Below are 87,686 nucleotides of genomic sequence, written 5' to 3' on the forward strand. Positions count from 1 at the left end.
ATCCAAACGACAGGGGCAGGCAGTCATACCGGGCCGGGCGACCGAGGGTCCCCGGCTGGGGACGATCAAAAGGTAACGGGCGGGCCGGGCAGGGCGCGGGGGTGGAGGTTACGTGGGTTGGTTCTTGCGGCGGGTTTGCAGGGTGGTGGTCAGGGTCAGTAGGAGCGCCAGCACGAACATCGCGGTGCCAATGACGTTGACCTGGGGCGGGATGCCCCGCTGGGCGGCGCCCCAGACGTACATGGGGAACGTGACGGTGGTGCCGGCGTTGAAGTTCGTGACGATGAAGTCGTCGAAGGAGAGCGAGAACGCGAGCAGCGCGGCGGCCACGATGCCGGGCAGCGCCAGCGGCAGGGTGATCCGCCGGAAGGTCTGCCACTCGCTCGCGTAGAGGTCCATGGCGGCCTCCTCCAGCCGGGAGTCCATCCCGGCCAGCCGCGCCCTGACGGTGACCACCACGAACGACAGGCAGAACATGACGTGCGCGACGACGACCGTCCAGAAGCCCTGCGGCACCCCGGCGGAGACGAAGAGGGCCAGCAGCGAGGTGCCCATCACCAGTTCGGGGGTGGCCATCGGCAGGAAGATCAGCACGTTGATCCCGGAGCGGCCACGGAACCGGTGCCGTGCCAGCGCGAACGCCATCAGGGTGCCGAGCACCGTGGCGACCACGGTCGAGACGAAGCCGATCTGCACGCTGCGCACCACCGCGTCGCACATGTCGGAGGTGGCGCAGGGGTTGCGCCAGTTGTCGAGGGTGAACTCGTTGAAGTCGTACGAGAGGCGGCTGGAGGGGCGGTTGAAGGAGAGCGCGGCGACCACGGCGACCGGCAGGAGGAGGTAGCCGAGCACCAGCAGCGCCACGCCCGTCACCCAGCGGTCGGCCAGCCAGCGTCCGAAACGGTGTCCCACCGGTCAGAGCACCTCCTCCGGGCCGGTCCGGCGCAGGTAGCCGAAGACCACCGCGAGGATGGCCGCCATCAGCAGGAACGACAGCGCCGCGCCCTGCGGGTAGTCCAGCCGGACCAGGAACGCCGAGTCGATGACGTTGCCGATCATGTACTCGTTGGGGGTGCCGAGCAGTTCGGCGTTGATGTAGTCGCCGCTGGCCGGGATGAAGAACAGCAGCGTGCCGGCGACCAGGCCGGGCATGGACAGCGGCAGCGTGACCCGGCGGAAGGTCCGCCACGGGCCGGCGTAGAGGTCGCCGGCCGCCTCCAGCAGCCGGGGGTCCAGCCGCTCCAGGCTCGCGTAGAGCGGCAGCACCAGGAAGGGCAGGAAGTTGTACGTCAGGCCGAGCACCACCGCGACGGGGGTGGCCAGCAGCCGGCCGTCGGGGGCGAGCAGGTGCACGTCGCGCAGCAGCCCGACGAGCCAGCCGTTGTCCGACAGGATGGTCTTCCACGCCAGCGTACGCACCAGGAAGCTGGTGAACATCGGCGCGACCACGCAGACCAGCAGCAGGTTCTTCCACCGGCCGGCCTTCTGGGCGATGGCGTACGCCAGCGGGTAGCCGGCCAGCAGCGCCAGCACCAGCGCGGCCCCGGCGTAGCCGAAGGACCGCCCGAACTGCGGCCAGTACGCGGCGAGCGCGTCAGGGTAGTTGCCGAACGCCCACGTCATCGCGTATCCGGTGGCGAGCGAGCCGGCGGGGTCGTAGAGGCTGGCGGCGGCGAGCTGGAGCAGCGGCACCACGAAGAAGAGCACCAGCCACGCCGCCGCGGGCAGCAGCAGCAGGTACGGCAGTAGCCGGGGCCGGCGGGGCGGCGCGGGCGGCGCCGGCTCCCCGGGTCCGGTGGGCAGCCGGGCCGGGGCGCTCACGATGGCGCGCCGACCGGCTCGTCCCGCGCCGGCGCGCTCCGGTCCTGCCCGCCGGCTTCCCGGGGCAGCAGGAAGGCGTGCCGCGGGTCCCAGTACGCCACCGCCTCCGCGCCCACCGGCAGCGGACGGGCCGTGCCGCTGTTGGCCACGAAGGCCGTCAGCTCACCGCCCCAGCCGGTGCGCAGCAGGTACTGCGTGCTCACCCCCACGTAGGAGGCGTCGGTGACGATGCCGGTGACGTGCTGGCACCCGGCGGGGACCTGGTCGACGGAGTCGGCCAGGTGCAGCTTCTCCGGGCGTACGCCCAGGTGGACCGGTCCCCGGTCGACCCGGGCCCGGCCGGCGGGCACCGAGAAGCGACGGCCGTGGGCCGACACCGCGACCTCGTCCCCGCCCGCGCCGGCCGCCTCGCCGGCGAGCAGGTTGGACTGGCCGAGGAAGTTCGCCACGAACGCCGTGGCCGGGTACTCGTAGAGGTCGGCGGGGGCGCCGAGCTGCTCGATCCGCCCGGCGTTCATCACCGCGACGGTGTCGGCCATCGTCATGGCCTCCTCCTGGTCGTGGGTGACGTGCACGAACGTGATGCCGACCTCGGTCTGGATCCGCTTGAGTTCGATCTGCATGCGCCGGCGCAGCGTCAGGTCCAGCGCGCCGAGCGGCTCGTCGAGCAGCAGCACCTGCGGGCGGTTGACCAGGGCACGGGCCAGCGCGACCCGCTGCTGCTGCCCGCCGGAGAGTTGGGCGGGCAGGCGGTGGCCGTGGTCGTCGAGCTGCACCAGCGCGAGCATGCCCATGACCTCGTCGTCGACGGAACGGATGCCGCGCCGGCGCAGGCCGAACGCCACGTTCTCGAAGACGTCCAGGTGCGGGAAGAGCGCGTAGCTCTGGAAGACGGTGTTCACCGGCCGCTTGTACGGGCGCAGCCGGGTGACGTCCCGTTCGCCCAGCAGCACCTGCCCGCCGGTCGGCTCCTCCAGGCCGGCGATCATCCGCAGCGTGGTGGTCTTGCCGCAGCCGGACGGGCCGAGCAGGGCGAAGAAGGAGCCCTGCGGGACGGTCAGGCTGAGGTCGTCCACCGCGGTGACGACGCCGAACCGCTTGGTGAGGTTCGCCAGCCGCAGGTCGCCGGCCGGGGTCCCGCGTCCCGCAGTCGTCGTACCCATCCCGCTCACGCTCCGATGACCTGCTGGAACTTGCTCTCGTACTCGCGTTCCTGCTTCTCGTCCAGCGCCATGAAGACCTTCGACCTGGCGAGCATGGCGTCATCGGGGAAGATCAACGGGTTGGCGGCCAGCGCCGGGTCGATCTTCTCCATCTCGGCCTGGGCGCCCCGGACGGGGCAGATGTAGTTGACGAAGGCGGCGAGCCGGGCGGCGACCGCCGGCTGGTAGTAGTGGTCGATGAGTCGCTCGGCGTTGCCCTTGTGGGTGGCCCTGTTCGGCACCACCACGTTGTCCGACCAGATCATCACCCCGGACTCGGGCACCACGAACCTGATCCTGTCGTCGTCGAAGCCGAGCTGGATGGCGTCGCCGGACCAGCAGATGCAGGCGGCGATGTCGCCCTTGGCGAGGTCCGGCGCGTAGTCGTTGCCGGTGAACCTGCGGATCTGGCCGGAGTCGACGGCCCTCTTCAGCTTGGCGAGCGCGTCGTCGAACTGGGCGGCGGTGAAGTTCGCCGGGTCGTGGCCGTTCGACTGGAGCAGCAGGCCCATGGTGTCCCGCATCTCGGCCAGCGCGGTGACCTTGCCCTTGAGGTCAGGCCGGGTGAGCAGCTCGTCGACCGTCCGGATCTCCCTGGTCACCCTGCCGTTGTAGGCGAGGCCGGCCAGGCCGGACTGCCACGGGATGGCGAGCTGGTCCTCCGCGTCGAAGGACCGGCCGCGCAGCGAGGGCAGCAGGTTGGCCTCGACGTTGGGCAGCTTCGACCTGTCCAGCTTCTGGATCCAGCCGAGCCGGATCATCCGGGCCGCCATCCAGTCGGTGAGGACCATGATGTCCCGCCCGGTCGGCTGGCACCCCGCGAGCTGGTGCTGCACCTTGCCGAAGAACTCGTTGTTGTCGTTGACGTCCTCGGTGTAGGCGACCTGGATGCCGCTCTCGGCGACGAAGGCGTCGAGGGTCGGCCGCTTGGCGGAGTCGGCGTCGTCCACGTCCATGTACTGCGGCCAGTTGGAGAACGTCAGCGTCTTCTCGGTGCCGGACAGGTCCTCGCTGACGCAGCCGGCCTCCGTCTGGGCGGCGCCCCTGGTGCCGCAGCCGGCCAGCGAACCGCCCGCGGCCAGCAGTGCCGCCGAGCCGAGGGCGCCGGTCAACAGCCCACGCCGGGTGAGGGGCCGGAGGGGAGATCGCATGTGACGACTCCTCGAGGTCATCGTCGGCGGGCAGGCGGGAGTGGCGCGCCGACGGGACGTCAGGTGCGGTGAACGACAGATCTTGGCATGGCCCGACGGCGACGGCGGACGGCGGGTCAGCGTGCGCGAAGGGCAAAGGCGCGACCACATTCCGCTCCACGCCGGGGGTGGCGCGGAACGTCGCGGGGGTGGCGCGGACCGTCGCGGGGCGATGCGGATCGTCGCGGCGACCGGGCCCGGTCTCGCCACCGCGGCGTCCGCCCGCCTCACGCGGCGTGCGCAGGCGTACGCCTGAGGCGCCGGTGCCGGCCCCGTGGGCCGCGCCGACCGTCCCGCCCGATCAGCCGGCGCGCCCGTGCCGGCCGGCGGACCCGACGAACGCCCGCCAGGCGTCCGGTGCGAAGGTGAGCACGCCCCCGGCGCGGTCCTTGCTGTCCCGCACGAGCACGCGACCGGGCAGGTTGTCGGCCACCTCGACGCAGTCGCCGCCGTTGTTGCTGCTGCGGGTCGCGGTGCGCCAGCGGGCGTCGGTCATGTCCATGTCGTCGCCACTTCCCCGATCAGCTCGATCGACTGGCGTCGCGGCAGCGCCTCGCCGGCGACGCTCTCCCATCTCGCGCCCAGGCTAGCAATGTCGGCACTCTCGGTCACGACCTGACCGCGCAGCTGGTTGTCCAGATAGGCCGTCTCGGCGCCGTCGGGCAGTCGGATCAGCACGAACGGCCCGGCGAGGCCGGTGTGCCACGGCGCCTCGGCGGGGATCACCCGGATCTGCACGTGCTCCTGCGCGGCGACCGCCAGCAGGTGGGCCAACTGCCCGGCCATCACCGCCTCGTCCCCCACCCGCCGGCGCAGCACCACCTCGTCGATCACGGCGACGAGCTGGGGCGGGGCGTCCCGGGCCAGGATCGCCTGCCGGGCCAGCCGGCCCCCCACGATCTCGTCGACCTCGACCGCCGGCAGCAGGCCGCCGGTCGCCAGCACCGCGCGGGCGTACCCCTCGGTTTGGAGCAGGCCCGGCACGAGCAGCGGCTGGTACGACCTGATCGTGACGGCGTCCTGCTCCAGCTCGGCCCACGGCCGGAACCACGGCAGGTCGCGGCGGCGGAACGGCTCGGGCCACAGCTCGGCGGCGTCACGCCCGAGGACCTCGGCGACGGCGAGCCGGGTCCTGGGGTGCGGGATCCGGCCCGCCGCCAGCCACCGTCCCGCCGTCTTCGGGTCGACGCCCACCTTCTCCGCCAGCGACTCGGCGGTCTCCCCCTTCTCGGCCATCGCCACCCGCAGTGCCTCGTTCACCCGCCAGCCCTCCGCTCCGCTCGCCCGCTGCACCGGAGGCGCCAGCACCTCTCACGCACCCCGCCGCCCTGTCACGCTGTGGCGCACGGTAGCCACGCTTCGTGCTGGTGTCTGCGGTCTGCCGGCGTGTCGGGGCGAGACATGTTCCGCCCATCTCAGGCGTGCCGAGAGGGTCCGGAAAGGGCCCGGAAGTGTCCAGGCGGGGCCCCACACCTGGTCGCATGGACGGGGCAGCTCGACAGCGCGCGAATGGAGTGTTGCGGCGGCAGGCCGGCTACCGCGCGGCCGGGAGGCCCGTGCGGGCGGGAGGCCCGTGCGGGCGCGGGTCAGTGGTTCGGGGGGATGACGCGCAGGTGACCCCGGCGGCCCGTCTGGGGAGTCGAGTTGGTGGTCTGGTCGTCCTCGGGCGGGCGCGGGGCCACCGGGCGGGCGGCCTCGCGGACGGCCTCGGCCAGGGCGACCAGATCGTCGGTGGTGGGCGGCGGGGGCTCGAACTCGCCCTCGTGCCGGACCACGTCCCAGCCGCGCGGCGCCGTCAGGCTCCGGGCGTGCGGTTCACAGAGGTCGTACGTGTGCGGCTCGGCGAAGGCCGCCAGGGGGCCGACCACCGCTGTCGACTCGTTGTAGACATAGGTCAGCGTGGCGACCGCTTGCCGGGGGCAGCCGTTACGGGAGCAGCGCCGTGGTGACCTCACGGCGGCAGGGTATCTCCATTACCGGGTCCGGCGCACTGCTTCGCGTTGCGACACGCCCGTCACGGTGATCACAATTCGGCCGGTTGCTCACCGGCCGGCCGGCCTGGCGGGCGAGGACCTCGCGCAGATGCCGACCGCGCCGCGCCGCGCCAGTGGCGCTGCCGCAGGCCAGGTCGGTGCGGGCGCTAACCTTTCCTCATGACGAGCCCGGAACACCGCCGCCCCGGCCCCGGCCGGCGCGCCCACCGCGACCGGCACGGGCGCGGCCTGCGCGGGCGGCTGGTGCCGGCGACGGTGCCGTTGGCGCGTACGAAGGCGGAGATCTTCGACGACCTGGTGCTGGACACGGTCGAGACCCTCGAACGGCGGTTCGCCAAGGAGCTGGCCGGGGTCGAGTTCGCCGTGGAGGACGTCCCGCCGGACCTCAACGTCTACGACTCCGACGTGCTGGAGGACGGCGAGGTGCCGCTCGCCCGGCTGCTGCCGGGTCGCCCCGGCCGGCAGGAGGTGCCCCCGCGGATCGTGCTCTACCGCCGGCCGTTGGAGTTCCGTGCGATGGACCGCGAGGACCTCGCGGATCTCGTGCACGACGTGATCATCGAACAGGTGGCCAATCTGCTCGGGGTGGACCCCGACGAGTTGGCCTGAGCCGGGCGGCCCCCACCGCCCCGGCCCGGCAACGCTCAGGCGACCCGCCGCTTGAGCTTGCGCCGCTCCCGCTCCGAGAGCCCGCCCCAGATCCCGAATCGCTCGTCGTGACCAAGAGCGTATTCGAGGCATTCAGTCTTCACCTCGCAGCGCGAGCAGATCCGCTTCGCCTCGCGGGTCGAGCCGCCCTTCTCGGGAAAGAACGCCTCCGGATCGGTCTGGGAGCAAAGCGCCCGCTCCTGCCACTCCGGCGCGTTTCCGAGCAGGTCGGCCACCTCAAGCTGGCCGTCCATCAGATGCCTCCTTGTCGCGCACCGGCGTCATCGCCGCTGCAACCCCCCACGCGGAAGGCGTGCTTGTCCGTACGGTCCCGATTTGTTGCGTTCCGCGCGAACAACCCCATTCAAATTACACGCGTGTAATGCGTGCGCCGTCAAGCCGAACTTGATAATGGAGTCGCCCTCCCGACAACACTCCGGACGGCCACCCGACCACCCGGCCTCGCAACCTGCCCTATCGATTCAGACCCCGGCCGAGTAACGCCCTCTCCGGCGAGTTGCCCGAGTTTTCTCCCGTGGCGCCTCCCCGCCGACCCGACGGGGAAGGCCGATGAGGACCCTCGGAAGTCACCCACCACGATTCGTTGATCTTGGTGGGGCACAGGTTAACCCGAGTTGGCGCGGACCGCCCGTCGAGCCCGAGACGCCGGCCGCGCTCAGCCCACGATGTGGACGGAGCGCGGCGGTGCGACCGCATTCCCCGGATCGTGGCGGGCCGCCGACACGCTGCTGGGCCGGACGGATCCGGCCGTCCCTCCACTTGCGACAGAAATCCTGGAGACCGGCCGGCGCTCGTCCCACCAGGCGGTACGGACACGACCGACGCGCCCGGCCGACCGGCGGCGTGGAGCACGGCGTCTGTTGTGGACGGTCACGTCACCCGTCGACGCTAGGGACGGGGGCTGCCGTACGCGGTCGTGCGTTTGCGGGCCGGTCGTCCGGCGGCCGTCGCGATCGCGATCAACTGCTCCTCCGTGCGCGCCGAGCCGTTGCCGGAACCGGCCATCCGGGAGATCGTCTCCTCCATCAGCGTGCCGCCCAGGTCGTTGCAGCCGCCCCGGAGCATCGCCGCCGTGCCCTCGTCGCCGAGCTTCACCCACGAGCACTGGATGTTGTCGATCCGACCGTGCAGCAGCAGCCGGGCCATCGCGTGCACCACCCGGTTCTCCCGCCACGTCGGCCCCGGGCGGGCGATGCCGGCCAGGTAGATCGGCGCGTTCGTGTGCACGAACGGCAGCGCCACGAACTCGGTGAACCCGCCCGTACGGTCCTGCAACCCGGCCAGCACCCGGAAGTGCGCGAGCCACTGCGCCGGGTGGTCCACGTGGCCGTACATCATCGTGGAGCTGGACCGGATGCCCAGCTCGTGGGCCGTGCCGACCACGTCGACCCAGGCGGCGGCCGGCAGTTTGCCCTTGGTGAGCACCCAGCGCACGTCGTCGTCGAGGATCTCCGCGGCGGTGCCCGGGATGGTGTCCAGCCCGGCCTCACGGAGCCCGGTCAGCCACTCCCGCACGGACACGCCGGCCTTGGCGGCGGCGGTGACGATCTCCATCGGCGAGAACGCGTGCACGTGCATCCCCGGCACCCGCGCCTTGATCGCCCGCACCAGGTCGGCGTAGACGGTCACCGGCAGCTTCGGGTCGATCCCGCCCTGGAGGCAGACCTCGCTGGCGCCGGCCGCCCACGCCTCCTCGGCCCGGTCGGCGACCTGGTCCACCGAGAGCCGGTACGCGTCGGCGTCGCGCTCCCGCTGCGCGAAGGCGCAGAACCGGCAGCCGACGTAGCAGACGTTGCTGAAGTTGATGTTGCGATTGACCACGTACGTCACGTCGTCGCCGACCGCCGCCCGGCGGACGTCGTCGGCGAGCCGGCACAGCTCGTCGAGCGCCGGCCCGTCGGCGGCGAACAGCGCCAGCGCCGCGTCGGCGTGCCGCGGCTCGAGCAGCGCGGCCGGATCGTCGGCCGCCAGCCGCAGCCCCGCCCGCAGGTCGCCGTCGGTTCCTGCCCCGCCCCCGACGGTGATCTTGCCCGCCACCTCCGACCAGTCGCCGTAGACGTGGTCGAAGTCGCCGCGCCGGTCGCCGGTCCGCCCGGTGGTGTCGATGGTGGCGTGCAGGTCGGTCCGGCCGCCGTACGTCTCGTCGGGCTCCTGCCAGGGGCGGCCCACCGGTCGGGCCTCCTCGACGGCCAGCCCCGTCGCCGGGTCTGCCAGCGCGCCGACGTGCGGCAGCAGGCGCGGATCCAGCCACGGGTCGCCGGCCCGCACGTACTCGGGGTAGATCGTCAGCCGCTCGCGCAGGGTGAAGCCGGACTTCTCCGTGTGCCGGGCCAGCTCGTCGATCTGCGGCCAGGGGCGCTCCGGGTTGACGTGGTCCGGGGTCAGCGGGGAGACCCCGCCCCAGTCGTCGATGCCGGCGCGCAGCAGCAGGTCGTACTCGCCCGCGATGAGGTTCGGCGGGGCCTGGATCCGGGCCTTCGGCCCGAGCAGCACCCGGGCCACCGCCACCGTGGCGGCCAGGTCGTGCAGCTCCGCGTCCGGCATCCCGCGCATCGCCGTGTCCGGCTTCGCGCGGAAGTTCTGCACGATCACCTCCTGGAGGTGGCCGTACTCGCGGTGCGCCCGACGGATCGCGAAGATCGCGTCGACCCGCTCGGCAGGGGTCTCGCCGATGCCGATCAGGATGCCGGTGGTGAAGGGCACGCCGACCCGGCCCGCGTCGTCGAGCACCCGCAGCCGTACCGCGGGCTCCTTGTCCGGGGAGCCGAAGTGCGGACCGCCCGGCTCCGACCAGAGCCGCGTCGCCGTGGTCTCCAGCATCATCCCCATGCTGGGCGCGACCGGCTTGAGCCGCTGCAACTCCGACCAGGAGAGCACGCCCGGGTTGAGGTGCGGCAGCAGTCCGGTCTCCTCCAGCACCGCCACCGCGCAGGCGCGCAGGTAGTCGAGCGTGGAGTCGTAGCCGCGCTCGTCCAGCCACTGCCGGGCCGCCGGCCAGCGTTCCTCCGGCCGGTCGCCGAGCGTGAACAGGGCCTCCTTGCAGCCCTGGGCCGCGCCCGCCCGGGCGATGGCGAGGACCTCGTCCCGGTCGAGGAAGGCCGCCGGCAGCCGGTGCGGCACGGTCGCGAAGGTGCAGTAGTGGCACCGGTCGCGGCACAGCCGGGTGAGGGGGATGAAGACCTTCTTCGAGTACGTGACCACGCCCGGCCGCCCGGCCTCGCGCAGGCCGGCGTCGCGGACGGCGCCGGCCACGTCGAGCAGCTCGTCCAGCGCCCCGCCCCGGGCGGCCAGCAGCGCGGCGGCCTCGTCGACGTCGAGCGCCCGCCCGCTCGCGGCCCGGTGCAGTGCCCGCCGCACGCTCGCGTCGGTCGGGCCGGGCACGGTGCGATCAACCATCCGCCCAGCCTAAGCGCTCATCCGCCCCGTCCCGTGAACCCGGCCGGCGTGAACAAGCGCACCCCGCCGGTCGTCGCGGCGATCAAAGGGTTTTCGTCCTGCGGAGCGCCTTCTGCGGGCCGAACCTCTCGGTCACCGCGACGACGGACGCGACGAGCGGGTGGGGTGGGACGGGGAGCGCCCCGCACGGGTGCCGTGCGGGGCGCTCGGGTGGGGCGGCGTCTCGGTCAGCGCGGGGCGTCGGGGCTGTCGCCGGGGTTGATGTGCTGGGTGCGGTCGGTCTCGTCACCGGCCGGACGCGGGATCGCCTGGGTGGGCTCCGCCGGCTCGGCGGACTGGCGCGGGATCGCCTGGGTGGGGTCGGCCGAGGGCGGCTGACCGAACGGCGGGGCGCCCTGCGGCTGGCCGAACGGGGGCGCGGAGTGCGGAGCCGGGGGCGCGGAGTGCGGAGCCGGGGGCGCGGAGTGCGGAGCCGGGGGCGCCGACTGCGGCGCCGGGGCGAACGGCGAGCCCGGCTGCGGGCCGCCGGCGTACGGCGCGGGCTGCTGACCGTACGGGGCGCCGTAGGGGCCCGGCGCCTGCCAGCCACCCTGCTGGCCGGGAACCTGCTGGCCCGGAACCTGCTGGCCCGGAACCTGCTGGCCGGGGACCTGCTGACCCGGGACGGGGTAGCCGCCCTGCTGCTGGGGCCAGCCGGGCTGCGGCTGGCCGTACACGCCGGGCTGCGGCTTCGGCTTCGGCACGTGGTAGAGGGTGCGCCAGACCTTGAACACGACGTACGCGGCGACGGCGAACAGCGCCAGCCACGCCACGCGGCTCAGCAGGCCCAGGAAGGCGTCGAGGATCTCGCCCTCGGCCAGCCGGTCGACCGTCCAGAAGAGGAAGGTCAGCCCGCCGAAGAGCGCGCTGACGGCGTACTCACCCAGGGCGACCTGGGTGATCAGCTTCGCCTTCGGCACCGGGGGCTTCACGTGCGTGGCGAGCAGCACGGCCAGCAGCGGCAGGAACACCGACTCCACGCCGACGAAGGCGAAGAAGGCGCTGCCCGCCCGACCGCCGAACGTGCTGTAGTCGGTCGGCGTCACCAGCCGGATCAGGCCGACGAAGAGGAACACGGCGTTCGCGCCGAGGAGCACGAACGCGGCGAGTTCACGCAGCGGCTTGGTCAGTTGGCTGGCCTGCGTCGCGTCGGTGGACGCGGGCTCGGCGGGGCTGGTCACGGGATCCCCCTCGGGGCGAATGCGGACAGTTGCCGACGTGAGCCTAGTCTCCCGGCCCACGGGCGGACCGGAGGCGGCCCGTGCGCGAGGATGGGCGGCATGCGCATCGTGGTTCTGACGGGTGGCATCGGGGGCGCTCGTTTCCTGGTCGGCGTACGGGCGTACGCCCGCGAGGTCGGCGCCGAGGTGACCGCCGTGGTCAACGTCGGTGACGACCTGCTCCTGCACGGGCTCAAGGTCTGCCCCGACCTGGACAGCGTGATGTACACGCTGGGTGGCGGCGCCGATCCCGAGCGGGGCTGGGGGCGCGTCGGCGAGAGCTGGACGGTCAAGCAGGAACTGGCCGCGTACGGCGCCGAGCCGACCTGGTTCGGGCTCGGCGACAAGGACATCGCCACCCACCTCGTGCGGACCACGATGGTCAACGCCGGCTACCCGCTGCACGCGGTCACCGAGGCGCTCGCCGCCCGCTGGCAGCCCGGCGTACGCGTGCTGCCGGCGACGGACGACCGGCTGGAGACGCACGTGGTGGTGGAGCTCGACGGCGGCCAGCGGGCGATCCACTTCCAGGAGTGGTGGGTGCGCCACCGCGGCGACGTCCCCACCCACCGGTTCGTCTTCGTCGGGGCGGAGGCCGCCAGGCCGGCGCCCGGCGTGACGGAGGCGATCGCCGCAGCCGACGTGGTACTGATCGCGCCGAGCAACCCGGTGGTGAGCGTCGCCCCGGTCCTGGCCGTGCCCGGGCTGCGCGAGGCGGTCGCCGACGGCCCCGCACCGGTGGTCGGCGTGTCGCCGATCATCGGCGGCGCGCCGGTGCGCGGCATGGCCGACCGCTGCCTGGCGGTGCTGGGGGTGGAGTGCAGCGCGGCCGGCGTGGGCCGGCTCTACGGCGGCCGGTCGGCCGGCGGGCTGCTCGACGGCTGGCTGGTCGCCGAGGAGGACGCCGGCACGGTGGTGCCGGAGGTGACGGTCCGCGCGGCACCGCTGCGGATGACCGACGAGGCGGCGACGGCGGCCATGGTCCGCGCCACGCTGGAGCTGACGTGAGGCTGGAGATCCTGCCGGTGCCGGGCATCGGCCACGTGTCCGAGGGCGACGACCTGGCGGCCCTGATCGCCACCGCCGCGCCCTGGCTGCGCGACGGCGACGTGCTGGTGGTCACCAGCAAGATCGTCTCGAAGGCGGAGGGGCGCCTCGTCGACGTCCCGGCGGACGGGCCCGAGCGGCTCGCCGCGCGGGACGAGGTGCTGGCCGCCGAGACGGCGCGGGTGGTGGCCACCCGGGGCGCGACCCGGATCGTGCAGACCCACCACGGCTTCGTGATGGCCTCGGCCGGCATCGACGCCTCGAACGTCGACAAGACCCGACTGGTGCTGCTCCCCGAGGACCCGGACGCCTCGGCCCGGGCGCTGCGCGCCGCCCTGCGCGAACGCCACGGCGTGGACGTCGCGGTGATCGTCAGCGACACGATGGGCCGGCCCTGGCGCAACGGGCTCACCGACGTGGCACTCGGCGTCGCCGGGATGGACGCGATCCGCGACCACCGGGGCGAGGTCGACCCGTACGGCAACGAGCTCCAGCTCACCCAGATGGCGGTGGTGGACGAGCTGGCCGGCGCGGGCGAGCTGATCAAGGGCAAGTGCGACCAGATGCCGGTGGCGGTGGTGCGCGGCTACCTCACCGCGCCCCGACCCGACGACGGCGTCGGCGCGTCGGCGCTCGTCCGGGACGCGTCGATGGACCTCTTCTCCCTGGGCACCGCCGAGGCGAGGGCCGCCGGGCTGGCCGCCGCCGCCACCCTGCCGGACGGCCCCAACCCGACCCCGCCCGATCCGGCGGCCGTACTCCGGGCGATCGGCACCGTCGCGGGCGTGGTCGCGCCCGGCACGGTCTTCAGCCTGGTCGCCGACGAGGAGGCCCGCGGGCTGACCTCCCGGGTGCCCGGCTGGCCGGCGGAGGCGACGACGCTGGTGCTCGGCTCCCCGGCCACCCCGGCCGGCCCGCCCGACCTGGTCCGCTTCGGCGCCGACCTGCAACGCCTCCGCACCGCCCTGGCGGCCGAGGGCGTCGCCTCCCTGCTGCTCCCCCCGCCCCCGGGCACCACCGCCAGCGCCGCGCTGGCCCTCTGACGCCGCCCGGGGCGGGCAGCCGGCACCGCCACCCGGGCGGGCGCCGGCACCGCCCCAGCCGGCGGGCGCCGGCGCGCTCAGGAGTTGAGCATCGCCCGGCCCAACGGGGTCAGGGTGTGCAGGACGGTGTTGCGGTCGCGCTGGCTGACCAGGAGCCCGGCGTTGCGCAGCACGGTGGTGTGCTGGCTCGCGGCGGCGGCCGAGATGTTCAGCCGGCGGGCCACCTCGCCGGTGGTGCAGCCGTCGTCGCTGGCCGCCAGCACGGCCGCCCGGGTACGACCGAGCAGCGCGGCCAGGGCCTCCCGCCCGGGATCCGGCGCGCCGGGGCCGCCGCCCTCGCCGGGGGCCGGCAGCAGGCCGCCGAGCCGGTCCACCGGGTAGACCAGGACCGGGGGCAGCGCCGGGTCGAGCAGGGCGACCGGCGTGGCCGCGCAGAAGAACGACGGCACCAGCAGCAGCCCGCGCCCGCCCAGGTGCAGCTCCCGGCTGTGCGGGTAGTCGCGGATCTCCAGCACCCCCGACTCCCAGCGCATGGCGGGCCGGAGGCTGGCCAGCAGCCCCTCCACCCCGCCGTCGAGCAGCGCCCGCGCCCGCCGGGTGCGGTCGGCCTCCACCGCCGCCTGGATCCGGGGCCAGTACGGGTCGATGGCCAGGCCGCGGTACCGCTCCATCGCGCCCGTCAGGCCGCGCAGCGTGTCCGGCTCCCCCCGGGCCAGCGCCCCGGCGCCGGCCGGTGGGGCACCGCCGGGGGCGAGCAGCGCCAGGTCGCGTTGCAGCAGCGCCACGGGGGTGCTGCGGACCGCGTCCATGCCGGCGTCGAACCCCGACACGCTGTCGTACGGGGTGAGGAAGTCGGGGAAGTAGCCGCGGGGCGGGTTGAGTGACAGCAAAAGCCGCAGCCCCGCCGAGTCGCCGTCCTCACGCAGCCCGCGGGTCACACTGTTCCGCCAGCCCGCCAGCAGCGGTTCCCGGCCACGGCCGGGCAGCAGGTGCAGGCTGAGAACCAGCTCCCACACCGGATCCGCCGCCGGAGCCACCCGGGTCCGGAGGATGTCCTCGGCGGAAAAGTAGATCTTCAGCATGGACGGCTCCCGCGTCGCCCGGCAGAGGGGATGCCTGGCAACCGTTTGCACTGTACCTGGCCGGCACTTATCTCCGTCTTTAAGCGTGGACTGAAAGACCTCGACGCCCCCGGGGACCGTTCGGCATGCTCTCACTGCCCGCACACGGGGGCGGGCACGTCACCCGACGCGCCCGGAACCGGGCACCCGGGGGACGGGGAAGCCGGCGACCGGGCGGCACCACGAGGGTCTGCGGCCACGTTCCGCGGAGGTGTCGTCCGGCCGCCGGTCCACCGCAGGTCAGTCGACCCAGAGCGCCACCCGATGGTCCTCGTCGGTGACGTAGAAGCTCTGCCCGCCCCACTCGGCCACTCCCTCCACGTGGTGGAACGGCGCCAGGTCGGCCACCAGCCCGCCGGGGACCAGGTGCCCGTCGCCGGGCGGGGGAAACCGGACGTGCCGGGAGGTGACCTCGCCGCCGGTCGGGTGGTCGTCGAGCAGCACCGAGCCCTTGCCCAACGCGTCGATCGACCCGACGATCGCCGCGTAGCCGCCGTCGTCCGTGGGCGTGATCGCCCGGAAGCCGGCCAGCGCGCCGGGCGGCGTCACCCCGGTCAGGACGTACGCCCCCGACGCCCGCGGCCAGCTCGGCGCGGGGTCGAACATGCCCGGCACACCGGTCAGCTCGATCAGGATCGGCTCACCGTCGGCGGTGACCGGGAACCGCAGCCCGAGCAGGACACCGCCGGTCGGCGTGAAGGCCGCCGCCTCGACGTTGAGCGGCAGGTCGTCGGGGACGAGCCGGCTGACCCAGCCCTTCGACCGGGCGGTGCCCCGGGCGACGGTCTCCCCGATGAACCGGGCCCGCACCCGCTCGCCCGGCGGCAGCGGGGTGAACGCCGCCTTCAGCAGGGCGTCGTTGACCGCCCGGTGCAGCCGGAACCGGTTGCGGACCACCTGCACCGGCAGGGGGCCCGCCGCCGCGTCGTCCTCGCGGAACCGGGCCACGAAGGCGCGTCGCGGGCGCAGCGGTCCCGCCTTCGAACCGAAGTGGGAGCCGAAGACGTACACCCAGCCGTCGTGGTGGGCGAGCGCCTCGCCGTCCTCCGTGCGGCCGTTCTCCGCCCCGGCGTCGGCGGCCACGTGGTGGGCGACCCAGCGGCCGTCGTCCAGCTCCAGCAGCAGGGCCAGGCAGTGCTCCACCGGCCCCTCGTCCAGCACCGTCCAGAAGCCGCGCCGGGCACCGTGCGCCCGCAGCAGCGGCACGGAGCGCACCGGCAGCAGGTCGCTGGCCTCGTTGCCGGCCACGACGAACTCCAACAGTCGCAGGGTCACCGGGCCAGGGTACGAAGCGCCGGCTCGTACAGTGTCGACATGGCCGACTCCCCCACCGCCGCCTCCCGGACGCCGTCGGACGTCGAGGTGTACGCGGCCCTGCACGCCGACGCCGTCGCGACGCTGCGCCGGTGGGAGCCGACCGGACCGGCCGCCGCCGAGGCCCGCGACCGCACGGTGGCGCTGCTGGCCGCCGGGCCGGTGGCGATGAGCCGGGCGCACCGGCCCGGGCACGTCACGGCGAGCGCGCTGGTGCTCGACGCCACCGGGTCACGGGTGCTGCTCTGCCTGCACGGCAAGTTCCGGCGGTGGGTGCAGCTCGGCGGGCACTGCGAGCCGGCCGACCGGACCCTCGCCGCTGCCGCCCTGCGCGAGGCCGGCGAGGAGTCCGGCATCGCCGGCCTACGGATCGACCCCGTCCCGATCGACGTCGACATCCACCCGGTCAGCTGCCAGGGCGGCTCGCTGCACCACGACGTACGCTTCGCCGTGCTCGCCCCGCCCGGCGCGGTGGAGCGGGTCAGCGAGGAGTCCGAGGCGCTGGGCTGGTTCCCGCCGGACCGGCTGCCGGAGCCGCTGGCCGGCGGGACGGCGCACCTGGTCGCCCCGGCCCTGGCGACGCTCAGACGAGCCCCTCTTCGCCCCGTTCCTTGAGCTCGTCGACGACCTTCTTGACGTCCTGCGCCCGGTCCCGGGGGCAGACCAGCAACGCGTCCGGGGTGTCGACGATGACCAGGTCGTGCACGCCGACGGCGGCCACCAGCCGCCCGGAGTAGGGCACCACCACCAGTCCGGCGCTGTCGTGCAGCAGCACCCCCGGCTTGGCGTCGGCGCCGAGCACCACGTTGCCGTCCGCGTCGGCGGGCAGCACCTCGCCCAGGGTGTGGAAGTCGCCGACGTCGTTCCAGCCGAAGTCGCCCGGCACGGTCGCCACCCGGCCGGCGGTCGCCGCGCCCTCCATCACCGCGTAGTCGACGGAGATCTTCGGCAGCGTCGGCCAGACCGTGCCGAGCACGTCGTCCTGCTCCCCGGTGCCCCACGCCTCGGCGATGGCGACGATCCCGGCGTGCAGGGCGGGCTGCTGGCGGGCCAGCTCGGCGAGGAACACGTCGACCCGCCAGACGAACATGCTGGCGTTCCAGAGGTGCCGCCCGGAACGCAGGTACGCCTCGGCCACCTCGGCGCTCGGCTTCTCCTTGAACTCCGCCACCGGCCGCAGCGGGCCCCCGTCGACCGGGTCGCCGGTCTGGAGGTAGCCGTAGCCGGTCTCGGCCCGGGTCGGGGTGATGCCGACCGTCATCAGCAGGCCCCGCTCGGCACCGCGTACCGCCTCCCGGACGACCTCCCGCCAGCGCTCCGGATCACCGATCAGGTGGTCCGCGGCGAAGGAACCCATCACCGCCTCCGGGTCGCGCCGCGCGATGACCGCGGCGGCCAGGGCGATGGCCGCGCACGAGTCCCGGGGCGAGGGCTCGACCAGGATGTTCTCCTCCGGCAGCCCGGCGAGCTGGCGCGCGACCGCCGTCACGTGCGCGGTCCCGGTGACCACCAGGGTGCGTTCGGCGGTGGTCAGCGGGCCCAGCCGGTCCACCGTCGCCTGGAGCAGCGAGGCGGCGGAGCCGGTCAGCGGGTGGAGGAACTTGGGATGGCCGGCGCGGGACAGCGGCCACAACCTCGTGCCACTGCCACCCGCCGGGATGACGGCGTAAATCACCCGCACATCATGCCCGATTCGCCTGACCGGGGACGCATTCTCGCGCCGCCGGTCGCGGCGGTCAGGACCGGGCCCGGCTCCAGGCGGCGATGTGCACCTCGGCGCTGGACTCCCAGGTGAACTCCTTGGCCCGGTCGAAACCGGCCTTGGCCAGGGACAACCGCCGCTGCTCGTCGTCGAGCAGCGCGGCCAGGTCCGTGGCGATCTGGTCGGGCGCCTCGCTGGTGTACGCGACCGCGTCGCCGCCCACCTCCGGCAGCGACAGCCGGGGCGTGGTGAGCACCGGGGCGGCGCACGCCATCGCCTCCAGGATCGGCAGGCCGAAACCCTCCCCGTAGGACGGGTAGGCGGCCACCAGCGCCCCGCCGAGGAAGCCGGGCAGGTCCGCGTAGCGGAGATAGCCGGGACGGAGCAGCCGCAGGTGCGACGGGACCTCCGCCACCGCGCGGTCGATGTCGTCGTCGTGCCCCTGGCCGCCGGCGATCACCAGGGCCGGCGGATCCACCCGGTCGGCCACCGCGCGGGCCCAGCCGCGGATCAGGTTCGGCACGTTCTTGCGCGGCTCCTTGGCCCCGAGGAAGGCCACGTAGTTGGTGCCGCCGAGCCCCAGCCGGGCCCGGACCCGGGCCTTCTCCTCGTCGCCGGGCGCGTGGAAGGCCGCGTGGTCGACGCCGTGGTAGGCCACGTCGATCCGGGTGGGGTCGGCGTCGAGCAGCCGGATCAGCTCGTCGCGGGTGGCCTTGCTCGGCACGATCACCCGGTTGGCGCGGCGCAGCGACGTCTTGATCGCGCTGCGGAAGAAGGTGCGCCGCGACTTGTCGTAGTGCTCCGGCTCGGTGAAGAACGTCGCGTCGTGCACGGTCACCGTGACGGGGCAGCCGGCGCGCAGCGGGCAGGTGTAGAAGGGCGAGTGCAGCACCTGCGCGCCCACCTGCTGGGCGAGCAGCGGCAGACCGGTCTGCTCCCAGGCGAGCCGGGCGGGGCGGTGCGCGACGGCCGCCGGGGCCGGAATGATCTCCGCACCGGGCAGCATCCGGCTGTAGCGCTCCAGGTCGGTGCGGAGGCAGACGACGGCCAGCTCCACCCCCGACCCGCACACCTTGCCGAGGGCGCCGAGCAGCCCGTCGACGTATCGACCGACACCACCACGGTCGACGGGGACACTCGTGGCGTCGATGAGCACGCGGGGCGGGCGACCGGCGGTCACGGGGCGACTCCTTGAACTGACGGGCCTGTGGGGAACAACACTCCGGCAAGCCTACGCCGGAGCCCGGCGCGGACGCTGACTGCGACCCGACCGTACGCCGACTTGTCGTCGTCATCGAGCACGGCGACCGGGGGTATCGTTCGCGCCGATGGCCGACAACATTGCCCGGGTCTTCGCCGACGCGATCGCGACCGACCCGACCCGACCGCTGCTGACCTGGTACGACGACGCCACGGGCGAACGGACCGAGCTATCCGGCGCCACGCTGGCGAACTGGGTGGCCAAGACGGCCAACCTGCTCGTCGACGAGGTGGCCGTGGGCCCCGGCGACGTCGCCGCGGTGCTGCTGCCCCCGCACTGGCAGACCGCCGCGGTGCTGCTCGGCTGCTGGTCGGCCGGGCTGAACGTCGCCGACACGCCGGGCGACGTGGACGTGCTCTTCGCCGCCGCCACGCGGCTGGCCGAGGCGGAATCCTGGTCGGCGGGCGAGCGCTACGTCCTCGCCCTCGACCCGTTCGCCCTGCCGATGCGTCAGGTGCCGCCCGGCTTCGCCGACTACGTGTCGGAGGTACGCGCGCACGGCGACCACTTCAGCCCGTACGCGAAGGGTGGCCCGGTCGAGGCGGAGCTGCTGGTCCGCGCGACCGCCCGCGCGGCGCAGTGGGGCATCGGGCGCGGCGACCGCGTCCTGATCGACACGGGGACGTACCCGGACCCGGTCGACTGGCTGCTCGCCCCGCTGACGGCCAACGCCACCACGGTCCTCTGCGCCAACGCCGACCCCTCCACCCTCCCCACCCGCGCCACCACGGAACGAGTAACCCACCCCCTCCCCTGACCCCCCACTCCCCCACTCCCCCACCCACCCGCCCGTGCCCTCGCGCGTCGATCACGCCCTAGCGCGTCGATCATGCAGTTGTGGTGCCCCGCAAAACGGGCAGAGCAGAATATTCCGCCCACCACAACTCCATGATCGACGCGTAGGGCGGGGGCGGGGCAGGGGGGCGGGGCAGGGGGGCGGGGTGGGTCAGGGGCGGGGGGTGCGGTGTTGGGCGAGGGTGGCGAAGGCGGTGAGGGACTCCGGGTTGGCCAGGGCGCCCCTGGCCGCCGCCGAGTCCACCGGGGTGCCCGTCAGGATCTTCTTCACCGGCACCTCCAGCTTCTTCGCCGACAGGGTGCGCGGGACGGCCCGCACCTGGTGGATCTCGTCCGGGACGTGCCGGGGCGACAGGGCGGTACGCAGCTCGCGGCAGATCTTCTTCCGCATCGCGTCGTCCAGCTCCAACCCCTCGGCGAGCACCACGAACAGCAGCAGTTCGCCGGCGCCGCCCTCGTCGTCCTCCAGGTGCACGACCACCGAGTCGACGACCTCGTCGAGCCCCTCGACGACCGAGTAGAACTCGGCGGTGCCGAGCCGCACGCCGCCCCGGTTGAGGGTGGCGTCGGAACGGCCCGTGATCACGCAGCCGCCCCGCTCGTTGATGGTGATCCAGTCGCCGTGCCGCCAGACGCCCGGGTAGAGGTCGAAGTAGGCCTCCCGGTAGCGGGTGCCGTCCGCGTCGTTCCAGAAGCCGACCGGCATGCTCGGCATCGGCTCGGTGATCACCAGCTCGCCCAGCTCGCCGACGACCGGGGTGCCGTCGGCCGACCGGGCCTCCACCTTGGCGCCGAGCGCCCGGCAGGTGATCTCACCGGCGTGCACCGCCAGCAGCGGCACGCCGCCGACGAACCCGGTGCAGACGTCCGTGCCGCCGGAGAGCGACTGGAGCTGGAGGTCGTCGCCGACCGTCTCGTACACCCAGGTGAAGCCCTCGGCGGGCAGCGGCGCGCCGGTCGAGCCGACCCCGCGCAGCGCGGAGAGGTCGGCGGTCTCCCTCGGCACCAGCCCGGCCTTGCGGCAGGCCAACAGGAACGGCGCGGACGTGCCGAAGTACGTGGTGCCGGTCTCGGCGGCCAGCCGCCACAGGGCGCCCAGGTCGGGGTGGCCCGGGTTGCCGTCGAAGAGCACGATCGCCGCGCCCACCGCCGGCCCGGAGACCAGGAAGTTCCACATCATCCAGCCGGTGGTGGTGAACCAGAAGAACCGGTCCGCCGGGCCCAGGTCGTGGTGCAGGGCGAGCATCTTCAGGTGCTCCAGCAGGATGCCGCCGTGGCCGTGCACGATCGGCTTCGGCAGCCCCGTGGTGCCGGAGGAGTAGAGCACGTAGAGCGGGTGGTCGAAGGGGACCGGCGTGAAGGCCAGCGGCTCGTCGGTGCCGGCGGCCAGCTCGGACCAGGCCAGCGCGCCCTCGGGCGGCGGTCCGGCCGGGTCGAGGTAGGCGATGCTGACGGTGTGCTCCACCGACGGCAGGGCGGCCCGGATCGCGGCCACCTCGCCGCGCCGGTCCACCGGCTTCTCGCCGTAGCGGTAGCCGTCCACGGCGACGAGGACCTTCGGCTCGATCTGCTGCCACCGGTCGGTGACGCTGCGGGTGCCGAACTCCGGCGCGCAGGAGGAGAAGATCGCGCCCAGGCTGCTGGTGGCGAGCAGCAGCACGTACGTCTCGGGGATGTTGGGCGCGTAGGCGGCCACCCGGTCGCCGGCGGTGACGCCGAGCCGGCGCAGCCCGGCGGCCACCCGGCGGACCTGCTCGCGCAGTTCGGCGGCGGTGAGCGTGACCGGCGCCCGGGTCTGGCCGTGCGCGATGACCACCGGGTCGTCGTCGGCCCGGCCCGGCATCCGCAGCACGTTCTCGGCGTAGTTGAGGGTGGCGCCGGGGAACCACCTGGTCCCGGGCATCCCTTGGCCGCTCAGTGTGGCGGTCGGCGGGGTGTGCGCGACCACCTCGAAGTGGTCCCAGACCGACCGCCAGAACGCGTCCAGGTCCGTGACCGACCAGCGCCAAAGCTCGTCGTAGTCGGCGAAGTCCAGCCCCCGGTGCTCACGCAGCCAGCGCAGGTAGCTTCCGATCCGGGACCGCTCGCGTACGTCCGCCGGCGGCGTCCACAGCACGTCACCCACTGCTCCACCCTCCCCTGGCCCCGCACGACACTGTGAAATGGGCCGTGGCGCCATCTTGCCCTACCTCAGAGCGCCATTCTCCGCACCCGACCTCCGTCGGCGCACGTGCGGAACCCACATGCCCCACCATGCCCCTGTGTGGGCCGGGCGGGGAAGTGCCCCGCCCTGTCTCGCCCGAGGCCGGCGCGGCGGCCCTGACGTGGCCGCCGGAGCCAGGCTTGACACGTCCGCCGGAGCCATGCCTGACACGTCCGCCGGCGCGGGGGCCCGACGTGCCCGCCGGCGCGGGCCGCTGGCGGGTCAGCCGGCGCGGTGGGCCTGGATGGCGCGTCGCCGGGCCAGCCGGTGCGCGCGGCGGATCTCCGCCTCCCGGAACCGGCGCTCGTCCTCCGGGCTCTCCGGCAGCACCGGCCGGACCGCCCGCGGCGCGCCGCCGAGGTCGACGCCCACGAAGACCAGGTACGCCGTGGCCACCCGCACCGGCTCGTCCTCGGCCGAGTCCCACCGCTCGGCCACCACCCGGACCCCGACCTCCATCGAGGTCTGCCCCGTCCAGTTCACCTGGGCGTGCGCGTGCAGCAGGTCCCCGACCCGGACCGCCTCGGTGAAGACGATCTCGTCGATGGCCGCGGTGACCGCCGTGCCGCCGCTGTGCCGCGCCGCGGCGGCCCCCGCCACGTCGTCGATGAACTTCATCAGCACCCCGCCGTGCACGGTGCCGTAGAGGTTGACGTCGACCGCGGTCATGATCCGGCTCAGGGTGACCCGGGAGTAGGAGGTCGGCTTGCCGGCCGGCGCGGTGGAGGGGTGCTCGGTCATGTCGGAAACGGTACGGTGCGCGGATGCGACATCTCTGGAGCTTCCTCGCGGGGTTGGTGGTGGCGCCCGTCACGTGGGTGCTGGTCACCCTCGGGCAGGACGGGTCGGCGGGCACCGTCGGCCGTTGGGTCGAGATCGGCACGTCGAACTCGGCCAATCTCATCGAGCCCGCCGTCTACCTCGCCGTCGGCGGGGTGCTGCTCGGCCTGCTCGGCACGCTGCGTACGTCACCGCTCGGCCCGCTCGTGGCCGGGCTGCTGCTCGCCGCCCCGTACGTGGGAATGTTCGTCGCGCCCTTCGAGGTGCGGGACCGCATCCCGGACGGCTGGAAGGTCTTCGGCGACCCCCTGCCGCTGCACCTGCCGGTGGAGAACGGCACGCTCTTCCTCATCGGCATGCTGCTGGTCGTCGCCACCTTCAGCGGGCAGCGGTGGCGGCGGTGGCCCCGACCCGTGGTCGAGCCGACGCCGGCGCCCGCCGAGGGGCCGGAGCGCAACGACTTCACGCTGACCGACTGGCCGCCGGCCGAGCCGGCCGACCGGGACACCGCCCCGCCGAGCCTCGGCTACCCGGACGAGACGCCGACGGAGCCGCTGCCGCGCCGCACCGGCGGGGGTTCGCCCTGGTCGGCGCCGCCGCGCGCCGGCAACCGCCCGGAGGACGAGACGACGACCGAGATCCGCTGACGCTCCCGCCGCACGCGCGCCGGCTGGCGGGCGGCGGGGGGACCGGGATCCGGTGAGGACACGGGCGGGCCGGACGACCGGCCCGCCCGCCGACCCGGCTCAGCCCTTCAGGAGCTGACGGGCCATCACGATGCGCTGCACCTGGTTGGTGCCCTCGTAGATCTGCGTGATCTTGGCGTCCCGCATCATCCGCTCGACCGGGTAGTCGCGGGTGTAGCCGTAGCCGCCGAGCAGCTGCACGGCGTCGGTGGTGATCTCCATGGCCGCGTCCGAGGCGAAGCACTTGGCCGCCGCGCCGAAGTAGGTCAGGTCGGCGTCGCCCCGCTCGGACTTGCCGGCCGCCGCGTACGTCAACTGCCGGGCCGCCTCCAGCTTCATGCCCATGTCGGCGAGCATGAACTGGACGCCCTGGAACTCGGCGACCGCCTTGCCGAACTGCTTGCGCTCCTGGACGTACCCCTTGGCGTAGTCGAGCGCGCCCTGGGCGATGCCGACGGCCTGCGCGGCGATGGTGACCCGGGTGTGGTCCAGGGTCTTCATCGCGGTGCCGAAGCCGGTGCCCTCGGCGCCGATCATGCGGTCCGCGGGGATCCGGACGTTGTCCAGGTAGACCTCGCGGGTCGGCGAGCCCTTGACGCCGAGCTTCTTCTCCGGGGCGCCGAAGCTGACCCCGGCGTCGGACTTCTCGACCACGAAGGCGGAGATGCCCCGGGACCGGGCCGACGGATCGGTCACCGCGAAGACGGTGTAGAACTCCGACACCCCCGCGTTGGTGATCCAGCGCTTCACGCCGTTGAGCACCCAGTGATCGCCGTCACGCACCGCGCGGGTGGTCATCGACGCCGCGTCGCTGCCGGCCTCCGGCTCGGAGAGGCAGTACGAGAACATCGCCTCGCCCGCCGCCACCGGGGTCAGGTAGCGCCGCTTGAGCTCCTCGGAACCGGCCAGCAGCAGCGGCATGGTGCCGAGCTTGTTGACCGCCGGGATCAGCGAGGACGAGGCGCAGGCCCGCGCCACCTCCTCGATCACGATGGCCGTGGCCAGCGCGTCCGCGCCCGCGCCGCCGTACTCGGCGGGGACGTGCGGGGCGTGGAAGTCGGCGGCCCGCAGCGCGTCGTAGGACGCCTTCGGGAACTCGCCGGTCTCGTCCGCCTCGGCGGCGTGCGGCGCCACCTTGGCCGCACAGACCTCACGGACCGCCTCCCGGATCGCCTCGTGCTCCTCGGGCAACCGGTAGACGTCGAACGACTGCTCTGCGGCCATGTCGGCCCCTCCCCTTCACCGCTATCATGCGCAGTCTGTAGCGTCTCCTGACCGCCGACGGCGCAGACTGAAGGATAGCGACAGAGTTCAGGTCATGTTACCGCCGCGTAGCCTTGGACGTGGTGGAGCGCCGACGCCGCCCGGCGACGATGGAACAGGCAGACGTTAGAGTCCCTCCGGTGCCCGCCCAGGCGCCGCAGCAGAACGCGACGCGACGACGCGACGCCAGCGCGAGCGGAGAAGACAGGCGTGACGATCCCGTACCCGAACACCCAGCCGATGCCCGCCATCGCCGCGGTGACGCCCCCCTCCGGCGCGCAGCGGCCGCGGGTGACCTTCCTGGGCACCGGCTATCTCGGTGCGACCTACGCCATCTGCTACGCGGAACTCGGCTACGAGGTTCTCGGCTTCGACGTCGACGCCGACAAGATCGCCATGCTCAACGCCGGCGAGGTGCCGATCCACGAGCCCGGCCTCGACGAGCTGCTCAAGCGCAACCTGGCGGCCGGGCGGCTGCGGTTCAGCACGGACATCGCCGAGGTCGCCGAGTTCGGTGACGTGCACTTTATCTGCGTCGGCACGCCGCAGCGCGCCGACGGGATGGGCGCCGACCTGTCGTACGTCGAGGCGTCGGTCACCAGCCTGGCCCAGCACCTGACCCGCAAGGCGCTGATCGTCGGCAAGTCGACCGTGCCGGTCGGCACCGCCGAGTGGGTGGAGCAGCTGGTCAGCAAGCACACCCCCGCCGACCTGGGCGTCGAGGTGGCGTGGAGCCCGGAGTTCCTCCAGGAGGGCTTCGCCGTCGACGACGTGCTGCGGCCCAACCGGATCGTCGTCGGCGTCAAGAGCGAGTGGGCCAACGGCATGCTCTACGCCGCCCACAAGGGCGTCTTCGACCTGGCCGCCACGGAGGACCGCGAGGTGCCCCTGGTGGTCACCGACTTCGCCACCGCCGAGCTGGTCAAGGTCGCCGCGAACGCCTTCCTCGCCACCAAGATCTCCTTCATCAACGCGATGGCCGAGGTCTGCGAGGCCTCCGGCGGCGACGTCACCCACCTCGCCCGGGCCATCGGCTTCGACCCGCGCATCGGCAACCGGTTCCTCCAGGCCGGGCTCGGCTTCGGCGGTGCCTGCCTACCCAAGGACATCCGCGCGTTCCAGGCCCGCGCCCAGGAGCTGGGCGCCGGGGAGGCGCTGCGCTTCCTGCACGAGGTCGACCTGATCAACCTGCGCCGCCGGACCCGGGTGGTCCAGCTCGCCGCCGAGCTGCTCGGCCGCCGCTCCGGGCCCGCCGGACCGGACCTCTCCGGCACGCGCGTGGCCGTGCTCGGCGCGACCTTCAAGCCCAACACCGACGACGTACGCGACGCGCCGGCGCTCTCCGTCGCCTCGCTGCTGCGCAAGGCCGGCGCCGACGTGCACGTCTACGACCCGCAGGGCATGGAGCGGGCGCGCGCCGTGGCGCCCGAGCTGGTCTACGAGCCCGGCATCAACGAGGCCGTGACCGGGGCGGACCTGGTCTGCGTACTCACCGAGTGGGCCGACTTCCGCAACGCCGACCCGGTGGCCCTCGGCGAGCTGGCCGCCGGCCGCAAGGTGGTCGACGGCCGCAACTGCCTGGATTCGGCACTGTGGACGCAGGCCGGCTGGGAGTACCGCGGCATGGGCCGCCCCTGACGATCGACGACCGACGGCCGGTCGCGGAGCACGCTCCGCGACCGGCCGTTCGCCGTCCGCGTGGACGATCTTTGCCCCGGACCCGCCGACAACTGTCGAAATCCGCGCCCACATTGGGCATGCTGCCAAGGTGGGAGTCCACAGTGCGGGTGGAGGGGTGTCGTGGCGAGCTTTCAGTGCTCCTCGTGCGGCCGGGAGATCAAACCGGCCGTCAGCTGCCCGCACTGCGGTGCGCACCAGCCACAGTGGGTCGAGCACCTGGCGGAGATCGAGCGGTCCATCGCGGAGATGAAGGCCCGCGAGGCCGCCATCGCCAGCGAGCAGCGGCAGATCGCCGCCAAGATGCAGGCCGCGCTCTTCCAGCGGGACATCCTCGCCCACGCGGGTGAGGAACGTCTCAAGCAGGCCACCCGCCCCTGTCGGGTACTGCGCCGCAGGCCGGGCCGCCGGCCGCCCACGGCCGCCACCGGCGCCCCGCCCCGGGTCCCCCGGCAGGGCACCCCGGCCGGCCCGGAGGACCCGCCCCCGCCGCCGCCGTCGACCGCCACCTGGCTCGACGCCGACGACCCGGAGCACCCCCCGGAGGCGTCCTCCCGCGAGGTGCAGAACATCCCCCTCGGGCTCGGCGCGCTGCTGCTCGGGGTCGCCGCCGTGGTCTTCGCCGCGGTGGCCACCAGCTCCATGGACGCGCTGGCCCGGCTGGGCATCCTGCTGCTCGCGACCGTGCTGATGCTGCTCGCCCCGCCGGTGCTGGCCCGGCGCGGGCTGACCTCGACCGCCGAGACCATCTCCGCGGTCGGCCTGCTCCTGGTGCCGCTCGCCGGCTACGCGCTGTGGGCGGTGGACCGGATCGGCAACGGCGGCGCCTCAGGCGCGATCTTCGCCGCCATCATCTTCGCCGTCACCGCCGGCGTCTCCTTCGGCTACGCGCGCTGGACAGGGCTGCGCGCCCCCCGGTTCGCCACGGTGCTGGCGGCCCAGCCGGTGCTGCCGCTGCTGGCCTCCGACCGGATCACCGGCCCGGGCGGCTGGGCGCTCGTGCTGACCGCGGTGGCCCTGCTCGACCTCTGGCTGGCACGTTCGACGGTCACCGTGGAGCGGCCGGTCCGCCGGGACCTGCCCGGGCCCTCGGCGACACCCGCCGGTCCCCCGGCCGCGCCCCGGCAGCGCCGCGCCGACGGCCGCCCGGAGGGGGCGCCCGAGGAGGCCGGCGAGGTGCTCGACGGCGGGCTACCGGCGCAGGACCGGGTACCGGCCGCCCGCCCGGTGCCGTGGCTGCGGGAGCTGACCTGGGCGCTGCACGGGGTGGCGGTCGCCCTCGCCCTCGCGTACGCCGTCTCCGCCCTGCTCCGCGCGGGCACCGTGCCGGCCGCGACCGGGGCCGGCACGGTGCTGCTGCTGGCCGCCGCGGTGGGGCTGGCCGGGACGCTGGTGCTGCGCCGGCCGCCGCTGCCCGACCTCGGCGCCGGGATCTTCACCCTCGCCGTGATCGGCGCGCTGAGCCGGATCGCCTCGGTGGCGTTCCCCGGGCGGGCGCTGTTGCTGATCGCGGCGGTCATCACGCTGACCGGGCTGGCCGTCCGGGCGGTGCCGGAGGCGGCCCGACGCGGACCGCAGCTCGCCTCGGCGGTGGCGCTCACGGTCAGCGGGGTGGTGGTCGCCGGGGGTGCCCTGCGCGCCGGGGTGGCCCCCGTCCGGGCCGCGCTGCCGGCCTGGGCGGCCGACCTGGACCGCTACCCGGCCGAGCTGGCGGCGGCCGTGGGACCGGCCGCCTGGCAGCTCGCCGCGAGTGCCTTCCTGCTGACCGTCGCCGCGGTGCTGGCCCTGCCACCCGAGATCCGCCGGGAGTTCGCGGTGGTCGGCGCGGCGCTGACCGCGCTCGCCGTACCGGCGTCGTTCGGTCTCGGCTGGGCGGTGGCGCCCTGGCCGATGGTGCTGACGGCGGTCGGCATCGGGGTGGTGGGGCTCTCCGCCCGCACCGAACGCGCGGCGCTGGCGCACGCGGCGACCGCCGCCGGCGTCGGCCTGTTCGGCGCGGGCGCGGGACTGGCCCGGCCGGCGTTGACCACCGCGGTCCTGCTCACCCTGTTCGCCGCCGGGGTCCTGGTCGCCGTGGCGCCCCGGATGCGGCTCGCCCCGGCGGCGGCCGACACCGTCTCGGCCTGGGCCGCCGGCGGCGCGGCGTTCGCGCTGCCGGGCGCGGTGGCCGCCTTCGTCGCCGCGACCGTGCCGTCCGGCCCGACGCCCACCCCGGCGAGCCTGCGCGAGGTCACCGTCCCGGTGCTCGCGGCCAGCTTCCTGGCGGTCTGCGTCACCCTCGGACACGCCGCCGTCGTGCAGGTCTCCCAGCGCCGCATCCCGACGCCGCTGGCGGTGGGTACGGCCCTCGGCGCGGTCACCGTCACCGCCGCCGCGTTCGGGGCCCCGGGCGCCACCGCCGCCGACGCCTGGGTCGGTGGCCTGCTGCTCGTCGCCGCCGCGATGGTGGTGTTCGCCGGCCCCATCGACGCCGGTCGGCGCTCCGACCTCACGCTGGACGGCTCCGACCTGGCCGCCGCGGCGGTGACCGCCGCCCTGATCGCCACCCTGGCCCGGATCGCGGCCGTCCTCGCCCCCGGCGGGCAGCTCGCCGTCGCCGCCGCGCTGGTGCTGGTGGTGGCCGTGGCCGCCCGGGCCATGCCGGAGGAGTGGCGACGGGGACCCATCGTCGGCCTCGCCGTCGGCGGCGTGCTGATCGGGCTGCTGGCCGGCTGGAGCGCGCTGCGGGGCGGGCTGGGTGTGCTCGCCACCCCGGGCCCGATCTGGGCCGGCGACCTGAGCGGTTGGCCGGCCGGGCCGACCGGTGGGTCGACGTGGCAGGCCCCGGTCGCGCTGGCCCTGCTCGGCGTCGCCGCCGCCGTGCTGCTGCCGCCACCGTGGAAGTACGACGTGTCGGGCGCGGCGGCCGTGCTCGCCACGATCGGCGCGCCGGCCGCGTTCGACCTGCCGTGGTGGTCGCCCGTCCTGGTCGGCGGCATGGTCGCCACCGTCTTCGGGGCTGCCGCCGTGGCCGCGGTCGACCCCCGCGCCGGCCTGTCGCGGGCGGTCGTGGCCGGTGTCGTCGCCCTGCACGCCGCCGGGGCGGGCCTGGTCCGGCCGTGGACCACCGCGCTCGCGCTGGGCAGCATCGCGCTGATCGGCATCGTGGTGGCGGCGCTGGCCCGGTCGCTGGCGGTGCCGCTGGTGGACGACATCGAGACCGAGGGGATGCCGCCGCACCTCGCCCAGATCGGGGGCGCCGCGGCCGGCGCCGCCCTGCTCGCGTTCCCCGGTGCCGTCGCGGCGCTGGCGGCCGAGTTCGGGCGTGCGCCGGAGGTGGTGCTCACCGCCGCGTTGGCCGCGTCGAGCCTGGGTCTGGCGGCGGTGGCCGCCGTCCGGCGACGGATCCCCCAGTACCTCCCCTGGGCGAGCGCGGCGGTGGTCGGCGGCGCCACGGTGAGCGCCCTGGCCGCCGTCCCCGCCGGCATGCCCGTCGGCGTCTACGCCGCCGCGGCGGCCCTGCTCGGGGTGCTCGCGGAGCTGGTCCGGGGCGCGACCGAACCGCCGGTCGGCGCGGCCCAGCCGGTCCGGCGCTGGTCGGTGCTCCTCGACGGTGCGCTGCGGCGGCTGCCGGACGACGGCACGCGCCGCTGGCGGGTCAGCCCCGCCGCCGGTGCGCTCGCCGCCGCCGCGCTGCCCACCGCCCTGGCGCTGGTGTCGATCGCGCCGTCCCTGGTCGTCGCCCTGGTCGATCCGCACCGCAGTCTCGGCCGGGTCTGGCAGGGGCCACCGCCGGAGCTGCTCACCCCGCCGCCCGACGCGGTCGACGCGACCCATGTGCTGACCGCACTGCTGCTCACCGCGACCGCCGCGCTCGCCGCCACCGGCTTCAGCGGCGGGCGACGTTCCCGGGCCGTGCCGGTGGTGCTGCCCGGCGCCGCCGTCACCCTGCTGATCACCCCGGTGTCGCTCGGCAACGGCTGGCCGGCGAGCACCCTGGCGGCGCTGGCCGTGTTCACCATCTCGATGCTGGGCCTGGCGCTCACCCCGCCCCCGCCGCTGGCCGAACGGGCCCGCTCGCTGCGGCTGGCCCGGGTGCTCGTCTTCGCCATCGGCCTGGCCGCCGGGAGCGCGGGCCTGATCGGCGGTCTGGCGACGCGGGAGCTGACCCTGTTCACGCTGGGCGGCGCGGTCGGCGTCGGCACGGTGGCCGCGATCTTCGGTACCACCCAGCGGGCGCGCATCCTCGGTTGGCTGTTCGCCTCGCTGACGGCGCAGCTCTTCGTGCTCACCGCCGGCCTGGTGGCCGGTCTCGCGGCCGTCTGGTCCGCGTTCGGCGTACTGGCGGTCGGCGCGGCCCTCCAGGTGTTCGCCGCGACCCTGCCCCGGCTGCGTCGCCCCGAGGCCCAGCCGGAGGCGGCCACCGTCGAGTGGAGCGGGTACGCCGCCGCCCTGATCGCCCTGGCGTTGGCCTTCGACTCGCCCCGGCACATCGCGGCGCTGCTGGCCGCCTGGGGTGCGGTGCTGGGCGTGGCGGCGACCCGACCGGGCCGCCGGCCGGTGGAGCGGCGCATCCTGTTCTGGGCGGTGGTGGTCTGCGAGATCGCCGCCTGGTGGATCCTGATGCGGGTCGCCGACGTGGCGCTACCGGAGGCCTACACGCTGCCCTTCGCCGCGCTCGCCCTGCTCGTGGGCGTGCTGGAGTTGCGGCACCGGCCCGACCTGAGCAGCTGGGTCGCGTACGGGCCCGCGCTGGTCGCCGCGTTCGTGCCGACCCTGGCGATCGTGCTGGCCACCGACTCCAGCACGCTGCGCCAGGTGCTGCTGCTGCTCGGCGCCGTGGCCGTCCTCGTCTTCGGGTCGATGAGCCAGCAGCAGGCACCGGTGATCGTCGGCGCCGCCGTGACGGCGATCGCGGCGGTGCACGCCCTGTTCAGCCTGGGTCCGTGGCTGGCCCTGATCCCCGTCGGCATCCTGCTGCTGGCGCTCGGCGCGAGCAACGAGCGCCGGCGCCGCGCCCAGGAACGCCTCCAGACGGCCCTACGCGGCATGCGATGAGATTGGCGGGCCCGTCCCCCGGCTACCGGCGCGGGCGGGCCCGCTGAGCCCCGTGGCAGCCGGCGGTCAGGCGCTCCGGTGCGGGCGTCAGGTCCGCCGTCTCGCTTTTCCGTTGGGTCGCCGGCCTTCCAAGGAACACGCAGTGTGACTTATCGACTCGACCGGCTACTTGCCCCGTCTCCCCTTTGCTCTGCAGCCATCGACGCAACAGTTACCGTTCGTGAGGGATTCTTGAGGCGTCAACCACCGCAGTGCTGAGAAAGCCCCAGCTCAGGCCACTGGTGCGTGGATGGATGCAGAGCAAAGGGAGGGAAGGAATGCTCCGACCCCGAGCCATCACCGTTACCCTGAGCAACGCAGACGTCCGTCACGGACAGCGACTACCTCGCACGCGCCGACGACACGGACCATCTCGGCCCCACCGCCGACCAGCGCCAGGTCGACGTCCGGCCCTCGGGGCCGTCCGGCGCGGAAGATCTCAGGCGAGGGAGGCGCGCAGGGCCGCGTCCTTCTCGGCGACCAACTGCTCCAGGTCGGCCTGGTAGGCCGACATGCGGTCGAGCAGGGCGCGGTCGGCGGCGGCCAGGATGCGGACGGCGAGCAGCCCGGCGTTGCGGGCGTTGCCGATCGACACGGTGGCCACCGGCACGCCGGCCGGCATCTGCACGATGGAGAGCAGCGAATCCATCCCGTCGAGGTGCTTCAACGGCACGGGGACGCCGATCACGGGCAGTGGGGTGACCGAGGCGACCATCCCGGGCAGGGCGGCGGCGCCACCGGCCCCGGCGATGATGACCTTCAGGCCCCGGTCGGCTGCGGCGCGACCGTAGTCGATCATCTTGATCGGGGTCCGGTGCGCCGAGACGACCTCGACCTCGTACGGCACCTCGAACTCGTCCAGCACCTCGGCGGCGGCCTTCATCGTCGGCCAGTCCGAGTCGCTGCCCATGATCAACCCAACGACGCTCACGCCGGTCCGCCTCTCGTTCGCGACTGCGGGGCTCCCAAGCTCACTTCTCGCGCTCACTGGTGCCCCTCGCGCAGCCAGCGGGCCGCGCGCGCGGCCCGCGTCCGTACGTCGTCCAGGTCGTCACCGAGCACCGTGACGTGCCCGATCTTGCGGCCGGGCCGCACCTGCTTGCCGTAGAGGTGCACCTTCGCGCCCGGCTCGGCCGCGAAGAGGTGGTGCAGCCGCTCGTCGATCGACATCCCGCCCGGCTCGCCGCCGAGCACGTTCGCCATCACCACCACGGGAGCGGTCAGCGAGGTGTCGCCCATCGGGTAGTCGAGCACCGCCCGCAGGTGCTGCTCGAACTGCGACGTGCGGGCGCCCTCGATGGTCCAGTGCCCCGAGTTGTGCGGTCGCATCGCCAGCTCGTTCACCACGATCCGGCTGCCCCCGGGCGCGGCCCGGTCGGCGACCTCGAACAGCTCCACGGCGAGCAGGCCGACCACACCGAGCGCGGTGGCCAGGTCGATGGCGAGCTGCTGGGCGGCGACCGCCAGCTCCTCCGGCAGGCCCGGCGCGGGGACGAGCACCTCGACGCAGATACCGTCGCGCTGCACCGTCTCCACCACCGGGTACGCGGCGACCTGCCCGAACGGCGAGCGGGCCACCTGCACGGCGAGTTCCCGGCGCAGCGGCACCCGCTCCTCGACGATCAGCCGGGTGCCGCCGGCCAGCAGGGTCCTGGCCAGCTCCTCGGCCTGCGCCGCGTCGTCGACCAGCCAGACGCCCCGGCCGTCGTACCCGCCGCGGGCCGCCTTGAGCACCACCGGCCAGCCGGTCTCGTCGCCGAACGCCACCAGGTCGGCGGGCTCGGCGACTCCTCGCCACGCCGGGTTCGGTGCGCCCAGCTCGCCGAGCCGCTCCCGCATGGCGCGCTTGTCCTGGGCGTGCAGCAGCGCGTCGGCCGGCGGAAAGAGCTTCACGCCCTCGGCGGCCAGCGTGCGGATGTGCTCGGTGGGGACGTGCTCGTGGTCGAAGGTGACCACGTCGCAGGCCTTGGCGAAGGTGCGCAGCGCGGCGAGGTCGGTGTGGTCGCCGTACTGGACGTCGGCGGCGACCAGCGCGGCGCCGTCGTCGGGGGCCAGCGCGAGCACGCGCAGCGACTGGCCGAGGGCGATCGCGGACTGGTGGGTCATCCGGGCCAGCTGGCCACCGCCCACCATGCCGACAACGGGCAGACCGGTACGGGAATCCATAGCGGCGCCAGCCTATCGGGGCGCCCCGCCACCTGCGCCGCCGGATGGCCGATCGCACCCCGGCCGCAGCCGTGCGCCTCAGCGCCGGGCGAGCTGGCCGACCAGGTCGTCCACCGTCGTCACCGGGCGTTCGCAGACGAAACCCCGGCAGGCGTACGCGGTGGGCCGCCCCTCGACCATCGGCCGGTCGGCGAGCAGGGGCACCCCGGGCTGGCCGGACCGGCCCGCCACGATCACCGCGCCGGGCGGGGCGTGCCGGTGTGCCGCCGCCACCAGCGGGTCCCCGGCCGGCTCGTCGGTGACCACCGCGATCTCGTACGGCCCGGAGAGCAGCGCCTCGCCGACGGCCGCCGCGTAGCCGGTGAACCGGGCGTGCCGGCCGACGATCGGCGCGACGGTCGACAGCGCCGCCTCGGCGGCCTCGCGGTAGCGGGTCTCGCCGCTCAGGGCCGCGTACGCGACCAGCGCCGCGACGATCGCCGAACGCCCGGAGGGCGTGGCGTTGTCGGTCGGGTCGGCCGGCCGGCTCACCAGCCGCTCGGCGTCGTCGGCGGTGTCGTAGAAGGCGCCGCCCGGCGCGGCGAACCGCTCCAGCGCGACGTCGAGCAGCTCACCGGCCAGGGTCAGCCAGCGGCCCGCCCCGGTGAGCTGGTGCAGGGCGCAGAACGCCTCGGCCACGCAGCCGTGGTCCTCCAGCACGCCGGCCGGCTCGCCGACGACCCCACCACGCGAGACACGGCGCAGCCGCCCGGCCACGATGTGCCGGTCGGCCAGTACCTCGCCGATCCGGACCGCCGCGGCGGCGGTGACGGGGTCCCCGGTGAGCGCGGCGTGCTCGACCAGCGCGGTGACCGCGAGTCCGTTCCAGGAGGCGACCACCTTGTCGTCGCGGGCCGGTTGGGGCCGGGTGTCGCGGACCTCGCGCAGCCGGGCCCGGATCCGCTCCCATCGGGCGGCCACCTCCGGGGCGGCGTCGTCCACGTCCCGGGCCAGCCGCAGGACGCTCGTGCCGTGCTCGAACGTGCCCTCGTCGGTCACCGCGAACAGGTCGGCGGCGAAGCGGCCGTCGTCCTCCCCCAGCGCCTCGACGAGCTGGGCCGGCGTCCACGAGTAGGTGAGCCCCTCGACGCCCTCGGTGTCGGCGTCGAGAGCGGAGGCGAGGCCGCCCTCGGGGGTGCCCAGGTCGTCGATCATGAAGGCGGCGGTCTCGGCGGCGACGCGGGCGGCCAGCGGATCGCCGGTCAGGCGCCAGAGCTGGGTGTACGTCCGCAGCAGCAACGCGTTGTCGTAGAGCATCTTCTCGAAGTGCGGCACGGTCCAGTGCCCGTCGACCGAGTAGCGGGCGAAGCCGCCGGCGAGCTGGTCGTAGATGCCGCCCCGGGCCATCGCCTCGCAGGTGTGCCGGGCGATCTCCAGGCTGCGCGGCGAGCCGGTGCGCTGGTGGTGCCGGAGCAGGAAGAGCAGATTCATGTGCGGCGGGAACTTCGGCGCGCCGCCGAACCCGCCGTTCGTGGCGTCGTACTCCCTGGCGAGCTGGTCGGCAGCGGCGTCGAGCAGCGCGGCGTCCAGCGGCGCGGTGGGCCCGCCCACGGCCTGCGCGCCGCCGATCGCCTCGACCACGGCGGCGCCCTGCTGGATGACGGCGTCGCGCTGGTCCCGCCAGGCGGCGGCGACCGACTGGAGCAGCCGGACGAAGTTCGGCCGGGGGAAGTAGGTGCCGCAGAAGAACGGGGTGCCGTCCGGGGTGGCGAAGACGGTCATCGGCCACCCACCCTGGCCGGTCATCGCCTGGGTGGCGGTCATGTAGACGGCGTCGACGTCGGGGCGTTCCTCGCGGTCCACCTTGATGCAGACGAAGTCGTCGTTCATCAGGGCGCCCACCTGCTCGTTCTCGAACGACTCGTGGGCCATCACGTGGCACCAGTGGCAGGCGGCGTAGCCGACCGAGATGAGCACCGGCACGTCCCGGCGCTTCGCCTCGGCGAACGCCTCGTCGCACCAGGGCCACCAGTCGACCGGGTTGTCGGCGTGCTGGAGCAGGTACGGGCTCGTGGCGTCAGCGAGTCGGTTCACCCGACGACCATAACCACCCGGCGACGCGCCCGCCCGCGCTCCGGCCTCCCCTCGTCCCGGGGGCGGCGGGGGGTGGGGTCAGGAGGCGCCGTCGGCGCGCAGCGGGAAGACGTTGGGGCGGGCCTCGTCGAGGAGGGTGCCCAGGACCGCGCCGATCTTGTCGGCCGGCATCGGCTTGAAGAAGTGGTAGCCCTGGGCGGCCGTGCAGCCCAGCTCGGCCAGGGCGGAACGCTGCTCGGCGGTCTCCACGCCCTCGGCGACCACCCGCAGCCCCAGCTCGTGGGCGAGGCCGACGGTGGTCCGCACGATCGCCGCCGCCTCCGGCGAGTCGGCCATCCGGATCACGAAGGAACGGTCCACCTTGAGCTCGTCCACCGCGATCCGGGTGAGGAACGTCAGCGAGGAGAAGCCCGTGCCGAAGTCGTCGACCGCGAGCTGCACACCCATCGACCGCAGGGTGGCGAGCACCTCGTCGATGACCTCCAGCTCGCTCATCACCACCGTCTCGGTGATCTCCAGGACCAGCCGGTCCGGCGGCACCTGGTGCCGGCGCAGGGCGTCGCCGATCTCGGTGGGCAGGCGGGGGTCGAGCAGGCTGCGCGCCGACAGGTTGACCGAGATCGGCACGTCGAGCCCGTCCCGGGCCCAGCCGGCGGCGACGGCGAGCGCCTTGTCCAGCACGTAGCGGGTGAAGGTGCCGAGCTGCTCGCTGTTCTCCACCGGGCGGATGAAGTCGTGCGGCCCGAGCCAGCCCCGGCGCGGGTGCCGCCAGCGGATCAGCGCCTCCACCCCCGTCGGGGCGCCGGTGGTCAGGTCGACCGCCGGCTGCAACGCCAGCACGAGCTGGTCGTCGGTCTTCAGCGCCTCGCGCAGCTCGGCCAGCAGGGCCAGCTGGTCGGTGCTCGCGGCGTCCCGGGCGGAGTCGTACGCGGCGACGCTGCCGCCGCCCTCCTTGGCCTGGTACATGGCGATGTCGGCCCGCCGCAGCAGCTCGGTCAGGTCGGCGGTGCCGGCGTCGGCGACCACCACCCCGACGGAGACCTCGACGGACATCCGCACCCCGGCCACCTCCGTCGGCGCGGCGAGCCGCTCGGCGATCTCGCGGGCCTGCCGCAGCGCGTACGCCATCGGGGCGGCCCGGTCGCCGATCACCGGGACCGACGTCAGCAGCAGCGCGAACTCGTCACCGCCGAGGCGGGCGAGCAGGTCCCCGGGGCGGGCGAGGGTGCCCAGCCGGTTGGCGGTCAGCCGCAGCAGCTGGTCGCCGGCCGCGTGCCCGAGGGTGTCGTTGACCTCCTTGAACTGGTCGATGTCGAGCAGCAGCAGCGCGACCGGGTGGTCGTGGGCGAGCTGGCGCAGCGCCTGGTCGCCCTTGCTGAGCATGGCCGACCGGTTCACCAGCCCGGTGAGCTGGTCGTGCACCGCCTCGTACGACGAACGGGCGGTGACCAGGCGCAGCTCGCGGTGGGTCGCGGCGTCGTGCAGCGCGGCGGCGAGCGCGTCGCCGAACGCGGCCACGGCGTCGCGTTCCCGGGCGTTGGGCGGCGCGCAGCGCGGGAACCGGACCCGCAGCTCGCCCACCCGGGCGGCGCCCACGGAGAGGGTACGCACCAGCTCGTGGTCCTCCGGCTCGGTCCGGCCGGGCGGTGCGACCTCCCGGTCGACCAGTTGGCCGCCCGGGTCGCCCCGGTAGCGCCGCCAGCGGCCGTCGCCCCGGGCCACGTCGACGTCGACGAGTTCGGCGTTGAACAGGGTCAGCGCGCCGGTCACCGCGGCCGTGGCGACGCCCCGCTCGTCGAGCTGGTTGAGCGCGGCGGTGGCCTCGGCGAAGGCCCGCCAGGTGCGGCGCTCCTGGTCGGCGCGGAGCCGGTGCCGGTAGGTCTGCTGGAGCAGCCAGAGCGGCGGCGGGAGCAGCAGCAGCCAGCGCGCGTCGAGTTCCAGCAGTGCCACCACGACCAGGCCGACGGCGACGTTCCCGACGAACATCAGCAGCTTGCCCCGCAGCGCGGCGAGCAGCGGCGGCGCGACGGGGATGCCGTGCCGCAGCGCCAGGGTGGCGCCGCCGAGCCAGGCGGTGGCGAGGAGGTAGGTGACCGAACCCGCGAGCACGGCCAGGGCGAGCGCCGGGGTCGGCGTCGCCAGCAGCGGCTCGCCGAGCACGGTGGTGACCGAGACGGCCAGGGCGGTGGCGGCGGTCAGCGAGGTCGTGATCCGGACGACCTCCAGCACCGGTCGCCGGTCGCCGAGCAGCGACATGGCCGACCAGGCGAGCGCGGCGCCGAGGAGCGCGGCGGAGGGGAGCCAGCCGGTGGGCGTCAGGTAGAGGCAGATGATCAGCGCGGCCTCGCCCCAGGTGATGCTCACCATCCCGGCGGCGGTGCGGAACCGCAGCCGGGCCAGCTGGGCGACGGCGAACACGGCGACGGCGAGGCCGAAGCGGGCCGGCCCGCCGAGCGGGTCGTCGGCGGGAAGGCCGGTCGGGGCGGTCCACCCCAGCCCGGCGGCGACCAGCGCGGTCAGCGCGACGGCGGCGGTGAGCAGGAGCAGCCGCGCGGGGGTGCCGCGGGCTCCGATCCGGTCGGTCGACTCGCCGGCCCTGCCGGAGGTCACCGGGCCGCTCCGCCCGCGGGCCGCTCGCCGGTACGACGGGCGGCCGCTGGTGTGGTGGTCATCGGCGCCCCCTCCCGCGCACGGCTCGGGAACTCTTGGTCCCCCCGGCGAGAGGCTAAGGCAAACCCGGTGGCCGCAACAGGGGGCGACGACCGGGTTCGACGTGAATCATGGGCGGACTAGCCGTTGCGACGCTGCTGACGCCCGGTGGGAGCGGCGGAGGATGAATCCTGCGTCGGTGCACCTTCTGTCGGATCGACGACTGCCGCGTCCGCCCGGTCGGAGGTCTCCGGCGGGCCCTGCTGGGGGAACCGGTCGGGCAGCTGACGCAGCCGGGAGTTCATGTTGCGGATCAGCAGGACGGTGGCGGCGGCCAGAACGAGGATGAGGAAGAGGCCCATCGGCCCGGCCAGGCCACCCGTGCGGGTGTCCCCGAAGTTGTTCTGGGCGAGCACCTGTGCGGCGGTCAGCATGGCGTTCCTCCGGTGTGCGGTTGGTGACCAGGGTAGCCCCGTCCCGGATCAGCGGGCATGGGCCGTCTCGCGTACCCCGGCGAAGAGGTCCGACTCGGGCAACGGGCTGTCGACGAGCGAGCGCACCAGCTCGAAGTCCTCCGTCGGCCACGCCCGCCGCTGCAGGTCCATCGGCACCTGGAACCAGAAGCCGTCCGGGTCGATCTGGGTGGCGTGGGCGCGCAGCGCGTCGTCGCGGACCGGGAAGTAGTCGGCGCACTCGACCCGGGTCGTGATCCGGGGACCCTTGTCGGGGCGGTCCTCCCAGCGTTTGATCCACTCCTCGTAGGGCGACGTCAGACCGGCGGCGAGCAGCGTCTCGTGCAGCGCCATGATCTTGCCCTTGGAGAAGCCGATGTCGTAGTAGAGCTTGAGCGGCTGCCACGGCTCGCCCAGCTCCGGATAGCGCTCCGGGTCACCGGCGGCCTCGAACGCGGCCACGCTGACCTTGTGGGTCATGATGTGGTCGGGGTGCGGGTAGCCGCCCTCCTCGTCGTACGTGGTGACGACGTGCGGACGGAACTGGCGGATCAGCCGCACCAGCGGGCCGGCCGCCACCTCGACGTCTTGGAGGGCGAAGCAGCCCTCGGGCAGCGGCGGCAGCGGGTCGCCCTCGGGCAGGCCCGAGTCGACGAAGCCGAGCCACGCCTGCTCGACGCCGAGGATCGCCCGCGCGGCGTCCATCTCCGCCCGGCGGACGTCGGCGATGTTGGCCCAGACGTCCGGTCGGTCCATCTTCGGGTTCAGCACGCTGCCGCGCTCGCCGCCGGTGCACGTGACCACCAGGACGTCCACGCCCTCGGCGACGTACTTCGCCATGGTCGCGGCGCCCTTGCTCGACTCGTCGTCGGGGTGTGCGTGGACGGCCATCAGTCGCAGTTGCTCTGCCAACGTCGGCGCTCCTCGTCTCTGGCCCCGGCGGACCCCCCGCGGGACCGCCCGGCTGACCTGCCGGAATCTTCCCCCCGCGCCGGGACCTGCCGGTGCCGACCTGTCATATTTGACGACGGGACGGGCTGGGAAGATGGAACTCTGCCATTCTTGCCGATGCCCCCGACAACGACGCCAGGAGATACCCGCCGGTGACCGAGACGCACGCCACACTTCCGCCGGGCGCGCCGGCCTTCCCGCCGGGCCGGTACGGCCGCCGCCGGGAGCCCGGGCGCCGCCGGCCGCTGCTGATGGCGCTGCTGGTGGTCGCCCTGGTCGCGGTCATGACCCTGGTCGCGGTGCGGCTCTACCAGCAGTACGGCGACCCGAACTACGACGCCAAGGTGATCACCTACACGGAGATCACCGACAGCCAGGTGCTGGTCGACTTCCGGGTCACCGTGCCGGAGGGCGGCTCGGCGGTCTGCCTGCTGCGCGCCCGGGACCGCGACGGCGCCGAGGTGGGCCGGGAAGAGGTGACGGTGACCGCCCGGCCCGACCAGCGGCAGGTGACCGCGCAGCACCGGGTGGCCACCACCGCCCGGCCCTTCGTCGGCGAGGTGGTGCGCTGCCGGCCCGTGGGCTGAGCAGCCGCGACGCGGGCCGGACGCGCGGCACGGACGCCTCGGCGGCCCGGGCGCCGGCGGCACCGCCGGTGTTCGAGCGCACCCTGTGTCGTACGGCACTGGTAACTTGGAAGTTCACCTGTCAGCCAGCACGCACGAACGAGGAGACCGCCTGTGTCCACTGGCAACGAGGCGCCCGCCACCTGGCTGTCCCAGGACGCATTCGACCGGCTCCAGGCCGAGCTCGACGAGTTGATCGCCAACCGGCCGGTCATCGCCGCCGAGATCAACGCCCGCCGCGAGGAGGGCGACCTGCGGGAGAACGGTGGCTACCACGCCGCCCGCGAGGAGCAGGGCAAGGCCGAGGGGCGCATCCTCTACCTCAAGGAGCTGCTCCGCACCGCCAAGGTGGGCGGGGCGCAGGCCGCCGACGTGGTGTCGCCCGGCATGGTCGTGACGATCTTCTTCGACGACGACAAGGACGACACCGAGACCTTCCTGCTCGGCTCCCGGGAGATCGCGGCGACCACCGAGTTGACGGTCTACAGCCCGGAGTCGGCGCTGGGCCAGGCGATCCTGGGCGGCCGGGCCGGCCAGACCTGCACCTACACCGCCCCCAGCGGGGCCGACATCAAGGTGACCGTGGTCAGCTTCGAGCCGTTCGCCGGCTGAGCCCCCGCCGCCCGACCGGAACGGCCCGGGCGGGCGACACGCCCGCCCGGGCACCGACTCCGGCCGGGCGGCAACGACGCGCGACCAGACGAGGCGTGGCACCGGTCCCGGTGTCACGCCTCGCCGGCGAAGACCACCTGATAGCCGCTGGCCCGCAACGCGCTGATCAGCGTGTCGGAGTGCTCGACCCCCCGGGTCTCCACCGACAGGGCCACCTCCACCTCGCCCAGGCGCAGGTGCGGATTGGCCCGTTGGTGCTCCACGTCCACCACGTTCGCCCGGTGCTCGGCGATCTCGCCGAGCAGCGACGCGAGCTGGCCGGGGCGGTCCGAGCAGCGCACCGTCACCCGCAGGTAGCGCCCGGCGGCGGCGAGGCCGTGCTCGATCACCCGCAGCATCAGCAGCGGGTCGATGTTGCCGCCGGAGAGCACCGCCACCACCGGCGCCTGCACCTCGACGACGCCCGCCAGCAGCGCCGCCACGCCCACCGCACCGGCCGGCTCGACCACCTGCTTGCCCCGCTCCAGCAGCATCAGCAGCGCCCGGGAGATGTCCTCCTCGGAGACCGTGACGATCTCGTCCACCAGCTTGCGGACGTGGGTGAAGGTGAGTTCCCCCGGCCGGCCGACGGCGATGCCGTCCGCGATGGTGCCGAACGACGGGAGGCGTACCGGCTCGCCGGCCACCAGGGACGGCGGGAAGGCGGCGGCGCCGGCGGCCTGCACCCCGATGATCCGCACGTCGGGCCGCAGCGCCTTGGCCGCCACCGCCATGCCGGAGACCAGCCCGCCGCCGCCCACCCCCGTGATGATCGTCCTGACCTCGGGGCACTGTTCGAGGATCTCCAGGGCCACCGTGCCCTGGCCGGCGATCACGTCCCGGTGGTCGAACGGGTGGATCAGCGTCGCGCCGGTCCGCTCGGCGTAGGTCTGCGCCGCGACCAGCGACTCGTCGACGGTGTTGCCGACCAGCTCGACCTGGGCGCCGTAGCCCTTGGTGGCGGCCACCTTCGGCAGGGGCGCGTTCACCGGCATGAAGACCGTGGCGTGCGTACCGACGAGTCCGGCGGCGAGCGCGACCCCCTGGGCGTGGTTGCCGGCGCTCGCCGCGACCACACCGTCGGCCCGCTCCGCCTCCGACAGTCGGGAAATCCGCACGTACGCGCCGCGCACCTTGTACGAGCCGGCGCGTTGCAGGTTCTCGCACTTGAGCCACGTCGGCCCGCCCAGCGCCGCGCTGAGCGGCCGGGAGGGCTCCAGCGGGGTGGTGCGGACGACGCCGGCGAGAAGTTCCCGCGCGGCCCGTACGTCGGCGAGACCGACCAGTTCCGTCATGCCCTGATCGTGCCACCCGCCACCCGCGTCGACGCGCGCACGCCACCCCTCAGACGGGGGCGGGAATCCGGGGGTAGCCGGGGGCGTGGCGGGACCAGGGAGCCTGCATCTCGAACTGACCGGCGACGCCGAGGAGCAGCAGCTCACTGCCGGGAGGGCCGATCAGCTGCACCGCGACCGGCAGCCCGTCCGGGCGGCGGCCGACCGGCACCACGAGCGCGGGCAGGCCGGCGATGTTCCACGGGGCGGCGAACGGGGCGTACCTGACGCTGGCCAGCATGTTCGCCCGCCAGGACCGGCCGGACCAGCCCGTGGCCTCCGGCGGCACGGTCGCCAGGGCGGGCGTGAGCAGCAGGTCGACCGAGTGGTCGGCGAAGAAGCCGATGGAGCGCTCGCGCCAGGCGGCCCGGTCGGCCTCCCGGACGTACCCCCGCCGCTGCGCCCACTCGCCGAGGGCGACGTGCCGGCGGCTGCGCCGCTGGAGGCCACGCCGGTCCAACCCGGCGGCGCGGACGTCGGCGGCCGCCGCGGCGAACCAGGTGGCGATGCCCTGCAGGCCCAGCGCCGTCGGGTAGACCGGGTCGGCCGGCACGGTGTCGTGGCCCGCGCCCGCGAGCAGCCGGCCGGCGGCGGCGACCGCGTCCCGGTTGGGCGCGTCGGCGTGCACGCCGCGCACGGGCGAGCGGAGCGAGACGCCCACCCGCAGCCGCTGCGGCGGCACCAGCTTGTCCGGGCGGCGGCCGGCCAGCACCGAGAAACCGACGGCCGCGTCGGCGACCGTGCTGGTCAGCATGCCGTGCTCGGTGAGCCCGAACCAGTCGTCCGCGCCGAGCTGGCACGGGACCACCCCCCGGCCCGGCTTGAGCCCGACCAGACCGCAGCAGGCGGCCGGGATGCGGATCGAGCCGAGGCCGTCGTTGCCGTGTGCGATCGGCACCAGGCCGGCGGCGACGGCGGCGGCCGCGCCGCCGGACGAGCCACCGGGGGTACGCCGGGTGTCCCAGGGATTGCGGGTCACGGCCGTCTCGTCGTCGGTGATGCCCCAGAGGCCGAGCTCCGGCATCCGGGTCACCCCGAGGATCACCGCGCCGGCGCCGCGCAGCCGCCGGACCACCTCGTGGTCGGCCTCGGCCACCGGCGTACGCACCGCGGCCGACCCGTTCCAGGTGGGTAGCCCGGCGACGGCGGTGTTCTCCTTGACCGCCACCGGCACCCCCGCCAACGGCAGGTTGGCCAGGTCCTCCTGCTCGTCGACCTTCTCCGCCTCGGTGATCGCCTCCCCGCCGCGTACCGCACGGAACGCGGCGAGGTCGGCGTCGACCCGGGCGATGTGGTCCAGGTGGTCGGCGACGACCTGGGTGGCCGTGACGTCGCCCCGGCGTACGCCCCGGGCGATCTGCTTCGCGGTCGCCCCCACCCAGGTCGGCATGATGTCCTGCACGGCCACCCTCCCAGCCAGCGGTCAGCCCAGCGCCTGCTCCAGATCGGCGAGCAGGTCGTCGACCGTCTCGATGCCGACAGACAGTCGCACGAGATCGCCGGGAACTTCAAGCGGCGAGCCGGCAGCACTTGCGTGTGTCATCCGGCCCGGGTGCTCGATCAGGGATTCCACGCCCCCGAGCGACTCGGCGAGGATGAAGAGCTTCGTCCGGTTGCAGATCTCGACGGCGTGCTCCTCGCCGCCGGCGGCCCGGAACGAGATCATGCCGCCGAAGCGGCGCATCTGCTTCGCGGCCACCTCGTGGCCCGGGTGCGCGGGCAGCCCCGGGTAGATGACCTGACCGACCTTGGCGTGCCCGTCCAGGTAGGCCGCGATCCGCTCGGCGTTGTCGCAGTGCCGGTCCATGCGTACGCCCAGGGTCTTGATGCCGCGCAGGGTGAGCCACGCGTCGAAGGGGCCGTTGATCGCGCCCATCGCGTTCTGGTGGTAGCGCAGTTCCTCGCCGAGCCCGGCGTCGGCCGCGACCAGCGCGCCACCGACCACGTCGGAGTGGCCGCCGATGTACTTGGTGGTCGAGTGCACCACCACGTCCGCGCCGTGCGCGATCGGCTGCTGGAGGTACGGCGAGGCGAACGTGTTGTCGACGACCAGCAGGGCGCCCGCGTCGTGCGCGATGCCGGCCAGCGCGGCGATGTCGGCGATGCCGAGCAGCGGGTTGGTGGGCGTCTCCACCCAGACGATCCGGGTCCGGCCCGGCTCGACGGCGGCCCGGATCGCGTCGGGGTCGGAGACCTTCGCCGGGGTGAAGTCCAGCCCCCAGCGCTCGGCCACCCGGGCGAAGAGCCGGTACGTGCCGCCGTACGCGTCGTCGGGGATCACCACGTGGTCGCCCGGCTTGCAGACGGTACGCAGCAGGGTGTCCTCGGCGGCCAGGCCGCTGGCGAAGGCGAGCCCGACCGGGCCCCCCTCCAGCGCGGCGAGGCACTCCTGGAGGGCGTCGCGGGTCGGGTTGCCGGAGCGGCTGTACTCGTAGCCCAGCCGGGGCGTGCCGACGGCGTCCTGGGCGTAGGTGCTGGTCTGGTAGATCGGTGGGATCACCGCGCCGGTGCGGGCCTCGGGATCCTGGCCGGCGTGGATGGCGAGCGTGTCGAAGCCGTGACTCATCCCGTGAGGCTAATCCCCCGTCCCGAGGGCTGGAACGGAACGGTGCTGTCGGGTCCGCGCCCGACGGCCTGGCGGGCCGGCGCGGCGGGCGGGCCGGCGCGGCGGGCGGGCCGGCGCGGCGGGCGTCTCCCGCGCCGGGGCGGCGGCATAGCCTGGACGGATGAGCGGGTGCGTGTTCTGCGGGATCGTGGCGGGCGAGATCCCCGCCTTCCGGGTCGCCGACGAGCCCGACGGGACGGCGTTCCTGGACACCCGGCCGGTCTTCAAGGGGCACGTCCTGGTGGTGCCGCGCACGCACCTGGTGACCCTGACCGACCTGCCCGCCGAGGCGCTGCCCGGCTACTTCGGCCTGGTGCGGCGACTCGCGGTCGCCGTGGAGACCGGCACGGAGGCCGGTGGGACGTTCGTGGCGATGAACAACAAGGTGTCCCAGTCCGTCCCGCACCTGCACACCCACGTGGTGCCGCGCACGAAGGGGGACGGCCTGCGGGGCTTCTTCTGGCCGCGCACCCGCTACGCCGACGACGTCGAGGCCGGGACCTACGCCGCCCGCATCACCGCAGCCCTCCGCCCCGCCACCTGATGGCGCGGGGCGACGCGGGCCGTGGGGCGCGGCCCTTCCAGGCGCCGGAACCGGCCGCCGGCGCGGGCCAGCACGGCGCCCACCAACGCCCGCCCCACCCCGCGCCGGTGGGCGGCCGGGTCGACCACCAGACGATCGATGTCGACGGTCGTGTCGTCCTCGGTCCAGCCGACCGCCCCGACCAACCGCGGACCGGAGCGGGCCCCGAGCCAGCGCAGGGGCACCGCCCGCACGTCGGCGAGAGTCTCGTGCAGCGGCGGGATGCGGTCATCGCCGATCAGCGCGGCCTCGACGGCGTACGCCGCGTGCTGCACCGCGAGCAGCGACCGGGCCAGCCCCTCGTCGGCCCCGGGCCGGATCCGAACGACTGAAACCCCGCCGCCGTCCCCGCCGCCTCGACCTTGTCCGGGCCGCTCCGCTCCGACCGGCCACATTCCTCGCGTTCCCTTCCCTGGGGCCACTCTTCGGGACAAAAGACGAGCGCCCGCCGGCTGACGGTGTGACCCACGCGCGTACCAAGGTGATCAGGACGCCATGGACGTTACGCCGCCCTTTTAACGTCCATGGCGTCCTGATCACCATTGGCTGGACCGGCGTTCGTGCAGCGCGCCAGCAGGTGGGCAGACAATTCGGGCGAGGGTGTCGCAGTGGCGTCGCCGGCCGCGGGACGCAGCGTCAGACTGCCCGCCGCGCGCCGCTTCACCATGCCGACCACCGCGCCGCGATCGGCCACAGCGCCGCGTCTCACGCTCCGTCCGCCGGATCCGTCTGAGTGCGGGTGGAGCGGGTAAGGAAGGCGGGTCCGGCGGTGTTGCACGCTGGGAGAGGTACGAGAGGAGTCCCACCGTGTTCCTGCGCCGCATGAAGGCCGAACTGCCCACCTCCGACCAGGCCCTGCCGGGTCGCCTGATCGCGATGCCGATCGCGGACCGGCACGAGGTGCTGGGCAGCCCGCTCAAGGGTCCCTTCCCGGAGGGCTCGCAGGTGGCCGTGTTCGGCATGGGCTGTTTCTGGGGCGCCGAGCGGCTGTTCTGGACCCTGCCGGGCGTGATCACCACGTCCGCCGGCTACGCGGGCGGCATCACGCCGAACCCGACGTACGAGGAGGTGTGCTCGGGCATGACGGGGCACGCCGAGGTGGTCCAGGTGGTCTACGACCCCGCCACGATCAGCTACGAGGACCTGCTGAAGGTCTTCTGGGAGAACCACGACCCGACCCAGGGCATGCGCCAGGGCAACGATGTGGGCACCCAGTACCGGTCGACGATCTACGTGACCACGGACGAGCAGCTCGCCACCGCCCAGGCGTCCCGGGACGCGTTCGCGCCGATCGTGGCGCGGGCCGGCAAGGGCGAGATCACCACGGAGATCGACCGGCTCGGCGAGTACTACTTCGCCGAGGACCACCACCAGCAGTATCTGGCCCCCACGAAGAACCCGAACGGGTACTGCAACCACGGCCCGAACGGGCTGAGCTGCCCCGTCGGCGTCGCCCGCACCTCGGGCTGAACCCCGCCCGCGGGACGGGACCACCGGCACGATCACAGGCCGGCGCGGCGTCGGTCGCGCCGGCCTCCGCGCTGTCCGGAACTGAGCAATCGATCACACCCGCCCCGGCGCGGAGACCGCCTCAACCGCCACTCCTGACGCGGTCCGCCACCACGGCCGACACGCGCCGTGACGGAATCGCGCAGTGTAGCAAAACTTCAAGAAACTGTTATCAGCCCAACGGGCAATCCTCGCTGCGCTCTGGCAGCATTGCCTGGCATGTGCGGACTTGCGGGAGAGTTCCGCCGTGACGGTTCACGCGCCGACGTAGCGGCGGTGGAGCGCATGGCGGCCACCATGAGCGACCGGGGGCCCGACGACAGCGGCGTCTGGGCCCAGGGCCCGACGGCCCTCGGACACCGACGCCTGAAGATCATCGACCTCTCCGCCGCGAGCGGGCAACCGCTGGTCGATCCCGGTGCGGGGCTGACCGGCGTCTTCAACGGGTGCATCTACAACTACCGCGAGCTGCGCGAGGAACTCCAGGCCAAGGGCCACCGGTTCTTCTCCTCGGGCGACAGCGAGGTCGTGCTCAAGGCGTACGCCGAGTGGGGGCTCGACTTCGTCGACCACCTGATCGGCATGTTCGCCGTGGCGATCAGCGAGCGGGACACGGGCCGGCTGGTGCTGGCCCGGGACCGGCTCGGCATCAAGCCGCTCTACCTGGCCGAGACGCCCGGATCCGTGCGCTTCGCCAGCACCCTGCCCGCGCTGCTGGCCGGGGGCGGGATCGACACGGGCATCGACCCGGTCGCGCTCGCGCACTACCTGAGCTTCCACAGCATCGTGCCGCCGCCGCGCACCATCCTGCGCGGCGTCACCAAGCTGCCCCCGGCGACCGTACGGGTCTACGAGGCGGACGGCCGCACGTCCGAGCGGGTCTACTGGGACCCGGCCTTCACCCGCTCCGCCGAGCGGGCCGGCTGGTCCGAGAAGGACTGGCAGGACGCCCTGCTGGAGTCGCTGACCACCGCCGTACGCCGGCGAATGGTCGCCGACGTGCCGGTCGGCGTGCTGCTCTCCGGCGGCCTGGACTCCAGCCTGGTGGTCGCCCTGCTCGCCGGCGAGGGCCAGCGCGGGCTGTCCACCTTCTCCATCGGCTTCGACGCCGTCGGCGGCCGGGAGGGCGACGAGTTCCGCTACTCCGACCTGGTCGCGAAGACGTTCGACACCGACCACCACCAGATCCGGGTGGCCGCCGCCGACCTGGTGCCGCCGCTGGAGGCGGCCGTCGCCGCCATGTCCGAGCCGATGGTCAGCCACGACTGCGTGGCGTTCTACCTGCTCAGCGAGGTGGTGTCGCAGCACGTCAAGGTCGTCCAGTCCGGCCAGGGCGCGGACGAGATCCTCGGCGGCTACCACTGGTACCCGCCGCTCGCCCGGGTCGGCCGGGACGGGGCCCTCGACACGTACGCCGGCGCCTTCTTCGACCGGGACGCGGCCGGGCTGGCCCGGGTGCTGAACCCGGCCTGGCTGACCGACGGCGACCCGGCGCGGGAGTTCGTGGCCGCGCACCTGGGCCGGGCCGGGGCGGAGACCGCCGTCGACGCCGGCCTGCGCATCGACACCCAGGTCATGCTGACCGACGACCCGGTCAAGCGGGTGGACAACATGACGATGGCGCACGGGCTGGAGGCCCGGGTGCCGTTCCTCGACCACGAGTTCGTCGAGCTGGCCGCGAGCTGCCCGCCGGAGCTGAAGCTGGCGCAGGGCGGCAAGGGGGTGCTCAAGGAGATCGGCCGCCGGGTGCTGCCGCACGAGGTCATCGACCGGCCGAAGGGCTACTTTCCCGTGCCGGGCCTCACCCACCTGGAGGGCAAGCTCCTCGACCGGGTACGCGACGCGCTCTCCGCGCCCGAGGCCCGCCGCCGCGACCTGTTCCGCGCCGACTACGTCGACGCCCTGCTCGCCGATCCGAACGCCGAACTGACCCCGTTGAACGGAAACAAGCTGTGGCAACTCGGACTCCTGGAAATGTGGCTCCAGAGCCACGGAATCGACTGACCGTGACCGACACCCTGGCGACAGGCGCGGCCCGGACCGACCGGTCGCGCAACGGCCGGCGACGGGAGCGGGTGGGCCCCGGCGGCGATCCGATGGCACCGGAGCCGGCGGAGCCGCCGGTCCGGGAGGGCGACACCGACGTGGTGCTGGACTGCGGCTGGGGGCGGCTCGTCTTCGGGCAGACCTTCGCCGACCAGGCCGCCGTCGCCGCCGTGCTGCGCTCCGAGGCCGCCGGTTCCCGGGACATCTGCATCTACCTGCGCGACCCGCACGTGCTGGTGTCCCGGCTGCCCGACGAGCTGTTCATCGATCCGTCGCTGACCTACCGGCTGCCGCTCGGCGGCGACCGGCCGACCGGTGACGGCGACGTGCCGGGGCTGACCATCCGCCCGCTGGCCGACGCCGCCGACGCGGACGCGGTGAACCGGATCTACGCCCGCAACGGCATGGTCACCGCCCCGGTGGACGTGCTCGTCGACAACGCGCGCACCGACCGCTTCCTGCACCTGGTCGCCGAGGACGCCACCGGCGAGATCGTCGGCACCATCACCGGCGTCGACCACGTCGCGGTCTTCGACGACCCGGAGAACGGCGCCAGCCTGTGGTGCCTCACCGTCGACTTCAACACCGCGCCGCCGGGCACCGGCCAGGCGCTGATCACCGCGCTGGCCGTCCGGCTGGTCGAGCGGGGCCGGGCGTACGTGGACCTGTCCGTGCTCGCCGAGAACGCCGGGGCGATCCGGCTCTACGAGCGGCTCGGCTTCTACCGGACGTCGACGCTCTGCGTGAAGCGGAAGAACCCGATCAACGAGCGGCTCTTCCTGCCCGCCACGCCGCAGGGGTACGACCAGCTCAACCCGTACGCGAGGATCGTCGCCGACGAGGCGATGCGGCGCGGCATCCGGGTGGAGGTCACCGACCCGGCCTGGGGTGAGCTGCGGCTGAGCAGCGGCGGGCGGACCGTGCTGACCCGCGAGTCGCTGTCGGAGCTGACCTCGGCGGTGGCGATGAGCCGCTGCGACGACAAGCGGGTGACCCGCCGCATCCTCACCGAGGCGGGGCTGTCGGTGCCGCGCGGCCGGACCGCCACCGGTGACGACGGCGACACCGCCTTCCTCGCCGAGGTCGGCCGGGTCGTGGTGAAGCCGGCGCGGGGTGAGCAGGGCAACGGCATCACGGTGGGCGTACGGACCCCCGAGGCGCTGGCCGCCGCCGTCGAGCTGGCCGCCCGGTTCTGCCCGGACGTGCTGATCGAGGAGATGCGCGCCGGCGAGGACCTGCGCGTCGTCGTCATCGACCACGAGGTGGTGGCCGCCGCGGTCCGGCGGCCCGCCTCGATCACCGGCGACGGGGTGCACGACATCGCCGAGCTGATCGAGCGGCAGAGCCGCCGCCGGGCCGCCGCCACCGGTGGCGAGTCCCGGATCCCGCTCGACGACATGACCCGGGGCGTGCTCGCCGAGGCCGGCCACGAGCTGCACGACGTGCTGCCCGAGGGGCAGGTGCTGGCGGTACGCCGGACCGCGAACCTGCACACCGGCGGCACCATCCACGACGTCACCGCCGAGCTGCACCCGGCGATCGCCGAGGCGTGCGTGGCGGCCAGCCGGGCGCTCGACATCCCCGTCACCGGGCTGGACCTGCTGGTCGGGGCCCCGGACCGGCCGGAGCACGTGTTCATCGAGGCCAACGAGCGGCCCGGCCTGGCCAACCACGAGCCGCAGCCGACCGCCGAACGCTTCGTGGACCTGCTCTTCCCCGGCACCCGGGCGCCGCAGCGGCTCTGGACCCCGGCCGGCCCGGGAGGTGCCGCGTGAGCCCGAGGCCCCTGGAGATCGACCTGGACTACCTGCGCCAGGTGCTGGTGGAGCTGCTGGAGATCCCCAGCCCGTCGGGGCGTACGGACCACGTGCAGCAGTACGTCGGCGAGCGGCTCTCCGCGCTCGGCATCCCCTCCACGCTGACCCGGCGCGGCGCGCTCAGCGCCTGCCTGCCCGGCCCCCGCTCGACCGGCGCGGACCGGGCGATCGTGGTGCACACCGACACCATCGGCGGCATGGTGAAGCGGCTGAAGGAGAACGGCCGGCTGGAGCTGAAGACGATCGGTACGCACAGCGCCCGGTTCGCCGAGGGCGCGCACGTGCGGATCTTCACCGACGACCTGGAGCGGGTGATCACCGGCCAGGTGCTGCCGCTCAAGGCCAGCGGCCACCGCTACAACGACGACGTGGACCTCCAGGGTGTCGGCTGGCAGCACGTCGAGGTCCGGGTGGACGAGCCGGTCTCCGACATCGCCGGGCTGCGCGCCCTCGGCATCGACGCGGGCGACTTCGTGGCGTTCCTGCCGAACCCGACGATCACTCCCAGCGGGTACGTCAAGTCGCGGCACCTGGACGACAAGGCGGGCGTGGCGGCGGTCCTCACCGCGCTCAAGGCGATGGTCGACGCCGGCGTACGCCCTGCGGTCACCGCGCACCTGCTGGTCACCGTGACCGAGGAGATCGGGCACGGGGCGTCGCACGGGCTCGACCCCGACGTGGCGGAGATCGTCTCCGTGGACGCGGCGGTGGTCGCGCCCGGCCAGCAGTCCCGCGAGGACGCGGCCACGCTGGCGATGGGCGACGGGGTCGGACCGTTCGACTACCACCTGACCCGCAACCTGGCCTCGATCGCCGCCGAGCACGGGGTGGACCTGGTCCGCGACGTCTTCGAGTACTACCGCTCCGACGTGGCGGCGGCCGTGGAGGCCGGCGCGCACGCCCGGGTGGCGCTGCTCGGCTTCGGCGTGGACGCCACCCACGGGCACGAACGCACCCACCTGGAGGGGCTGCGCCAGCTCACCCAGCTGCTCTGCCTCTACCTCCAGAGCGACCTGGTCTTCCCCGAGTGGGACGCCGAGCCGGAGGGCGACCTGGCCGACTTCCCGTCGCTGGCCGTGCAGCCGGCCAGCGAGGAGGGCCCCCGCGAGGGCCCGATCGGCATCGCCGAGAACTCCTGACCGCCGGTCCGCTATTCCCGGGCGCCGTGTGATCGAAATCCGTTGCCCGGGACGCGAGGGCTGGATAGCGTGGCGGTACACGGGAAAGGAGGTGGTCCAGACTTGTATAGCAATCGGACTCGTGAGGTGGCTGTCCGCTAGCCGCTGTCCTCGACAGTAGAAACGTCCGCCGCGAGGCGGGCACAGCACCATCGTCGAGACCGTGTGGCAGCGGTGCGGCGAAACCACGACAGCCACCCGACCCCCGGGGTGCCGGCCCAGTCCAGCCGGCCCGTGCGCGAGCGCGGAAGCCCCGGGGGTCGACCCTTTCCGCAGGCCGGGTGGTCGACGCAGCCGGAGGTCACCGTGTCGATGCGCGAGCTGGTGGTGCTCGGGACGGCCAGCCAGGCCCCCACCCGGCAGCGCAACCACAACGGGTACGTGCTGCGCTGGGACGACGAGGTGATCCTCTTCGACCCGGGCGAGGGCAGCCAGCGGCAGCTCCTGCACACCACGGTCACCGCCACCGACCTGACCCGGATCTGCGTCACCCACTTCCACGGCGACCACTGCCTCGGCCTGCCCGGCACCATCCAGCGGCTCTCGCTGGACCGGGTGCCGCACCCGGTGGCGGTGCACTTCCCGGCCGGCGGCGCGGAGTACTTCGCGCGCCTGCGGCACGCCTCCAGCTTCCACGAGACCGCCGAGCTGCGCGTCGAGCCCGTCGACACCGACGGGCAGCGCTTCGCGCTGGGCGTCGGCACGCTGGAGGCCCGCCGGCTGCGGCACCCGATCGAGACGTACGGCTACCGGCTCGTCGAGCCGGACGGCTGCCGGATGCTGCCGGAGCGGCTGGCCGCGTACGGCATCGCCGGGCCGGCGGTCGGGGAGCTGATCCGCGTCGGCCACCTCGACGTCGACGGACGCCGCGTCACCCGCGAGGAGGTGAGCGTGCCGCGGCCCGGGCAGCGCTTCGCCTTCGTCATGGACACCGGCCTCTGCGACGGGGTGTACGCCCTCGCCGAGCACACCGACCTGCTGGTCATCGAATCGACGTTCCTCGACTCGGAGGCCGCGCTGGCCGCCGAGGTCGGCCACCTCACGGCCGGCCAGGCCGCGCGGGTGGCGGCCGAGTCGGGCGTACGCCGGCTCGTGCTCACCCACTTCTCCCAGCGGTACGCAGACCCGCGCCGCTTCGCCGACGAGGCCCGCGCGCACTTCGACGGCGACCTGGTGATCGCCGAGGACCTGACGACCGTGCAGGTCCCGCCCCGGCGGGTAGCCTCGGCCGGGTGACGGTCACCCTGCGCTCCGCCACCGTAGACGACCTGATGGCGGTGGGCGCGCTGCACCAGCGTTCCCGGGTCGCCGCCTACGCGGCCTTCCTGCCGGCGCGGGCGCTGACCGACCCGACGCCGGAGGCGATGGGCGCGTACTGGACCGAGCGGTGGACGTGGGAGCGGGACGAGCACCGGATGACCGTGGCCGAGCGCGACGGCCGGCTGGCGGGCTTCAGCTACCTCGGCCCGGACGACGAGGGCGACCCGGCGACCGGCCTGCTCAACGCCATTCACCTCGAACCCGCCGAACGCGGCCGGGGCACCGGGCGCGCCCTGATGGTCGACGCGCTGGACGCCATGCGCGCCCGTGGCTGGTCCCGCGCGGTGCTCTGGGTGCTGCGGGACAACGCGCACGCCCGGGGCTTCTACGAGCGCGGCGGCTGGACCCTCACCGGCACCGCCCGGGACGAACACATCGGCCCGGTGGTCGTGCCCCAGCTCCGGTACGCCCGCCCGTTGTGAGGAACGCCCCCTGCCGCGCGCACCAGGCGTCGACAGGGGGCGTTCCGCACGCGGTCAGCGGGCGCCGAGGTGGGCCAGCAGGTCCTGCCGGGTGAGGACGCCCTTCGGCTTGCCGTCGACCAGCACCAGGGCGGCGTCGGACTTCTCCAACAGGCCGACCGCCTCGCTCACCGGCTGCCCGCCGCCGATCATCGGCAGCGGCTCGGCCATGTGCCGCTCGATGGTGTCGTGCAGGTGCGCCTGGCCGGTGAAGAGCGCGTCGAGCAGGTCCTTCTCGGCGATCGAGCCGGCCACCTCGCCGGTCACCACAGGAGGCTCGGCCTTGAGCACCGGAAGCTGCGAGACGCCGTACTCGCGCATGTAGTCGATCGCGTCGCGGACCGTCTCGGTCGGGTGCACGTGCACCAGCTCGGGCAGGCCGCCCGGCTTGCCCGCGAGCGCGTCGGCGACCGTCGGCTCCGTGCCCGAGTTGTCCAGGAAGCCGTACCGGGCCATCCAGGTGTCGTTGAAGATCTTGGACAGGTAGCCCTTGCCGCTGTCCGGCAGCAGCACCACGACCACGTCGTCCGGGCCGGCCTTGCGGGCCACCTCCAGGGCGGCCACCACGGCCATCCCGCAGGAGCCGCCGACCAGCAGCCCCTCCTCGCGGGCCAGCCGCCGGGTCATCTCGAAGGACGCCTTGTCGGAGACCTCGATGATCTCGTCGGCGACACCCCGGTCGTACGTCTCCGGCCAGAAGTCCTCGCCGACGCCCTCGACCAGGTACGGCCGGCCGGTGCCGCCGGAGTAGACGGAGCCCTCCGGGTCGGCGCCGACGACCTTGACCCGGCCCTCCGACGCCTCCTTCAGGTAGCGCCCGATGCCGGAGATGGTGCCGCCGGTGCCGACGCCCGCCACGAAGTGGGTGATCTCGCCCCCGGTCTGCTCCCACAGCTCGGGGCCGGTGGTCTCGTAGTGCGAGCGCGGGTTGGCCGGGTTGCTGTACTGGTTGGGCTTCCACGCTCCGGGAATCTCCCGGGCCAGCCGGTCGGAGACGCTGTAGTAGGAACGCGGGTCCTCGGGGGCCACGGCGGTCGGGCAGACCACCACCTCCGCCCCGTACGCGCGCAGCACGTCCTGCTTGTCCTGGCTGACCTTGTCGGGGCAGACGAAGACGCACCTGTAGCCCCGAAGCTGCGCCACCAGCGCCAGCCCGACGCCGGTGTTGCCGCTGGTCGGCTCGACGATCGTGCCGCCCGGCTGGAGGATGCCCGCCTTCTCCGCGTCCTCCACCATCCGCAGCGCGATCCGGTCCTTCACCGAGCCGCCCGGGTTGAGGTACTCCACCTTCGCCAGCACGGTGGCCTGGATCCCGGCCGTGACGTTGCGCAGCCGTACCAGCGGGGTGTTGCCGATCAGCTCGACGACGTTGTCGTAGTACCGCACCTCGTTGTGCCCTTCTCCTCCGGCGCCGCCGGCGGCGGCCGGGCAGACGTCTTCTCGACGCCCCAGGGTACGTGGGTTCAGGACGCCACGTGCCCGGGGATCACCGAGCTGCGCCGGGCCTCCCACTCCAGGAACCGCTCGGTCTCGGCCAGCACGCTGCCGGCCAGCCAGGTCACCATGACCGCGTCGTCGGCCAGCCCGAAGATCGCCAGCGGGATCTCGGGAAGCAGGTCGACCGGCGAGACGATGTACGCCGTCGCCGCGGTCATCAGGGCCAGCCGCAGGCCGCCGTCGTACTCCCCCCGGGTGGTGGCCCGGATCATCCGGGGCAGCGCGCCCAGCCGTGCCCCGAGCGACGGCCCGCCCCGCGATCCGGCCGCGAGCGCCCGGGCCAGCGCGCTGAACGCCGCGCTGCGCTTCAATGTCTTCCCCATGTTCGGCCCCTCTCCACGTGCCAGGGTGACGCGCCCGCGCAAGCGTCCCCCGGTCACCCGTACAGGTACCCAGGAACGTCGCCTTCCAGGCACCCGCGAGCCGACACGACGACAGCGGCGTGTCGTGCCGGCGCGATAATGTCGCTGTATGGGGGTCGCTGGTTCCGTCGTCCCGGTCGGTGCGCGCTGGCAGCGCGCCCGGCAGCTCGCCCGCCTCGCGGCGATCGGCACGGGCGCCACCGCCGCGGCCGTGGTGGCGACCGGCGGCGTCCTCCTCGGGCAGGCCCGGCAGGCCCGCCGCACGATCCCGATGGCCGAGGCCCCGCCGCCGCGCTGCGACGGCGTCTACGGCGCGAAGCTGCCCGGCCCGCCGGTCACCCTGGTGGTGCTCGGCGACTCGTCGGCCGCCGGCTACGGCGTGCACCGCCGCCGGGAGACGCCCGGCGCCCTGCTCGCCACCGGCCTGTCCCGCCGCCTGCAACGCCCCGTCCGGCTGCACCGCTTCGCGGTGGTCGGCGCCATCTCGGCGGTGCTGCGCCACCAGGTGGAGGCGGCGCTGGAGTGTCGGCCCGACGTCGCGGTGATCCTGATCGGCGGCAACGACGTGACCAACCGCGCACCGTTCGCACTGGCGGTGCGCTATCTGGTCGACGCGGTCCGCACGCTGCGGGCGGCCGGCTGCGAGGTGGTCGTCGGCACCTGCCCCGACCTGGGCGCGATCCGGCCGATCCGGCCGCCGCTGCGGTGGCTGGCCCGGCACTGGAGCCGGCAGCTCGCCGCCGCCCAGACGGTGGCCGTGGTCGAGGCCGGCGGCTGGACGGTCTCCCTCGGCGACCTGCTCGGTCCCCGGTTCAATGCGGAGCCGACCCGGATGTTCGCCTGGGACCGTTTCCACCCCTCGGCGGAGGGCTACGCGATGGCCGCCGCCGCCCTGCTGCCGACCGTGCTGTCCGCGCTCGGCGCAGGGCAGGAACGCCGCCCGACCCTCGTCCGGGGCGAGGGCGTGCGCTCGCTGCCGCAGGCCGCCCAGGAGGCGGCCCGCCACGCGGGCACCGAGGTCAGCGGCACCCGGGTCAGGGGGCGCGAACGCGGCCCCGCCGGCCGGTGGGCGCAGCTGCGCCGACGGGCCTTCTTCGGTGTCGGCGCGGCGCCGCAACCCAGCCCCGCCGCCGACTCACCCACACTGGAGGGACTGGCATGAGCGAGCGCTTCATCCCCTCGGGGCTCGCCAATCGACTGGGCCGGGCGGCGACGTTCAGCCTCATCGCCGGCACGGTCGGCGGCGCCGCCGTCCTCGCCGGTCAGGCCTTCGCCGCCCGGCACCGCCGGTACGCCCAGCCGGAGCTGGCGCTCGCCCTGCGCGCCACGGTCGGGCGTGCCGACGCCCCGCCGCTGCGACTGGTGCTGCTCGGCGACTCGTCCGCCCTCGGCGTCGGGGTCGGCCGCCTCGACGAGACCATCGGCGGGCAGTTGGCCAACCTGCTCGCCGAGGGCCCCAACGGCCGCCGGGTGCGCCTGTCGAGCGTCGGCGTCTCCGGCTCACGCTCGACGGACCTGGCCACCCAGGTGGCCCGGGCGCTGCTCGGCGAGCGTCCCGACGTGGCGGTGATCCTGATCGGGGCCAACGACGCCACCACCCTGCGTCGCCCGGTGGAGGCCGCCGCCTACCTCGGGGCGGCCGTGCACCGGCTCCGCGAGGCCCGGGTGGAGGTGGTCGTCGGCACGTGCCCCGACCTGGGCGCCGTACGCGCCATCGCGCCGCCGCTGCGCAACGTGGTCGGCTGGTCGGGGCGGCGGGTGGCCCGCGCCCAGGCGGCGGCGGTGCTCGACGCCGGCGGCACGGTGGTCGACCTGGCCACCGAGACCGGCGCCGTGTTCCGGGCCGACGCCGGGACGCTGTGCCACGACGGCTACCACCCCTCCGCCGACGGCTACCGGGTCTGGGCGCACGCCCTGCTGCCGGCCGTCGCCGCCGCCGCGGCGGTCGCCTCCCGGCACTGAACCGCCCGCCATGGCGGGGTCCTCGTGGCGGGAGGCGAAACGGGCGGAGAGCGACGCGGTCCCGCCCGGGGTAGGCGGGCGGTCCGTCGACGCCGGGACGGCGACGGCGGGGGCGTGACATTTCCCGGCCGGCGGGCAACTTCCGCCCGAAGTTACCGACGGGTTAACGTTGGTTCATGCCGACTGAGTCGTTCCGCGACGCCGTCATCGTCGCCACCGCCCGCTCCCCCATCGGCCGGGCGCACAAGGGGTCCCTGCGCGACGTCCGCCCGGACGACCTCGCCGCGACCATCGTGCGGGCCGCCCTGGACAAGGTCCCCCAGCTCGACCCGGCCGAGATCGACGACCTCTACCTGGGGTGCGGTCTGCCCGGCGGCGAGCAGGGCTTCAACATGGCCCGGGTGGTCGCCACCCTGATGGGCCTGGACACCCTGCCCGGGGCGACGCTCACCCGCTACTGCGCGTCGTCGTTGCAGACCACCCGGATGGCGATGCACGCCATCCGGGCCGGAGAGGGCGACGTGTTCGTCTCCGCCGGTGTGGAGATGGTCTCCCGGTACGCCCGCGGCAACTCCGACGGCCTGCCGAAGGAGGCGCAGGCTCTGGTCGACGGCGGCTGGGAGAACCCGCGCTTCGCCGCCGCGGCCGAGCGTTCCAAGGCCCGCGCCCAGGGCGGGGCCCCCGTCTGGACCGACCCGCGCGAGGCCGGCGAGCTGCCGGACATCTACCTGACCATGGGGCAGACCGCCGAGAACCTGGCCCAGGTGTACGACGTGACCCGCGCCGACATGGACGAGTTCGGCGTACGCAGCCAGAACCTCGCCGAGAAGGCGATCGCCGACGGCTTCTGGGCCCGGGAGATCACCCCGGTCACCACGCCGGACGGCACGGTGGTCGGCACCGACGACGGCCCGCGCGCAGGGGTCACCCTGGAGGGCGTCTCCGGGCTGAAGCCGGTGTTCCGTCCAGACGGCCGCATCACCGCCGGCAACTGCTGCCCGCTCAACGACGGCGCCGCCGCCGTGGTGATCATGAGCGCCCAGCGGGCCAGGGACCTCGGGATCACGCCGCTGGCCCGGATCGTCTCCACCGGCGTGACCGCCCTCTCGCCGGAGATCATGGGCCTCGGCCCGGTCGAGGCCACCCGGCAGGCGCTCAAGCGGGCCGGGATGACCATCGACGACGTCGACCTCGTGGAGATCAACGAGGCGTTCGCCGCGCAGGTGATCCCCTCGTACCGCCAGCTCGGCATCCCGCTGGAGAAGCTGAACGTCATGGGTGGCGCGATCGCCGTCGGGCACCCGTTCGGCATGACCGGCGCCCGGATCACGGGCACCCTGCTCAACGCCCTGGACTGGCACGACAAGACGATCGGCCTGGAGACCATGTGCGTGGGCGGCGGCCAGGGCATGGCCATGGTCGTCGAGCGCCTGAGCTGAGCGGCCTGTTCCTGTCCTCAGCCCGGAGTCGAGCCCTGATCCCGGGGTCCTGAGCCCGGGGTCCTGAGCCCGGAGCCCGGACATTTTGCGCCAGGACGACGTGGGCCGGCCCTCGTCGTCAGGGACGCCCCCGAGGGCCCCGTTGGACTGTCGGACTGTTGGAGAACAGGGTGGCCGGCCTGCACTGGCCCGACCGGGGAGGTCCCTGGCCCGGGCGGGCCTCGCCGTCGGGGTCGCAGCCCCGTCGGCCACGCGCGGATCGGGCTAGAGGGTCTCGCGGGTCGCCGTCACCTCGGCGGCGGCCCGCGCCAGCACCTCCGGCGGCGGGGCGGCGGCGACCAGGTCGGCGGCCACCACCCGGAGCTGGTCGGGCAGTGCCAGGTCGTTGTCGAGCCGGGGCACCGTCCGCCGGGGCCCACCCTCGGCGTCGGCGGCCCGGTTGGCGATCTCCTGCACCAGCCGGTGCACGAGATCGGCGCGGGACACGTTGCCACCGGCGGCCGTGGCCGCCCAACGGGGCTGCTGCCAGTGCCCGACCTGACGGACCAGCAACTCCACCGCCCGCCCCAACTCCCCCACACTCACCCCACCGACTCTACGGACCCCCACCCCACCCCCGCCTTCCGCCCTCCGCCCTCCGCCTCCGTCGATCATGGACTTGTGGTGGGCAGTTGAGCCTGTTTCGCCCCTTCTGTGGGGCACCACAACTGCATGATCGACGGGGCGGAGGGGGCGGAGGGGCGGGACGGGGGCGGGCGGGGAGGGGCGGGGTGCGACGGCGCCCGCCCTCGCGGGTGCGGGGGCGGGCGCCGGTCAGTCGGGACGACTGTCAGTCGTCGCCTTGGAAGTAGCTCAGCAGGCGCAGGATCTCGATGTAGAGCCAGACCAGGCTGACCAGGATGCCGAAGGCGGCGACCCAGGAGTAGCGCTGGGGCAGGCCCATCCGGACGCCGTCCTCGACCTCCTTGAAGCTGAGCACGAAGCTCAGCGAGGCGACGACGATGCAGACCAGGCTGAACCCGATCGCCAGCGGGCTGCCGTCGCGCAGGCCGGTGTTCACGCCGAAGAGCGCGAACACGAGGTTGATCAGCATGACGGCGAAGAGACCCGCCATCACGGCGATCATGCCCTTGACGAACTTCGGGGTCGCCCGGATGACCTTCGCCTTGTAGAGCATGGCCATCACGAAGAAGACACCGAACGTGGCGGTCACCGCCTGGACCACGATGCCGTCGTAGAGCGAGTTGAAGAACTTGCTGACCATGCCGACGAAGACGCCCTCGACGACGGCGTACGCGACGACCAGCGCCGGGTTCGCCATCCGGGAGAACGAGATGATCAGGCCGAGGACCAGGCCGACGACCGCCGCGCCGATCCAGGCCGCGCCGAGCAGCGCGTCGGGCACCAGCACCCAGGCAGCCGCGGCGGAGACGCCGAGGATGCCGAGGAGCGTGACGGTCTTGACCACCACGTCGTCGATCGACATGGTGTTGACGGTCGGCGGGGCCGCCGGGTAGCCGGCCTCCGTCGGGTACTGCTGGGGATAACCGGGCTGTCCGTACGGCCCGGTCGGGGCGTACCCGGCGGAGCGCTCCCGCTCGGCCGCCTGGCCGAGCCGGGCGAGCACCGGGTTCGAAGTCTTCACTGTCAGGCCTCCCTCAGGGGGTCGTTGCACGTGAACGTGCACTCCCAAGAGTAAACGCCCAGGGCAGTCCCGTGGAGATCGCCAAGCTGAGCGGAAGCTGAGAGTGCGGCGTGCCCGGGGCGGGGGTCGAACCCGCACGCCTTGCGGCAGCCGCTTTTAAGGCGGCCGTGTCTGCCGTTCCACCACCCGGGCGGGTGACACCGCGCGGGTCGACACGCGTGGTGCAGTGTCACGGTAGCGGGTCGACGGCGACCCGGCGTACCCCGGCGGGCGGGTCGCACTAGGGTCGAGACCGTGAGCAGCACAGCCCCCACGGCCCCCGACGCCGTCCCTGACCAGGCTGTCCTCGCCGCCGACCGGCCGTCCCGCCGGCTCCGGCCGGCGCGCCTGCTGGCCGCCGTCCACCGTCGCCGGGCCGACGTCACCGTCGCGCTGCTCTTCGTGGCGCTGGCCGGCTGGCTCACCCACGGGCTCTGGCCCGACCCGGCGGCCCGGGTCCTGGCGCTCAACCCGGAGGACCAGGCCCTCTACGAGTGGTTCCTCGCCGTCGACTCCCGGGCGCTGCTCGGCGACTTCGACCTGCTCACCGGGCGGCTCAACGCGCCCGACGGGGTCAACCTGATGACCAACACCACGGTCATCGCCCTCGGGGTGCTCCTCGCCCCGGTGACCCTGCTGTTCGGCGCGCCGGTGACCTTCGCCCTGCTGGCCATGGCGAACCTGGCCGGCACCGCCATCGCCTGGCACCTGCTCTTCACCCGGGTCCTGCGCGCCCGCCGGGTCGCCGCCGCGCTCGGGGCGGCGCTCTGCGGCTTCGGTCCGGGGATGGTCTCCCAGACCAACAGCCACCTGCACATGACCGCGCAGTGGCTGGTGCCGGTGATCGTCTGGCTCGTGGTACGCATGCTGCGGGCCGCCGACCCGGCGGGCACCGCCGACGGGCCGGACCGCCGGCGGGTGGTCAGCTCGGCCGTCGGCCTGGCGGCGGCGGTCACGGCGCAGGTCTTCGTCGGCGAGGAGGTGCTCTTCCTCTGCGCGGTCACGCTGCTGGTGATGGCGGTCACCTACGCGGTCGCGGACCGGAACCTGGCCCGCCGCGCCCTGCCCGGCTTCGCCGCCGGGATGACGCTCGCCGCCGGGCTGGCCCTGCTCGTACTGGCCTGGCCGCTCTGGTTCCAGTTCGCCGGCCCGCAGGGCGTCTCGGACGGCATGTTCAGCCCGCACTACTTCTCGGCGGACCTGCGCAGCTGGTGGACCGTCTCGCCGCTGTCGGTCGCGGGCGGCGACGGGGCCGCCCGGCTCACCACCGGGCCGGCCGAGTACAACACCTTCCTCGGGTTGCCCCTGCTGCTGGTCGCCGCCACCTGCGCGCTCTGGCTGGGCCGTCGCCCGCTGGTCGTCGCGTGCGTGGTCGGCACGCTCGTGACCGGGGCGCTGTCGCTCGGGCCCCGGGTGGTCGTCGACGGCGAACGCACCGCCGTTCCGGGCCCGTACGCCCTGCTCTCGGGACTGCCCGTGGTGGACGGTGCGCTGCCGATGCGGTTCGCCCTCGCGGTGCTCCCGCTGATCGCCACGCTGCTGGTGCTGGCGGTCGACCGGGCCCTGCGCGGCACCGGCCTGGCCCGCCGCCTGGTGCCGGCGGCGGTCGGCGTGGCGCTGCTGCCGCTGCTGCCGACCCCGCTGCCCACCGCCGGGCGCCCGCCGCTGCCCGAGTTCGTCACCGGCGGGCACTGGCGCCAGTGCGTCGAGCCGGGCGGGGTGCTGGTGCCGGTGCCGCTCGCCACGCCCAAGCAGCCGTGGCCGATGCGCTGGGCGACCGCCGCCGACGCGGCGTTCGGCATGCCCGAGGGCTTCTTCATCGGCCCGTACGGTCGCGGCGGCACGGCGGCGATGGGCACCTACTCGCGGCCCACGTCGGCCCTGCTCGCCGAGGTCGGCCGGCGCGGCGGTCAACCCGTCATCGGGGACGAACAGCGCCGGCAGGCCGCGGAGGACGCGGAGTTCTGGGGCGCCTCCTGCGTGGCGCTGGCCGACGACACCCCGCACGCCGACAGCCTGCGCGGCACGCTGGAGCAGCTCTACGGCCCCGCCACCCGGATCGCCGACGCCTGGACCTGGCGCGTCTGACCCGCACCGGGACGCGCGAGCCGCAGTCCCGCGCGGCGAGGCGAAGGCCGGACGCGCAAAAGCCCCCTCCACCCGGGGCGGAGGGGGCTTCGCGTGCTCCGTCAGGCGGCGCGGGCGGCGCCGACCGGCTGGGAGGCCTCGGCGAACTCCTCGCGCGGATCGTGCAGCTGGCCGAGGGCGACCACCTCGCGCTTGAGGAAGAACGCCAGCGTCCAGTCGACCACGACCCGGACCTTGCGGTTGAACGACGGGATCCGGCTCATGTGGTACGTCCGGTGCATGAACCACGCCGGCCAGCCGGTCATCTTGATCCCGTACACCTGGGCCACGCCCTTGTGCAGGCCCAGGCTGGCGACGCTGCCGGCGTGCTTGTGCTTGTACTCCACCGGCTCCCGACCACGGACGACGTTGACGATGTTGTCGGCCATCCGGGCGGCCTGGCGCACCGCGTGCTGGGCGCTCGGCGAGCAGTAGTTGCCCGGCTCCTTGGTCAGGTCCGGCACCGCCGCGCAGTCACCGGCGCTCCAGGCGCCGTCGACCACCCGGTCGCCGTCGACCACCTGGAGGGTCGGCAGGCAGGTGACCCGCCGCCGCTCGTCGCGGGGGAAGTCCGTCGCGTCCAGCATCGGCGACGGCTTCACGCCGGCCGTCCAGACGATGGTGTCGGAGCGGAAGCTGTCGCCGTCGGAGAGCTTCACGACCCCGTCGAGGCAGGACTCCAGGCGGGTGTCCAGCCGGATGTCCATGTTCCGCTTGAGCAGCTGCTGCACCGTGTAGGCGCCCATGTCCCGGTCGACCTCGGGCAGCACCCGCTGGGTCGCCTCGACCAGCACCCAGCGCATGTCCTCCGGCTTGAGCTCCGGGTAGTACTTCAGGGCGTCCCGGGCCATGTCCTCCATCTCGGCGAGCGCCTCGATGCCGGCGTACCCGCCGCCGACGAAGGTGAAGGTCAGCGCCGAGCGACGGACCGCCGGATCCGGCGTGGCGGCGGCCACGTCTAGCCGGTCCAGCACGTGGTTGCGCAGGTAGATGGCCTCGCCGATGGTCTTGAAGCCGATGCCGTGCTCGTGCAGGCCGGGGATCGGCAGCGTCCGGGAGACCGAACCCGGGGCGACGACCACGTGGTCGTACGGGATCTCCCGGGTGGGGCCGCTGATGGGCTGCACCACGGCGGTCTTGCGGTGGTGGTCGATCCGGGTCACCGTGCCCGCCACCACCTTGCACCGCCGCAACTCCCGCCGCAGCGGCACCACGGAGTGCCGGGGCGAGATGTTCCCGGCAGCCGCCTCGGGCAGGAACGGCTGGTAGGTCATGTGGGGCTGAGGGTCCACCACGACGACCTCAGCCTCACGGGAGCTGAGCTTCTTCGACAGGCGCAGGGCCGCGTAGAGACCGACGTGCCCGGCACCCACCACAAGGATCCGCTTCGGGTTCACGTCATCTATCTTTCCCCGCGCGGCCCGGCTAATCCCGCTCGCGCCCCTTCTCTGTGACGGAGCACAACCCCTGTGACCTGCACGACTTCCCCCCCGGAAGGGGCTGTCACCTGCGGCGCAGCAGCCACCCCAGCAACGCCGCCACCGCCACCGCCACGAGCAGACCGACCACCGTCGCCGCCTGGTGTCCGGCGTCACCCCCGAGCCCGCCGATCTCGACCAACAGCACACCGAGGACGAAGGTACCCAGCACCACCCCACCGGCCCGGGCCAGCCACCGCACGATCAGGTCCGGGTCGACCACCGCGTCGTACGGCAGCACGGCGGCCAGCGCGCAGAGGGTGTGGGTGAGGTAGAGCGCCGCCGCCACGGCGAGCAGCCGCCAGAGGGCGATCGGTCGGCCGTACCCGTCGGTGGCGACCAGCCAGCCGCCGACCGTGACCAGCGCCGCGAAGGTCGGCCAGACGCGGCGCGGCCCGACCGCCGGCAGCACCGCCACCGCCACGAGGGCGAGCAGCGGCCGGCCGAGGAGCACCTGTGACGGGTACGCCAGCACGAGGCCGACCAGCACGGTGAGGAAGATGCCGGCGCGCACCAGCAGCGGCGTCAGGCTGATCCGGGCGGCGGCGTACCGCAGGGCCCGGACCCGTTCGGTGACGGCGTTCAACTGTGCCGCCTCTCGTTCGCGACTGCGGGACTCCGCTGCGCTGCGTTCCTCGCGCTCACCGGTGCCGCCTCTCGTTCGCGACTGCGGGACTCCGCTGCGCTGCGTTCCTCGCGCTCACCGGTTGTTCACTCTCGGGGCGGTCGCCAGGCGGGCCACGTCCCGCAGCACCTGGTCGAGGCTGCCCGCGCCGGCCCAGGGCACCACCGGCACGCCGTGCTCCCGCAGTTGCCCGATCATCGTGTCCCGGTCCAGCCGCCACAGCCGGTACGCCACCTCGGCCCAGCCCCGGTCCTTCGGCGGGGTGAGATCCGCCGGCAGGGTGTCCACCGCGACCACGAATCTCCCGGAGCGGGCCAGCCGGGCCAGCATCTGCGCCGACCGCTCGTCGAGCAGCGGGGTGAGGACCACCACCAGCGCGTCCGCCGACAGCAGCTGCGGCCCGAACACCTGGTCGTACGGCTCGTGCGGCGAGGACTCCGCCCGCACCTCCAGCAGCCACTCCAGGACGGTGAGGTACTGCCGGCGGCCGGTGGCCGGGCGCAGCCGGCGCGCGGCCGGGCCGTACTCGAGCATCGACACCCGGTCGCCGCGGTGCAGGTAGTGCTCGGCGATCGCGGCGGCGGCCCGGACCGTGGTGTCCAGTACGGAGGCGGCACCGGCCACCCCTCCCGAGCGGCCCGCCTCGGCGAGCACGTCGAGCAGCACCACCACCTCGGCGTCCCGGTCGGAGAGGGTGGCCGCGACGTGCAGTTGCCGGGCGCGCAGCGAGACCCGCCAGTCGATCCGGCGCAGCCGGTCCCCCGGCGCGAAGACCCGTACGCCGGCCAGCTCGCCGCCCTCGCCGGGCCGGCGCGAGTGGTGCGCGCCGACCAGGCCGGCGGCCCGGGGCATCGCCTCCACCGCGTCGAACGGCTCGGTCTTCGGGTAGACCCGCAGCCGGGACGGCTCGGCGATCACGGCGCGGGAGACCAGCAGCCCGTGCGCGGCGGCCGCCCGGGCACCCGCCGGGCCGATGGGGTGCCGCCCCCAGCGCAGCGCGGTGCCGGTCAGCTCCAGGTCCACGGCCGCGGCCCTGGGGACGGCGGTCACGAAGGGCCGCTCGGCGACGGACGGGGCCGTCGCCGAGCCGGTGCCGGACGCCGCGGTCGCCCCGGCGATCGTCGCCCGCTCGACCCGCAGCCACGGCGACACCCGGCTGCGGACCACCGCCACGTCGTAGTCGAGCAGGTCCGGGTTGCCGACGGTGACCGTGCCGGTGAGTTCGCCGCCCTCGACGAGGTGGCCCTCGTCGGCGGAGATCCAGACCTGTGGCAGGGCGGTCGGCCGGCGGCGCAGCGCGTACGCGGTGCCGATCGCGAACGGGGCGGCCAGCACGACCAGGTCGACCCGGCCGAGCAGCACCCCCGCGATCAGCAGCAGCCCAGTGAGCAGGACCGCCCGGCCGAGCGCCCACGTGGGCGCCCACCCGGCCGCGGGCTCCGGCTCCTGCGGCGGCGACTCGCGGGGCGACACGGCGGGCGCGACCATCAGTGCCCGGCGGCGTAGCTGGGCAGCGCGCCGCTGGCGGGGGCCGGGGTCGCCTCCAGCACCTCGCCGACCACGAAGGACGGATCGACGCGGCGCAGCCACATCTCCGGGCGCAGCGTGATCCGGTGCGCCAGGGCGGGCGCCGCGACCTCCTTGACGTCCTCCGGCACCACGTAGTCGCGGCCGGCCATGACGGCCCGTACGCGGGACAGCAGCAGCAGCGCCAGCGAGCCGCGCGGCGAGGCGCCCACCAGCACCGACGGGTGCTCGCGGGTGGCGGCGGTCAGCGCGACGATGTAGCGGCCGATGGAGTCCTCCACGACCACGTCCTCCAGCGCGGCCTGCATGGCGCGCAGCGTCCCGGCGTCGACCACCGGCTTGATCTCCGCCTCCTCGCGGCGGCGGGCCATCCGCCGGCGCAGCACCTCCCACTCCTCCTCGGCTTCCGGGTAGCCGAAGGAGACCCGGAGCAGGAACCGGTCGAGCTGCGCCTCCGGCAGCGGATAGGTGCCCTCGTACTCGATGGGGTTGGCGGTGGCCAGCACGTGGAACGGCTCGTCCAGCTTGTACGTCACGCCCTCCACCGAGACCTGCTTCTCCTGCATCGCCTCCAACAGGGCCGACTGGGTCTTCGGCGGGGTCCGGTTGATCTCGTCGGCGAGGAGCAGGTTGGTGAAGACCGGCCCGGCCCGGAACGCGAACTCGCCGCTGCGCTGGTCGTACAGGAACGAACCGGTCACGTCGGCCGGCAGCAGGTCGGGGGTGAACTGGAGCCGGCGGAAGTCCAGCCCGAGCGCCTGCGCGAAGGACCGCGCGGTCAGCGTCTTACCGAGGCCCGGCAGGTCCTCCAGCAGCACGTGCCCACCGGCCAGGATCCCGGCGAGGACCAGCTCCAGCGCGTCCCGCTTGCCGACCACGACCTGACCGACCGCCTCCAGCACCGACCGGGCGAGGTGGCCGACCTCGGCGGCGGGCATGCTGCGGTCCACGTCGTTCATATCTTCTCCAGTTCGGCGACGATCGCCGCGAGGTCGCGCGGCGACGGGGGGCGGCGGGAGGGGGTGCTGAGGAAGGCCCAGAGCCGGTCGCCGAGCAGGGCACGGGCCCGCTCCGGGTCGGATTCGCGGGTCAGGCCGTGGCGCTGGCGCAGCCGCTCGTCGGCCAGCTCGCCGATCCGGGGCAGGATCCGCCCGGCGAACCGCTCCCGGTCCCGCCCGGCCCAGTCCAGCGGCCGTTCCCAGCCGTTGATCGCGGCGCGCAGCGCGTCCCGGGCGCCCCAGTTCCAGGTGCCGTCGTCGCCGGCGGCCGGCACCCGACCGCCGGAGCGGGGCGGGGGTGGGGGCGCGAGGGCGGCGACGACCCGGCGCACCAGGAACAGCGCGACCACGCCGGCCACGAGGACCGGAAGGGAGACCCGGAGACCCACCACGCGTAGGCCGGCGACCAGCACCACCACGACCGCCACGACGCCGGCCAGGGTGCGGAACACCCGACCGGCCCGCCCGCCCCGGGACCGCTCGGCGGGCGCCGGCCGCTCCTCCTCGAAGCTCAGCAGGTCGTCGATGCTGGTGCTGCTCACCGCGCCACCTCGCCATGTCGGGCCGGCAGAGACCGCGCCCCGGTCCCGGTCACGCGGGCACCTCGACGTCGTCGGCGGCGACCACGGCGGTCAACTCGCCGCGCAGTCGACGCAGCGCCGCCCGGGCCTGGTCGCGGGTGCGCTCGTCGACCTCCCGGGTGGCGTACCGGGCCTCGCGGTAGACGTGTGCGAACTCGGCCAGCACGTCGGCGCTGGCGATCGCCGGGATCCCCGCCGAGGGGTCGCCCCGCAGCAGGCGGGTGACCAGGTCGGTGGGAGTGTCACCGGCCAGCCGGGGCACGCCCGCCCCGGCGGCGGCCTCCTCCAGGCGCACCCAGCAGGCGATCACCGCCGTGCGGGGGTCGGTGTCCCGGTCGTCCAGCTCCTCCAGGCCGGCGTCGAGGGCAGCGGCCACCTCGCGGGCGGTGCCCTCGGGCGTACGCCGGGGCCGCCTGGTCGGCAGCGCCCGGGTGGTGCGCCGCATCGCGCCCCGGACCAGCGTCCAGGTGAGGTAGCCGAACGCGCCGAGCAGGGCCAGCCCGAGCAGCACGACGACGGCGGTGACGAGCCACTTCGGGATCCGCGTCCCGGTGGTCTCGGCGGTGTCCCGCGGCTCGACGGGGATCGAGGGGACCGGCTCGGCGGTCGGATACTCCGGAATGTAGGGGATGCTGTCGGCGGCGGGCGGGATGCGGCTGGCGCCGATCGACGAGTGGGCGGACGACAGCGCGGCGACGGCCAGCAGGAGCACCACCGCCGCGACCGGCCACCACCTGCGCAGGACGCTGAGTTCCATCGAGAGCTACCTCCGGGCCACCGGGGCGGGTCGCACGGGCCGACGCGTCACGTCCGTCATCGCCACCGCCCCCGCGCCTCAGTCCACCCCGGCCAGTTGCTTCGCCCGGGCGAACACATCGTCCAGCATCCCTGGTGTCAGCCGCCCGGTGAAGGTGTTCTGCTGGCTGACGTGGTAGCAGCCGAGCAGCTCCGGTGCGCCCGTGCCGGACCAGTGTGCCCCATGGCCGAACGCCGGTCGCGGGCTGGGCGGGCGCAGACCGTACACCTGGCGCAGCACCGGCCACCACGAGGCCCAGGCGAACGCGCCCAGCGCGACCACGACGCGCAGGGTGGGCCGGATCAGCGCCACCTCGCGATGCAGCCACGGCGCGCACGTGTCCCGCTCCTGCGGGGTCGGCTTGTTGTCCGGCGGGGCGCAGCGCACGGCGGAGAAGATCCGCAGGTCGCGCAGGGTCAGCCCGTCGTCGGCGGCGACGCTGGTCGGCTGGTTGGCCAGCCCGGCCCGGTGCAGCGCGGCGAACAGGACGTCGCCGGAGCGGTCGCCGGTGAAGATGCGGCCCGTGCGGTTGCCGCCGTGCGCGGCGGGCGCCAGGCCGAGGATGGCGATGCGCGCGTCGGGGACGCCGAGCCCGGGCACCGGCCGGCCCCAGTACTCATGGTCCCGGAAGGCCGCCCGGCGGACGCGGGCCACCTCCTCCCGCCACCGCAGCAGCCGTGGGCAGGCGAAGCAGTCGCTGACGGCGGCGTCGAGGTCGGCCAGGTCGGTCGCCCGCGCGGCGCGGGCGACCACCTCGTCGGGCGTACGGGGCTCAGCCAAGCTTGGCCCGGAAGAGTTCGAGGGTGCGGGCCCAGGCGGTGGCGGCGGCGCGCTGGTCGAAGTTCTCCGGCCGGTCCTCGTTGAAGAAGGCGTGCGAGGTGCCGGGGTAGTCGTAGGTCTGACAGGTGCCGCCGGAGGTCTCGACGGCGCGACGGACGGTGCGTACGCCGTCGGCGGCGGAGGTGCCGTCCTCTTCGGAGCAGTGGATGAGTGCCGCCTTGCCCGCGTAGTCGGGCCACTCGGGGCGCATCCCGTCCCACGGCAGCCGGGGGTAGAAGGCGGCGGTGGCGACGATCCGCTCGGAACGGGTCGCCGCCCAGAGGGCCAGGCTCGCCCCGGCGCAGAAGCCCGCGCAGCCCACCTTGCCGGCGACCTCGGGCCGCCCGGCAAGGTAGTCCGCCGCGCCGGCGATGTCCGCCGCCGCCTCGTCCATCTGCGCGCTGTTCAGCATCTGCCGGGGCTCGCTCGGCTTGCTGGCCGGGCCGCCGTGGCGGAAGTCCGGGGCCAGGGCGACGAAACCGGCCTCCGCGAAGCGGTCCACGACCGCCCGGACGTGCGGGACCAGTCCCCACCAGTCCTGGATGACGATGACCGCAGGGCTGGTCGCACCGCCGGAGGGTATCGCGAGATACCCCTCGCCCGTCCCCCCGTTGCCGCGGTAGCTCACCATCTCGCCCATCGGCCGTCCTCCTAGCGGTCAGTCATCGTTGGCTGGTCGCACAGTGTTGCTACGTGTCGGTAGCCTGCCACGCCGTGAGCGCCCCGGGGAAGACGCCGGAACAGTGGCATACACCTCCTGTTCGCCACCTGTACCCACGGACGTCGACGGCGGCGCGGACGATGTCCGCGCCGCCGTCGACGGTCCTGTCGTGCCGGGGGATCAGGCCTTCTTCGTCAGGCACAGCAGGTAGCCGGTCTTGCCCGGCTCGATGCTGTAGTAGACGTAGCCCTCCTGGCCCTCCTTGATGTACTGGCCGCACGCCTCGCCGGAGCGGGCCTGCGCCTGGGTCTGCCCGTCGACGCGGCCGACCACGTTGTAGACGGCGTCGGTGGCGGTGCACTCGACGACCTTCGCGCCGTCGACCTTCTCCTCCTTGGTGCCGGTCACCTCGGGCAGCTCGGCGATGCAGTCGCCGACCTTGGCCTCAGCGGTCTCGTCCTTGTTGAAGAAGTTGCCGATCGCCGAGCCGATGCCGAACTTGAGGCCCACGACGACCAGGAACACGACGATCGCGCCCACGATGCCGAGCAGCTTCTTGGAACCGGACTTCTCGGCCTGGGGCTCCGCCGGGGGCGGCGCCTGGACGGCCGACGGGGGCTGGGCGGCGTCCGACGCGGGGGGCGGTGCGACCTGCTCTGACACGCGTTTTCCTTCCGGGGGGTGAGTGAGCAGACGACACCGTAGCGACCGGGACCGACAGCCGTTGCCCCGCTGGACTCATCCGTTCAGCTATTTCCCAGGTTCATTCCATGATCCTTTTCACGTCCGGCTCGGGGCCGGCGTGGCGGTCGGCGCAGTCGTCGGCGCATCCGTCGGCGTGGATCCCGGGCTCAGGCTGCCGCCCGGGGCGGGCGCGGATTCGGTCGGCGCGCCCGAGGTGGGGGGCGCCGGCAGCGGCGGCACGCCCGTCCAGGGCTCGGAACCGGCCGGCACGCGGGGCGCGAAGGGCGCCTGCCGCGGGCAGTACGGATAGGTGAACAGCAGGGGGTTGCCGATCCTGTTCGGATCCCCCACGGCCAGGCAGGTCGGGTGGCCGAGCCGGATCGGGTCGCCGTTCTGGTCGAAGAGCCGGGCGTTCTCCACCAGCCGGCCCTCCCGGTCGTAGACGAAGACGTCCCGGATGTGGTCGTACCGGCCGTCGATCGAGATCTGCTCGTAGCCGAGGTCGCCGGAGCCGACCCGGTCGTTCATGTCCGCCAGGCCGACCAACCCGAAGATCACCAGCACCGCCGTGCCGACGTGCAGCATCCGCCGCTTGGGCCGGGTCAGGCCCGGTGTGTGGTGACCGAGCCAGATCGAGGCGAGCACGCTGCCCGCGAGCAGCACCAGGCCCGCCAGCAGGCTGCCGTTGAGCTCGGGCAGCACACCGAACGTGTCGCCGGTCGTGATCACCGTGACGAGCATGGCGGCCAGGTAGCCCCGCAGCACCCACCACGCCGGCCGGAGCAGCCGGAGGAACTCGCTGGCCGTGGCGTACCCGAGGGGCGGCCCGAGTTGCACGTCCCAGCGGTGCGCCCGCGCGCGGAACCGGTCCACGGCGACGCCGAGGCGACGGTTGCGGCGCCCGCCGGTGGTGGCGGCGCCGACCCCGGCGGCGGCGCGCAGCTCGGCCGCGTACGCCTCGGGCTCGCCGAGCCGGTCGACCAGCGAGCCGTCGGCCTCGGCGGCGACCTCGGCGAGGTGCTCCGGCAGGTCCTCGGTCAACTCGTCGCGGTGTGCCGGCGGCAGGTCGGCCAGCGCGGCCCGGACCCGTGCGGCGTAGTCCGCGATCTCCTGCTCCGTGACGGTCATGCCGCCATCCCCCGATCGTCGAGCAGTGCGTCCATGGTGGTGGCGAACGAGCGCCAGAGCTTGCCGGAGCGGGTGAGCTGGTCCCGGCCGGCGGCGTTGAGGGAGTAGTACTTGCGGTGCGGGCCGGATTCGCTCGGCACGACGTAGGTGGTCAGCAGGCCGGCGGCGTAGAGCCGACGCAGCGTGCCGTAGACCGAGGCGTCGCCGACCTCCTCCAACCCGGCGTCGCGCAGCCGGCGCAGGATGTCGTAGCCGTAGCCGTCCTCCTCGCGGAGCACGGCGAGGACCGCGAGATCCAGCACGCCCTTCAGCAGTTGTGTGGTGTCCACGCAATGCACACGAGTGCGCAATGCGCAGTACCGTCAAAGGAACGCGCCGCGCGGGGTGAGGGTGTTTCGCTCAGGCGGGTGTCAGACGCCAGTAGCCGAGCGGATTGTGGAAGAGGTCGTCGGTCTCGTGGCGGTCGTCCGGGCGGTGCTCCAGCAGCCAACGCGGGGAGTCGGCGGTGAGGCGGAACCCCTCGCCGTCGGCCATCTCCGCCGCCCGCTCGTCGGTCAGGAGGTACAGCGCCAGCGTGTCCAGCAGGGTGACGCGCTCCTCGACCCCGCCGTCGGTAGTCAGGAGTTCCACGTCGGGCGCGCCGAGCAGATGCATGCCGCAGCTGTACGACGACTGGCCGGCGCGGATCGGTCGCTTGACCGTGGCGCGGTACAGCACGCCGGCCAGCTCCGCGTCCGTCGTCGCGGCGGCCGCTTCGTCGGCCAGGGAGAGCCAGCGGTCCCGGCCGTGCGCGACACCGTTGCTCTCGTTCTTCACGGCGGTGGCACCGGAGCGCAGGAGTGCGGCCGACACGGCCAGCGTCGCGCGCGAGACCTCCAGCAGCGTCGGCCGCAACATCTGAGGTGGCATCGTGAAGGCCCGCAGGGGCCGGGACAGCACGTACGCGACGCTGTCGTGCGCCTCCACCGCCGCCCAGTCGGCGTCGGTGAAGCTGGCTCCGGCCAGGCTCGCCTCGAACGCGTAGGACATCCGCGGGTCGTGCGCCCGTTCGGAGTACTCCTCGTCGAGCGTGAAGCCGGCCGCGGCTCCCGTCTCGGCCGCGACCCTGCCCACCGCGTCGAAGTCCAGGCCGGCGCCGAGCACGCACAGCACCGGACGGGGCAACAGCTGATCGGGATCGGCGAGCATGGCGAGAACATACCGGCACCCCCCGTCCGCAGTCGGGTCGCCGGCGTCCCTGCTGGTCCACCCGCGTTCGACCCGCTGCGGGGTGAGCCAGGTCATCGGGCCCACCCCCACCTCCGTCGTGGAGCAGGTCTCCAGGTTCGCCAGGCCTCCTGCGCGGCTCAGGCCAGCGACCAGGCGATGCCGTCGAGGATGTCGTGCTCGGAGGCGACCACCGAGTCCATCCCGGCCCTCTCCATGATCACCCGGAGCACCAGGGCACCCGCCCCGATCACGTCCGCCCGGCCCGGGTGCATCACCGGGATGGCCAGCCGCTGCTCCCGGCTCCTGCCGAGCAGGTCGGCGGTCACGTCGGCCACCGCGTCGTGCGAGACCCGGGCGTGGTGGATACGGCCCGGGTCGTACTCCTGGAGGCCCTCGGCGATCGCGGCCACGGTGGTGACGGACCCGGCGAGCCCGACCAGCGTGGCGGCCTGCCGGCCCGGCACGGCCTCCAGCGCCCGCTCCACCGCGACCGCGATGTCGGCCTGCGCGGCGGCGATCTCGTCCAGCCCCGGCGGGTCCCCGTGCAGGTGCCGCTCGGTCATCCGGACACAGCCGATGTCCATCGAGATGGCCGCCTCGACGCCGCCCGCGCGGGTGCCGACGACGAACTCGGTCGAGCCGCCGCCGATGTCGATGACCAGGTACGGCTCGCGCGCGTCGGCGGGCAGCCCGCGCACCGCGCCGGTGAAGGAGAGCCGCGCCTCCTCGTCGCCGGTCACCACCTCGGGCGCGACCCCGAGGGTCCGCTCGACCATCTCGCGGAACTCGGCGGCGTTGGAGGCGTCCCGCGACGCCGACGTGGCGCACATCCGGACCCGCTCCGCGCCCAGCTTCTCGATCTCGGCGGCGTAGGAGGACAGCGCGACCCGGGTGCGTTCGATCGCCTCCGGGGCGAGCCGCCCCGTCTTGTCGACGCCCTGGCCGAGGCGGACGATCTCCATCCGCCGGCTCAGGTCGACCAGCGGCGCCTCCGGACCCGCCGAGGCGTCGGGCAGGTCGGCGACCAGCAGTCGGATCGAGTTGGTCCCGCAGTCGATGGCGGCCACACGCGTCGTCACGGCAGCAACCCTACGTCAGGCGGGGGCGGGCGGCAGGACGTCGACGCGGCCGAGCAGTTCGACGCCGAGCGGCGTCAACCGGTGCAGCACCGCCCCGCCGTCCCGCACGCTGCTGACCAGGCCGGCCGCCCGCAACGCGCCCGCGTGCTCGGACGCCGAGGAGATGCTGATCCCGACGGCCCGCCGAGCGTCGTGGTGGTGTGCCGGCCGGGGGCGAGGGCGTACGGACCTGGCAGCGGCGGCTGCGCTGCACACCGAGGACCGTCGCACCGCCGGTGGGCGCGCCGCGGGTCACCCGCACCGACGCGCGGTGCGGCGACGGCAGCGACGTCACCGTCTACACCCTGCCGGACATGGGGCACTCGTGGCCGGGTGCGCCGACCGGCGAGCTGGCCGCCCCCGACGCGGGCCTCGTCGCCACCGAACTCGTCTGGGACTTCTTCGCCGCCCACCCGCGCCGGAGCTGAGTCAGAGGCGCAGCAGCATCCGGGTGTTGCCGAGGGTGTTCGGCTTGACCCGTTCCAGGTCGAGGAACTCGGCGACGCCCTCGTCGTAGGAGCGCAGGAGCTGCTCGTAGACCGGCTGCGGCACGGGCGCGCCGTCGATCTCGGTGAACCCGAACGAGCCGAAGAACCGGGTCTCGAAGGTGAGCACGAAGATCCGGGCCACTCCCAGCTCACGGGCGCCGTCGATCAGCTTCGCGACGATCCGGTGGCCGAGCTTGCGCCCCCGGCAGGAGGGGTCGACCGCCACCGTCCGGATCTCGGCCAGGTCCTCCCACATCACGTGCAGCGCGCCGCAGCCGACCACCGCGCCGTCGCCGGCACGGACCGCGACCCGGAACTCCTGCACGTGCTCGTAGAGGGTCACGGTGGCCTTGCTGAGCAGCCGCCGGTCGTCGGTGTAGGTGTCGACGAGCCGCCGGATGCCGCGCACGTCCGAGGTGCGGGCCCGCCGCACCACGACCTCGTCGGCCCCCGCCACGCCCCCGTCCGCGCCCGCCATGGTCAGTCCGCCACCGGCACGTCCACGCAGGGCCCGGCCGCCCACCACTTCTCCACCAGCTCCAGCGTCTCGTCACCGAACGGGTTCACCCCGGGCCCGGCCCCGAGCGCGTGCCCGAGGTGCACGTGCAGGCACTTCACCCGGCCGGGCATCCCGCCGGCGGAGATGCCGGCGATCTCCGGGACCTCGCCGATCGCGTCCCGGCGGGCCAGGTAGTCCTCGTGCGCGGCGCGGTAGTGCGCGGCCAGCTCCGGGTCGGCGGCCAGCCGGTCCGCCATCTCCTTCATCAGCCCCGCCGACTCCAGCCGGCTGCACGCCGCCGTCGCCCGGGGGCAGGTCAGATAGAACAGCGTCGGGAAGGGGGTGCCGTCGGCCAGGCGCGGGGTCGTCTCCACCACGTCCGGCAGGCCACAGGGGCAGCGGTGGGCCACGGCCCGGGTGCCCCGGGGCGGACGTCCGAGCTGCGCGGCCACCGCGGCCAGGTCGGCCTCGGTGGCCGGTTCGCGCAACGGCGGGGGTACGGAGTCCGCCGCCGGCTCCTGCGGTGGTACGACAGTCACGATGCTGATCTCTCGTTCGATGCTCGGGTGTTGCTCACCTGTCGGGCTGCTCGCCGTTGGCGGCCTGCACGCTCGACCAGAGGGTGTCGTACCAGGAAGCGGGGGTGACCGGCGCCGACGGGGCCGCGGACGAACCGGCGTCGCGGGCGGCGCCCGCCGGGTCGGAGAGCACCACCAGCAGCGTCTCGCCCGGGGGCCCCATGAAGAACCGCTCCCTGGCCTGGATCTTGATGTATTCCGGGTCCTGCCACTTGGCCGCCCGCTCCGAGAGTTCCTCGATCGCCTCCCGCTGGGCGGCCTGCGCGGCCTCCATCCGTTCGATGTCGGCCTGCTGGTCCAGGTAGACGCGCACCGGGTAGGTGTAGGCCAGGGCGAGCGCGATCAGCACCGCGAAGAGCACGGTGGCCCGCCCGGTGAAGCCCCGGGAGCGGGGTGCGGAGAGCCGTTTGACGGTGCCGGCGGCCGTACGACGGGCCGCGGCGGGCCGGCTCGCGGAGCGTACGCCCTCCGCGCCCCGGGCCGCCCCCGGCGCGCGACCGGCCGTGGCCCGCGGCTCCGCGCGGACACCGCCCTCGCGGACCGACGTCCGGGCGCCCCGGGCCCCGCCCGGCCGGCCGGTGTGACCCGGCCGGCGGGCGGGGCGCTGACCGCCCGGTGTGCGGCGCTGCTGCATCGTCACACCCCTCCCCCGAGGCCTCGCGCGTCTCAGGCGGAACGGTAGCGCGGGAAGGCGCCGGCACCGGCGTACCGCGCCGCGTTGGCCAGCTCCTCCTCGATCCGCAGGAGCTGGTTGTACTTCGCGACCCGGTCCGAGCGGGCCGGGGCGCCGGTCTTGATCTGGCCGCAGCCCGTGGCCACCGCCAGGTCGGCGATGGTGGTGTCCTCGGTCTCGCCGGAGCGGTGGCTCATCATGCACTTGAAGCCTGCCCGGTGGGCCAGGTCCACCGCGTCCAGGGTCTCGGTCAGCGAACCGATCTGGTTGACCTTCACCAGGACCGCGTTGGCGGCCTTCTCGGCGATGCCGCGGGCGATGCGCTGCGGGTTGGTGACGAACAGGTCGTCGCCGACGATCTGGATGCGGTCGCCGAGCGAGGCGGTCAGCGTCTGCCAGCCGGTCCAGTCGTCCTCGGCCAGCGGGTCCTCGATCGACACGATCGGGTAGTCGCCGGCGAGCTTGGTGTAGTAGTTGCTCATCTCCTCGGCGCTCTTCGCGGTGCCCTCGAAGGTGTAGGTGCCGTTGTCGAAGAACTCCGTGGCGGCCACGTCGAGCGCGAAGACGATGTCGGTGCCGAGCCGGTAGCCGGCCTTCTCCACCGCCTCGGCGATCAGGTCCAGGGCGGCGGCGTTGGTGGGCAGGTTCGGCGCGAAGCCGCCCTCGTCGCCGAGGCCCGTGGAGAGCTCCTTCTTCTTCAGCACCGACTTCAGCGCGTGGTAGACCTCCGCGCCGGAGCGCAGCGCCTCACGGAAGCTGGGCGCGCCGATCGGCGCGATCATGAACTCCTGGATGTCGACGTTCGAGTCCGCGTGCGCGCCACCGTTGAGGATGTTCATCATCGGCACCGGCAGCAGGTGCGCGTTCGGGCCGCCCAGGTAGCGGAAGAGGCTCAGCTCGGCGCTGCCGGCCGCCGCCTTGGCCACCGCCAGGGAGACCCCGAGGATGGCGTTCGCGCCCAGCTCGGACTTGCTGTCCGTGCCGTCGATGTCGAGCATCTTCTGGTCGATCAGCCGCTGCTCGCTGGCCTCGTAGCCGATCAGCTCGTCGACGATCTTGTCCTCGATGTTCGAGACCGCCTTCTCGACACCCTTGCCCTGGTAGCGGTCGGCGTCACCGTCGCGCAGTTCGATCGCCTCGAAGGCGCCCGTGGAGGCGCCGGAGGGCACCGCCGCCCGGGCGATCGTGCCGTCGTCGAGCCCGACCTCGACCTCGACGGTCGGGTTGCCCCGCGAGTCCAGAATCTCCCGCGCGACGATTCCCTCGATGGTTGCCACTGAGTCGCTCCTCGTTTGTGTGTTCCGGTCCGGTATGGGCCGCGACGGTGCGGCTGAGGCAGTTGTTGAACGCAGCGTATCGGGCGACGCTCGGACGCGGGCGGTCCGGGCGCTCGCCGGCCCGACCCGAAACCTGCCTCCGGGCAGTGCTTTACACGGACATTCCCGGATTCTCGTGCCTCAACCGGCAACGGGTTTGCGCGCGGTTGACTTGATCGGCGAGGCTGGTCGCCATGCCCGCCGCCTCGACCACCCTCCGCATGCTCGCCGTGTCGGTCATCGCGTCGCTCACGGTGACCGGTTGCCAGACCCTCGACGACGCCGGCCGGGCGATCGGGCGGTCCGACCTGGTGAACGACCTGGCCGCCCGGCTCGACCGGGCCCTGGAGCTGACCTACTCCGCCGACTACCAGCTCCCCGGCGGGCAGACCGCCACCATCGCCCAGGCCCAGGATCCGGCCCGCTCCGCGTACACCTGGCCCGGCGGCAAGCTCACCGTCACCCCGGAGGCGACGACCCGCTGCGAGACCGGCGCCGGCCGCGCGACCTGCACCCTGGAGGCACCGCCCGCGCCCAACGCGAAGCCCACGGTGACCATGTTCACCGAGGCCAAGCAGCGGGGACTGGTCACGCCGCCGATCGTGGTGGGGCTGCTCACCACCGCCGCGCTCGATCCGGAGGCGGTGATCGAGCAGAGCGACACCACCCTCGCCGGCCACCACGCCACCTGCGTCGACGTGACGCAGTCGGCCGGGGACTTCACCGCCTGCGTGACCACCGACGGGGTGCTGGGCAGCTTCACCGGCCAGGTCGACGGCCGCCAGGTCGAGCTGGCGCTGAGCCGCTACCGCGAGACGGTCGACGGCACCGTGTTCGACCTGCCGCCCGACGCCGGCGTCGTGGACCGCCGCCCGGCCAGCTCGTGACCGACCCGTCGGCGGGTCCGGTGCCCGGCACCGGGCCGCCGCCCCGCGTCACACGCCCAGCAGGGTCCGCAGGTGGCGCGGGGGCGGGCAGTCGTGGGCGAGCATCGCGTCGTGCCACTCGCGCACCGACACGCCGGCCGGGCGGGCGGCGGCGATCGCGGCCACCTCGCTGTAACCGACGAAGTACGTCGAGAGCTGCGTCGAGGTGAGCAGCGCGCGCCGCCACTTGCCGGCCGCCTCCCCCTCCTCCTGGAAGCCCCGCCCGGTCATCAGCGCCATCGCCTCGGCCTCCGGCAGCTCCTCGCAGTGCACGAGCTGGTCCAGCAGCGCGTTGATGGTCATCCGGAGCTGCATCTTGAGCTGCTGCAACCGCACCGGCAGGCCGCCGAAGCCGAGGCCGGCCATCAGCTCCTCCGTGTAGACCGCCCAGCCCTCGATGAAGGGGCCCGACTCGGTCAGCGCGCGTACGCGGGTGGGGCCGACGTGCCGGCGGGCGTGGGCGAGCTGGAGGAAGTGCCCCGGCATCGCCTCGTGCACCGTCAGGTTGCGGATCATGTGGTCGTTGTACTCGCGGTAGAACGACTCCACCCGGTGCGCGGGCCAGTCCGTCGGGGTGGGCGCGATGCAGTAGAAGGTCGGCACGTCCGCCGTCTCCAGCGGGCCGGGCGAGTCGCAGTAGGCGACCGCCACGCCCCGGGCGAACTGGGGCATCTCCTGGATCACGCACGGGTCGTCGACCAGGGTGACCAGGTCGTGGGCGCGCACGAAGTCGGTCGCCTCGTCCAGGGTGACCGAGGCGAGGTCCACGATCGTGTGGTCGTCCGGGTGCTCGGCGGCCAGCAGGTCCAGCGCCCGGCGTACCGTCTCGTCGTCGGCGGGGCCGCCGACCAGCTCGACGGCCGCCGCGCGGATCTCCTCGCCGACCCGGTCCAGGTTGGCCCAGGCCCGGCGCTGGATCTCGGCGGCGCCCAGCTCGGTGTCGAGGGTGTGCCACAGCCGCGCCTCCCAGCGGCGACGGCCCAGCCGCGGGTCCCGCCCGGGGCCGGCGTCGGCGGCCAGGCCCTGACGCAGCCACGCGACGAACTCCTCCAGCGCCGCGATCGCCGCGGTGGCTGCCGGCTCGACCCGGTCGTACAGGGCGGGGGCCTGCGCGAGCAGCCCCGGCACCTCGTCGCGGATGAGCGCCGCCGTGCCGGTGAACTGCCCGACCGCCGTCTCGGCGTGGATGCGCGGCATGTCGCGCAGCGTCGCGCGCGCGGTCGCCAGCGCGTCCGGTACGGCGGCGAGCCGACCGGCCAGGCTGGTCAGCCGCACGTCCACCGGGGCGTACGGGCGGGCGAGCAGCGCGTGCAGCAGCGGCCCGGGGTTGTGCCGCAGCGGGTCCCACTCGTGCGCGCGGATGTCGCCGGACTCGAACAGCTCCCGGTCCACGAACGAGGTGAGCAGCGCGTGGTCGACGCGCTCCTCGACGTCCAGGGCGTCCGGGTCCAGCTCGGCGAGCGCGTCCGCGGCCTCCTTGAGCATTGTCCGGTCGGCCGCGACCGCCTCGGCGGAGAGGTCCGGCAGCCGGTCGTCGTACCGGTGGTCGCCGGTGGAGGTCGCTAGCCCCGGCCGGCTCTGAAGCAACGCGTCGACGATCCGCTCCGCGAGCGGCACAAACGATTCCACCCGCCGACCCTACCGGGTCGACTCAGGCCTTTTCGGCGGCGCGGACCGCGTCCGCGTAGGCCAGGGCGGCGCGGCGCAGGGCCGCCTCCGGGTCCAGGCCCGCCTCGCGGGCAGCCGCGACCGAGGCGAGCAGGCTCGCGCCGAGCCGTGCCTCCGGGTCCACCTGGGAATCGGCGAGGGGCGGCGGTACGGCGAGGCCGACCCGCCCGGCGCGCTCCAGGATCTTGGCGGCCAGGGCGAGGGCGGGCTGGCTCAGCGCGATGCCGTCGAGCACCGAGTCACGCGCCTTCTCGGCCCGCTTGATCCGCTCCCAGCTCGCCTCGATCTCCTCCAGGGTGCCCGTCGCCGCGTCGGCGAAGACGTGCGGGTTGCGCCGGACCATCTTGTCGACCAGCCCGCCGGCCACGTCGTCGACGGTCCACCGTTCCCCCTCGGGCAGCTCCTCGGCGAGGCGGGCGTGCAGCACCACCTGGAGCAGCACGTCGCCCAGCTCCTCGCGCAGCGCGTCGGTGTCCCCGGCGCTGATCGCGTCGTACGCCTCGTAGCACTCCTCCAACAGGAAGCCGGCGAGGCTGCGGTGGGTCTGCGCGCGCTTCCAGGGGTCGCCGCCCGGGGAGGCCAGCCGGTCCATCACCGCCACCGCGTCGAGCAGCCGGGCGCCCGGCGGGTCCCAGGAGCCGTACATCAGCTCCAGCTCGGCCAGGCCGGGCTCGCGGGCCAGCCGCAGGCCCAGCTCGCGGGCCAGCGACTCGTCGCCGGCCGGGCCGGCCAGCCACACCGCGACGTCGTGCGTCGCCGCCGCGTCGAGCAGCGCCTGCGTCGCCCGGCCGTCGACCACCGTGACCTCGGCGCCCGCCGCGCGGACCGCCGTCGTCAGCTCGCTCTCCGCCCCCGCCAGCACCGGATGCCGGCGTACGACGTCCCACGCGGCGGCGGTCAGCAGCCCGGCCGGCAGCCGGGGCGAGGTGACGAGCAGGACGATCCGGGCGGGCATGCTCAGCTGTGGGTCCCGCCGGCCGCCTGCGGCCCGGAGGTGGGCAGCGGATCGGGGGTGGAGACGTCGGTGACCGCGCCGGAGCCGGCCTCGCCCAGCGGCACGCTCACGGCCGGCGCGTTGCCGGAGAAGCTCAGCACCGGAAACTCCAGCGGGCGGTAGCGGGGGTTGACCGTCACGTCGTACGCGGCGACCGCCTCGGCCAGCGACTTGCGGGTGGCCAGCGCGCCGCGCAGCTGCTCGCCGTCGAGCTGGCGGGCGGCCGCCTCGTCGGGCACGTCGGCCGGGATGGCGCCCGCCTTGCGGCCCGCCGCCACCACGTCCTTCAGATCCTGCGCGGTCGGCTCGGCCGGCGCACCGGTCGGCACCCCCGACAGGCAGTTGTAGAGCTCGGCGGTCCGGCGCACGTAGCCGGTGTCGGGCGACAGGCCCAGCTGCTGGGCGAGCTGCTCCGGCGCGACCTGCCCGCGTGCCTGGTAGTTCTTGTCCGCGGAGACCCGCTCGCAGACCTCGGCCAGCACCAGCATGCTGACGACCTGGCCACGGTCGGGCAGCTGCGGCACCTGCGCCGGGGGTTGCCCCTCGGGCGCCTCGGGCTGCCCCGTCGGCGTCGGGTTCTTGGCCCGCAGGTCGTCGACGACCCCGGTGACGGCATCCTCGGTGATCCGCAGGTCACCGACGTAGGCGGCGACACCGGGCTCGGCACGGCAACCGGAGAGGGCGACGAGGCCGAGCGCCACGCTGGCGACGGCGACAAGACGGCGAGCACGCATGTCGGTCACTCTCTCATGCCGCCCGGGGCCGCCGTGACACCGCCCACCGGTCTTCCCGCGCGTCCGTCCCGTGCCGGCCCGGGTCGCCGCCCCCTGGTCGCTCGCCGGCTGCCGGCCAGCCATCGTCGATCGCCGCTCACCGGGCGGAGGCTCCCACCTTCGCCGGCTCGCCCAGCACGTCCTTCAGCAGCTGGGCGCACCACTCCAGCAGGGCCTGGTCGCGCATCGGCTCGCCGCCGACCCGCCGGGTGCTCGGCCGGGGCACGCTGACCTGGTCGAGGGCCTGCTTGTAGACCGAGTCCGGGTGGTAGCGCTTGAGCCGCAGCTGCTTCGAGTCGGGCAGCGGCAACGGGCCGAACCGGATGTGCTTGCCCTGCATGGAGACGTCGGCGAGGCCGTACCGGCGGGCCAGCAGCCGGAACCGGGCCACGGCGACGAGGTTCTGCACCGGCGCGGGCGGCTCGCCGTAGCGGTCCGTCATCTCGGCGACCACCTCGCGCAGCCGCTCCTCGTCGCGGGCCTCGGCGAGCTTGCGGTACATCTCCAGGCGCAGCCGCTCCACGCCGACGTAGTCGTGCGGCAGGTGGGCGTCGACCGGCAGGTCGACCTTGACCTCGGTCTCCTCCTCCGGGCGCTCTCCCTTGAACGCGGAGACCGCCTCGCCGACCATCCGCACGTACAGGTCGAAGCCGACGCCCTCGATGTGCCCGGACTGCTCGCCGCCGAGCAGGTTGCCGGCGCCCCGGATCTCCAGGTCCTTCATCGCCACGTACATGCCGGCGCCCAGCTCGGTGTGCTGGGCGATGGTCGCCAGCCGCTCGTGGGCGTGCTCGGTGAGCGGCTTCTCCGGCGGGTAGAGGAAGTACGCGTACGCCCGCTCCCGGCCCCGGCCGACCCGGCCGCGGATCTGGTGCAGCTGGGCCAGGCCGAGCAGGTCGGCCCGCTCCACGATCAGGGTGTTGGCGTTGGGGATGTCGATGCCGGACTCCACGATCGTGGTGCAGACCAGCACGTCGAACTCCTTCTCCCAGAAGCCGACCATGACCTTCTCCAGGGCCTCCTCGCCCATCTGGCCGTGCGCCACCGCGACCCGCGCCTCGGGCACCAGCTCGCGCAGCTTCCGGGCCATCCTGTCGATCGACTCGACCCGGTTGTGCAGGTAGAAGACCTGCCCGTCGCGGAGCAGCTCACGGTGGATGGAGGCCGCCACCTGCCGCTCGTCGTACGCCCCGACGAAGGTCAGCACCGGGTGCCGCTCCTCCGGCGGGGTGGCGATGGTGGACATCTCCCGGATGCCGGTGATCGCCATCTCCAGGGTGCGCGGGATCGGGGTGGCCGACATGCTCAGCACGTCGACCGAGGCGCGCATCGTCTTCAGGTGCTCCTTGTGCTCGACGCCGAAGCGCTGCTCCTCGTCGACGATGACCAGGCCGAGCGACTTGAACCGGGTGGCCGCCTGGAGCAGCCGGTGGGTGCCGATGACGATGTCGGCGGTGCCCGCGGCGGCCATCTCCAGGGTCCGCTCGGCCTCCTTGGGCGTCTGGAAGCGGGAGAGCTGCTTGATGGTCACCGGGAACTGGCTCATCCGCTCGGCGAACGTGTTGTAGTGCTGCTGCACCAGCAGCGTGGTGGGGACCAGCACCGCCACCTGCTTGCCGTCCTGCACCGCCTTGAACGCCGCCCGGACCGCGATCTCCGTCTTGCCGTAGCCGACGTCGCCGCAGATCAGCCGGTCCATCGGGACGGTCTGCTCCATGTCCCGCTTGACCTCCTCGATGGCGGCGAGCTGGTCCGGCGTCTCCTGCCACGGGAAGGCGTCCTCCAGCTCCCGCTGCCACGGCGTGTCGGGGCCGAAGTTGTGCCCCTTCGACGCCTTGCGGGCCGCGTAGAGCTGGATGAGCTGGGCGGCGATCTCCTTGACCGCCTTGCGGGCCCGGGCCTTGGACTTCTGCCAGTCCGAGCCGCCCATCTTGTGCAGGGTGGGCTGCTCGCCGCCGACGTAGCGGGAGAGCTGGTCGAGCTGGTCGGTGGGGACGAAGAGCCGGTCGCCGGGCTGGCCCCGCTTGCTCGGGGCGTACTCGATGACCAGGTATTCCCGCGAGGCGCCGTTGACGGTGCGCTGCACCAGCTCGACATAGCGGCCGATGCCGTGCTGCTCGTGCACGACGTGGTCGCCGGCCTTGAGTTCCAGCGGGTCGATGGTGTTGCGCCGCCGGCTCGGCATCTTGCGCATGTCGCGGGTGGAGGTGCCCCGCCCGCCGGTGACGTCGTTGCCGGTGAGCAGCACGAACCGGGACGCCTCGTCGACGAAGCCGCCGGTCAGGCTGCCGCAGGCGACCAGCACCTCGCCGGGGGCGGGCGCGGCCGGGATCTCCTCGGTCAGCCGCGCGCCGAGGCCGGCGTCGCGGAGCACCTCGACGGCCCGCTGGGCGGGACCGTGCCCCTCGAAGACCAGCGCGACCGACCAGCCCTCCCCGGTCCAGCGCTTGAGGTCGTCGACCACCCGGGCGGTCTCGCCGTGGTAGAGCGGGGCAGGCTGCGCGGAGAGGGTCACCGCGATCGCGTCGTCGGGCGTGACGTCGTACGCCTCCGGCCCGTCCTCCCAGGGCTGCCGCGCGGGGACGGCGTCCGCCTCCACCAGGCCGAACGGGGACAGCGTCCACCAGGGCTGGCGCAGCTTCGCCGCGACGGCGCGTACCTCGGCCAGGGTCCGGAAGGCGGCGGCGCCGAGGTCGACCGGGGCCTGGCCACCGACGGCGGCCGCGGCCCAGCTCGCCTGGAGGAACTCGTCGGAGGTACGCACCAGGTCGTGCGCCCGCGTGCGGATGCGCTCCGGGTCGCACAGCAGCACGTGGGTGCCGGCCGGCATGGCGTCCAGCAGCAGCTCCATCGAGTCGGCGCCGATCAGCGCCGGGGCGAGGGACTCCATGCCCTCCACCGGGATGCCCTCGGCCAGCTTGTCGAGGATCTCGGCCAGCTCCGGGTGCTCCTCGGCGAGGGCGGCGGCCCGCTTGCGCACCGACGGGGTGAGCAGCAGCTCCCGGCACGGCGGCGCCCAGAGCTGCGGCACCTGCTCGATGGTGCGCTGGTCGGCGACGGCGAAGGTGCGGATCTCCTCCACCTCGTCGCCCCAGAACTCGACCCGCGACGGGTGCTCGTCGGTGGGCGGGAAGATGTCGAGGATGCCGCCGCGCACGGCGAACTCGCCCCGTTTGGTGACCAGGTCGACCCGCGCGTACGCCATGTCGATGAGCCGGCGGGCGACCTCCTCCAGGTCGGCCTCTCCCCCGGCGGCGAGCTGCACCGGCTCCAGGTCGCCGAGCCCCTTGAGCTGCGGTTGCAGCAACGACCGGACGGGCGCCACGACCACCCGCAGCGGGCCGGTGCGCCCGTGCGCGTCAGCCGACCCGGGGTGCGCCAGCCTGCGCAGCACGGCCAGACGCCGGCCGACCGTGTCGGAGCGGGGCGACAGGCGCTCGTGCGGCAGCGTCTCCCACGACGGGAAGACCGTCACCTGCTCGGGCGGGAGCAGGCTGCCCAGCGCGGCGGCCAGGTCGTCGGCCTCGCGGGTGGTGGCGGTCACGGCGAGCACCGGACGGCCCGCGCCGCCTCCCGACCCGCCGTCGCCGGCCTGGTCGGCCGCGACGGCGGCGACCGCGAACGGGCGCAGCGCGGGCGGCGCGGTGATGTCGAGGCCGTCGACCTGCGCGGCACCGGAGCGCGCCAGGTCACGTGCCCGGGCCAGCCCCGGGTCGGCCAGGGCGGCGGAGAACAGACCGGTGAGCATGTGATCACTTCCAGCGGACGACACGACGATCACCCCTCGCCCGGTCGGACGGGGGGTCCACCGGTCGACACTATCTCTCCGGTCGGACGAACCACGCCCGCGTAGGTTGGATCCTCGACAATCCGCGCAGGGCCACCCGAGGGGGGAACGGATGCCTGAGGGAGTCGGCAGCGACCCGCGCCGGAAGACCACGCCCGGCCGGTGGCGGGTGCTGGGGCATCCGGAGGGGATCCTGATCTACGAGGTGCGCTGCATCGTCGAGAGCCACGGCTGGACCGAACCCGTCGTCGAGAGGTTCTACAACCTCATCCTCGGGCGGTCGGGGGCCTACCGGCGGCGGCTAAACGGTCGTACGGCGTTCTCGGACGCCACCTCGGTGCTGCTCACCCGACCGGGCGACGAGATGTCCGTGTCCCACCCGCTGGGCTGCGGCGACTCGTACACCTGCGTGCAGGTCGACCCGGCGGTGCTGGCCGAACGCCCGGACGGAACCCGCTGGTTGGAGACCGCCGGCTGGGAGGGCACCTCCGACGCGGCGCTCGACCTGGCACACCGGCTGCTCATCGCAGAGTTCCGGCGGGGGCTGGACCGCTTCGAGATGGCGGAGCGGCTGCACCGCTTCCTCGACGGGGTGCTCGGCCTCGCCGACGCCCGTACCGAACCGCCGGAGGCGGACCTGGCCCGCGCGGTCGGCCGGCGGCCCGCCACCCAGGCCGCCCACCGTCGCCTGGCCGACCGGGCGCGCGAGGTGCTCACCGCCGGCGACTTCTCGCTCGGCCTCGACGAGGTGGCCCGGAAGGTGGGCGTCTCCCCGCACCACCTGAGCCGGGTGTTCCACCGGGTCACCGGCAGCAGCCTCACCGCCTACCGGAACCGGCTGCGGGTGCGGGCCGTCCTGGACGCCCTCGCCGAGGACGCACGGCCGCTGCGCGCCGTGGCGGCGGAGCACGGCTTCGCCGACCAGGCCCACCTCACCCGGGTGGTCCGGGACCACCTCGGCCATCCCCCGGCCCACCTGCGCCGGCTCCTCACCCGCACCCGGCCGACCTGACCCCACCCGCCCGCGGTGTCGGCCCGCGGTGTCGGCCCGCGGTGTCGGCCCTCGGTGCCGGGCCTCGGTGCCGGGCCTCGGTGCCGGGCCTCAGGTTGATGCAGGCGCTCCAGCGGGCTGCCGGGCACGCACGCCGACCAGGTCGGCTCGCGTCAGGATCCCGGACCGGACGGGTCGGTCGGCTCGGGTTGATCTTTGTCGGGTCGGCCGGGCGGGTCGTCGCGCGGGTCGTCGGGCCGGCCCGGGTCAGGCCGTCAGGGCAGGTCAGGCCGTCAGGGCAGGTCAGGCCGTCAGGGCAGGTCAGGCCGTCAGGGCAGGTCAGGCCGTCAGGCCGGGTCAGGCCGTCAGGCCGGGTCA

Annotated in this window: 76 protein-coding genes, 1 tRNA gene and 1 pseudogene; 24 read left to right on the plus strand and 54 right to left on the minus strand. The window is 74.1% G+C overall.

Features of this window, described 5'->3' with window-relative positions; genetic code table 11:
* Positions 1–108: 108 nt before the first annotated feature.
* From ACFHW0_RS24480 to ACFHW0_RS24510, 7 genes are all read right to left on the minus strand, one after another.
* Positions 109–912 (minus strand): ABC transporter permease, encoded by an 804-nt coding sequence (locus ACFHW0_RS24480; protein WP_416611159.1) that lies wholly within the window; start codon positions 910–912, stop codon positions 109–111.
* Between the two features lie 3 nt (positions 913–915).
* Positions 916–1,821: an ABC transporter permease gene (locus tag ACFHW0_RS24485; RefSeq protein WP_416611161.1), complete on the minus strand. Its 906-nt coding sequence runs from the start codon at positions 1,819–1,821 to the stop codon at positions 916–918.
* Positions 1,818–2,984 carry an ABC transporter ATP-binding protein gene (locus ACFHW0_RS24490; protein ID WP_416611163.1) on the minus strand — a complete coding sequence of 389 codons (1,167 nt, stop codon included), beginning with the start codon at positions 2,982–2,984 and terminating at the stop codon, positions 1,818–1,820. The genes ACFHW0_RS24485 and ACFHW0_RS24490 overlap by 4 nt, the downstream gene beginning before the upstream one ends.
* Before the next feature lie 5 nt (positions 2,985–2,989).
* Positions 2,990–4,174: a polyamine ABC transporter substrate-binding protein gene (locus ACFHW0_RS24495; RefSeq protein WP_416611165.1), complete on the minus strand. Its 1,185-nt coding sequence runs from the start codon at positions 4,172–4,174 to the stop codon at positions 2,990–2,992.
* A 340-nt stretch (positions 4,175–4,514) separates the two neighbouring features.
* Positions 4,515–4,715 (minus strand): DUF397 domain-containing protein, encoded by a 201-nt coding sequence (locus ACFHW0_RS24500; RefSeq protein ID WP_132233542.1) that lies wholly within the window; start codon positions 4,713–4,715, stop codon positions 4,515–4,517.
* Positions 4,706–5,473, minus strand: coding sequence for a helix-turn-helix domain-containing protein (locus tag ACFHW0_RS24505; RefSeq protein WP_416611279.1), 768 nt, complete (start codon positions 5,471–5,473; stop codon positions 4,706–4,708). The genes ACFHW0_RS24500 and ACFHW0_RS24505 overlap by 10 nt, the downstream gene beginning before the upstream one ends.
* 326 nt (positions 5,474–5,799) lie before the next feature.
* Complete coding sequence (locus tag ACFHW0_RS24510) at positions 5,800–6,168, minus strand: DUF3499 domain-containing protein (RefSeq protein WP_416611168.1); 369 nt, start codon at positions 6,166–6,168, stop codon at positions 5,800–5,802.
* Positions 6,169–6,366: 198 nt separating this feature from the next.
* Between ACFHW0_RS24510 and ACFHW0_RS24515 the strand changes: the two genes are divergently transcribed.
* Entirely contained in the window at positions 6,367–6,816 is a 450-nt protein-coding gene (locus ACFHW0_RS24515; protein ID WP_089001916.1) for a metallopeptidase family protein, read from the plus strand.
* A 35-nt stretch (positions 6,817–6,851) separates the two neighbouring features.
* On the opposite strand, the gene ACFHW0_RS24520 is transcribed toward ACFHW0_RS24515, so the two are convergent.
* From ACFHW0_RS24520 to ACFHW0_RS24530, 3 genes are all read right to left on the minus strand, one after another.
* Positions 6,852–7,109 carry a WhiB family transcriptional regulator gene (locus ACFHW0_RS24520; RefSeq protein ID WP_088980572.1) on the minus strand — a complete coding sequence of 86 codons (258 nt, stop codon included), beginning with the start codon at positions 7,107–7,109 and terminating at the stop codon, positions 6,852–6,854.
* Positions 7,110–7,764: 655 nt separating this feature from the next.
* Complete coding sequence (locus ACFHW0_RS24525) at positions 7,765–10,272, minus strand: bifunctional FO biosynthesis protein CofGH (protein WP_416611171.1); 2,508 nt, start codon at positions 10,270–10,272, stop codon at positions 7,765–7,767.
* A 227-nt stretch (positions 10,273–10,499) separates the two neighbouring features.
* Positions 10,500–11,492, minus strand: coding sequence for a hypothetical protein (locus ACFHW0_RS24530; protein ID WP_416611173.1), 993 nt, complete (start codon positions 11,490–11,492; stop codon positions 10,500–10,502).
* A gap of 99 nt (positions 11,493–11,591) precedes the next feature.
* Here ACFHW0_RS24530 and cofD point away from each other — a divergent pair, with 99 nt between their 5' ends.
* A complete protein-coding gene (gene cofD / locus ACFHW0_RS24535) occupies positions 11,592–12,539 on the plus strand; it encodes a 2-phospho-L-lactate transferase (protein WP_416611175.1) in 948 nt (315 codons plus the stop codon).
* Positions 12,536–13,621, plus strand: coding sequence for a coenzyme F420-0:L-glutamate ligase (locus ACFHW0_RS24540; protein ID WP_416611177.1), 1,086 nt, complete (start codon positions 12,536–12,538; stop codon positions 13,619–13,621). The genes cofD and ACFHW0_RS24540 overlap by 4 nt, the downstream gene beginning before the upstream one ends.
* 77 nt (positions 13,622–13,698) lie before the next feature.
* Here the strand turns inward: ACFHW0_RS24540 and ACFHW0_RS24545 are convergent, their stop codons facing one another.
* Complete coding sequence (locus tag ACFHW0_RS24545) at positions 13,699–14,703, minus strand: ArsR/SmtB family transcription factor (protein WP_416611179.1); 1,005 nt, start codon at positions 14,701–14,703, stop codon at positions 13,699–13,701.
* A gap of 279 nt (positions 14,704–14,982) precedes the next feature.
* Positions 14,983–16,017: a hypothetical protein gene (locus tag ACFHW0_RS24550; protein ID WP_416611181.1), complete on the minus strand. Its 1,035-nt coding sequence runs from the start codon at positions 16,015–16,017 to the stop codon at positions 14,983–14,985.
* A 39-nt stretch (positions 16,018–16,056) separates the two neighbouring features.
* Between ACFHW0_RS24550 and ACFHW0_RS24555 the strand changes: the two genes are divergently transcribed.
* Positions 16,057–16,671 (plus strand): NUDIX hydrolase, encoded by a 615-nt coding sequence (locus ACFHW0_RS24555; RefSeq protein WP_416611183.1) that lies wholly within the window; start codon positions 16,057–16,059, stop codon positions 16,669–16,671.
* On the opposite strand, the gene ACFHW0_RS24560 is transcribed toward ACFHW0_RS24555, so the two are convergent.
* Both ACFHW0_RS24560 and ACFHW0_RS24565 read right to left on the minus strand, forming a co-directional pair.
* Positions 16,640–17,731: a mannose-1-phosphate guanylyltransferase gene (locus ACFHW0_RS24560; RefSeq protein WP_416611184.1), complete on the minus strand. Its 1,092-nt coding sequence runs from the start codon at positions 17,729–17,731 to the stop codon at positions 16,640–16,642. The genes ACFHW0_RS24555 and ACFHW0_RS24560 overlap by 32 nt on opposite strands.
* A 61-nt stretch (positions 17,732–17,792) precedes the next feature.
* The gene (locus ACFHW0_RS24565) at positions 17,793–18,938 is read right to left on the minus strand and encodes a glycosyltransferase family 4 protein (RefSeq protein ID WP_416611186.1); all 1,146 of its coding nucleotides are present in this window, start codon (positions 18,936–18,938) and stop codon (positions 17,793–17,795) included.
* Between the two features lie 148 nt (positions 18,939–19,086).
* Here ACFHW0_RS24565 and ACFHW0_RS24570 point away from each other — a divergent pair, with 148 nt between their 5' ends.
* Entirely contained in the window at positions 19,087–19,776 is a 690-nt protein-coding gene (locus ACFHW0_RS24570) for a TIGR03089 family protein (protein WP_416611188.1), read from the plus strand.
* Positions 19,777–19,965: 189 nt separating this feature from the next.
* On the opposite strand, the gene ACFHW0_RS24575 is transcribed toward ACFHW0_RS24570, so the two are convergent.
* On the minus strand, positions 19,966–21,939 hold the full coding sequence (locus ACFHW0_RS24575) for an acetoacetate--CoA ligase (RefSeq protein ID WP_416611190.1): 1,974 nt from the start codon (positions 21,937–21,939) through the stop codon (positions 19,966–19,968).
* Between the two features lie 300 nt (positions 21,940–22,239).
* A complete protein-coding gene (locus ACFHW0_RS24580; protein WP_121396503.1) occupies positions 22,240–22,758 on the minus strand; it encodes an acyl-CoA thioesterase in 519 nt (172 codons plus the stop codon).
* 23 nt (positions 22,759–22,781) lie between these two features.
* Between ACFHW0_RS24580 and ACFHW0_RS24585 the strand changes: the two genes are divergently transcribed.
* Positions 22,782–23,444: a hypothetical protein gene (locus tag ACFHW0_RS24585; protein WP_416611192.1), complete on the plus strand. Its 663-nt coding sequence runs from the start codon at positions 22,782–22,784 to the stop codon at positions 23,442–23,444.
* Between the two features lie 99 nt (positions 23,445–23,543).
* Here the strand turns inward: ACFHW0_RS24585 and ACFHW0_RS24590 are convergent, their stop codons facing one another.
* On the minus strand, positions 23,544–24,707 hold the full coding sequence (locus ACFHW0_RS24590; protein ID WP_416611194.1) for an acyl-CoA dehydrogenase family protein: 1,164 nt from the start codon (positions 24,705–24,707) through the stop codon (positions 23,544–23,546).
* A 249-nt stretch (positions 24,708–24,956) separates the two neighbouring features.
* On the opposite strand from ACFHW0_RS24590, the gene ACFHW0_RS24595 reads away from it, so the two are divergent.
* Complete coding sequence (locus tag ACFHW0_RS24595) at positions 24,957–26,384, plus strand: UDP-glucose dehydrogenase family protein (RefSeq protein ID WP_416611196.1); 1,428 nt, start codon at positions 24,957–24,959, stop codon at positions 26,382–26,384.
* Between the two features lie 162 nt (positions 26,385–26,546).
* A complete protein-coding gene (locus ACFHW0_RS24600; RefSeq protein ID WP_416611198.1) occupies positions 26,547–31,460 on the plus strand; it encodes an SCO7613 C-terminal domain-containing membrane protein in 4,914 nt (1,637 codons plus the stop codon).
* Between the two features lie 478 nt (positions 31,461–31,938).
* Here the strand turns inward: ACFHW0_RS24600 and purE are convergent, their stop codons facing one another.
* The 6 genes from purE to mca all read right to left on the minus strand — a co-directional run bounded on the left by purE (position 31,939) and on the right by mca (position 39,751).
* Positions 31,939–32,430: a 5-(carboxyamino)imidazole ribonucleotide mutase gene (purE, locus tag ACFHW0_RS24605; protein ID WP_311414331.1), complete on the minus strand. Its 492-nt coding sequence runs from the start codon at positions 32,428–32,430 to the stop codon at positions 31,939–31,941.
* 53 nt (positions 32,431–32,483) lie between these two features.
* Positions 32,484–33,665 carry a 5-(carboxyamino)imidazole ribonucleotide synthase gene (locus tag ACFHW0_RS24610; protein ID WP_416611201.1) on the minus strand — a complete coding sequence of 394 codons (1,182 nt, stop codon included), beginning with the start codon at positions 33,663–33,665 and terminating at the stop codon, positions 32,484–32,486.
* A gap of 78 nt (positions 33,666–33,743) precedes the next feature.
* On the minus strand, positions 33,744–35,738 hold the full coding sequence (locus ACFHW0_RS24615; RefSeq protein WP_416611203.1) for a thioredoxin domain-containing protein: 1,995 nt from the start codon (positions 35,736–35,738) through the stop codon (positions 33,744–33,746).
* A gap of 78 nt (positions 35,739–35,816) precedes the next feature.
* On the minus strand, positions 35,817–38,312 hold the full coding sequence (locus tag ACFHW0_RS24620; protein ID WP_416611281.1) for a putative bifunctional diguanylate cyclase/phosphodiesterase: 2,496 nt from the start codon (positions 38,310–38,312) through the stop codon (positions 35,817–35,819).
* 215 nt (positions 38,313–38,527) lie between these two features.
* Entirely contained in the window at positions 38,528–38,821 is a 294-nt protein-coding gene (locus tag ACFHW0_RS24625; RefSeq protein ID WP_416611205.1) for a hypothetical protein, read from the minus strand.
* Positions 38,822–38,869: 48 nt separating this feature from the next.
* A complete protein-coding gene (gene mca / locus ACFHW0_RS24630) occupies positions 38,870–39,751 on the minus strand; it encodes a mycothiol conjugate amidase Mca (protein WP_416611207.1) in 882 nt (293 codons plus the stop codon).
* A gap of 191 nt (positions 39,752–39,942) precedes the next feature.
* On the opposite strand from mca, the gene ACFHW0_RS24635 reads away from it, so the two are divergent.
* Positions 39,943–40,377: a DUF4307 domain-containing protein gene (locus ACFHW0_RS24635; RefSeq protein ID WP_416611208.1), complete on the plus strand. Its 435-nt coding sequence runs from the start codon at positions 39,943–39,945 to the stop codon at positions 40,375–40,377.
* A 153-nt stretch (positions 40,378–40,530) separates the two neighbouring features.
* Complete coding sequence (gene greA, locus ACFHW0_RS24640; protein ID WP_416611210.1) at positions 40,531–41,028, plus strand: transcription elongation factor GreA; 498 nt, start codon at positions 40,531–40,533, stop codon at positions 41,026–41,028.
* 113 nt (positions 41,029–41,141) lie between these two features.
* Here the strand turns inward: greA and ilvA are convergent, their stop codons facing one another.
* Genes ilvA through ACFHW0_RS24655 form a run of 3 tightly spaced genes read right to left on the minus strand, consistent with a single transcriptional unit; the run spans position 41,142 to position 44,967 of the window.
* The gene (gene ilvA / locus ACFHW0_RS24645; RefSeq protein WP_416611212.1) at positions 41,142–42,362 is read right to left on the minus strand and encodes a threonine ammonia-lyase; all 1,221 of its coding nucleotides are present in this window, start codon (positions 42,360–42,362) and stop codon (positions 41,142–41,144) included.
* Positions 42,363–42,411: 49 nt separating this feature from the next.
* Entirely contained in the window at positions 42,412–43,809 is a 1,398-nt protein-coding gene (locus ACFHW0_RS24650) for an amidase (protein WP_416611214.1), read from the minus strand.
* Between the two features lie 15 nt (positions 43,810–43,824).
* Positions 43,825–44,967 (minus strand): cystathionine gamma-synthase, encoded by a 1,143-nt coding sequence (locus tag ACFHW0_RS24655; protein ID WP_416611215.1) that lies wholly within the window; start codon positions 44,965–44,967, stop codon positions 43,825–43,827.
* Positions 44,968–45,127: 160 nt separating this feature from the next.
* Between ACFHW0_RS24655 and ACFHW0_RS24660 the strand changes: the two genes are divergently transcribed.
* The gene (locus ACFHW0_RS24660) at positions 45,128–45,550 is read left to right on the plus strand and encodes an HIT family protein (protein WP_416611217.1); all 423 of its coding nucleotides are present in this window, start codon (positions 45,128–45,130) and stop codon (positions 45,548–45,550) included.
* Here ACFHW0_RS24660 and ACFHW0_RS24665 read toward each other — a convergent pair.
* A complete protein-coding gene (locus ACFHW0_RS24665; RefSeq protein ID WP_416611219.1) occupies positions 45,508–45,984 on the minus strand; it encodes a GNAT family N-acetyltransferase in 477 nt (158 codons plus the stop codon). The two genes, ACFHW0_RS24660 and ACFHW0_RS24665, sit on opposite strands and share 43 nt — an antisense overlap.
* Before the next feature lie 412 nt (positions 45,985–46,396).
* Between ACFHW0_RS24665 and msrA the strand changes: the two genes are divergently transcribed.
* From msrA to ACFHW0_RS24695, 6 genes are all read left to right on the plus strand, one after another.
* Positions 46,397–47,059, plus strand: a complete 663-nt coding sequence (gene msrA, locus ACFHW0_RS24670; protein WP_416611221.1) for a peptide-methionine (S)-S-oxide reductase MsrA — start codon at positions 46,397–46,399, stop codon at positions 47,057–47,059.
* Between the two features lie 258 nt (positions 47,060–47,317).
* Positions 47,318–49,102 carry an N-acetylglutaminylglutamine amidotransferase gene (locus ACFHW0_RS24675; RefSeq protein ID WP_416611222.1) on the plus strand — a complete coding sequence of 595 codons (1,785 nt, stop codon included), beginning with the start codon at positions 47,318–47,320 and terminating at the stop codon, positions 49,100–49,102.
* 2 nt (positions 49,103–49,104) lie between these two features.
* Entirely contained in the window at positions 49,105–50,919 is a 1,815-nt protein-coding gene (ngg, locus tag ACFHW0_RS24680; RefSeq protein ID WP_416611224.1) for an N-acetylglutaminylglutamine synthetase, read from the plus strand.
* Complete coding sequence (locus tag ACFHW0_RS24685; protein WP_416611226.1) at positions 50,916–52,100, plus strand: osmoprotectant NAGGN system M42 family peptidase; 1,185 nt, start codon at positions 50,916–50,918, stop codon at positions 52,098–52,100. Before ngg ends, ACFHW0_RS24685 begins: the two co-directional genes overlap by 4 nt.
* Positions 52,101–52,445: 345 nt before the next feature.
* The gene (locus tag ACFHW0_RS24690; protein WP_416611228.1) at positions 52,446–53,375 is read left to right on the plus strand and encodes a ribonuclease Z; all 930 of its coding nucleotides are present in this window, start codon (positions 52,446–52,448) and stop codon (positions 53,373–53,375) included.
* The gene (locus ACFHW0_RS24695) at positions 53,372–53,881 is read left to right on the plus strand and encodes a GNAT family N-acetyltransferase (RefSeq protein ID WP_416611230.1); all 510 of its coding nucleotides are present in this window, start codon (positions 53,372–53,374) and stop codon (positions 53,879–53,881) included. The genes ACFHW0_RS24690 and ACFHW0_RS24695 overlap by 4 nt, the downstream gene beginning before the upstream one ends.
* 54 nt (positions 53,882–53,935) lie before the next feature.
* On the opposite strand, the gene ACFHW0_RS24700 is transcribed toward ACFHW0_RS24695, so the two are convergent.
* Entirely contained in the window at positions 53,936–55,306 is a 1,371-nt protein-coding gene (locus tag ACFHW0_RS24700) for a cystathionine beta-synthase (RefSeq protein WP_416611231.1), read from the minus strand.
* Between the two features lie 77 nt (positions 55,307–55,383).
* Complete coding sequence (locus ACFHW0_RS24705; protein ID WP_416611233.1) at positions 55,384–55,740, minus strand: YkvA family protein; 357 nt, start codon at positions 55,738–55,740, stop codon at positions 55,384–55,386.
* 148 nt (positions 55,741–55,888) lie between these two features.
* Between ACFHW0_RS24705 and ACFHW0_RS24710 the strand changes: the two are divergent.
* The 3 genes and pseudogenes from ACFHW0_RS24710 to ACFHW0_RS24720 form a co-directional block, all read left to right on the plus strand.
* Positions 55,889–56,949: pseudogene (locus ACFHW0_RS24710) on the plus strand (SGNH/GDSL hydrolase family protein); the annotation flags it as partial.
* Entirely contained in the window at positions 56,938–57,741 is an 804-nt protein-coding gene (locus ACFHW0_RS24715) for an SGNH/GDSL hydrolase family protein (RefSeq protein ID WP_416611283.1), read from the plus strand. The pseudogene ACFHW0_RS24710 and the gene ACFHW0_RS24715, both read left to right, overlap by 12 nt.
* A gap of 176 nt (positions 57,742–57,917) precedes the next feature.
* The gene (locus tag ACFHW0_RS24720; protein WP_416611235.1) at positions 57,918–59,180 is read left to right on the plus strand and encodes an acetyl-CoA C-acetyltransferase; all 1,263 of its coding nucleotides are present in this window, start codon (positions 57,918–57,920) and stop codon (positions 59,178–59,180) included.
* A 264-nt stretch (positions 59,181–59,444) separates the two neighbouring features.
* Here ACFHW0_RS24720 and ACFHW0_RS24725 read toward each other — a convergent pair whose 3' ends face one another.
* The 3 genes from ACFHW0_RS24725 to ACFHW0_RS24735 form a co-directional block, all read right to left on the minus strand.
* A complete protein-coding gene (locus tag ACFHW0_RS24725; RefSeq protein WP_416611237.1) occupies positions 59,445–59,765 on the minus strand; it encodes a hypothetical protein in 321 nt (106 codons plus the stop codon).
* Positions 59,766–60,009: 244 nt separating this feature from the next.
* Complete coding sequence (locus ACFHW0_RS24730; RefSeq protein WP_121396533.1) at positions 60,010–60,825, minus strand: Bax inhibitor-1/YccA family membrane protein; 816 nt, start codon at positions 60,823–60,825, stop codon at positions 60,010–60,012.
* 111 nt (positions 60,826–60,936) lie between these two features.
* Positions 60,937–61,017, minus strand: a tRNA-Leu gene (locus ACFHW0_RS24735).
* A gap of 102 nt (positions 61,018–61,119) precedes the next feature.
* Between ACFHW0_RS24735 and ACFHW0_RS24740 the strand changes: the two genes are divergently transcribed.
* A complete protein-coding gene (locus ACFHW0_RS24740; RefSeq protein ID WP_416611239.1) occupies positions 61,120–62,952 on the plus strand; it encodes a hypothetical protein in 1,833 nt (610 codons plus the stop codon).
* A 101-nt stretch (positions 62,953–63,053) separates the two neighbouring features.
* Here the strand turns inward: ACFHW0_RS24740 and ACFHW0_RS24745 are convergent, their stop codons facing one another.
* From ACFHW0_RS24745 to ACFHW0_RS24810, 14 genes are all read right to left on the minus strand, one after another.
* Positions 63,054–64,388, minus strand: a complete 1,335-nt coding sequence (locus ACFHW0_RS24745; protein ID WP_121396535.1) for an NAD(P)/FAD-dependent oxidoreductase — start codon at positions 64,386–64,388, stop codon at positions 63,054–63,056.
* Between the two features lie 106 nt (positions 64,389–64,494).
* Positions 64,495–65,055, minus strand: coding sequence for a hypothetical protein (locus ACFHW0_RS24750; protein WP_416611240.1), 561 nt, complete (start codon positions 65,053–65,055; stop codon positions 64,495–64,497).
* Between the two features lie 114 nt (positions 65,056–65,169).
* Positions 65,170–66,582 (minus strand): DUF58 domain-containing protein, encoded by a 1,413-nt coding sequence (locus tag ACFHW0_RS24755; protein WP_416611242.1) that lies wholly within the window; start codon positions 66,580–66,582, stop codon positions 65,170–65,172.
* The gene (locus tag ACFHW0_RS24760) at positions 66,582–67,580 is read right to left on the minus strand and encodes an AAA family ATPase (RefSeq protein ID WP_416611244.1); all 999 of its coding nucleotides are present in this window, start codon (positions 67,578–67,580) and stop codon (positions 66,582–66,584) included. The genes ACFHW0_RS24755 and ACFHW0_RS24760 overlap by 1 nt, the downstream gene beginning before the upstream one ends.
* Positions 67,577–68,161 (minus strand): hypothetical protein, encoded by a 585-nt coding sequence (locus ACFHW0_RS24765; RefSeq protein ID WP_416611246.1) that lies wholly within the window; start codon positions 68,159–68,161, stop codon positions 67,577–67,579. Before ACFHW0_RS24765 ends, ACFHW0_RS24760 begins: the two co-directional genes overlap by 4 nt.
* 49 nt (positions 68,162–68,210) lie before the next feature.
* Complete coding sequence (locus ACFHW0_RS24770) at positions 68,211–68,957, minus strand: DUF4129 domain-containing protein (RefSeq protein ID WP_416611248.1); 747 nt, start codon at positions 68,955–68,957, stop codon at positions 68,211–68,213.
* A 78-nt stretch (positions 68,958–69,035) separates the two neighbouring features.
* A complete protein-coding gene (locus tag ACFHW0_RS24775; protein WP_416611285.1) occupies positions 69,036–69,749 on the minus strand; it encodes a uracil-DNA glycosylase in 714 nt (237 codons plus the stop codon).
* Between the two features lie 19 nt (positions 69,750–69,768).
* Positions 69,769–70,455: a dienelactone hydrolase family protein gene (locus tag ACFHW0_RS24780; protein WP_416611250.1), complete on the minus strand. Its 687-nt coding sequence runs from the start codon at positions 70,453–70,455 to the stop codon at positions 69,769–69,771.
* Between the two features lie 201 nt (positions 70,456–70,656).
* On the minus strand, positions 70,657–71,139 hold the full coding sequence (locus tag ACFHW0_RS24785; RefSeq protein ID WP_416611252.1) for an LppU/SCO3897 family protein: 483 nt from the start codon (positions 71,137–71,139) through the stop codon (positions 70,657–70,659).
* Between the two features lie 117 nt (positions 71,140–71,256).
* On the minus strand, positions 71,257–72,288 hold the full coding sequence (locus ACFHW0_RS24790) for an HAAS signaling domain-containing protein (RefSeq protein ID WP_416611254.1): 1,032 nt from the start codon (positions 72,286–72,288) through the stop codon (positions 71,257–71,259).
* On the minus strand, positions 72,285–72,617 hold the full coding sequence (locus ACFHW0_RS24795; protein ID WP_089001967.1) for a PadR family transcriptional regulator: 333 nt from the start codon (positions 72,615–72,617) through the stop codon (positions 72,285–72,287). The genes ACFHW0_RS24790 and ACFHW0_RS24795 overlap by 4 nt, the downstream gene beginning before the upstream one ends.
* A gap of 70 nt (positions 72,618–72,687) precedes the next feature.
* Complete coding sequence (locus ACFHW0_RS24800) at positions 72,688–73,572, minus strand: hypothetical protein (RefSeq protein WP_416611256.1); 885 nt, start codon at positions 73,570–73,572, stop codon at positions 72,688–72,690.
* Between the two features lie 62 nt (positions 73,573–73,634).
* Positions 73,635–74,564, minus strand: a complete 930-nt coding sequence (locus ACFHW0_RS24805; protein WP_416611287.1) for an exopolyphosphatase — start codon at positions 74,562–74,564, stop codon at positions 73,635–73,637.
* Positions 74,565–74,591: 27 nt separating this feature from the next.
* A complete protein-coding gene (locus ACFHW0_RS24810) occupies positions 74,592–74,831 on the minus strand; it encodes a helix-turn-helix domain-containing protein (RefSeq protein ID WP_416611258.1) in 240 nt (79 codons plus the stop codon).
* Positions 74,832–74,851: 20 nt separating this feature from the next.
* Between ACFHW0_RS24810 and ACFHW0_RS24815 the strand changes: the two genes are divergently transcribed.
* Positions 74,852–75,043 (plus strand): hypothetical protein, encoded by a 192-nt coding sequence (locus ACFHW0_RS24815; RefSeq protein WP_416611261.1) that lies wholly within the window; start codon positions 74,852–74,854, stop codon positions 75,041–75,043.
* A 1-nt stretch (position 75,044) separates the two neighbouring features.
* On the opposite strand, the gene ACFHW0_RS24820 is transcribed toward ACFHW0_RS24815, so the two are convergent.
* Genes ACFHW0_RS24820 through eno form a run of 4 tightly spaced genes read right to left on the minus strand, consistent with a single transcriptional unit; the run spans position 75,045 to position 78,130 of the window.
* The gene (locus ACFHW0_RS24820; RefSeq protein WP_416611263.1) at positions 75,045–75,581 is read right to left on the minus strand and encodes an amino-acid N-acetyltransferase; all 537 of its coding nucleotides are present in this window, start codon (positions 75,579–75,581) and stop codon (positions 75,045–75,047) included.
* Between the two features lie 2 nt (positions 75,582–75,583).
* Positions 75,584–76,141, minus strand: a complete 558-nt coding sequence (locus ACFHW0_RS24825; RefSeq protein ID WP_416611264.1) for a DUF501 domain-containing protein — start codon at positions 76,139–76,141, stop codon at positions 75,584–75,586.
* Between the two features lie 34 nt (positions 76,142–76,175).
* Entirely contained in the window at positions 76,176–76,814 is a 639-nt protein-coding gene (locus tag ACFHW0_RS24830) for an FtsB family cell division protein (RefSeq protein ID WP_121399056.1), read from the minus strand.
* A 32-nt stretch (positions 76,815–76,846) separates the two neighbouring features.
* Entirely contained in the window at positions 76,847–78,130 is a 1,284-nt protein-coding gene (gene eno / locus ACFHW0_RS24835; RefSeq protein WP_416611266.1) for a phosphopyruvate hydratase, read from the minus strand.
* Positions 78,131–78,363: 233 nt separating this feature from the next.
* Here eno and ACFHW0_RS24840 point away from each other — a divergent pair, with 233 nt between their 5' ends.
* Entirely contained in the window at positions 78,364–79,056 is a 693-nt protein-coding gene (locus ACFHW0_RS24840; RefSeq protein WP_416611268.1) for a hypothetical protein, read from the plus strand.
* 48 nt (positions 79,057–79,104) lie between these two features.
* On the opposite strand, the gene ACFHW0_RS24845 is transcribed toward ACFHW0_RS24840, so the two are convergent.
* The 4 genes from ACFHW0_RS24845 to mfd all read right to left on the minus strand — a co-directional run bounded on the left by ACFHW0_RS24845 (position 79,105) and on the right by mfd (position 86,278).
* On the minus strand, positions 79,105–80,724 hold the full coding sequence (locus ACFHW0_RS24845; RefSeq protein WP_416611270.1) for a DUF885 domain-containing protein: 1,620 nt from the start codon (positions 80,722–80,724) through the stop codon (positions 79,105–79,107).
* A gap of 22 nt (positions 80,725–80,746) precedes the next feature.
* The gene (locus tag ACFHW0_RS24850; RefSeq protein WP_416611272.1) at positions 80,747–81,718 is read right to left on the minus strand and encodes a nucleoside triphosphate pyrophosphohydrolase; all 972 of its coding nucleotides are present in this window, start codon (positions 81,716–81,718) and stop codon (positions 80,747–80,749) included.
* Between the two features lie 2 nt (positions 81,719–81,720).
* Positions 81,721–82,491, minus strand: coding sequence for a hypothetical protein (locus ACFHW0_RS24855; RefSeq protein WP_416611274.1), 771 nt, complete (start codon positions 82,489–82,491; stop codon positions 81,721–81,723).
* 136 nt (positions 82,492–82,627) lie between these two features.
* A complete protein-coding gene (gene mfd, locus ACFHW0_RS24860; RefSeq protein WP_416611275.1) occupies positions 82,628–86,278 on the minus strand; it encodes a transcription-repair coupling factor in 3,651 nt (1,216 codons plus the stop codon).
* A 151-nt stretch (positions 86,279–86,429) separates the two neighbouring features.
* On the opposite strand from mfd, the gene ACFHW0_RS24865 reads away from it, so the two are divergent.
* Positions 86,430–87,329 carry a helix-turn-helix domain-containing protein gene (locus ACFHW0_RS24865; protein WP_416611277.1) on the plus strand — a complete coding sequence of 300 codons (900 nt, stop codon included), beginning with the start codon at positions 86,430–86,432 and terminating at the stop codon, positions 87,327–87,329.
* Positions 87,330–87,686 lie beyond the last annotated feature (357 nt).

It is taken from the genome of Micromonospora sp. LOL_025 (genome assembly GCF_048060285.1).
Lineage (GTDB): Bacteria > Actinomycetota > Actinomycetes > Mycobacteriales > Micromonosporaceae > Micromonospora.

Bases quoted from the DNA above. Each gene is read 5' to 3' on its own strand.
- ACFHW0_RS24755 (WP_416611242.1), bottom strand. From the start codon at position 66,582: ATGGTCGCGCCCGCCGTGTCGCCCCGCGAGTCGCCGCCGCAGGAGCCG.
- ACFHW0_RS24715 (WP_416611283.1), top strand. From the start codon at position 56,938: ATGAGCGAGCGCTTCATCCCCTCGGGGCTCGCCAATCGACTGGGCCGG.
- ACFHW0_RS24625 (WP_416611205.1), bottom strand. From the start codon at position 38,821: ATGCTGACCGCCGCACAGGTGCTCGCCCAGAACAACTTCGGGGACACC.
- ACFHW0_RS24660 (WP_416611217.1), top strand. From the start codon at position 45,128: ATGAGCGGGTGCGTGTTCTGCGGGATCGTGGCGGGCGAGATCCCCGCC.
- ACFHW0_RS24675 (WP_416611222.1), top strand. From the start codon at position 47,318: ATGTGCGGACTTGCGGGAGAGTTCCGCCGTGACGGTTCACGCGCCGAC.
- ACFHW0_RS24705 (WP_416611233.1), bottom strand. From the start codon at position 55,740: ATGGGGAAGACATTGAAGCGCAGCGCGGCGTTCAGCGCGCTGGCCCGG.
- ACFHW0_RS24720 (WP_416611235.1), top strand. From the start codon at position 57,918: ATGCCGACTGAGTCGTTCCGCGACGCCGTCATCGTCGCCACCGCCCGC.
- ACFHW0_RS24850 (WP_416611272.1), bottom strand. From the start codon at position 81,718: ATGCCCGCCCGGATCGTCCTGCTCGTCACCTCGCCCCGGCTGCCGGCC.
- ACFHW0_RS24820 (WP_416611263.1), bottom strand. From the start codon at position 75,581: ATGGCGGGCGCGGACGGGGGCGTGGCGGGGGCCGACGAGGTCGTGGTG.
- ACFHW0_RS24855 (WP_416611274.1), bottom strand. From the start codon at position 82,491: ATGCGTGCTCGCCGTCTTGTCGCCGTCGCCAGCGTGGCGCTCGGCCTC.
- ACFHW0_RS24580 (WP_121396503.1), bottom strand. From the start codon at position 22,758: ATGACCGAGCACCCCTCCACCGCGCCGGCCGGCAAGCCGACCTCCTAC.
- ACFHW0_RS24570 (WP_416611188.1), top strand. From the start codon at position 19,087: ATGGCCGACAACATTGCCCGGGTCTTCGCCGACGCGATCGCGACCGAC.
- ACFHW0_RS24840 (WP_416611268.1), top strand. From the start codon at position 78,364: ATGCCCGCCGCCTCGACCACCCTCCGCATGCTCGCCGTGTCGGTCATC.
- ACFHW0_RS24545 (WP_416611179.1), bottom strand. From the start codon at position 14,703: ATGCTGAAGATCTACTTTTCCGCCGAGGACATCCTCCGGACCCGGGTG.
- ACFHW0_RS24500 (WP_132233542.1), bottom strand. From the start codon at position 4,715: ATGGACATGACCGACGCCCGCTGGCGCACCGCGACCCGCAGCAGCAAC.
- ACFHW0_RS24830 (WP_121399056.1), bottom strand. From the start codon at position 76,814: ATGCAGCAGCGCCGCACACCGGGCGGTCAGCGCCCCGCCCGCCGGCCG.
- ACFHW0_RS24780 (WP_416611250.1), bottom strand. From the start codon at position 70,455: ATGGGCGAGATGGTGAGCTACCGCGGCAACGGGGGGACGGGCGAGGGG.
- ACFHW0_RS24800 (WP_416611256.1), bottom strand. From the start codon at position 73,572: ATGACCTGGCTCACCCCGCAGCGGGTCGAACGCGGGTGGACCAGCAGG.
- ACFHW0_RS24555 (WP_416611183.1), top strand. From the start codon at position 16,057: ATGGCCGACTCCCCCACCGCCGCCTCCCGGACGCCGTCGGACGTCGAG.
- mfd (WP_416611275.1), bottom strand. From the start codon at position 86,278: ATGCTCACCGGTCTGTTCTCCGCCGCCCTGGCCGACCCGGGGCTGGCC.
- ACFHW0_RS24515 (WP_089001916.1), top strand. From the start codon at position 6,367: ATGACGAGCCCGGAACACCGCCGCCCCGGCCCCGGCCGGCGCGCCCAC.
- ACFHW0_RS24610 (WP_416611201.1), bottom strand. From the start codon at position 33,665: ATGGATTCCCGTACCGGTCTGCCCGTTGTCGGCATGGTGGGCGGTGGC.
- ACFHW0_RS24525 (WP_416611171.1), bottom strand. From the start codon at position 10,272: ATGGTTGATCGCACCGTGCCCGGCCCGACCGACGCGAGCGTGCGGCGG.
- ACFHW0_RS24490 (WP_416611163.1), bottom strand. From the start codon at position 2,984: ATGGGTACGACGACTGCGGGACGCGGGACCCCGGCCGGCGACCTGCGG.
- ACFHW0_RS24770 (WP_416611248.1), bottom strand. From the start codon at position 68,957: ATGGAACTCAGCGTCCTGCGCAGGTGGTGGCCGGTCGCGGCGGTGGTG.
- ACFHW0_RS24665 (WP_416611219.1), bottom strand. From the start codon at position 45,984: ATGTGGCCGGTCGGAGCGGAGCGGCCCGGACAAGGTCGAGGCGGCGGG.
- ACFHW0_RS24495 (WP_416611165.1), bottom strand. From the start codon at position 4,174: ATGCGATCTCCCCTCCGGCCCCTCACCCGGCGTGGGCTGTTGACCGGC.
- ACFHW0_RS24655 (WP_416611215.1), bottom strand. From the start codon at position 44,967: ATGAGTCACGGCTTCGACACGCTCGCCATCCACGCCGGCCAGGATCCC.
- ACFHW0_RS24520 (WP_088980572.1), bottom strand. From the start codon at position 7,109: ATGGACGGCCAGCTTGAGGTGGCCGACCTGCTCGGAAACGCGCCGGAG.
- ACFHW0_RS24865 (WP_416611277.1), top strand. From the start codon at position 86,430: ATGCCTGAGGGAGTCGGCAGCGACCCGCGCCGGAAGACCACGCCCGGC.
- ilvA (WP_416611212.1), bottom strand. From the start codon at position 42,362: ATGACGGAACTGGTCGGTCTCGCCGACGTACGGGCCGCGCGGGAACTT.
- ACFHW0_RS24590 (WP_416611194.1), bottom strand. From the start codon at position 24,707: ATGGCCGCAGAGCAGTCGTTCGACGTCTACCGGTTGCCCGAGGAGCAC.
- cofD (WP_416611175.1), top strand. From the start codon at position 11,592: ATGCGCATCGTGGTTCTGACGGGTGGCATCGGGGGCGCTCGTTTCCTG.
- ACFHW0_RS24760 (WP_416611244.1), bottom strand. From the start codon at position 67,580: ATGAACGACGTGGACCGCAGCATGCCCGCCGCCGAGGTCGGCCACCTC.
- ACFHW0_RS24790 (WP_416611254.1), bottom strand. From the start codon at position 72,288: ATGACCGTCACGGAGCAGGAGATCGCGGACTACGCCGCACGGGTCCGG.
- ACFHW0_RS24585 (WP_416611192.1), top strand. From the start codon at position 22,782: ATGCGACATCTCTGGAGCTTCCTCGCGGGGTTGGTGGTGGCGCCCGTC.